Genomic DNA, 115343 nt, shown 5'->3' with positions numbered 1-115343 from the left:
TGCAAAACTTTCCGGGCGATCCTGGCCGCGCAAACATTCTGCTGACGGTGATGACCGGTAAGTCATGGCCCACAGCCCGCGCAGGGTCTAGCTCAAGCGCTTTGGCCACGAAGGTTGTGTGTAAAAACCGTGTGGTTTTTATGACTTGGAGCAGTTTGGCCCAAGCGCTTGCTTGTGTATGCTCCGTCCACGTTTCGGGCTCACCATTATAAGAATACTGCCTATGACCCTCAGTCCCGACCTGTTTGGCCCCTCGGTGGCGCCCGCGCAGGTCATTCGTAAACATTACGCAACCGAGATAGCGGTCGAACGCACTCGCCTGTTGTATCAAGGCTCATTGCTGCCGACGTTACTGATGCTGGTCAACGGCCTGGTCTGCGCCTGGTTGCTGTGGAACCCCAAGCAATACCTGTTGGACAGCATCTGGCTGGTCTGGCTGCTCGCCCTGGTAGCCCTGCGCGTCATCCAGGTGGCGGCCTTTGATTCGGCGATGCCCAGTCGCCAGGCCCAGCCGATCTGGCGGCGCATGTTCATGCTCGGCTCGGCGGTCAGCGGGCTGACCCTGGCCACCGCCGCCATTGCCCTGGTGCCGGCCAATAGCTTTATGCAGCAGGCCTGGGTATTCGGCCTGATTGGCGCCGCGACGTTGTCAGCCAGCGTGGCCTATGCCGTGAGCTTGCCGGCGTTCCTGTCCTTTGCGGTGCCGTGCCTGGTGCCGCCCATCGTCTATCTGTTTTGGAACGGCGCCTCGCAGCAGCAAGGCTGGGGCGTGCTCGGCCTGATCTTGCTGGCGTCCCTGAGCCTGGTGGCGTGGCAGGTCAACCGCCTGATCCAGCGCGGTTTGTTGCGGCGCTTCCAGAACCAGGCGCTGATCGAGCATCTTCAGCAAGCGCAGCAACGCAGCGAGCAGTTGAATCAGGAACTGGTGCGCGAAGTCGGCCAACGTCGCCAGGCCGAACAGGAATTACGCGACGCGCAGATCGGCCTGCAAGACCGCGTGACGCAACGCAGCCAGGAGCTGGACGCCGCCAGCCTGGCCCTGAATAAAAGTGAAGCGCGCCTGGCCATGGCCCTGCAAGCCAGTGAGTTGGGCCTGTGGGACTGGAACCTGCAAACCGACGAGGTGCATCACACCCAGCTCAAAGAGTTGTTTGGCCTGGAGCCGGAGTACGTCACGGCGATGCTCAGCCACCTCAAGCCGCGCCTGCACCCCGAAGACCTGCCGCTGCTCAAGCGTGCGTTGGTGGAGCACCTCAAAGGGCGCAGCGACGATTACCAGGTGGAATACCGCGTGCGCCATGGCGACGGCCATTGGGTGTGGATCGAAGACCGTGGCCGCGCCGTGGAGCGCACGCCCGGGGGCCGCGTCACGCGCATGCTCGGCACGCGCCGCGACATCAGCGCCGACAAGGCACTGGAGGAACAGCAACGCCTGGCCTCGACGGTGTTCGAAGCGGCCAGCGAAGGCATCGTGATTCTTGACCCTGAGTACGTGCTGATCGCCGTCAACCAGGCCTTCAGTCGCGTCACCGGCTTTGAAATCGACGACATGATCGGCCGCAATGTCGTCGAACTGCCCAGCAGCCGTGACGCCCGCCGTCACTTCCCGGTGATCCGCCAGGCACTGCTCAGCCATGGCACCTGGCAGGGCGAGTTGGTGGAAACGCGCAAGAACGGCGAGCTGTACCCGCAGTGGCTGCAATTGAATGTGGTGCGCGATGCTCGGGGAAAAGTCAGCCATATTGTGGGCTTCTTCGCCGATTTGTCCGCGCGGCGTGAATCCGAGGAACGCATGCGCTACCTCACTCACTACGACGAGCTGACGGGCCTGGCCAACCGTTCGCTGTTTCGCGAACGCCTGCGTGAGGCCCATGCGCGGGTGCGTCAGAGCGGGCGCAGCCTGGCGCTGCTGCATATCAACCTGGACCGCTTCAAGCTGCTCAACGACAGCCTCGGCCATGAAGTCGCCGACCAACTGTTGCAGAAAATGGCCCGCCGTCTGATCAATGCCTTGCCTGAAGCTGACACCATCGCACGCCTGTCCGGTGATGAGTTTGCCGTGCTGTTCGATGCCTACGGCAGCCTGTCGAGCCTGGCACGGGTGGCCACGCGGCTGCTCGCCAAATTGCGGGTGCCGGTGACGGTGGAGGGGCATGAGCTGGTGGTCAGTGCCTCCATGGGCGTCAGCTTGCTGCCGGATAATGCGCGGGAAATTTCTGCGCTGGTCAGCCAATCCAACATGGCCATGCAGCACGCCAAGCATTTGGGCGGCAACAATTTCCAGTTCTACACCGACAGCCTGCAAGCCAGCACGCTGGAGCGTTTGCAGCTGGAAAACCACCTGCGCAAGGCCATCGACGAGCGCCAGCTCACGGTGTTCTACCAACCGAAACTGTGCCTGGCCACGGGCAAGCTGAACGCCGCCGAGGCGCTGGTGCGCTGGGAGCACCCGCAGTGGGGCATGGTGCCGCCGGGGGACTTTATCGGTCTGGCCGAAGAAACCGGGTTGATTGTGCCGCTGGGCGAATTCGTGCTGCGTCAGGCGTGCTGGCAGGCGTGCGAATGGCAGCGTCAGGGGCTGGCGCCGATTCGCGTGTCGGTGAACCTTTCCGTGCATCAGTTGCGCCAGGGCAAGTTGGTCAGCCTGGTGCGCCAGGTGCTGGAAGAAACCGGCCTGGACCCGCAATACCTGGAGCTGGAACTGACCGAAAGCCAGCTACTCGACAGCGTTGAGCACATCATCGCCACCTTCCAGCAATTGCGCGACTTGGGCGTGAAGCTGGCCATCGATGACTTCGGCACCGGGTATTCATCCCTCAGCTACCTCAAGCGCATCCCGGTGGATTACGTGAAGATCGACCAGACGTTTATCCGTGGGCTTGGCCAGGGCCGGGAAGATGCGGCCATCACTCGCGCGATCATCGCCATGGCCCACGGGCTGGCGCTCAAGGTGGTGGCCGAAGGTGTGGAAGACCAGCAGCAGTTGGATTTCCTGCGCGGCGAACGCTGCGATGAAGTACAGGGTTACTTGATCAGTCGGCCGATGGCCGCTGAAGGGCTGGCAGATTTATTACGAAAAAATGCAGACTTTCCTTAAAGACCGCCACGCCGCCCCTGTGGCTACAAGGCGGTTGCCCGCTGATTCAAAGGGCATCAGGGCGATTTAGTGATGCATCGGGCGGGCAAAACGGTAATTCTTGTAGTATAACTACAAGCTTGCTACATCCCTGGCGTCTGCCAATAACAAGAGTCCTGCCCTTTGAACCTGTTGCAACATATCGCCCAGTCGCGCCACCTGTTACGCAAATCGGAACTCAAGGTTGCCGATCATGTGCTGCTTGACCCTGCGGCCGTGATGCACAGTTCCATGGCCGACCTGGCCCACAGCGTGGGCATCAGTGAGCCGACCATCGTGCGCTTTTGCCGTGCCATCGGTTGTTCCGGGTTCCAGGATTTGAAACTCAAGCTGGCGCAAAGCCTGGCGGCCGGTGCGAGCTTCGGGCAGTTTGCGATTCATGAAGACGACTCCGTCGCCGACTACAGCCTGAAAATCTTCGACACCACCTTGCACACGCTGATGGAAGTGCGTGAGAAGCTCGATCCGGTTGAGCTGCAAAAGGCCGTGACCGCCATGTCCCAGGCCCAGCGCGTGGAGTTCTATGGTTTCGGTGCGTCCGGCGCGGTAGCGGCCGATGCCCAGCACAAATTCTTCCGCCTGCTGCTCACTGCCGCGGCCTACAGCGACCCGCACATGCAGGCAATGTCGGCGGTGACCTTGAAGCCGACCGACGTGGCCATCTGCATTTCCCAGTCCGGGCGCTCCAAAGACCTGCTGATCACCGCCAACCTGGTGCGTGAAAGCGGCGCTTCGTTGATCACCCTGTGCCCGAGCCAGACGCCGTTGGCAGAGCTGTCCACGGTCAACCTGGCGATCGACGTGCACGAAGACACTGAAATCTACACGCCGCTGACCTCGCGTATTGCGCATCTGGTGGTGATCGACGTGTTGGCGATGGGCGTGGCCATGGCGCGCGGGCCGAGCCTGGTCAACCACCTCAAGAGCGTGAAGCGCAGCTTGCGCAGCCTGCGGTTGTCGCCCAAGTCTGTCAAAGCCCTCGACGACTGATTCGAGGTCGTCCTCGGTCAAATGTGGGAGCTGGCTTGCCTGCGATGGCTGTGTATCAGTCGCCGGATATGTCAGCTGACCCACCGCTATCGCAGGCAAGCCAGCTCCCACCTTGGTTTTGCGCTTATTTCAGAAGATTCATCGTCCTGTAACCCTCGCGCCGCCAAACCGTCATCGCCCAAGGCCATCCTGTACTCCCCGTACTCGCATTGGGAGACTCGAAATGGCCCGGCACTACGAAGACAGCAGCACCGTTAAAACCCGTCGTCAGCAAGAAGACCAGCGCCGCATGGCGTTCCGTCGCGCAATCGAAGACCGCTGCGAGGAGCGCCAGTTGCTCCAGAGCATCAGTGACTACCCGGAACTCCACTGGCAGGCACCCGCGGCTGCCCAGCGAAACGCTCAGCCAGCGCGCTGATCTGTACGCGTTCGCTGCGGATAAAGCCCAGGAACGCGTGGGCCACCGGTGACAGGCGCTTGGCCTTGGCTTGCACCAGGCACCAACTGCGGTACAGCGGCAGTTCTTCTACCGGCAGCTCCTTGAGCCCGCCGGTGGCCAGCTCCAGGTTGACTGCGTGGCGCGTCAGCAACGCCACGCCCAACCCTGCATTCACGCACTCGCGCTGCGCCTCGGCCGAGGCCACTTCCACTGTTTGGGTGAAGTGCACGCGTTTTTCCTTGAAGTACTCCTCGCAGGCCAGTCGCGTGCCGGAACCTGGTTCGCGGATGAGCAGCGTGTAGGGTTCCAGGTCTTGAAGGCGCAGCGGTCCTTGCAGGCTTAACGGGTGATCGAGCGGCGCCACGGCGACAATCGGGTTGTTCAGGAACGGCAGGAATTCCAGGCCCATGTCCTGGGGCACCATGGACATGATCACCAGGTCGTCGCGGTTGTCCGACAGCCTGCGAATCACCTGGGCGCGGTTGACCACCGTGAGGTGCAACTGCACCTCCGGGTGCTGGCGTTTAAAGGCCGCGAACAGGTGCGGCACGAAGTACTTGGCGCTGGATTCCACCGCCAGTTTCAGTTGGCCTTGCAGCGAGCCCTGCATGTCCGACAGCTGCATATCGAGGTTTTCCAGGCGCCCGAAAATATCCCGGCTGGCGCGCTGCAAGGCTTCGGCGGCTTCAGTCATGTAGAGCTTTTTGCCGACGTAATCGAACAGCGGCTGGCCGATCAGCTCTTCAAGCTGGCGAATTTGCAGGCTGACGGCGGGTTGCGTGAGAGACATTTCCTCGGCCGCGCGGCTGTAGGAGCGCAAATCACACACTTCATTGAAGATCTGTAATTGACGCAATGTCATACGCATCAATGACTTACGCATTATTTAAATCCTCTCGCCCAAGGCCGTCCGGCCAACTATAAGTCTTTACTTATACACAACCCAATAATTATTGATTTTTGTTAATCCTCCGTTGCGCCTAGTGTGTGTCTCGCGACTGTCATGAAACATTTGGTCACGCGCCGACCCGGATCCAACGGGTCGTAGAACGCAGCAATCGGCTCAAGGGAATTTCCAAGTGATAAAAAAGATCCTGATCGCCAACCGTGGTGAAATTGCCGTACGAATCGTGCGTGCCTGCGCCGAGATGGGCATTCGCTCGGTCGCGGTTTACTCGGACGCCGACCGCCACGCGTTGCACGTTAAACGTGCCGACGAAGCCCACAGCATTGGTGCCGAGCCGCTGGCCGGTTACCTGAACCCGCGTAAGCTGGTGAACCTGGCCGTGGAAACCGGTTGTGACGCCTTGCACCCAGGCTACGGGTTCCTGTCGGAAAACGCCGAGCTGGCAGACATTTGCGCCGAACGCGGGATCAAGTTCATCGGCCCGTCGGCCGAAGTGATCCGCCGCATGGGCGACAAGACCGAAGCGCGCCGCAGCATGATCAAGGCCGGTGTGCCGGTCACGCCAGGTACCGAAGGCAACGTGGCTGATATCGCCGAAGCCCTCACCGAAGGCGACCGCATTGGTTACCCGGTGATGCTCAAGGCCACCTCCGGTGGTGGCGGTCGCGGCATCCGTCGCTGCAACAGTCGTGAAGAACTTGAACAAGCCTTCCCACGCGTGATCTCCGAAGCCACCAAGGCCTTCGGTTCGGCGGAAGTGTTCCTGGAAAAATGCATCGTCAATCCCAAGCATATCGAGGCGCAGATTCTCGGCGACAGCTTTGGCAACGTGGTGCACCTGTTCGAGCGCGATTGCTCGATCCAGCGTCGCAACCAGAAGCTCATTGAAATCGCCCCAAGCCCGCAACTGACGCCTGAACAGCGCGCTTATATCGGCGACCTGTCAGTACGCGCGGCCAAGGCCGTGGGTTACGAGAACGCCGGCACCGTGGAGTTCCTGCTCGCCGAGGGCGAGGTGTACTTCATGGAAATGAACACCCGCGTGCAGGTGGAACACACCATCACCGAAGAAATCACCGGCATCGATATTGTGCGTGAACAGATCCGCATCGCCTCGGGCCTGCCGCTGTCGGTGAAACAGGAAGACATTCAGCACCGTGGTTTCGCGTTGCAGTTCCGCATCAACGCCGAAGACCCCAAGAACAACTTCCTGCCAAGTTTCGGCAAGATCACCCGTTACTACGCGCCCGGCGGTCCCGGCGTGCGCACCGACACGGCGATCTACACCGGCTACACCATCCCGCCGTTCTACGACTCCATGTGCCTGAAACTGGTGGTGTGGGCGTTGACTTGGGAAGAAGCCATGGACCGCGGCCTGCGTGCCCTGGACGACATGCGCCTGCAAGGCGTGAAGACCACCGCCGCCTACTACCAGGAAATCCTGCGCAACCCGGAATTCCGCAGCGGCCAGTTCAACACCAGTTTCGTGGAAAGCCACCCTGAGCTGACCAACTACTCGATCAAGCGCAAACCCGAAGAGCTGGCCCTGGCCATCGCCGCCGCCATCGCCGCCCACGCAGGCCTGTGAGGAATACAACAATGTCCAAGAAAATATTCGTAACCGATACCATCCTGCGCGACGCACACCAATCGTTGCTGGCGACCCGCATGCGCACCGACGACATGCTGCCGATCTGCGACAAGCTCGATAAAGTCGGCTACTGGTCCCTGGAAGTCTGGGGTGGCGCGACCTTCGACGCCTGCGTGCGCTTTTTGAAAGAAGACCCGTGGGAGCGCCTGCGCAAACTGCGCGCCGCGTTGCCTAACACACGCCTGCAAATGCTGCTGCGTGGCCAGAACCTGCTGGGCTACCGCCACTACAGCGACGACGTGGTCAAAGCCTTCGTCGCCAAGGCTGCTGTGAATGGCATCGACGTGTTCCGCATCTTCGACGCCATGAACGACGTGCGTAACCTGCGCGTGGCCATCGAAGCGGTCAAAGCTGCCGGCAAACATGCCCAGGGCACCATCGCCTACACCACCAGCCCGGTGCACACCATTGACGCTTTTGTGGCCCAAGCCAAGCAAATGGAAGCCATGGGTTGTGACTCGGTAGCGATCAAGGACATGGCCGGGCTGCTGACTCCGTACGCCACCGGCGAGCTGGTCAAGGCATTGAAAGCCGAGCAAAGCCTGCCGATCTTTATCCACTCGCATGACACCGCCGGCCTGGCTGCGATGTGCCAACTGAAGGCGATCGAAAACGGTGCCGACCATATCGACACCGCCATTTCCAGCTTCGCTTGGGGCACCAGCCACCCGGGCACCGAGTCGATGGTCGCCGCCCTTAAAGGCAGCGAATTCGACACTGGCCTGAGCCTGGAACTGCTGCAGGAAATTGGCCTGTACTTCTACGCCGTGCGTAAGAAGTACCACCAGTTCGAAAGCGAATTCACTGCCGTCGACACCCGCGTGCAAGTCAACCAGGTGCCGGGCGGGATGATTTCCAACCTGGCCAACCAGTTGAAAGAGCAGGGCGCACTCAACCGCATGAGCGAAGTGCTGGCCGAAATCCCGCGTGTGCGTGAAGACCTAGGCTTCCCGCCGCTGGTCACGCCGACCTCGCAGATCGTCGGCACCCAGGCGTTCTTCAACGTGCTGGCCGGCGAGCGCTACAAAACCATCACCAACGAAGTGAAGCTCTACCTGCAAGGCGGCTACGGTAAGGCGCCGGGCACCGTGAACGAGAAGCTGCGTCGCCAGGCCATTGGCAGCGAAGAGGTGATCGACCACCGCCCAGCCGACCTGCTCAAGCCGGAGATGACCAAGTTGCGTGGCGAAATCGGCGCATTGGCCAAGTCCGAAGAAGACGTGCTGACCTACGCCATGTTCCCGGATATCGGCCGCAAGTTCCTCGAAGAGCGCGACGCCGGCACCCTGGCGCCTGAAGTGCTGTTGCCGATCCCTGAAGCCGGCGGCGTGGCGCGTGCCGGTGGTGAAGGCGTGCCGACCGAGTTCGTCATCGACGTGCACGGCGAAAGCTACCGCGTGGATATCACCGGTGTTGGCGTGAAAGCCGAGGGCAAACGGCACTTCTACCTGTCCATCGACGGCATGCCCGAAGAAGTGGTGTTCGAACCGCTCAATGAGTTTGTCAGCAGTGGCGGCAGCAAGCGCAAGCACGCGACCGAGCCGGGCCATGTCAGCACGGCGATGCCGGGCAACATCGTCGACGTATTGGTCAAGGAAGGCGACGTGGTCAAAGCGGGCCAGGCCGTGCTGATTACCGAAGCCATGAAGATGGAAACCGAAGTGCAGGCAGCGATTGCCGGCAAGGTAACTGCCGTTCACGTGGCCAAGGGCGACCGGGTCAACCCTGGCGAAATCCTGATTGAAATCGAAGGCTGACCCAGCCTTCGACACTACCGCTTAATCCTCGGGGGGGCAGGTGCTCCCCTTTTTTTTGCCTGAAATTTACCGATCGGCGCGGTTAAAAACTCATCTTCCACTCCCCCGTCAGGCCCTGGCTGCGGCTGTGGGTACCGGCATGGGCACTGTAGGTCAGGCCCACGCTGTGTTCGGTGGACAAGGCGAGGTCCAGGCCTGCTTGCATATCGAGGCTATTGCGGTCCAACGAGGTACCGGTGATGGTGAAACTGTCGATGATTCCCGGTGCGGCGCGAGTGGATTGGCGCACTTGGCTGTCGACTTCGCCGTAAAGATGCTTCCAACTGGTACTCACGTGGGGTGTGAGGCTCATCCGATTGTCGAACCGGTACACCGTGGCCAGCCGCAGGCCAAAGGTGCTGTTCAGGTTTTGCTGGGTTTGTGAGCCGACGTTCAGCGCGGTCACGCCGCCCTTTTCTTTAAAGCTGTCACGGTGGTAGCGCTGATAGCCCAGGCCTGCGAAGGGCTCTACCTGTACGTCGGCACTGCCCAATTGGTAGCCCAGCTCGGAAAACACTGTTTGGCTTTGAGCGTTGTAGTTGCCCTGGAGTTGCTCCTTGAAACCGAGCAAGTTGACGTCACGTTTGTTCTTGCCCGCGTGATCACTGTAGAACGCCCCCATGCGCAGGGCCAATGGGCCGTCCTGGCGCACGGCATAACCGCCAAGGTGCAAGCTGTCGAGTTCGCCTTTGAAACGTTGAGCTTGAAGCTCGCTGGTGGACTTGGCGCCCATAACACCGACTCGCCACGCGTCACCCACGGCCCAATCGGCGCCCAGCATCAGGCCTTTGGTGCCCTGTTTGAGCCCGTCGCTGCCGCCTTGTTTGTCGAGCTTGCCGCCGTTGCCCAGGCCTTGCACCCACAAATGGCCATCGCCATGACTGGGCAGCGTGCGCAGGGTTGCGAGCAATGAGTCGCTGATGTGCGCGGTGGCGTTTTGGGTCGCGCCAGCCAAGTTGGCATTTTGGCTGCCTGCCAGTTGCTCGAATGCGGCACCCAGGCCGCCTGGTTGTTGGGACAGTGCGTCAGCGGCTTTTTGCAGGCCTTTGATTTCTTCCGAGGTCAGGTCGCCGGCTTGCAGTGCACGTTGCAAAGCCGGTTTAAGCACTGCAGCCAGTTGCTGGCCGTTGTGAGTCGTCGCCTGGTCGAAGTAGCTGTCGATGGGCACGATTGGAGCCGGTGGCTGGTATTGCCAACGGTCATTGGAAAGATCCAGCTCGAATTGAAAAGGTGCAGCTGCGAAGGCAAACGGAGTACTGGCTACGCCAACAGCCAGGCTGATAGCGCGTGCAAGGTTTAGGACGGAGAAGGGCATGAAGTCATAGCCTCTGGTGAATGAGGCCGGGAATTTAGCGAGATGGCGGGGCGATAACTGTCAGGCTATCGACCCCTGATTTGCGGGAGTTGTCTCTACTGCGGTGCGATTAAAGCCGCATTTGCCTTAGGCTCGTCAGCGCGTGGTTGAGGCTGTTGCCCTAGGCATCACCCCCGCTGCACATAGCCTTTGCCGTAGTGACGCTCCAGGCGCGCCTGGATCAGTTCCAGCCCGAGGGACATCACCCAGTAAATGATCGCGGCGGTCGTGAGCATTTCGATGTATCGATAACTTGATCGCCCGTACGACTGCGCCAGGAACATCACTTCCCACACGCCCATTACCGAGATCAGGGACGAGTCTTTGAGCATGGAGATGAACTGGTTGGTGGCGGGCGGCACGATGGTGCGCATGGCCTGGGGCAGGGTGACGTGCCAGAAGATCGCGCTGTCACGCATGCCCAGGGCCAGGGCGGCTTCTCGTTGGCCGTGGGGAACACCGAGGATGCCGGCGCGGAAGATTTCGCTCAGGTAGGCGCCGTAATTCAGTGAGAGCGCGATGATCCCGGCGACGATGGCGCCTGGTACCAGGCCCAGTTGGGGCAGGCCCAGATAAATCAGCAGGATCTGGATCAACAACGGCGTGCCGCGAAAGAACGAGGCGTAAAAACTCGCAATGCCAAAGGCCACGGCGCTTTTCGACAGGCGCCCCAGCGCGGTGATAAAACCCAGCACCGACGACGCGACTATCGAGCAAAGGCACAGAAACAGCGTCAGCGCTGCGCCTTGCAAAAACCCGTTCGGCGCCAAGTGCACGCCGACCAGGTTGGGCAGTTTGTCGAGGATGATCGAGAACTTCAGGTCAAAGCTCAGGAAGAAGCTGGCGAACAGGCAAAACAGCGCCGCCCACGTCAGGTACAACCGCGTACGAAAGCCAAAGAGTCGCTGTAGCCGCGATGCGTTCACCGGCGGCTGGGGAGGTGTCGGGAAGGCGGTCATTTGCTGATATCGGCGCCGATCCATTTTTGCGACAGCTTGCTCAAGGTGCCGTCCTGTTTCAACTGCGCGAACACTTCACGCACCTTGGCATTCCACTGCGGGTCACCTTTCTCGATGGCCACCGAATTGGGCTCGGCATACAGCGACTCACCGGCGAGCTTGAAGCGCTTGTCCTGGTTCAGGCGCGGTTGGGCAGTGACCAGGTTGGTGAGGATCGCATCCAGGCGCACACCGGCGCCCAGGCCCAGGTCCTGGAAGGCGACGTTATCGGTGTCGTACGGGGCGATCTGCACATCCTCGAACGGGTACTGAAGTTGCGTATCTTCGGCGCCTTCGATCACCAGGTTCTTGTTCAGGTAGCTTTCATAGCTGGACGCGCTGGTGAGGCCGACTTTCTTGCCGCTGAGGTCTTTGGCGCCATGGATGCGCTCATCCTTGGCATTCACAACGATCACCGCAGGCGAGGCGTAGTACTCCACCGGGAAATCAAACACCTCGGCGCGGGCTTTGCTCGGGGTCATGGAGCAGATGCAAATATCGTAGCGGCCGCTCCAGCGACCTGCGGCAATCACATCCCAGGACGGCGTTTCCAGACGCAGCTTCACGCCTAACTTCTGCGCGACTGCCTTGGCCACGTCGACGTCAAACCCATCGAGTTGGTTCTGCTCGTTGAGAAACGAGAACGGCGGGTAGCTTTCCATCAGCACGCCCACCAGTTCTTTCTTTTGCTCAACCCGGTCCAGGGTTGCACCGCCAAAGGCTTGGTTAGAGGCAGCCAGCATCGTCAGGCCCAGGGCCAGCAGCGGTTTAAGTTTCACAATCGACACCTGAATAAAAAAGGGTTGTTATTAACCAGACGGTACGCATTAAATAGTTATAAGAACGACTCTCATAGTGAGTTATTTTCATAAGCTTATGAGTAAAAAGCATATGGGCACAGTAAGCGCAGTAATTCTCGATGGTGGCATGGGCCGTGAACTGCAACGCCGGGGCGCGCCGTTTCGGCAGCCGGAGTGGTCGGCATTGGCGTTGAGCGAAGCGCCGCAGGCGGTAGAGGCGGTGCACACGGCTTATATCCAGAGCGGTGCCAACGTCATCACCACCAACAGCTACGCGGTTGTGCCGTTTCATATTGGCGAAGCGCGGTTTGCTGCCGAAGGCCAGGCGCTTGCGGCGTTGGCCGGTGAATTGGCGCGACGTGCGGTACAGGCTTCAAGCCAGACGGTGCGTGTGGCAGGCTCATTGCCGCCGCTGTTCGGCTCCTACCGGCCCGACTTGTTCGAGGGCGGCCGAGTCAGCGAACTGCTGACGCCACTGGTGAATGGCCTGGCGCCCCATGTCGACCTATGGTTGGCGGAAACCCAGAGTTCAATCGTTGAGGCACGGGCAATCCACGCCGGCCTGCCGCAGGACGGAAAACCGTTCTGGCTGTCGTTTACCTTGAAGGATGAAGACACCGATGAGGTGCCACGCCTGCGTTCTGGCGAACCGGTGGCAGACGCGGCTGAAGCGGCTGCGCAACTTGGTGTGGCGGTGCTGCTGTTCAATTGCAGCCAGCCGGAGGTGATTGGCGCAGCCATTGATACCGCGCGCCAAACGTTTGAGCGCCTGGGGGTGAGCATTCAGATCGGCGCCTACGCTAACGCCTTCCCGCCGCAGCCCAAGGAGGCCACCGCGAACGATGGCCTCGACCCCCTGCGTGACGATCTCGACCCACCCGGCTACTTGCACTGGGCCGCCGATTGGCAGGCACGCGGTGCCAGCCATTTAGGCGGTTGCTGCGGGATTGGGCCGGAGCACATTGCGGTGCTCGCCCAGAAGCTGGCCTGAGGCTTAAATCGCCTGGCGGCGACACTCCGCCAGGCCTTTCAGCTGACCAGAACCGGCCTGGTTCGCTTCGGACAACCACTCTTCAAAGCCTGCGCCCACGGTGGGCCATTCCGAATCCAGAATCGAATACCACGCGGTATCGCGATTCTGCCCCTTCACCACCATATGCTGGCGGAACACCCCTTCAAAGCTGAAGCCCAGTCGTTCGGCCGCGTATTTTGAACGGGCGTTGCCGTTGTTGCACTTCCACTCCAGTCGACGGTAGCCCTGCTCGAACGCGTATTTGGCCAACAAGTACACCGCCTCGGTGCTTTTGGGCGAGCGTTGCATCGGCGCGCCGAAGGTGACGTGGCCGATTTCGATACGGCCGTGGGCCGGGACGATGGACATCAGGCTGAGGATGCCTTGCACATCGCCGCTGACGCGGTCGATCACGCTGAAAAAGTATGGGTCGCTGTTGGTTGCATGGTTGTTGAGCCAGGCATCGAACGTGGCGCGCTCCGGGAAGGGGCCGTAAGGCAAATAGTCCCAGAGTTTCGGGTCGGCACCGGGGCCTTCAAGGGCGCGGAACAGGCCGTCGGCATGCCGCGCCGGGTCGAGTTTTTCCAGACGGATAAAACGCCCTTCAAGCAGTTGAACCGTGGGCGCCGGGACGCCTTTCCAGTCGGCGGGTGAGATAGGCATGCTGCGCTCCTTAAAGACCTTTGCGAAATTGAATGAAACCCGGGCGTTCGGCGATGCGTTCGTACAGCGCAATCGCGGTGGCGTTGGTCTCGTGGGTCAACCAGTGCACCTTGGCACAGTTATCGGCCTTGGCGGTGGCGTAGACAAACTCGATCAACTTACGGCCCACGCCAGTGCCGCGCTGGGCTGGGTCCACCAGCAGATCCTGCAGGTAGCAGGAATTCTCGATGCTCCAGTTGGAGCGATGGTAGATAAAGTTGACCATGCCCACCGCCTTGCCGTCCTGCCAGGCGAGCGCCGAATGGGTCGGCTCGTTGGCATCGATCAGGCGTTGCCAGGTGCTTTGGCTGACGGCGTCCGGCAGTTCGGTTTCGTAGAACTTCAAGTACGCCTGCCACAGCGGCAGCCACGCGGCGTGATCGGCGGCAGTCACTTGGCGGATGTCGATCTGACTCATTCTGAAACTCCTTGGGGAATAAAGCGCGCGAGGGTCTGGTCGCGCACATCAAGGCTGGCAGCCAGGCCTTCGCGCACGCCGGCAATATCGGCTGTGCTGCGGTTCTGGCTGAGTTTGCGCTTGCCGATCAGGCGCTCGACGGGCAGGGCGAAGCCGACGATGGCCTTGAGCATGCCGTCAATGTAGTCGGCCGGGGCGTCGCTGACTTTCCATGGCTGGGCGCGGCTGCCTTCGTGGCGATCGGTGAGGGCGGTGACCACCGCGAGCAGACGCTCGGCGTCGGCAAATACCTCAGCCTTGCCGTAGGCATGCACGGCGATGTAATTCCAGGTGGGCACCACTTTGCCGTGCTCGGCCTTGGCCGGGTAAAACGACGGGCTGACATAAGCGTCGGCACCGGCAAAAATCACCAAGGCTTCGCTGCCATTTTGCAGGTCACGCCATTGCGGGTTGGCCTTGGCCAAGTGCCCGTAGAGCGTGCCATTCGGGCCTTCGTCGGGGTTGAGCAGCAGCGGCAAATGGCTGGCCTGCAGGCCTTGCTCACCAAAGGTCACCAACTGCGCCAGGCGGGTGTGCTGGATCAGTTGCTGCAGTTCAGGCAAATCATTGAGGGCAAAGGCGCGCGGTGTGTACATGGAAATTTTCCTTGGCGAATGCCTGCATCCTAGGCAGGCTAATGGTTCGTTGTAAGAGCCATCTGGCACCAATTTCATAGGTCCAATATGTCGCCCATCGCGCCGCCGCTGTCGTTCAACCCCGCAGGTATCGAGTTGGATCGCCGTCAGGGGCTGACGCGCCAACTCTATGAGGCCCTGCGCCAGCGCGTGCTGGACGGGCGACTGGTCAGCGGCACGCGATTACCCGCCAGCCGTGATTTGGCGGCGGCATTGTCGATTTCCCGAAACAGCGTGGTGCGCGCCTACGATCAGCTGTACGCAGAAGGGTTTATCGAAAGCCGGGTGGGTGACGGCACCTATGTGGCCCAACTGCCCACGGCAAAAAAACTATCCACAAAAGTATCCACAGGGTTTTCAACAGGGTTATCCCCAGCCTTATCCACAAAATGGGCGGATTTACCGGAAGATCTGGACAACGAAGTTATCCACAGTGCGGGCCTGGCACGGGTAAAAAACAACCACCTGGCTCACCCTCCGGCTGGACCGCCTCGGGCATTTCGAGTGGGTGTGCCGGCCTTCGACCTGTTCCCGTTTGATATATGGGCCAAGCTGAATGGGGCGTTCTGGCGCAAGCCGAACCTGGAACTGCTGTGCTATGGCGACCCGGCCGGTGACGATCGTTTGCGCGGTCTGATCGCTGCCTATTTGCGCAGTTCACGTGGCATGCAATGCACGGCTGAACAAATTGTGATCACCAGTGGCGCACAGCAAGCGATTAGCCTTTGTGCACAGTTGCTGGTGGAGCCTGGGGACGGCGTGGCGGTGGAAAACCCCGGTTATCGCGCCGCTGGCCATGCGTTCGCCTTGGCGGGCGCTGGATTGCATGGCGTACCGGTAGACAGCGAGGGCATGGATAGCCAGGTGCTCAATACCCTTGATGACTGTCGTGTGGCCTATGTCACGCCGTCCCACCAGTACCCGCTGGGTGTGGTAATGAGCCTGGCGCGGCGCCTGGAATTGCTGGCCTGGGCCGAGCGTACGGGCGGCTGGATCGTCGAGGATGATTATGACGGAGAGTACCGTTACAGCGGTGCGCCGCTGTCGCCCTTGGCGGCGCTGGATCGCAGTGGCCGCGTGTTATACGTCGGCACCTTCGGCAAGGTGGCGTTCCCGGCATTGCGCCTGGGCTACCTGGTTTTACCGCCGGCCCTTGTGCAAGCGTTTACCCGGCGCCGCGCTGTGGACATGCGCCACTCCGAAGTCAGTACTCAGGCGGTGATGGCTGAGTTTATGGCGGCAGGGCATTTCCAGCGCCACATTCGCCGGATGCGCCGCGCTGCGCTGAGCCGGCGCAATGCTTTGTTGGCCGGTTGGCCGGACGGGTTGCCTGGCGTCGGGGCCTTGCCCAGCGTTGCGGCCGGGCTGCATCTGACAGTGCGAGTGGACAGCCTTGCCCGCGAGCAGACGTTGCTCGCTCAGGCCCATGCGGCGAATGTGGAGATCAATGGTTTGAGTAGCTATTGGCTGGCGTGCACAAGCCCACCACCGGACCAGCGCGCAGGCCTGGTGATGGGGTTCGCCGCTGTGCCCGAGGCGGCCATCGCGCAGGCGCTGGCACGTTTGCGCCAGGCGTGGCAGGCATAAAGACCATCAGCTGTTGAAGAACAGCGACTTGGCCAATTGATCACCGATGCTGCTGCGGTGGATTTCTATCATTTCCCAGTCACTGGGGCCGGTGCGTTGGCGAGAGCCACCAAGGCGCTGTTGTTCACGGGTTTTCAGGTGGCCCTTCTCGAATTTCTCAAGGGCGGCGCCTTTCGTTGCATAGTGAAAGTGCGCGTACCACAGCACAGTGTTGGTCTCTTTATCGCGTACTTCGTACTCGTCCAGATAGCCCTTAGGCGGCCCTTTGACGGCGCGGCGGCTGAAGGTTTTGCCGATCTTTATCAGCCCTTGGCTATGCAGCCACTCCACCCGCGCCGCAGTTGGCGGTTGCTGTTTGAGCATGTCTATGTAGGTTTTTCTACCCAGGCGATAAAGCCGCTGTGCTGCCTCGTTGAGGTTGCGCTTGGTCGAAGCGGCGGAAGTATGACCGCTTTCGGTGAGATTGCGCCGAGTCAGCGCTTGCTCGATATCGTTTGACGCGTCCTCCAGTTGTTTGCCGTAGGCGTCGAACATATCTTGGATGTCCTGGGGCGAATGCCAGGGTTTACGCGAAAAATCCCGGTACTTGTGGGTTTCAGCTCGCTCGCTGTCCAATAGCGTTTGCCCGGTGTTGATGCTGGTATCCAGGTCTACAGTGGCAGGCGCTGGCGGTGGCGGGCTGACCTTTTGCTGCTTGACCCAGACGCCTGGGGTTTTTTCATGAAACGTAGCGAGTACCTTGCCCGTCACGGACGCCCTGACATCGACCAGCGTGCTGTCGGCCTCTTGGGGCTGGGCTATTAAAGTGCCGTCGTAGCGTGTCTTGATGACTTTGCGCCGTGGCGCGGGCGGGGCTTTTGAGCTGCCGGGCTTGGGCTCCAGGGCTTTTTTCTCGCGCAGCAGTTGCGCCAGGTCGTGAATAGCCCGCTGGCTGAATTCGCCAATCTGCTGTCGAAAGCTTTCCAGGCGGGGTTTCAGCAGAAACTGCGGGTGCTCGGCATGCATGTCCAGCAGGCGTTGGTCTGCGCTGGAAAATTGCTCAACCAGGCTGTTGAGCACATCAATGCGTTCATCCAGCGTGCCGCTGTCCCGTTTCATGATTTCATTGAAACTCTCGACGTTCAGTTCGGCTGTATCGACGCTCTGGTCCACCTGCTCTCGCAGCGTGGCAGGGATCTGGCTTTGCTCTTCATCGATACACAAGTAGCGACCCAAGCTGATTTCCAGAGATTTGAGCTCAGCGAGGGTGAGCAGTGGCAACTCGCTCAGGGTTTTTTGAATGACCGTTGCGCCGTCATCTCCCAGCACTTTGAGATCGCTGAAACGGTTGTTGATGAACTCCAGGCGCTTGATGATTGCCAGGTTCAAGGTGGACAGGGTTTGTGCGCTTCGCGCCTGGTTTTTATAGTCAATGTCTACTTCGGGGTCGAGGATCAGGGACGAAGCCTTCAAGGCCTCTTTATAGCCCACCAATTGTTGTTCCACGACTACCTGAGTCAGTTGTATTTGCTGTTTCAGGTATTCACTCATGTTGCTCTGATAGGTGGGCACGGCCTCGATGATGCTCAAGGACTTCAACTGACTGATCGCTTCATCGTAAGCCGCCAGCCGGTTGTCGACGTTGCCTATGAACGCTGTACGCAGCAGGTCCGTGGAAGGGCCGGGGGCGGCGTCCAGTGCAGGCTTTGCCTTAAGCACGTCCAATTGTTTGCTGGTGGCGACCGCGTCGAAGGCGTTGAGCTGGGTCATGAGTGTTGCAACGCGCTCAGGCTGATCGACCTTGACCGCTCGCCGACGGTGTCGAAGACCTCCACCGCGCAGTCGCAAACGGACATCAACAAACCACTGGCCCGCCAGGTTGCCGATCAACGGCGGGCCCGTACGCAACGGTGCCTTCGGGTCAATGATGATGACACTGTCGTTGTCATCCACCCTTACCTCGAACCAACGCTCACCAACCGGTGCATACCACTTGTCTGCAAGTGGATACAGGTTCAAGTGGCGCCCGGGCGTTTTGTTTTGTTCGCCAAGTTTATCGGGTTTGGCGACGTTGAAGCCGTCAAGTGTCTTGGCCAGGCCCAAGCGGCTATGGCTCAGGGCCCCCAGGATGTGTACGGCGTCTTGATGCTTGGCGGGCAGTTGGCTGTCGGGAATATTTGCTTGTTGCACAGCAGTATATTTTTTCTCGGTGACGGGTGGTTTATCGGCAGTTTCGATCGGTGTTGACTCGGATTCAGTTTCGATCTTCGGCGCCTCGAACTGTTCCAGCGGGCGCGGATGGCGCAGGGCGATGTGCAGGGTCAGAGCCATGCCCAGGTTGAGGAATACATCGACTAACGCTGTCCACGAAGCTTGTTGATCCCCCTTGTTCACAGCCTCCTCGGTGGCTTGCAGGTCGTCCATGATTTGCCAGACCCAGGCGGCAATTCCGACGGTACGGCCCATGAACGGCAGGGCAGCGTTGAAGATTTGCCAGCCAGTGTGTCGAAACGTCGCCCAGCGTTTCTGCACATTGGACACCGACTGGCGGTCCGCCAATTCGACCATGGCGGTGGCGTTGGCCTTGAACAGCATTGCCAGGGCGTCATTGCCCACTTCTTCATCGGTCAGGGTCACGGGGCCGCTCATGTACAGCACGGTAAGGGGTTCGACCAGGGCTCGCACCACCGTCCAGGGCGAGGGCAAGGTGTCCGGGAACACATATTGGGCGTAGTTGAAGCTTTGCGCTTGCGGCAGCCAGGCCAGCACCGATTCGCGCAAGGGGCGGTCATGTTTGATGGCGTACAGCAGGTTTTGCCGTGACGGGAATTGCATCAGCATCGGTTCCAGCAACGGGCGATAAAGCAGGCACGGACCGGCGCTGGCGTTCCTTGGACCGATCACGAACATATTGGCGACCACGTCGCGCTCATGGCCGGGGCGCAGGGTGGGCACGAAGGCCAGGGCGCGGATAACAATGGGCTGCCCGTCTACATGCCGGTCGTATTCATCGGCGTGCATCACGGCGGCAACGTAGCGGTAGCCGAGTTCATCAATTGCGCCCTGTTGGCGGATTTTCATTTGCAGGGCCAACAGCGGCAGTTGCAGGCGCAGGTGGTTGATGTAGAGCTGCTGGCGGTGACTGGATTGCGCCGGGTCATCGAGCAGTTTCTGTTTGATCAGCACGGGATAGTGCTTGCCGATATCAACGTCTTCGATCAGGTCTTTCAAATAGCTGAAGGACAGCCAACTGGGGACGCCATCGTCATTGCCGTTGTAGTGCACCGTGGTGTTGCCGGTGGGCAGGCCGGTGAGGTTGTCCAACGCCAGATCGATCAGGCTGCGACGGGTGATGTCCACGCTGCCCGGCACGACGAGCGTGCCCCACACCACCGGGCTTTCGATCACCACCTCGATTTTGTCCAGGTTCAGGCTCGCACCGTCTTTATGCGAGTGGATGCGGCTTTGCAGTTGTGTGCGGGCATAGTCGCGAATGGGGGCAATGCCGTCCCGGAATGTTTCGCCGTGATAATGGGTATGCAGTTGGGCCAGGTCGATCATGTAGCGGCTATAGGCGGCGGTGTCCGAGTCCGATGCCGAAGCGAGCCAGTCGGGCAGTTGATGATGAACGTCTCGGATACTCGAGAGTTGGTGATCGCTCATCTCTTCGATGCTGGGCACAATGCGGGCGACGGTGGCCGGGCTTGCCTGCTCCTCTGCCGGCTCCTCGACAAAGGCCTGGCCGTAACTGCCGATGGCGCGGATTTGTAGTTCGATCAGAGTACAGGCCAGTGTGTCGAAAAAGTTGCCATCGGGTTCATACAAGCGCCATTGCAACGTGGTATCGCGCTTTGGCGCACTCAACCGGGCGGGCAGCGAGGCGCCGAATGTTTCAAGTGACTCAAAGGTTTCGTAACCGCTTACCAGCGAGTGCGTCAGGATCAATGGGCGTTTGTCATGCTCGCCAACCAACACGGCGATGTCCATGAAACTGACGTGGGTGGACTCGCCGTCCCGGAGTAGATCGACATCAACCAGGTAGGCGTGACTCTTGTAGCGATCATTCAACGAGCGTCTGTCCCGGTCGGGTTTCTGGAACACTCCACGGGCCATGGCCGCTTGGTGCTCATCCAGGCCTTGCTCTTCGGTGACGTTCCACACTTTCCTCAGCGAGTTGGAAAACGTCTGCCAGCGTGGTCCGCTGCTACCGTTGGAGGCGTTCCAGAAGTTAAGTTGCTGTTCCTGAAAAGCGATGAACAGAAAGTCGGATAACTCATTGATCAAGCGCGCGATGGCATCGATCTTCACCTCAAGGTGCACAGGCGCCGCCGCGTACGGCTGCAAAGTGAGGAAGTGCTCGCCATCGATGTAAGTTACCCGCTCGCGGGACAGCGCTTGATGAGCCAGCACTGAGGTCAGGGATTGAAGAACGGCTGGCGCCGGTTCGACAGTGCTGCCCACGACATTCCAGCGAGGGCTGACCACCATGGCCAGGTCGGGGTCGATATTGAGGGTGGGGTAGAGTTCTTTGAGTGCCGCGCGCAACGTGGTAGCGGCGACCTCGTGGGTGGTGGGCCCGGTGGTTAACTGGGTGAGCAGTTCATAGGTGCTGGGTGGGCGATGATTGTTGTTAAGTAGATCGTTGGGCATGTGTTGCTCCGCTGCAATCGCTAGCCTGGACGGGCGTTGAGGAGGTGCAAGGTAGCGATGGCCGTTGCCGGGAGGACGGTAGATAAATAGTGGTGGCGCCGCTAAATCAGATCAGACGCACTCGCCCGTGAAGGGCCGGTAGAGAGCTGGGTGAGCAGCGCTATCCGTGCATCCGGACGCGGTGTGTTGGTGGGCGTGGTGCTTGAAGCGGAGGCGTTCATGATGAGGCTTCCCTGTCTGGCCGTTTGGTGGAACTAGCCTGAGGTAAAGGCCAGGCGTTCCATGCCAGGGCGCGGCCACACAGAGAGGCGGTGCTTAGATAGGCCACCTTCACGAGCGCATTTGAAGGCGCCCGTCAAACCAAGGTGCTTCAGGTGCCGGATTTGATCTTGGTCCAGGCCCTTGTTCTGGCGCGTTCGGCTTTGCTGTCCAGAGGTTTAAGGGTGTAGAGCGTGGCCATGGCGGTGTCGGTCGGATACAAGTTGGGATTGTGGCGAATGGCAGGGTCGACGCTCTCGGTAGCGTCCTTGTTCGGATTGGGGTAGCCGACAAAGTCACTGATGGGCGCGATCACTGTGGGTTGCAGCAGGTAGTTGATGAAGGTGTAGGCGTCGTCCGGATTTTTAGCGCCTTTGGGGATGGCGAGCATGTCGAACCAGATGGGCGCGCCCTCCTTGGGTAGACGCATGTCCACGGTCACGCCATTTTTGGCTTCTTTGGCACGGTTGGCGGCCTGGGAGAAACTGCCTGAATAACCCACCGCCACACAAATATCACCGTTGGCGATATCGGCCATGTACTTGGAGGAGTGAAAGTAGGTGATGTAGGGGCGGATCTTCATCAGCAGCGCTTCGGCCTTGTCGTAGTCCTTGGGATTGCTGCTGTTGGGGTCCAGGCCCAGGTGCTGCAAGGCCAGTGGCAGGATCTCGGAGGGCGAGTCCAACAGCGCCACACCACATTGCTTGAGCTTGCTGATGTTCTCTTCCTTGAAGATCAGATCCCAACTGTCTACCGGCGCATTGTCGCCCAGGGCGGCCTTGACCTTGGCCGGGTTGAAGCCAATGAGGATGGTGCCGTACATGTAAGGCACGGCGAATTTATTGTCGGGGTCGTTGGCTTCGATCAGCTTCATCAGCTTGGGGTCGAGGTGGTTCCAGTTCGGCAGCTTGCTGCGGTCCAGCGGCTGGAATACGCCGGCTTCGATCTGCTTGGCCAGGAACACGTTGGACGGTACCACCACGTCATAGCCGGAATTGCCGGTGAGCAATTTGGCTTCCAGCGCTTCGTTGGTGTCGAAGATGTCGTAGACCAATTTGATCTTGGGGTTCTGCGCCTTGAAGTCTTCCAGGGCTTTGGGCGTGATGTAGTCGAACCAGTTGTAGACCTTGAGGGTTTTCTCTTCGGCGTGGGCCGCGCCACCGATGACGGCGGCGCAGAGGACGAGTGACTTGAGCCTGTTCATTGGGCTGCTCCTTCAAAACTTTCGAGGACGTTGACGGCGTTGATGCCGATTTCTTCCACTGCGTAGCCGCCTTCCATCACAAACAGCGTGGGCTTGCCCAGCCGGGCGATGCGCGCGCCCATGGCCAGGTAGTCCGGGCTGTCGAGCTTGAACTGCGAGATAGGGTCGTCCTTGAACGTGTCCACGCCCAGGGACACGACGATGATGTCGGCGCCGTAGCGCTCGATCTGGGCGCAGGCTTCTTCCAGTGCGGCACTCCAGGCTGCCCAACCGGAACCGGCCGGCAGTGGATAGTTGAAGTTGAAGCCTTCGCCTTCACCTTCGCCCAGCTCGTCGGCATAGCCCAGGAAGAACGGAAACTCTGCTTCCGGATGGCCATGAATCGAGGTGAACAACACGTCGCTGCGTGCGTAGAAAATCGACTGGGTGCCGTTGCCGTGGTGGTAATCCACATCCAGGATCGCGACGCGTTTGTGGCCTTGGTCGAGGAAGGCCTGGGCGGCAATGGCGGCGTTGTTGAGGTAGCAATAACCGCCCATCAAGTCGCCCGCAGCATGATGCCCAGGTGGGCGGCACAGGGCGAAGGCACTGTGGGCGCCGCTCTGGATTGCTCGTTGCGCCGAGAGGGCCACTTGCGCCGCGCTGTAGGCCGCTTGCCAGGTGCCGGCGGTAATCGGCGCACCGCCGTCGAAGCTGTAATAGCCCAACTGGCCATGCAGGCTTGTGGGGATTACCCGGCGCAGCGTGCGCGCGGGCCAGGTGTAGGGCAGCAAGTCGCCCTCCTGGCCGTACTCGGTCCAGCGCTGCCAGGCGCCTTGGAAGAAGTCGAGGTAGTCGTGGCTGTGGATACGCTGCAGCGGTGCCAGGCCGAAATCCTGCGGCGCGTGTACCGGGCCCAGTTCGCGGTCTTTGACCCGTTGCAACACGTGGTCGGCGCGCGAGGGCATTTCAAAGCAGGGCATCAGTTGCCCGTCCATCAATTCACAGCGGCCATGGTGCAGGTGGTGATCGTCCGAGTAGATCGTCAGCATTTGTTGTTCTCCGCAGGCTGTATCGGTGGGTCCAGTCTTGCGGCGGGCGTGCTTTAAGAGAACGGCAGGAGCGGCCAAAAGGGGATAATTATGGCCAAATTATCTGTCCTGAATTCGCCCCTCAATGAAGCATCATGCGCGAAATTGGCTCGGCGCCACGCCACTCCAACGCACAAAGGCATGCCTGAAACTTGCCGTTTCGCTGAAGCCCAGTGCCTCGGCAATCCGGTAAATCGGCCAGTGGTCCTCAGCCAGCAGTTGCTTGGCGCGCTCGAAACGCAGCTCGTCCAGCAGCTCCTGGTAGCTGCAGCCCAGGTCATGCAGATGCCGGCGCAGGGTGCGTGCCGAACAGTTCATCTGCTCGGCCAAGCCCTCCAGGCCCGGCGCTGCGTTGAGCTGTGCGGCGAGCAGCTGGCGAATTCTGCCGAGCCAGGCCTGGCGCCCGGTGAACTCCAGGTTTTGTTTGCGGCAACGCTCGGCCATCGCCTGGTGAGTAATGGCGTCGGCCAGGGGCAGCGGCTGGTCCAGCCAGTGTTTGTCGAAGGCAAAGGCATTGGCGGTGGCCTGAAATTGCAGCGTGCAGGGGAAGCGCTCGGCGTAGCGCATGCGATAGTCGGGGGCATCATGTTCAAAGCGCGCAGCCAGTAAGGGCAGAGGCTGGCCGAGCAGGTCGTCGCAGATCACTTTCAATGACGCCAGGCACAGCTCGACGTTGAACATTTCCAGGCTGGGGTTTTCCCGATAGTCGCCGGCGGTGAACCAGATTCGCTCACCGTCCTCTTCAAGGCTCAACTCGAACAGTGTTCCCAGCAGCGCCGGATACCGCAGGGCCAAGCGTAATGCGTCACCAAAGGTGGCACTGGTGAGCAGGGCGTAACCGAGCATGCCGTAGGCCGACACATGCATTTGTGCGCCCAGCTCCAGGCCGACATCGCGGCGCAGGGCCACGGCATTGGCGCACACGCGCATTTCCTGATTGGTGGTGATGCGCGTGTCGGCCCGGCTCAAGTCCGCCGCACAGATGCCGCTGCCGGCCAGCAGCGCCTCGTGCGGCAAGCCTTTGAAGGTGTTAAGCACCAGCGAAACAGCATTGAGGGTGGTGAGGTGGGAATGCAGCATGGAAACTTCCAGCCAGGGGATGGCTGGAAGTGGAGCAAGTTACATGCCGGTCAGCTCAGTTCGCCGCACAGGTCCAGTTCCACCAGGCGGCGCACTTCACTGGCCTCAAGCCCGGCGCCGAGCAGGGCATTGAGCTTGCCGAACGCCGCTTCACGGGTCATGCCGCCACCGGACAGCACGCCCACGCCGCGCAGGCGGCTGCCGGCTTCGTACACGTCCAGTTCCACGCCGCCTTCATGGCATTGAGTGATTGCCACGACGGTTACACCCAGCTCCTGCGCACGCTTGAGGCTGGCGAGAAAATCAGGGTTATCGCTCGGCCCCGTGCCGCTGCCGAAGCATTCCAGCACCAGCGCCTGGATGCCGCTGTCGATCAACGCGTTCAGTTGCGCGGCAGCGATGCCCGGCACCAGCGGCAACACGCCGACATTGGCCAAGGCTTTGGGCTGGCGGTAATGCAGGGCGGCCGGGATCATGTCGGCCTGGGCGACGCCGCCATTGCGCTGCAGGGCCGCAAACGGGTGGCGACCGAAGCTGCGGATTTTCGCGCAACGGGTCGGTGCCATCAGCGCGCCGTGGAAGTACAGCTGCACGCCCGGCGCCAGGCCTTCGCCCAAGGCTGTCAAGGCGCCGCTCACGTTTTCCCAGGCATCGCTGTCGGGCACGCCGGCCGGCAGCATGGAGCCGGTGAAGACTACCGGCGCCGGCAGGCCCAGCAGTTGAAAACTCATGGCTGCCGCGCTGTAGGCCAGGGTGTCGGTGCCGTGCAGGATCAGCACCGCATCGCAGCCTGCGTCCACGGCCTCGACCACGGCGCTGCGCAGATGCTGCCAGTAAGTGGGCGTCATGTTGGCGCTGTCGATCAGCGGCGACATCTCTTGAAAGCGCCAGATGGGCACTGCTGCATCGGTGAGCTGTTCGCGCATGCGCGCCTCAAAACCCGACGCAGGCGCCAGGCCGTTGGCGCTGGCCTGCATGCCAATGGTGCCGCCGGTGTAGAGCACCATCACGTTGTTAGCTGGTTGCATGAAAAATCTCCTGAACGAAAAACGCCGCCGGGCCCAGAGCATGCCCAAGGCCGGGCGGCGTGTCATCTAGCGGTGATTAACGTTGCGCTTGAGCGCTCAGTTCAGCCGAGGTGACTTCTGCCTTTGCCGGGTTGGCCGGCCAGGCCTTGCGGTCCAGGTCCAGGTCAGGGAACTGGCTGGAGTCGAACACCGGCGTCTTGATGCCTGCGGCACGCTGGTTGTCGTAGTCATTGAGGATGCGCATGGCAATCTTGAACAGGAACGCCAGGGCGAACAGGTTGACGAACGCCAGCAGGGTCATGGTGATGTCGGCGAAGGCGAACACGGTGCTCAGGTTCTCGATCGAACCCCAGAAAATCAGCACCAGCACCAGCGCACGGTAGCCCATCAGCACCTTGCGGTTGTTACCCACCAGGAAGCGCAGGTTGCTCTCGCCGAGGTAGTAGTTGTACATGATCGAGGTGAACACGAACAACGCCAGGGCCACCGAGATGAACATGCGGCCCCAGTCACCGACCACCGCCGCCAGGGAGTTCTGGGTCAGGGCAATGCCGTCGCCTTCAAAACCTGGGGTGTAGAAACCGGAGAGCAGGATCAGCAACGCGGTGCAGGTACAGATCACGAAGGTGTCGAGGAACACGCTGAACGCCTGCACCACGCCTTGGGCGATCGGGTGTTCTACCGAGGCCACTGCCGCCACGTTAGGCGCACTGCCCAGACCGGCTTCGTTGGCGAACACGCCGCGCTTCACACCCATGATGATCGCGCTGCCCACCAGGCCACCGAAGGCTTGGTCGAGGCCGAAAGCGCTTTTGACGATGGTCGCGAGCATGGCCGGCACGTGGTCGAATTGCAGCACGATCACGTACAGGGTCACAGCGATGTAGACCAGGGTCTTGACCGGCACCAGCAGGTCGGCAATCGAAGCGATGCGCTTGATCCCGCCGATGAACACCAGGCCCAGCAATACCGCCAGCGCCAGGCCGGTGTAGGTGGTGTCCAGGCCAAAGGCGTTGTTCAGCGAGTGAGTCACGGCGTGGGCTTGCAGGCCGTTGAAGGCGAAACCGAAAGTCACCAGCAACAGGAACGCCATGACCATACCCAGCCAGCGCTTCTGCAAGCCGTGCTGGATGTAATACGCCGGGCCGCCACGGTAGGTGCCCTCGGCATCGGTGCGCTTGTACAACTGGCCGAGGGAGCACTCGATAAAGCTCGAGGACATGCCCACCAGCGCGGTGACCCACATCCAGAACACGGCACCCGGGCCACCCAGGGTCACGGCAATGCCGACACCGGCGATGTTACCGGCACCCACGCGGCCGGCCAGGCTGAGCATCAGCGCCTGGAAGGAACTGAGCTGGCCGGCGCTGCTCTTCAGGCTGTCTTTGAACACCGAGAACATGTGGAAAAAGTGACGCAACTGTACGAAACGCGAGCGGATCGTGAAATAACCGCCGAGCCCGACAATGAGCACGATCAGTACTTTCCCTGAGAGGAAGTCGTTGATGACTTCGAGCATGGAGTGTTCCTCGCTGATTTTTCTAATGGCAAACGCAGGACGGTCCGACGCGTCGCTCAGCACCAGGCAGTGCACGACGCTTCGCCCCAATCCTTTTGCGGGTGTTGTTATTCATGCGCTTTCGCGATGTCTGCGGGCCTCGTTACCGACGGCCGCAGACGCGAAGAGGGGCGGCACTATACCTAGGCGAGCGTGATCCGTCTGCACGGGGCGATTAAAGGTTTCAGCCAGGCGGTTGCAGGCAAGGAGGGTTTGCAGGGCGATATTGGATTTTTTATGGGCGTCATTTCACAACCTTGGGGCAAAAAAAAGGGCCTGAAGAACGAGCCTTCAGGCCCTCAAAAGGTGAGAGGTGTCTAGTCCCTCAACCTGGTGAGCGGTGCATCAAACGCTTAGGCCTTCAGCGGGACCAAACGTGGAGCAATCATGTTTTCGGGGCGCAGGATGTCGTCGAGCATGGCGTCGTCGAGCAAGCCTTCTTCGCGCACCAGTTCCAGCACGCCGCGGCCGCTTTCGAGGGCGATACGCGCAATGCGGGTGGCGTTTTCATAGCCGATGTACGGGTTCAGCGCGGTGACCAGACCGATGGAGTGTTCCACCAGTTCGCGGCAACGGGCTTCGTTGGCGGTGATGCCGACGATGCAGTGTTCGCGCAGCATGTCCATGGCGCGTTGCAGCAGGCGGATCGAGTCGAAGATCTTGAAAGCGATCAGCGGCTCCATCACGTTCAACTGCAGTTGGCCGCCTTCGGCTGCCATGGTCAGGGCCAGGTCGTTACCGATAACCTGGAACGCGACCTGGTTCACGGCTTCCGGGATCACCGGGTTAACCTTGCCGGGCATGATCGAGCTGCCTGGCTGGCGTGCCGGCAGGTTGATCTCGTTGATGCCGGTGCGTGGGCCGCTGGACAGCAGACGCAGGTCATTGCAGATCTTCGACAGCTTCACCGCAGTACGCTTGAGCATGCCGGAGAACAGCACGAAAGCGCCCATGTCGGAGGTGGCTTCGATCAGGTCGGCAGCCGGAACCAGCGGCTGGCCGCTGATCAGCGCCAGGCGTTGTACGGCCAGGGCCTGGTAACGCGGGTCGGCGTTGATGCCGGTGCCGATGGCGGTGCCGCCCAGGTTCACTTCGGTCAGTAGCTCTGGCGCCAGTGTTTTCAGGCGAGCCAGGTCTTCACCCAGGGTGGTGGCGAAGGCGCGGAATTCCTGGCCGAGGGTCATCGGCACGGCATCTTGCAATTGGGTACGGCCCATTTTCAGCACGTGGCCGAACTCGATGCCTTTGGCGGCGAACGCCTGGATCAGGCTGTCGAGGCTGGCCAGCAGCGCGTCATGGCCCAGCAGCAGACCCAGGCGGATCGCGGTTGGGTAGGCGTCGTTGGTCGACTGCGCCATGTTCACGTCGTTGTTGGGGTGCAGGTACTGGTACTCGCCCTTGTTGTGGCCCATGGCCTCCAACGCGATGTTGGCGATGACTTCGTTGGCATTCATGTTGGTCGAAGTGCCAGCGCCGCCTTGAATCATGTCCACCACGAACTCTTCGTGGAAATCGCCGCGGATCAGACGGGCACAGGCTTCGCTGATGGCAGCGTGCTTGGCTTCGCTGAGCTGGCCCAACTCGCGGTTGGCGTCAGCGGCTGCTTGCTTGACCATTGCCAGGCCGACCACCAATTTCGGGTAATGCGAAATCGGAACGCCCGAGAGGCGGAAGTTGTTCACCGCTCGCAGGGTCTGGATGCCGTAATACGCTTGAGCCGGTACTTCGAGTACGCCAAGCAGGTCTTTTTCTGTGCGGAATGATGCAGCGGAGGACATGACGGAAATCATCTCGATATGGACCCGGAACAGGCCGGAACGCTGCGAATGCTAGGCTTGTAGAAGTTTTTGGGCCAATGCTGTTAAACACTGGCCTATGCACAAACGGCATAATGTTGATGTGACCCGGTTATCATGGCGGGCGTGTGTGCCAAAATGGTGCGTGTCCGTGGGAGGAAGCGATGAACCTTGAGAGCAAATGGCTGGAAGACTTCAGCGCCCTGGCGGCAACCCGCAGCTTTTCCCAGGCAGCGGAGCGGCGCTTTGTCACCCAGCCAGCGTTCAGCCGGCGTATCCGGAGCCTTGAAGCCGCGTTGGGCCTGACGTTGGTCAACCGTTCGCGCACGCCCGTCGAGCTGACGGCGGCGGGGCAGCTGTTCCTGGTCACCGCGCGCACGGTGGTCGAACAGCTCGGTGAAGTGCTGCGCCATTTGCATCACCTGGAAGGTGGGCAGGGCGAAGTCATGCAAGTGGCGGCCGCGCACTCCCTGGCATTGGGCTTCTTCCCGCGCTGGATCGCGCAACTGCGTAACGAGGGCCTTAACATCGCGACCCGACTGGTCGCCACCAACGTTGGCGATGCAGTGCACGCCCTGCGCGAAGGCGGCTGCGACTTGATGCTGGCGTTCTACGACCCGGATGCGGCCATGCAGATGGACGCGGAAATCTTCCCGTCGCTGCACCTGGGCAACACCGAGATGCTCCCGGTGTGCGCCGCCGACGCCGACGGCAAACCGCTGTTCGACCTGGAGGGTGAGGGCAGCGTGCCGTTGCTGGCCTACAGTGCCGGCGCCTTTCTCGGGCGCTCGGTAAATTTGCTGCTGCGCCAGCGCGCCCTGCGTTTCACCACCATTTACGAAACTGCCATGGCAGACAGTCTCAAGAGCATGGCCCTTGAAGGCTTGGGTATCGCCTGGGTGCCGCAGTTGAGCGTGCGTGCCGAACTGGCACGTGGCGAACTGGTGGTGTGCGGCGGCCCGCAATGGCATGTGCCGCTGGAGATTCGTCTGTATCGCTGCGCGTTGGTGCGCAAGGCGAACGTGCGGCTGCTGTGGCGCAAGTTGGAAGGTGGAGCTGCACAAAACACTTGAGCGCAATGCAGATCAACTGTGGGAGCTGGCTTGCCTGCGATGCAGGCACCTCGGTACATCAGCCATAGTGAGGTGATGCTATCGCAGGCAAGCCAGCTCCCACATTGACCCTTTTTCTCAGGGGAAATTTGCGCCGGTTTCGCTGACTTAGAAGTCAATAAAACCGCCACTTTGCGCCGTAAGACAGATGGTCATTCCAGGGGCTGTTTATCTGGATTATTACGGTATACTGCGCGGCCTTCGGCCGGTCCAACCGGCCTTAATTCGTACACCAAGCCACGCCGGATTTCCCGCGTGGCTTGTTGTTTTTTGACGCGCCTGCGGGCGCCCAGAGAGAAGAGGCACGACGATGAGTGCATTGGTTGGCGTGATCATGGGCTCCAAGTCCGATTGGTCCACCCTTAGCCACACCGCCGATATGCTGGAAAAACTCGGCATTCCGTATGAAGTGAAAGTGGTCTCTGCCCACCGCACCCCGGATTTGCTGTTCCAGTATGCCGATGAAGCAGAATCCCGTGGCATCGAGGTGATCATCGCCGGTGCCGGCGGTGCGGCGCACCTGCCAGGCATGTGTGCGGCCAAGACCCATCTGCCGGTGCTCGGTGTGCCGGTGCAGTCGTCGATGCTCTCGGGCGTGGATTCGCTGTTGTCCATCGTGCAGATGCCGGCCGGTATTCCGGTGGCTACATTGGCAATCGGCAAGGCCGGCGCGATCAACGCTGCGTTGCTGTCCGCCAGCATCCTGGGCGCCAAGCACCCGCAGTTCCATGCGGTGCTGAAAAAATTCCGTGCTGAGCAGACAGACAGCGTGCTGGACAATCCAGACCCACGTATCGCCTGAAGGTATTGATTGATGAAAATCGGTGTAATCGGTGGCGGCCAACTGGGTCGCATGCTGGCCTTGGCGGGCACCCCGCTGGGGATGAACTTCGCTTTCCTGGACCCGGCGCCGGACGCCTGTGCCGCTGCCCTGGGTGAACACCTGCGCGCTGACTACAGCGACCCGGACCATCTGCGCCAACTGGCCGATGAAGTCGACCTGGTGACCTTCGAATTCGAAAGCGTCCCGGCCGAAACCGTGGCCTTCCTGTCGCAGTTCGTGCCGGTGTACCCGAGCGCCGAAGCCTTGCGCATCGCGCGTGACCGCTGGTTCGAGAAGAGCATGTTCAAGGACCTGGGTATCCCGACCCCCGCCTTCGCCGATATCCAGTCCCAGGCGGACCTTGACGCCGCCGTTGCCAGCATCGGCCTGCCAGCCGTGCTCAAGACCCGCACCCTGGGTTATGACGGCAAGGGCCAGAAAGTCCTGCGCACTGCTGCCGATGTGGTCGGCACTTTTGCCGAACTGGGCAGTGTTGCCTGCCTGCTGGAAGGCTTTGTGCCGTTCACCGGTGAAGTTTCTCTGATCGCTGTGCGCGCCCGTGACGGCGAGACCCGCTTCTACCCGTTGGTGCACAACACTCACGACAGCGGCATTCTCAAGCTGTCCGTAGCCAGCACCGACCACCCGCTGCAGGCCCTGGCCGAAGACTATTCCAGCCGCGTGCTCAAGCAGCTGGATTACGTCGGCGTGATGGCGTTCGAGTTCTTTGAAGTCGACGGCGGCCTCAAGGCCAACGAAATCGCCCCGCGCGTGCACAACTCCGGGCACTGGACCACCGAAGGTGCCGAGTGCAGCCAGTTCGAAAACCACCTGCGGGCGGTGGCGGGCTTGCCGCTGGGTTCCACAGCGAAGGTCGGCGAGAGCGCCATGCTCAACTTTATCGGCGCAGTCCCGCCGGTAGAAAAAGTCATCGCCATTGATGACTGCCACCTGCATCACTACGGCAAGGCTTTCAAGGCCGGGCGTAAAGTTGGCCACGCCAACCTGCGTTGCAAGGACCGTGCGACCCTTGAGGCGCAGATCCTCAAGGTCGAAGCATTGATCGCCGAGCAATAACCTTGAGGGCGGCGGGAACCATTGGTTATCGTCGCCTCTCTGATTGCAGGACGCTAAAGTCTGACTAGGCTTTTGTGTAGTTCACATCATTCAGAGGGAAATGCCATGGGTATCATCGGAACCATCTTTATCGGCTTGATCGTCGGCCTGCTGGCTCGTTTCCTCAAGCCTGGCGACGACAGCATGGGCTGGATCATGACCATCCTGCTGGGTATCGCAGGTTCCCTGGTCGCCACCTACGGTGGTCAGGCCCTGGGCATCTACCAGGCGGGTCAAGGCGCGGGCTTCCTCGGCGCGCTGATCGGCGCCATCGTGCTGTTGGTGATCTACGGCCTGCTGAAAAAGAAATGATCTAAGCGACAAAGCCCTCTGCGCTGCGCAGGCGCAGAGGGCTAGAATGCTCGGCATCTGAACTTGCCGAGCTTTTTCATGCGCCGTCTTCTATTCACACTTCTCCTGTTGGGCTCTGGCCTGGCGCACGCCGGTGAACTGCCGGAAACCGATTGGCTCGACTTGATGCCGCTTTCAGACCAGAAAGCCCTCGAGGCCATGCCCGAGATCGACCACAACTCCCCCGAAGCCCAAGGCACCTTCACCGATAAAGGTGGCTTGAAGCAGAGCAAAGGCTTGCCGGCGGTGATGTATTCGACCAAGACCGTGGCCGCCATGAACGGCAAGAACATCCGCATTGGCGGCTACCCGGTGCCGTTGGAAACCGACGCCAAGGGCCGCAGCACGCTGTTTTTCCTGGTGCCATACCCGGGCGCCTGCATCCACGTGCCGCCACCGCCACCTAACCAACTGGTGCTGGTGCGTTATCCCAAGGGGCTGAAGCTGGATGATATCTACACGCCGCTGTGGGTGACGGGCACGTTGAAGGTGGAGAAGGTCAACAATGACCTGGCGGACGCGGCGTATGCGCTGGATGCGGGGAAGGTCAGGGTAGTGAAAGAGTCCGATCTCTAGATCATGACGCAGAACCCAATGTGGGAGCGGGCTTGTGTGGGAGCTGGCTTGCCTGCGATTCAGGCACCTCGGTGTATCAGTGAAACCGAGGTGATGCTATCGCAGGCAAGCCAGCTCCCACACAAGCGTGCTCACACATGTTGATTGGTTTTTACAGAGCGAAGCTGGCGATGCTCACACCCAAGGTATGGCTTTGACCCGGCGCCAAGCTCACCACATCATCCAGCACATTCGCCGTTTCGATGCACAGCATGCCCTGCCAGCCATCATCGGCCATGTCGTCAAACGCCTTGGCGCGTTCGGTCCATGGGTTCCAGATCACGGTCGAGCTCGAACCCTGGCTGGTGAGCTGAATGCGGCGCTGCCAATCCTTATCGACAATATTCAACTGCGCCGGCGTATCCAGGTAGATACGGTCAGTCTCGGCACTGAAGTGCAGCAGGCCGGACTGCTTCTTCTCGGCCCAGCCATCGGCGGTGTCGATATACGCCAGCCCATCCAGCCCTTCGACCTGCACCTTGCGTACGTCACTCACGGCGAAGTACGTGTGCAGCGCCTGGCTGAGGGTCACGGTGTCGGTGCCACGGTTGTGGCTGGTCAGGCGGATGTGCAGTTGATCGTCAAGCAGCAGGCTCAACGTCAGGTTGACCTGATGCGGCCAGCCGGGGAAGCCGCCCTCGGGAACCGGCAGAACCAAGTCCACCCGTAGCGCCTGGCCTTCGAGTTCGCTCGCAGCCAACTCCCACTGTGCCGTGCGCACAAAACCATGGGCACCGGCCGGTTGCTCGCTCTGGCGCATTGCCTTGACGCTCTGCGGGTTGCGGTCAAACACGCCAAACCATGGCCAGCATACCGGCACGCCGGTACGGATGCCTTTGCCTTGCTTGAACACCGCCGCAGGGTTTGGCCATATCAGCGGCTGCTCGCCCTTGCGCTGGTAACTGAAGATGTGCGCGCCCTGTTGGGCCACCATCAATTCAGCGCCGTTGTGGCGAATGCGCCAGCAGTCCAGTTCGTCGATTTTTACGCTTTCAACGTGGGGCACAGGCATACGAAGCACTCTTTAATGGCAGGCAATGGGGCAATTGACCGTCAAAACCCGACGAGGTTTAACGCGCGCGCGACGGTACCGAGCGCGTGCGGCCGCTGCCATCGATGGCGACGAACACGAACACCGCCTCGGTAACTTTGCGCCATTCACTGGACAGCGGGTCGTCGCTCCACACTTCGACCATCATCTGGATCGAGCTACGGCCAATTTCCAGGGCTTGGGTATAGAAGGACAATTGCGCACCGACGGCGACCGGCACCAGAAAGGCCATGCGATCAATGGCCACGGTAGCCACGCGGCCGCCGGCGACCTTGCTGGCCATTGCCGTGCCTGCCAGGTCCATCTGCGCGACCAGCCAGCCGCCAAAAATATCGCCAAAACCATTGGTTTCACGTGGCAATGCGGTGATTTGCAGGGCGAGATCGCCTTGCGGGATAGGATCTTCTTGTTCGAGTTCGATCATGCCAAGGGTGCCTCTGACCCGTAACGCTTCATGGGTGTTTCAAGTGGATAGCCGTCTTCGGGAAAAACGTTTCAGCACCAACATACACCGCTCGATACGTTTCTCGTAAGGCGCACTAAAGGGAAACTCTGCCAAAACGGCTGGGTGGCACCCAACGACGTTTTGGCACAGCAGCCCCTCAAGACAGCGGGTTTGGCGCTTGCAAGGGCCGAGTATATCGAGACGCTGGCGCCGCGACGACCTCCCGGCGCTCATTTGGTCGGCAAATCGCGGCTGTTATGCGGCTTTTTCGCGCAACTGTGTTTCTGATTGCAGGGAAAGCGCACGAATGGGGAATATTTCGCCCATTTGAACTGTGATTCGGTAGACGCTGTGCTTTTTCAAACGATTTGCTATCTTGCCAAACCTGCCGCAAGTCCCGGGCTTGCTGTTCTGATTACTATAAGAGAAGCCTTGCCATGTCCTCCGTGCCCGCAAGCAGCGCGCAACCTTCGCGCCCGCTGACCCGCAACGACTACAAAACCCTTTCGCTGTCTGCCTTGGGCGGGGCGCTGGAATTCTACGACTTCATCATCTTCGTGTTTTTCGCTACCGTGGTCGGGAAGCTGTTTTTCCCCGTCGACATGCCCGAATGGCTGCGCATGATGCAGACCTTCGGCATCTTCGCCGCCGGTTACCTGGCACGCCCGCTGGGCGGCATCATCATGGCGCACTTCGGTGACCTGCTGGGCCGCAAGAAAATGTTCACCCTGAGCATCTTCATGATGGCCGTGCCGACCCTGATCATGGGCCTGCTGCCGACCTACGCACAGATCGGCCTGTGGGCGCCGCTGCTGTTGCTGCTGATGCGCGTCATCCAGGGCGCCGCCATTGGCGGCGAAGTACCTGGCGCCTGGGTGTTTGTCTCCGAACACGTGCCGCCGCGCCACATCGGCTATGCCTGCGGCACCCTGACCAGCGGCCTCACCGCCGGTATCCTGCTGGGTTCGCTGGTGGCTACCGCCATCAACACCCTCTATACCCCGGAGCAGGTCTCGGATTACGCGTGGCGTATCCCGTTCCTGCTGGGGGGGGTGTTCGGCCTGCTGTCGGTGTACTTGCGCCGTTGGCTGCACGAAACACCGATCTTCGCTGAGATGCAGCAGCGCAAAACCCTGGCTGCCGAGTTGCCATTGCGCGCGGTATTGCGTGACCACCGTGGCGCCATCGTGCTGTCGATGCTGTTGACGTGGTTGCTGTCGGCGGGTGTGGTTGTGGTCATCCTGATGACCCCGACCGTGCTGCAAACCGTCTACCACTTCAGCCCGACGGTTGCGCTGCAAGCCAACAGCCTGGCGATCGTTACGCTGAGCCTGGGCTGCATTGCGTCCGGCGCGCTGGCTGACCGTTTTGGTGCCGGTCGCGTTTTGGTCACCGGTTGCGCGTTGCTGCTGGCCACTTCCTGGACGCTGTATCACAGCCTGATGGCCCACCCGGACTGGTTGTTCCCGCTGTACGCGTTGACCGGCCTGTTTGTGGGCACCATCGGTGTAGTGCCTTACGTGATGGTGAAAGCATTCCCGCCAGTGGTGCGTTTCAGCGGTTTGTCGTTCTCCTATAACGTGGCCTACGCCGTATTTGGTGGTTTGACGCCACTGGCGGTATCGCTGCTGATGAAGGAAAGCCCGATGGGGCCTGCTTACTACGTGGCTGTCCTGTGTGTAATGGGGATGGCGGTGGGCGGCTACCTGTGGAAGCGCGGGCGCTGAATGATCGTTCCCACGCTCTGCGTGGGAATGCCGGCCTGGACGCTCTGCGTCCGCTTTTGAAGGTCGTGACGCAGAGCGTCACTGGATGCGTTCCCACGCAGAGCGTGGGAAGGATCAATGCCAGCAACGATTACAGAGTGTTTCCGAAACATCGCTCCAGCCGCCTAAACCTCCTCGCAAGCCCCGGATTTATTGCACTTCCCCCTTCCTGTCAGGTTTTTCATAAATACTGGCCTTTCATCTAATTGTCATATTCCAGACATAGAGTGTTCACACGGCCTACCGATACTTGGCCCCGATCCAACTATCCCTATCTGCTAGGAGCAAGGCATGAAACTGAAACGTTTGATGGCGGCAATGACTTTTGTCGCTGCTGGCGTTGCGACCGCCAACGCGGTGGCCGCTGGTGTTGATCCGGCAATCCCGGCTTACGTTAAGACCACTGGTGTGTCGGGCAACTTGTCCAGCGTCGGTTCCGATACCTTGGCTAACCTGATGACCCTGTGGGCCGAGGGTTACAAAAAGGAATACCCGAACGTCAACATCCAGATTCAGGCTGCCGGCTCCGCCACTGCACCTCCTGCGCTGACTGAAGGCACCTCCAACCTGGGCCCGATGAGCCGCAAGATGAAGGACACCGAACTGGCGGCCTTCGAGCAGAAGTACGGCTACAAGCCAACCGCTATCCCGGTTGCCGTGGATGCCCTGGCTGTGTTTGTGCACAAGGACAACCCGATCCAGCACCTGACCATGGAACAAGTCGACGCGATCTTCTCCTCGACTCGTCTGTGCGGCGCTAAAGCCGATGTTAAAACCTGGGGCGACCTGGGTGTGACCGGCGACCTGGCCAACAAGCCGGTTCAGTTGTTTGGTCGTAACTCGGTATCCGGCACCTACGGCTACTTCAAAGAAGAAGCCCTGTGCAAAGGCGACTACAAGCCAAACGTGAACGAACAACCAGGCTCGGCTTCGGTCGTGCAGTCGATCAGCTCCTCGCTGAACGGCATCGGTTACTCGGGCATCGGCTACAAAACTGCTAGCGTGAAGACCGTGGCCCTGGCCAAGAAAGGCAGCACTGACTTCATCGAAGACAGCGAAGAAAACGCCCTGAACGGTAAATACCCGCTGTCGCGTTTCCTCTACGTGTACGTCAACAAAGCCCCGAACAAGCCTCTGGCCCCGCTGGAAGCTGAGTTCGTGAAACTGGTTCTGTCCAAACAGGGCCAGGAAGTAGTAGTGAAAGACGGTTACATCCCACTGCCAGCCAAAGTTGCCGCCAAGGCACTGGCTGACCTGGGCCTGAAAGAAGGCAACTAAGCCTGCAATACCGGTGTAGCAGCGGGCCCTGTGGAAGCGGGCTTGCTGTGGCGAGGGAGCTTGCTCCCGTTCGACTGCGTAGCAGTCGCAAGCCTTGGGGGCGCTTCGCCCCCCAGCGCAAGCAAGCTTGCTCGCCACAGTAACCCCTTACTCTTCAAGCCCGTCTACACCTCTAATTCTTTAATCCGCTGCCAGCCCTGCTACGCGGCGGATTTCTTGCGTCACTGCATTGTCATCTTTCTGTCATACAGGATCGCTAGGGTGTGCGCATGAATGATCTGGCCAATTCCACCATGACGACGACTTCTCCCCCCAAGCGTATTGATTTCAATACGCCTGAGCTGCAACGCAAGCGCCGCATTCGCGCGCTCAAAGATCGCCTGACCCGTTGGTATGTGTTGATCGGCGGCCTCGCCGTGCTCGGCGCAATTACCCTGATCTTCTTCTTCCTGGCTTATGTCGTTGCACCTTTGTTCCAAGGTGCTTCGCTGACCAAGGAAGACGCGCTGACACCCGCCTGGATGCAGGACGCCGGCAAGCCGTTGATGATCTCCCTCGAAGAACAGAACCAAGTTGCCATGCGGGTTTCCGACAAGGGCCAGGCGCTGTTCTTTGATGTGAGCACCGGTGCCGAGCTCAAACGTGTCGACCTGCCTTTGCCTGCTGGCGCCACTGTGGTCTCGATCGGCAAGGACCAGCCAGGCAGCCCGTTGGTGATCCTCGGTTTGTCCAATGGCCAGTCCCTGGTGTTCCGCCACACTTATAAAGTGTCGTACCCGGACGGCAAAAAGACCATTACGCCGGCCATTGAATACCCCTACGGCGAAACGCCCATCGTCCTCGACGAGCAGGGCCGCCCGCTGGAGCACGTCGCCCTCAACGCCACTGACTCGTCGCTGGTGGTTGCAGGTTCCGCGGGTTCGTACTTGAACGTACTGAGCCTGAGCCGCGAAGAAAACATGATGACCGGTGAAGTCACCAGCGAGCAGAAGCGTATCGAGCTGCCGCAAATGACCGAACCGGTGAAGGCAATCTTCATCGACCCACGCCAGCAGTGGTTGTATGTGATCAACGGTCGTGTGCTCGCCGATGTGTTCAGCCTGCGCGACAAGAGCCTCAACGGTCGTTACAAACTGCTGGAAGACGGCAACGCCGAAATCACTGCCAGCACCCAGCTGGTGGGCGGTATCTCGCTGATCGTCGGTAACTCCAAGGGCGGCCTGGCCCAATGGTTCATGGCCCGTGACCCGGACGGCGAGCAACGCCTGAAGCAGATCCGCACCTTCCAGATGGGCACCGCGCCAATCGTTGAAATCACCGCCGAGGAGCGTCGCAAAGGCTTCACCGCCCTGGACGCATCCGGCAAGTTCGGCGTGTTCCACAGTACCGCGCACCGCACGCTGCTGGTCGATCCGGTGGTGGATGGCCAAGGCCTGTTCGGCATGTCGCCACGCGCCAACCGCGTGATCGTCGAAGCCGGCGGCAAGCTGCAACCGCTGCTGCTCGACAACCCGCACCCGGAAGTGTCCTGGAGCGCGCTGTGGAGCAAGGTCTGGTACGAAAACTACGACGAGCCTAAATACGTCTGGCAATCGACCGCCGCCAACACCGACTTCGAACCCAAAATGAGTTTGGCCCCGCTGACCTTCGGTACCCTGAAGGCTGCGTTCTACGCCATGTTGCTGGCGGCGCCACTGGCAGTTGCCGCGGCAATCTACACCGCTTACTTCATGGCCCCGAGCCTGCGCCGCAAGGTCAAGCCGGTGATTGAACTGATGGAAGCGATGCCGACGGTGATCCTCGGCTTCTTCGCCGGCCTGTTCCTGGCGCCTTATGTGGAAGGGCACTTGCCGGGGATTTTCAGCCTGCTGATGTTGCTGCCGATTGGCATCCTGGTCGCCGGGTTTGTCTTCAGCCGCCTGCCTGAATCGCTGCGCCTGCGCGTTCCGGATGGTTGGGAAAGCGCGATCCTGATTCCGGTGATCCTGTTTGTGGGCTGGCTCTCGCTGTACATGAGCCCATACCTGGAGACCTGGTTCTTTGGCGGCGACATGCGCATGTGGATCTCCCACGACCTGGGCATCACCTACGACCAGCGCAACGCCCTGGTCGTCGGTCTGGCCATGGGTTTTGCGGTGATCCCGAACATCTACTCCATCGCCGAAGACGCCGTGTTCAGCGTGCCGCGCGGCCTCACCCTGGGCTCATTGGCCCTGGGCGCCACGCCATGGCAGACCATGACCCGCGTGGTGATCCTGACCGCGAGCCCGGGCATCTTCTCCGCACTGATGATCGGCATGGGCCGCGCAGTGGGTGAAACCATGATCGTGCTGATGGCCACCGGCAACACCCCGGTGATGGAGATGAACCTGTTCGAAGGCCTGCGCACATTGGCGGCCAACGTTGCGGTGGAGATGCCTGAGTCGGAAGTCGGTGGCAGTCACTACCGCGTGCTGTTCCTCTCGGCGCTGGTGCTGCTGCTGTTCACCTTCATCATGAACACCCTCGCCGAGCTGATCCGTCAGCGTCTGCGCAAGAAATACTCGTCGCTTTAAGAAAGGTAGAAGTCTGTGAAACAGAACTCCCTGAATGGATGGTTCAAGAGCGGCGCCCCCGGCGTCTGGATCAGCGGTGGCGCGGTGTCCATCGCGGTCATCATGACCATTGGTTTGCTGGCCGTGATTGCCGTGCGTGGTCTGGGCCACTTCTGGCCGGCCGACCTGATCCAGGCCAACTACAGCGTGCCTGGCCAGGAAAACCATATCGTCATCGGCGAAGTGGTGCAGAAGGAAGAAGTGCCGCGCGAGCGCCTGAAAAGCGCGGGCCTGCCGGTGCCGGACCAAGGCCCGGAATTCATGACCCGCGAGCTGATCAAGGTCGGTAACCGCGACTTGAATGGCAACGACTTCACCTGGATCGTCGGCGAGTGGTTGAAAGACCAGACCACCCCGAAGAACCTGATGGCCATCGAGCGTCGTGAGTGGGGCAACTTCTACGGCACCCTGGTCAACGTCAAGCAAGATGGCAAGGTGATCGCCGAAGGCGAAGCCGCATGGCCGGAGCTGCAAGCCCGCGTCGATCGCGTGAACAAGTTGGCGGCCCAGCTCAAGAGCCTTGAGAAAACCGACATCGGCGCGATCAACGCTGGCCTGGAACGCATCCGCCTGCACGGGCGCAAGCTGGAGCTGGAAGGCAAGCTCGACGCTGCCGCCCAGGCCGACATGGACTCCGGCCGCGCCGAGCTGAATGCCCGTTACCAGGACATCGAAGCGCGCCTGGCCGACCTGCACACCCAGTTCAACCGCGACAGCCTGACGGCCCGCGACGGCAACGGCAAAGAAATCGAAATCGGCATCGGCAAAGTGGTGCACGCCTACCAGCCGAACGCCATGGGCACCCTGACCAAGGTGGGTTTCTACTTCAGCAAGGTCTGGGAATTCTTGAGCGACGACCCACGGGAAGCCAACACCGAAGGCGGGATCTTCCCGGCCATCTTCGGCACCGTGATGATGACCCTGATCATGGCGATGATCGTGACCCCGTTCGGCGTGCTGGCGGCGGTGTACCTGCGTGAATACGCCAAACAGAACACCCTGACCCGCATTATCCGTATCGCGGTGAACAACCTGGCCGGCGTACCGGCCATCGTTTACGGCGTGTTCGGCCTGGGCTTCTTTGTGTATGTACTGGGTGGCTCGGTCGACCGTTTGTTCTTCGCTGAAGCTCTGCCGGCGCCGACCTTCGGTACGCCTGGCCTGCTGTGGGCTTCGCTGACCCTGGCGCTGCTGGCGGTGCCGGTGGTGATCGTGGCCACTGAAGAAGGCCTGGCGCGGATTCCTCGTACCGTGCGTGAGGGTTCCCTGGCACTCGGCGCAACCAAGGCGGAAACGCTGTGGAAGATTGTGCTGCCGATGGCCAGCCCGGCGATGATGACCGGCATGATCCTCGCCGTGGCCCGCGCCGCCGGTGAAGTGGCGCCGCTGATGCTGGTGGGTGTGGTCAAGCTGGCACCGTCGCTGCCGCTGGATGGCAACTACCCGTACCTGCACCTTGACCAGAAAATCATGCACCTGGGCTTCCATATTTATGACGTTGGCTTCCAGAGCCCCAACGTCGAAGCCGCACGACCGCTGGTATACGCCACCGCCTTGCTGCTGGTGCTGGTGATCGCCACGCTCAACCTGTCGGCGGTGTGGATTCGTAACCACCTGCGCGAAAAATACAAGGCGCTGGACAGCTAAAGCGATCCCCTGTGGGGCCGGCTTGTGTGGGAGCTGGCTTGCCTGCGATAGCATCATCGCGGTGTGGCTGACACACCGCGGTGCCTGCATCGCGGGCAAGCCCAGCTCCCACACAAGCCAGCTCCTCAAGGGTCCAGAGACAGACACAGATTTTTGAGTAAACCGCCCCGGCGGTTCAACCAAACGAATTGGTAGCACAGGGAGCATCCCATGCAACATGAAACCCATACCCACGGCATCAACATGTCGGCCCTGGGTCGCGACAAGCAGAGCCTGAGCCTGGCCCAGGAAACCGTGGCCATCGAAGTTCCGGGCCTGAGCCTGTACTACGGTGAAAAGCAGGCGCTGTTCGACGTCAGCATGAACATCCCCAAGCAGCGCGTGACCGCCTTTATCGGCCCGTCCGGCTGCGGCAAGTCCACGCTGCTGCGCACCTTCAACCGCATGAACGACCTGGTTGACGGTTGCCGCGTAGAAGGCGCGATCAACCTGTACGGCACTAACATCTACCGCAAGGGCGAAGACGTGGCCGAGCTGCGCCGTCGCGTGGGCATGGTGTTCCAGAAGCCGAACCCGTTCCCCAAGACCATCTACGAAAACGTGGTTTACGGCCTGCGCATCCAGGGCATTAACAAAAAACGCATCCTCGACGAAGCCGTTGAGTGGGCCTTGAAAGGCGCGGCGTTGTGGGACGAAGTTAAAGACCGTCTGCACGACTCGGCACTCGGCCTGTCCGGCGGCCAGCAGCAGCGTCTGGTGATCGCCCGCACCATCGCCGTGGAGCCGGAAGTGTTGCTGCTCGACGAACCCTGCTCGGCACTCGACCCGATCTCGACGCTGAAAGTCGAAGAGCTGATCTACGAACTCAAGTCCAAGTTCACCATCGTCATCGTGACCCACAACATGCAACAGGCGGCGCGGGTTTCCGACTACACCGCGTTCATGTACATGGGCAAGCTGGTGGAGTTCGGCGACACCGACACCTTGTTCACCAACCCGGCGAAGAAGCAGACCGAAGACTACATCACCGGTCGTTACGGCTAGCCCCAGCTGCAAGCCGCAAGTTTCAAGCGGCAAGTGGAAGCAGTTTGATCAACGACACACATCAGCTTGCAGCTTGTAGCTTGCGGCTTACAGCTTTTGCGGAGCAAACCCATGATTAGCAAAGAAGGCCTTACCCACCACATCTCCGCGCAGTTCAACGCCGAGCTTGAGGAGGTGCGCAGCCACCTCCTGGCGATGGGCGGGCTGGTGGAGAAGCAAGTCAACGATGCCGTTACTGCGTTGATCGAGGCCGACTCTGGCCTGGCCCAGCAAGTGCGCGAGATTGATGACCAGATCAATCAGATGGAACGCAATATCGATGAAGAATGCCTGCGCATTCTGGCCCGTCGCCAACCGGCGGCCTCCGACCTGCGTTTGATCATCAGCATCTCCAAGTCGGTAATCGATTTGGAGCGCATCGGCGACGAAGCCACCAAAATCGCCCGCCGCGCTATCCAGCTGTGCGAAGAAGGCGAGGCGCCACGCGGTTACGTGGAAGTGCGCCACATCGGTGACCAAGTGCGCAATATGGTGCGCGATGCGCTGGACGCTTTTGCCCGCTTCGACGCCGAATTGGCGTTGTCGGTGGCGCAATACGACAAGACCATCGACCGCGAATACAAGACCGCACTGCGCGAGCTGGCCACCTACATGATGGAAGACCCGCGCTCTATCTCGCGGGTCTTGAACATCATCTGGGTATTACGTTCCCTGGAACGGATCGGCGACCACGCGCGCAATATCTCGGAATTGGTGATTTACCTGGTGCGCGGCACCGACGTGCGGCACATGGGCCTCAAGCGCATGAAAGCCGAAGTTGAAGGCACGGCCGATCAAATCCCTAATGTTCCGGGCGAAACTGACGATAAGTAAGGTTGCCCGAGACATTAACGCCCGGCCTTTGGTCGGGCGTTTTCGTTTGTGGCATCTGAATTTATTTGCGCAGCAGGAGCAATAAGTCCTTCTGTGACCAGCGAGTTTTGGCAAAATGCCATCAGTCAGGCGTTTTGCATGCCGAAGTTTTAATAGGATGAAGGGTCGATGAGTAAAGTCAGTGTATTGGTGGTGGACGACGCCTCGTTTATCCGCGATTTGGTGAAGAAGTGCCTGCGCAACTACTTCCCAGGCATCAAGATTGAAGACGCGGTAAACGGCAAAAAGGCGCAATCCATCCTGATGCGTGAGACCTTCGACCTGGTGCTGTGCGACTGGGAAATGCCTGAGATGTCTGGTCTTGAGCTGTTGACCTGGTGCCGTGAACAAGCCCATCTCAAAGCCATGCCGTTCGTGATGGTGACCAGCCGTGGCGACAAGGAAAACGTTGTGCAGGCGATCCAGGCCGGGGTTTCCGGTTACGTCAGTAAGCCGTTCACCAACGAGCAACTGCTGAACAAGGTCAAGCAGGCTTTGCACAAGATCGGCCGTCTCGACGCCCTTATCGCCAGCGCGCCGACCAAGATGAACTCGGCCTTCGGCAACGACTCTCTCAATGCCTTGACCGGCGGCAAGCCCGAGGCGGCCAAACCGGCGCCGATAGCTGCGCCGAGCAAAGGCCTGCTCAACAGCCAACCGGTGCAAGCGCCTGCTGCCTCGCCTGCCGGCGGTCGCGGCCAGGGCCAACTGCGGCTGTCCAGCGGCAACCAGCAATGTGTGATCAAGGCGCTGAGCATTAAGGAAGCGTTGCTGGTGGTCCGTCGCGGTGAAGTGCTGCCCCAGGTGCTGGAAAGCGCCGTGCTCGACCTTGAGCAAGGCGAGAACGCCGAAGTCGCGCGCCTCAACGGCTACCTGCACGCCATCGTCGCCTATGAGCCACGGCCTGACAGCGACTGGCTGCAACTGACCTTCCGGTTTATTGACCAGGATGCGCAGAAGCTCGACTACATCTCCCGCCTGATCGCGCGCGGTACGGCGCAGAAGCACTTCGTGCCGGGAGCTTGATCGCCTGAATCAAGGGAATCGACCGACCGTCTGATTCCCGCTGGGTCGCTTGATTTATATCCATTTCGATATAGTCTCTCGATAACGCGTCAGTGTTATCGAGCCTTTGCTATGCCTTGAAACACACCTGCACCGCCTTTGGCTGAATCGTCGATTAGGCTTCTTCTTTCCAGGAAAGGAGAAGCAAATGCCAAGGCATAAGGATGTGGTGTTTTTAGGAATCTCGCTCAAGGATCTCAACGAATTCCCTCTCGACGCCCGAAGGGCTGCCGGCTTTCAGTTGGATCTCTTGCAGCAGGGTGAACAGCCTTTTGATTGCAAACCGATGAAGACTATCGGGAGGGGCGTCAGCGAAATTCGGATCACTGAGGAATCAGGAGCGTTTCGAGTGTTCTATGTGATTAATCGGCCGGAAGCAGTCTATGTGCTGCACGCGCTGCGCAAAACCACACAGAAAACCGAAGGGCGGGATATCGAACTGGCTCGTGCCAGATTGCAGGAGATAGGTTAAGCCCATGACAGACTCAAAAATTCACACCGAACGTTTCAGCAGCGTCTGGGATGCTCTGGAAGACACGCCCCAACAAGCCGCCAATATGCGCATGCGCTCAAAGTTGTTGTTGGAGTTGTGCAACACCATCCGCAGCTGGGAGCTTTCTCAGAAAGACGCGGCACAAAGGCTCGGTATCAGTCAGCCGCGCTTGAACGACGTGCTCAACGGCAAGATCGACAAGTTTTCCCTTGATGCGCTGGTCAACCTGTCGGCCGCCGCCCGGATGAATGTGGATATCTGCTTTACCGCGCTGCCCGCTTAGAGCTGTCATCAACCCTTGCTAGCCTGCCGAACAGTCATCCCGGCAGGTACGTCATGTTCATTCGCCTAGTCCTGTTCTGTGGGCTGGCCACGGTTTGCACTTCGACCCTGGCCATGACCCTCTACAAAACCACCGATGCCAATGGCGTGGTGTCTTTCAGCGACCGGCAAACGCCGGGCGCCCAGGCATTTGTGATGCAGGAGCGCCGGGTGGAACGGACCAAACGGCCGGTGCTGGATATGCCCACATCAAGTTATCCACAGCAAGCCTATCGCTATCCTTTGCCTTGGCGTGGTGGGCCGTTTCGCTTGACCCAAGGCCCTAACGGCAGCTTCAGCCACACCGACGCCAAGAGCCGCTACGCCATGGACATCGCCATGCCCGAAGGCACACCAATCATTGCGGCGCGTAGCGGGATGGTGGTGAAGACCGAAAATAACCAGGCCGGGCGCGGTAATGACGCGTCCGGGAATTTCGTGCGCATACGCCACGATGACGGCACCGAGGGCGTGTATTTGCACCTCAAGCAAGGTTCGGTCAGCGTAAGGGCAGGGCAGCGTGTGGTGGTGGGAAGCCCACTGGCGTTGTCGGGCAATACCGGCAACAGCAGCGGGCCGCATCTGCATTTTGTGGTGCAGAAGGCTTCCGAGGCCGGGCTGGTTTCGATTCCGTATGAGTTCAACCAGCCGCTTGGCAAATTGCCCAACTTTGCGTTGGGCAATTGAGGCGTCAATCCAGCAGCAACACCTTGGCCAGGACGATCTTCGGCCCTTTCATCTTCTTGATGATGATGCGCAAGCCTTCAACTTCCAGCACTTCTTCCTCTTCCGGCACGCGTTTCAACGTGTCGTAGATCAAGCCGGCCAGGGTTTCGGCTTCGATGTGGTCCAGGTCCACGCCCAGCAGGCGCTCCACCTTGAACAGCGGCGTGTCGCCACGCACCAGCAGTTTGCCTGGCTGGTAGGCGAGGATGCCACGCTCGGCCTTGCGGTGTTCGTCCTGGATATCGCCGACCAGCACTTCCAGCACGTCTTCCATGGTCAGGTAGCCGATGACTTTGCCGTCGGCTTCTTCCACCAGGGCAAAGTGCGCGCCGCCTTTGCGGAACTGCTCCAGCAACTGCGACAGCGGCATGTGCCGCGAGACACGCTCCAGCGGGCGGGTCAGCTCGGCCAGGTTGAACGACTCGGGGATGTGGTCCAGGGCAGCCAGTTCCAGCAGCAGGTCCTTGATGTGCAGCAAGCCGACAAACTCGTTGCGATCGGCGTCATACACCGGGTAACGGCTGAATTTGTGGCGGCGGAACAACGCGAGGATTTCCTTGAGCGGGGCGTTGAAGTCCAGGGTCACCAGGTCTTCGCGGGAGTTGGCCCAGTCCACCACTTCCAGCTCGCCCATTTCCACAGCCGAAGCCAGTACGCGCATGCCTTGGTCGCTTGGGTCCTGGCCACGGCTGGAGTGCAGGATCAGCTTGAGTTCTTCGCGGCTGTAATGGTGCTCATGGTGCGGGCCGGGCTCGCCTTGGCCGGCGATACGCAAGATGGCGTTGGCGCTGGCATTGAGCAGGTAGATCGCCGGGTACATGGCCCAGTAGAACAGGTACAGCGGCACCGCCGTCCACAGCGACAGCAGCTCGGGTTTGCGAATTGCCCAGGACTTGGGGGCCAATTCACCGACCACGATGTGCAGGTAGGAAATCACGAAGAAGGCGGCAAAAAACGACACGCCTTTGATCACTTCAGGCGATTGCACGCCGATGGCGCCCAGCAATGGCTCGAGGATGTGCGCAAAGGCCGGCTCACCGACCCAGCCCAGGCCCAGGGAGGCGAGGGTAATACCCAATTGGCAGGCCGACAGATAGGCGTCGAGCTGACTGTGGACGGTGCGCAGGATCTGCCCGCGCCAGCCGTTCTTGTGGGCGATGGCCTCGACCCGGGTGGCGCGCAGTTTGACCATGGCAAATTCCGCCGCAACGAAGAAACCGTTGAGCAGTACCAGGATCAGTGCAAAAAGAATCATGCCGAAATCGGCGAAGAGTGTAGCGAGGGTGATACCAGGGGAAGGGTCCATGATGGGGTTTTGCAGGTTCCGTGTGTTCAATAAGGGGTGACAGACAGGCCTGAAAGGCAGGCGCAAGTCGGCCAATGTAGCGGCTGACGGGGCGCTTGCCTAGTGCCCGCTGCCGGGCGGAGCCTGGAAAGCCTTCTGCCAAACCATGCAAATCCAATGTGGGAGCTGGCTTGCCTGCGATAGCGGCCTGCCAGTTGAGGTGATTTCAGCTGACCCACCGCCATCGCAGGCAAGCCAGCTCCCACACTTAGATTTACGTCGTTTTCGGGTTATTCATCTGTGCCGATCACCCGCGAGCGGGTCATCTGCGCCGGTGGGAAATGGCAGGTAAAGGTGCTGCCATGCCCCAGCACGCTGCTGATCTCCAACCGTGCGCGGTGGCGCAACAGCACGTGTTTGACGATCGCCAGGCCCAGCCCGGTGCCGCCGGTGTTGGAGTTGCGGCTTGAGTCGACGCGGTAGAAGCGTTCGGTCAGGCGCGGCAGGTGCTTGGCGTCGATACCGATGCCGGAGTCCTGCACGCTCAAGTGTGCGCCGTGCTCATCGCTCCACCAGCGGATGCGGATATTGCCCTTGTCCTGGGTGTACTTCACGGCGTTGAACACCAGGTTGGAAAACGCGCTGCGCAACTCACCTTCGCTGCCTTTGAGCAATACCTGCGGGTCGGCTTCCAGTGTGATCTGTTGCCCGCGCTCGCCGGAAAGCGCCTGGGCGTCATTCTTGATGGTCTGCAGCAGGCTTTGCACCGCCACCGGATGGTTGTCCGACGGGTAATCGGTGGCTTCCAGCTTGGCCAGCAACAGCAGGTCATTGAGCAGGGTTTGCATGCGTGAGCCCTGCTGTTGCATCTGCTGCAGGGCACGGCTCCAACGCGGGTTGATCTCGTCGACGTTGTCCAGCAGCGTCTCCAGGTAGCCGCAGATCACCGTCAACGGCGTACGCAGTTCGTGGGAGACGTTGGCGACGAAGTCTTTGCGCATCTGTTCCAACTGGTGAATGCGGGTCACGTCGCGCACCAGCATCAGGTGCTCGTTGTTGCCATAACGCGTCAGGTACAGCTGGATGCGCACGCGGTCATTGGTAGGCGAGGGGATTTCCAGCGCTTCTTCGTAGTTTTCCTGCTCGAAATATTCCTTGAAGCGCGGGTGGCGCACCAGGTTGGTCACCGGCTGACCGCTGTCCTGGGGCGTCTTGAGGCCCAGCAAGGTCTCGGCAGCGCGGTTCCACCACTCCAGGTTGCCGTCGCTGTCGAGCATGATCACCGCGTCTTTGAGCGCAGCGGTAGACTCCTGCACCCGGTCGATCACCGCCTGCAGGCGCCCGCGAACCCTTTGGTCGCGGCGTTGCAGGTGGTAGATGCTGTCGAACACTTCGCCCCACAGGCCGTAGCCGTCGGGTGGTGCTTCGTCGGGTTTGTGCTGGCGCAGCCATTCATGCAGGCGCAGCAATTGTTTGAGGGTCCAGCCCAGGTACAGGCCGATACCAACGGCCAGGCTCCAACCGTAATAACCGCTGATCAAACCCACCACCAAGCAACCGGTGATCAACAGAAGCATGTGGCGAATCAGGGTGCCATGCCAGTTCTGGTTCACTTAAACATGCGTCCTTGTCAGCTGTTAAGGAAAGGAAGGGCCGGCTCAACCTTTGGTGGAAAAGCGATAGCCGGTGCCGCGCACGGTTTGTACCAGATTCTCGTAGGCATCGCCCAAGGCTTTGCGCAGGCGGCGGATATGCACGTCAACCGTGCGCTCCTCCACATACACATTGCCGCCCCACACCTGGTCCAGCAATTGCCCACGGGTATAGGCGCGCTCCTGGTGGGTCATGAAAAATTGCAGCAGGCGGTATTCGGTCGGCCCCATCTCGGCCGGCTTGCCGTCGATGGTCACGCGGTGGCTGATCGGGTCCAGGATCAGCCCGTCGACTTCGATCGGCGCTTCGCCATCGGTAGGGCCGGCACGGCGCAGTACGGCCTTCAGGCGCGCTACCAGCTCACGTGGGGAAAACGGCTTGGTGATGTAGTCATCAGCGCCGACTTCCAGGCCCTGGATCTTGTTGTCCTCTTCACCCTTGGCGGTGAGCATGATGATCGGGATATCCCCGGTCAGCTCGTCACGCTTGAGGCGACGGGCCAGTTCGATGCCGGAGGTGCCGGGCAGCATCCAGTCCAGCAGGATCAGGTCCGGCTTGCGGTCGACGATAATGGCATGGGCCTGCTGGGAGTTCTCCGCCTCCAGGCAGTCATAGCCGGCCATTTCCAACGCAACGGCGATCATCTCGCGAATGGGCGCTTCGTCGTCAACGATCAGAATGCTCCTGCCAACCATGCTCAAAATCCTCTTGTCATTTAACTGTCTTGCGCCGCATTAGATAACGGAATTATTGCAGTCGTGTGACAGTAATTTAGACGATCGGGCAATTCACGGCACTCTGGACTACCCTTTGGGTCCGAATCCTGACAACCACAAAAGGAAGGTTCCGATGACTTACAGCACTGTTTCATGGAAAGCCCTGTTGGTATCGGCTGCGTTGACGCTGCCGGGCCTGGCGTTTGCGGCGGAGCCGGCGATGACTCACGACGGAATGTTGGTGGATCACAAGGGGCTGACCCTCTACACCTTTGACAAGGATGCCGACGGCAAGTCGGTGTGCAAAGACCAGTGTGCGACCAACTGGCCGCCGCTGAAGGCTGAGTCTACTGACAAGTCGATGGGTGATTGGACAGTCATTACCCGCGACGACCAGACCAGTCAGTGGGCTTACAAAGGCAAGCCTGTCTACACCTACAAGGATGACAAGAAGGCGGGTGACAAGACCGGTGATGGCAAGGGCGGGGCGTGGCACGTAATCAAGCCCTGACCACGCAGTGCGGCTGAAACCATCGCGGGCAAGCCCGCTCCCACAGGGGAATGCGTTCCAAATGTGGGAGCGGGCTTGCCCGCGATGGCGTCAGCACTGACTTACCGAAACCCGTAATCCGCCACAATCCCGACAAAAATCGCCAACCCCGCCCAGTGGTTATGCAAAAACGCCTTGAAGCATTTCATCCGATCCTTGTCCCGGGTGTACCAGAATTCCCAGGCAAAACAGCCCGCCGCCGCCAGCAACCCCAGATGGAACCAGCCACCCAGCTCGAACCGCTGCCCCGCCAATAGCAGGCACACCAGCGATAAACCTTGCAGGGTCAGAATGATCACGCGGTCCGCATCGCCGAACAGAATGGCGGTGGATTTCACCCCGATCTTCAAGTCGTCATCGCGGTCGGTCATCGCGTAATACGTGTCGTAGCCCACCGTCCACAGCAAGTTGGCGATGTACAGCAGCCACGCCGTGGCCGGCAAATGCCCGGTCTCGGCAGTGAATGCCATCGGCATGCCCCATGAAAACGCCGCGCCCAGCACCACTTGTGGGTAATAGGTGTAGCGCTTCATGAACGGGTAGCTCGCCGCCAGCGCCAGGCCGCCCAAGGACAGCAGGATGGTGGTCGCGTTGGTCAGCAGCACCAGCAGAAAACTGATGCCCATCAGCACCGCAAAAAACACCAAGGCCTCTTTGGAACTGATCTTGCCGCTCACCAGCGGCCGTTGCTCGGTGCGTTTCACATGGCCGTCGACCTTGCGGTCGGCCCAGTCATTGATCACGCAGCCGCCGGCGCGGGTCAGCACCACGCCCAGCACGAAAATCACGATATTGAGCAACGACGGCGAGCCCTTGCCCGCAATCCACAGCGCCCAAAGCGTCGGCCACAACAGCAGGTAAATGCCGATGGGTTTGTCCATGCGGGTCAACTGAATGAAATCCCACGCCCTGGGGTTCAGGCGGTTCAAGGACTTGAGCAGACGTTGATACATCAGCAGTTCTCCGGATGGTCATGCAGCGCATGCCAGAAGCTGGGCAGGAAAATTTCCGCGACCAGCACGCTCAACGGCCCGCGATCAAAGCGCGAGCGGCGCGCCCACAGGCCATCGGCCTGGTCGGCGCTCGGCAGCCATTGCCGTGGGTAATGGCATACCTTGATCGCCTGGCGAGTGAAGGCCTGATCGCAGAACAGCAACTCGCCCAGCGAACGGCTGCCCAATTCGTCCATGTGCAAGCCATCGCCCTGCAAGGCACTGCACGCCGCCACGCTGCGGGCAAACACCCACGGTTGGCCATGCCCGCGCAAATACACCTCGCGTACCCAGCCGACCGTGGCCGGGGCCATACCCAACGCCGCACATTCATCCTCGCGCAGTGGCTGCCAGCCTTCGAACAGTGGCGTCACGCTGAAGCCGTCGTTGGAAAGCCACGTAAGCCGGCGCGTCAGCGAGCCTTCGTCGAACAGCCAGTTGAGGGTCAATGGCGCGGGCATTGGGCTCAGAAGGCTCTGGGTCAGCCATTGGCAAGCATCGGGACAGGCGATTGAGTGCGGCACGGTGAGTCAGTTTTGGCAGTAAAAGAGGCGGCGAGCTTACCATGGCGTCCTGAACTTTTGCCGGGCTGAACCGGCCGTTTGCGCCGAACATGCTTGCATCTGCCGGCCCCGATCAGTACAAAACGCCCTGAGCCGCACGGCAACGTTGGTCTATCGACCGTCGGCCAAGATGCCTGGACCCTGAGGAAGCAAGTAATGAAGAAGTGGCAATGTGTAGTCTGCGGCCTGATCTATGACGAAAAAGACGGCTGGCCGGATGACGGTATCGCACCGGGCACCCTGTGGCAGGACGTCCCGGAAGACTGGCTGTGCCCGGACTGCGGCGTGGGCAAAATGGATTTCGAAATGATCGAAATCGGCTAAACATCGGTTTAAGAAACGTACTACAAGGAGAAAGGAATGAACGCACCTGTCGTGATCATCGGCACAGGGCTGGCCGGTTACAACGTGGCCCGGGAATTTCGCAAGCTCGACAGCGAGACCCCGTTGCTGCTGATCACCGCGGATGACGGGCGCTCCTACTCCAAGCCCATGCTCTCCACCGGCTTTGGCAAGAACAAGGAAGCCGATGGCCTGAGCATGGCTGAGCCGGGCGCCATGGCCGAGCAACTCAAGGCCGAAGTGCGCACCCACACGCGCATCAGCGGCATCGACCCGGGCCACAAACGCCTGTGGATCGGCGAGGAAGCGGTAGCCTACCGCGACCTGATCCTGGCTTGGGGCGCAGAAGCCGTGCGCGTGCCGGTCGAAGGCGATGCGGCGGAACTGATTTTCCCGATCAATGACCTTGAAGATTACGCACGCTTCCGTGCCGCTGCTGCCGGTAAGCGCCGTGTGCTGCTGCTGGGCGCGGGCCTGATCGGCTGTGAATTCGCCAACGACCTGATACTTGGCGGCTATGAAATTGATCTGGTCGCACCCTGCGAGCAAGTCATGCCGACTCTGCTGCACCCAGCAGCGGCTGGCGCTGTGCAAGCCGGGCTGGAAGGCCTCGGCGCGCGGTTCCACTTGGGCCCGGTGCTCAACCGCTTGCAGCGCACGGCGGATGGCCTGGAAGCGCACCTGTCGGATGGTGAAGTGATCCACTGCGACCTGGTGGTCTCGGCCATCGGCCTGCGTCCGCGCGTGGACCTGGCTGCTGCCGCCGGCCTGCAGATCAACCGTGGAATCATGGTGGACCGCCACCTCAAGACCTCCCACGCCAACATCTACGCCCTGGGCGACTGCGCCGAGGTCGATGGCCTCAACCTGCTGTACGTGATGCCATTGATGAGCTGCGCCCGCGCCCTGGCCCAAACCCTTGCCGGCAACGCCACCGCCGTCAGCTATGGGCCGATGCCGATCACCGTCAAAACCCCGATCTGCCCTCTGGTGGTATCGCCGCCGCCACGCGGCACCGAAGGCGTGTGGAGCGTCGAAGGGCAGGGCGCCGACATCAAGGCCTTGTGCCGCGACGCCAGCGGCCGCCTGCTGGGTTATGCGCTGACCGGCAGCGCCGTCATGGAAAAACTTGCCCTTAACAAAGAACTTCCGCCATTGCTGGCGTAAATGCCGGTCGTTCTGTCGGAATCAGCACCTTCTTACCCCCAGAAAGGTCGCCGCGAGACTGGCGGAGCGTGCGAGGGCATGCCATCCTCACTCCCGTCTGCCGCAGAGTAGAGCCTGCGGCGCCTTGGGCGCTGCTCCACCAGAGAGCAGCACGGACATAACAACAAAAAACCGTCAAAGAGGCTTCACTTATGCGTAAACCAGAACTCGCAGCCGCTATTGCAGAAAAAGCAGACCTGACCAAAGAGCAGGCCAACCGCGTCCTCAACGCCGTTCTCGAAGAAATCACCGGCGCCCTGCACCGCAAGGACAGCGTCACCCTGGTGGGCTTCGGCACCTTCCTGCAACGCCACCGCGGCGCCCGCACCGGCAAAAACCCGCAAACCGGTGAGCCAGTGAAAATCAAGGCGAGCAATACCGTTGCATTCAAGCCGGGCAAGTCGCTCAAAGACAGCGTCAACCCGTAATAGCAGGACCGTCTGAAGGGAGGCGGGTTGGTAAGAAAATGGGCACGCCGACTGGGTTGGGTGCCCATTTTTGTTGGGCGTCGTTAAAGCGGGTGATGGCACCGGCACTTCAATGGCTCTAAAGGTGGGGGGCAAAGCAACGGGTCGTCTCGATGTTTTTTATAACTATTTAAATGTTCAGATTCAGCACAGCAGTCACGCGTACGGAGTTCGGCTGCTATTGAATTGGAACGGTTTTGCTTTATGCAACCACGTATAGGCTGAGGTTGCAGGGAGCCCTCCTTAAGTCGATAACTTACTTGGAGAAAAAATGAAACTATCCAATCAAGCCTATGTTCCCCTCCTTCCGCCCCTGACTAACGTCGATGCGGCACAACCAAAACTACCGGTGCCACCAGGGCTACTCGATCAGTCCTCCCAACCGACTAAACCGGGCGCGCATACATTAGATCCAAATGCTTACCCTGAAGGTACCGCTGAGGAGCATAGTAATAGAACGATCAGGGGTTTTAGGTTTCGCCCCAGAATACCTGCAACAAGGCCACTCAAACCGCCAAAACCGCTAACGCCACCTAAACCACCTAGGCCCGCGCCCTCGGCGAGTAGGCCAAGCAGTGTCGCGAGTGCTGCCAATACCGCCAGGGCTGTTGGCGCTTTGCAGTTCCCTCCCATTGCCTCCTCACTGGCCACTCAGGCGCGAAACTCGTTCGTTGAGGCGGGTGTAAGTACCCTGATCAACCTTCCACTCAGCGTTGCCCAGCATGTAACGTCGAAAGCCATGACGGATAGAATTGACGCGCAATCGAAAATGCCCGGCGCAGAGAAAAAGAACGTAGACGGAACAAAGAGTACTGTAGATCCGTCCGCGACAGATCAACAAAAAATAGAAGCACGCCTGGAAGGTGCTGAAATAAAAACAGAGTTATTGGCCAACACCATTCTGTCCATCAACGAAGGGGCAGACGCTAACGCGGTAGGTAAAGACCCCGCGGCGTCAACCGACATCAATGCGCGATTGACCGGCCTTGAGAAGAGGATGGACACAATAGAGGGGCAGATGGAAGGCATCGCTGAACGATACGGACTTGTCTACTGCCCCTATTCCGAACCTGAATCTTCGCAAGCACCGACAGATAAGTCTCGTATAGAGACTATTGAGCAGCGCTACAAGTATATGAATACAATGGTTAAAAAATTGAAAGCTGCCAAGGAAATCGATAAAGAGGATGATGCGGAATAAGATTTTTTAAGAAAGGGAGGAGGGGACAGATTTATTTAATTTTGCTGAGTTTAATAAAGTTGTCTCCTTTTCCGTTGTTGTTGCAGGGTAGGTGTTAGCGGAAAAGGGGACACATTTATTTAAGAGCTAGAGTGAGATGGGAAATAAATCTGTCCCCATTTTTCCCCTCAACCAACCGACTTTCCGCGTCATACGCAAACCGCTGCACCCCTCGCTTGGCGCTGCGCTTCTCGACCATTCGCCCAAACGCGTCGTAGCGATAACGCTTGTCCTGAAACGTCAGCAGCTTGTTATGCACCACCAACCCGGCGCCTGCGTGCGGGCTATCCAGCAGGTTGGCGGCGGCGTCATAGGCAAAGGTTTCGCGCTGCCCATGCAGGCTGTCCTGGCTGGCGATGATGCGGCCGGTGGCGTCGTAGTGCAGCAGTTGGCGATGTTGCGCCGCGGGTTGTTGGTCGAGTTTGCCGATCAGGTTGTCGGCGGGGTCGTATTCGAACTGCTTTTGCGCCGCTGCGGGCATCAGCGTTGGCTGGCTGTTCAGGCGGCGCTGACGTGAGCGCAGGCGGCCGCTGCGGTCGTATTCGCTGCGGGTGCTGAGCTGGCCTTGGGTGCGCAGCACTTCGCGGTGCAGGCGGTCTCGCTCGAAATCGCTGATGACCTGGCCGTCGAGGTTGATCTGGTGCAGGTGGCCGCTGCCGTAGTACAGGCGGTTGAGCCAGCGGCCGTCCGGCAACTGGGTCTGGATCAGGTTGCCGAGTTCGTCGTAGTGGTGTTGCAGGTTGCCACCGTCACTCTGTTCGGCAAGCAACTGGCCGACAGCGTCGTAGGCGAAACCCAAGGCTTGGGAATTGCCTTGCAGATCAGTGAAGGTCACAGCCGTGAGCTGATCTACCGCATCGTAGCGGTAGTCGGTGCGGCCATCGTCGGTGGTTTTGGCGACCAGTCGGCCGACCGCATCACGCTCCAGCCGATGAACGATGGGCGCGGGTGGCGTCTCGGGCACCACCGCCAGTCCATTGCCATAAGGTGCAGGATGAGCAGTCACCGCGGTGATGTTGTCGAGCAAGTCATAGTTGTAGCGTTTGGCGCTGCCGTCGAAGTCTTGCTGCTCGGTCAGCCGATCCCCAGCGTCCCATGCGAACCGATAGCTCTCACCGTTCTCATTGACCAGCGCTTGCAGCCGCCCGTAGCTGTCGTAACCAAATTGCACCTGCCGCCCATGGGCATCGGTGCGCTGGCGTACCTGGCCACGCCGGTTGTGTTGGTAGAGCGTGGTGTGCCCGGCGGGGTCGGTATAGCCATAAAACCTGCCCTCTTTTCTCCCGTTTTTATTGGGCGGCGAATAATGCTTGTGCGCTGAGTGCGGCCTTATTTACTCGTTCTGAGGCGATGGTGCTATCAATGCGCAAGTCGGGGGGTAACTTCTCATAGTCCATCGGCTCAGCATCAGAGATCGCTCCACGTAAGTGTGCGATCACCCTGAAAATAATGTGATGCATGCGCCAGCAGATGGATGGCTCAATGTTGTTCAGCTGTTGCTCTGTAGCGGGCTTGCTGACACCGCCTACCCAGATTTCTGACTCGAACGCGAATTGAATTTCGTCATATCCAGAGGACTCTTTTTTGTAGTCCGGATCACTGAAAAGGATCTTCCATCGAGGAATTTCCGAGAAAAGCATGCTGCAGAAAATCGGTCGGAACAGACGTGTGGAGGTGTCTACCTCGCTCAATGACACGGGTATTTGCGTATAAAATTTCGCAAAAACCTCGATCAGATGCCCCAGCGCAGGGGGAATGAGCTCGATATAGCGGGCAATAACAAACCCAGTCTCATCTGAAGAATTGAGGGCCGGGATATAAAAAAGATCGCCCGGTTTAGGTGACTTCAGGGTTTTCATGCAATGGCCTCATTTATGTACAGGATTTGACTTTGCTTGGTTTGAGGCCCAGCGCCTTCGCCGCAACTTTATAGTTTTTATAGTGAGATTTTCCACGCGCATCAGTGCGGCCTTTATTAATGGGTTCAATGACGTTGCCTGGGAATTTGCCCTTCGTTTTATATTTCTCGCGATACGCTTGTTCATAGCCCTTGGCTTGAGTGTAAGTCATCTTGCCATCCTGGCCCTTCAACACTCTAAGCTCCCCTTTTCCGAGACGTGTGGACCTGTCGTGCTGTTTTTCACGTGCGGCGGGAAGTTGCTCTGTGTGACCAATGTAATACGGTGTTTTGGCATTGGGGGCGTAGAGTCCGTATACATAAAAACCAGGTTTGTTCAGCGGTGTTTGAACCCAGCCTAGTGGATCGCTCCAAGTAAAGGGATTTGCGCCGTACAAGTAGAGATTCAGGCCACCTTGCAACCCAATCGGATCCGGCGTCGTAAACCGCCCCACATCCGGATCATAAAACCTGAACGTATTAAAATGCAGCCCCGTCTCCCGGTCCAGGTACTGCCCCTGAAACCTCAGGTTCTGCTCCTCAATGTAATAAGGTTCGCGCACCTCTTCCAGCGTGTTGCCCCACACCCGATAAGTCGCCTGCCAGAGCATGTGGCCATCCATCTCTGTCAGCTGCTCCGGCAACCCATTCAGGTCGTTATGGTAGTAACGAATCTTCTGCAACGGCCCGGCACCGTCAACGCGAGCCAAGGGTTGGTAGCCTTCATCTTCATAGACGTAAAGACTCGTCTGACTGTGCTTATGCTCCTGCAATAACCGCAAGCCGTCCCAGGTAAACCGCGTTTCCCCCAGTGGATACCCATCACCGCCATGCTCGGTTTTTTCTATCCGACGGCCTAGCGGGTCATACACCATCCTGACCACGCTACCATCGTCATTACGCACCTCAACCAACCGGCTCTCAGCGTCATACGCAAACCGCTGCACCCCTCGCTTGGCGCTGCGCTTCTCGACCATCCGCCCAAACGCATCGTAGCGATAACGCTTGTCCTGATACGTCAGCAGCTTGTTATGCACCACCAACCCGGCGCCTGCGTGCGGGCTATCCAGCAGGTTGGCGGCGGCGTCATAGGCAAAGGTTTCGCGCTGCCCATGCAGGCTGTCCTGGCTGGCGATGATGCGGCCGGTGGCGTCGTAGTGCAGCAGTTGGCGATGTTGCGCGGCGGGTTGCTGGTCGAGTTTGCCGATCAGGTTGTCGGCGGGGTCATATTCGAACTGTTTTTGCGCTGTCGCCGGCATCAACGATGGCTGAGCCGCAAGACGCCGTTGGCGTGAGCGCAGGCGGCCGCTGCGGTCGTATTCGCTGCGGGTGCTGAGCTGGCCCTGGGTGCGCAGCACTTCGCGGTGCAGGCGGTCGCGCTCGAAATCGCTGATGACCTGGCCGTCGAGGTTGATCTGGTGCAGGTGGCCGCTGCCGTAGTACAGGCGGTTGAGCCAGCGGCCGTCCGGCAGTTGGGTCTGGATCAGGTTGCCGAGTTCGTCGTAGTGATGTTGCAGGTTGCCGGCAGCACTCTGTTCGGCAAGCAACTGGCCGATAGCGTCGTAGGCGAAACCCAAGGCTTGGGAATTGCCTTGCAGATCAGTGAAGGTCACAGCCGTGAGCTGATCCACTGCATCGTAGCGGTAGTCGGTGCGGCCATCGTCGGTGGTTTTGGCCACCAGTCGCCCGACCGCATCACGCTCCAGCCGATGAACGATGGGCGCGGGTGGCGTCTCGGGCACCACCGCCAAACCATTGCCATAAGGCGCAGGAAGCGCAGTCACCGCCGTGATGTTGTCGAGCAAGTCGTAGTCGTAGCGCTTGGCGCTGCCGTCGAGGTCTTGTTGCTCGATCAGCCGATCCCCGGCGTCCCACGCAAACCGATAGCTTTCACCGTTCTCGTTGACCAGCGCTTGCAACCGCCCGTAGCTGTCATACCCAAACTGCACCTGCCGCCCATGGGCATCGGTGCGTTGGCGTACCTGGCCTCGCCGGTTGTGTTGGTAGAGCGTGGTGTGCCCGGCGGGGTCGGTGTAGCCCACCAACTGCCCGCTGGCGTCGCGCTGATACTGCTCGGTGCGCCCATCCGGTAATTGGCTGCTGAGCAAACGCCCCTGGGCGTCGTAGCTGAACTGCGTGCGTTCACCCAAGGCATCAGTGATGACCTGCAAATAGCCACGGTCGTCGTAGCTGAAACGCGTCGGGTAGCCCGAGCAGTCGATATGCTCGACCAACTGCCCAAACGGATTCCAGCGCAGTTGTTTGCTTTTGCCAGTGGCATCAATGATTTCTACTGGCTGGCCGTGGGCGTCATAGCGGTAACGGGTGATATAGCCCAGCGGATCGGTCTCGGCGATGCAATTGCCGCGAGGGTCGTAGCGATACTGCCAACTGTTGTCGGCGGCGTCGGTTTCCACCAGCGGTAAAGCCCAATGCTCCAGCCACAAGGTCGAATCACTGCGGCCCAGCGGGTCGGTTTCGCCAATTACGTTACCGCTATCATCGTAGCTGTACTCATAGCGCCCACCCAGCGGGTCAGTCGCGCTGAGCAACTGACGTTCGTCATTCCACTCAAATAGCCATGTCTGGCCGAGGTTGTCGCTGTACTGAATGATCTGATGCTGAGTATTCCAGTACCGCGTACTCACGCGCTGCAGGCCGTCGGTGATGCGCGTGAGGCCAGCCTGCAGGTCATAGTCGAACTGGTAAGCGTCGCCCTCATCGGTCCAGTGCCGAACCACGCGCCATTCCAGGCCTTCAACCAGTGCCCACTCATAGAAACAGCGCAATCCGGTGGGTAATTGATGCTCCACCATTCGGCGCCCGGCATCGTAGGCAAAACGCCGCTGCACTTGATCGGTTGCATCACGCACTTGCGCCAGATTGCCCGCCGCGTCGTAGCCGTAGCTCACCAGCACTTCGCGACGTTGATCCGGGTACAGGCGTTCGATGCGGCTCAAATGGCCCTGATCACGGATCAGCTCAACCTGAACCAGATCGAACGTATCGCGCAGGCGCACCAAACGTCCGGCTTCGTCATAGTCGATATAGATACGGTTGTCGTTACGATCACCCAGTTGGCTCAGACGCAGTTGCGACGGGTTTGCTGGCGCAGCTTCGAACAAGCGGTACATGCCGTCGTCGCTTTCGATCAGCAATTGCCCATTAAGGTGTCGCCGCACCGCAAGCCCTTCGCCCGCGCTGAACACCGCGCCGCCCAACGGAATCGAGCCCATGTCGATGGGCCGCCCCTGCTCATCGGTATAGACCAGCGTTTCGCCGCCTTCGGGATGCGGCTGAATGTCGACGCACACCTCGTAGGGCACGCTCCAGCTGACGCCAAACAGGCTGCCCTGGCGTTCATCACGGCTGTTGTAGAAGCGCTGCCAGTCAATCGGCAGGATACCCGGCAGCACAAAATCCAGGTCGTCGACATCACCCAGTACCTTCGCGCCCGTCGCGGCATGCACCGGATTCGACGAGCCCATCGCGGCGTTGGCCGCAGCGCCCATCGCGCTGCTGATGGCCATCGAAGTGGCGCCGCTGACCAACATGCACGGCAACTTGCTGAAGAACTTGCCTTTGCCACCCTTTAGCATCAACAACGCCGTAACCGCCAACCCGACGCCAGGCGTCTTGCCGCTGCGAATTTCACGCACCACCACCGAACCGCCACCAATGGTCACGTTGGAGGAAATCAGCCCGGACGACACCACCGTCGCATCGCAGGTACTGCGATCACCACTGCGCACCGCGGGTTGGCCGTTGACCGTGACTTTTTCCGACCCCTCGGCCAGAAACTGCGGCGGCATCGGCGGGTGCTTCATACACACCACCAGATCCAGCGGCTTGGGCATGGCGCCCGGTGCAGGTGTGGCAACGGTAGGGCGCCACATCTGCGAAAAGAAACCTGCGGCCATGTCCAGATAACTGGCTTCGGGTTCCGGTTCGGGCGCTTCCAGCTCAGTACCGGCCGGTGTGACATGGGAACTGATCGCCCCGGCGGCACGGGCGGCAGGCATATTATTGGTCAGGGTATTGGTCGAGCCGGTGAGAATGTTCGCCTGCACCGTGGGCGGAAACAGGGCGTTACTGAAGGCATCGCATATCTTGGTCAGCCCTTTGTCCGCGCCACTTTTGCTCATGGCTAGGCCAACAATCGTGCCCACCACCGCACCCAGCAGGAAACAGCCGAGGCCACCGGTGACCACGGTAATGCCTGTGGCAGCAACAACGGCCGCCGTCGCCACCGCCGTGATCGCGATATTGGCCGCCACCTCCAGCACACCGCCGAGGATGTCTGCCATCATCGAAGTGTGGGAGAGCGCATCGCCCATCCGGGCTGCCCATAACGCGTCAGACATATAGGTTAAAGACTGTACAAAATATTGTAGAAGGAGGTTTGCTTATCGTTTATCAGTGACAGATCGTGGCCTGTTGGAATCTTTTCAAATTGCACTTTAGTAACGGCCATTCGACGCTTGATCACGGCTTCCAGCAGTTTGCCGAATAGCGCATCATCATCGACGAATTTTTTTAGCTTCAGAATCTCTCGTGGGCGGGTTCGCAGGATATAAAAAGCATAATTCATCAAAATAATACTGGAAACGAAAAGGTTTTCGGTTGATTGAAGTGGGTTGACGGTATCGACCAAGGCTTCAAAAGCCTGCTGCCTGTGGTGGGTATAGGTATACAGGAACACGTCGGGATACATGAGCTCGCTGTAACGATCATTAAAATTCAAGCGATAATTTTTATTGTCCGGCGTAACCAATAGTTTAACGATGTTTGTCTGGAACGCTTTCAAGGTGCTCAGAAGTGCATGTTCTTTTCTGGTGTCTGCTTTAATCGTCTTGTATATCACGTTAATCAGGTCCAGCAGTGCTATAGATCCAAAAGCCTCGGTCACCATCAGCAGCTGGTTATCCTTGATACTGAACCTGCGATATACCTCGTCATCAATGCTCAATTCAAAAAGCAGGAACGTGAGCATGTGGTTCCTGAACGCCGCGTCCTCATCGATAGGGCTATTTTTAGACTGATCAGTTGGATCAGATAGAAGAAAATAAAATAGTCTTTATTAGTGCGTTGACGATTGTCGATGTCCAACAAATGACCAAAGCGAGACAGGACGAGTAGAAGGGCATAGCAGTCCGCCTCCGTAAATCCCTGTTTCGACATGGCTTTTTCAAAAGCGCTCGCGGAAAAAAGATCGTGCCAACGGCTCACATAAAGCGTTGTTCCATTGCTTTTCTTGGCGGCAGCGGAGAGTAATAAAGGTTCGTCTTCCTGATAAAAAATAACGCCCAGTGACTGAGGAACTGGCCGGATGTTCAGGAAACTTTCAAGCTTGTATGAAATGAGATTGAAGAGATCCATTTTGTCGTTATCCGCAGGTCTTCCACTTTCCGTTCGCCCCTTTTTTCTCGACGCGAAAAGAGGTGATGGTTTTGTTGAATTTGTCGAGTATCCGAAAACCTACACCTTTTGCCTTGGGCTCATTGGTCTTGGAGAGTACGCCATCTTTGAGGCCCGTCTCTTTATAGTCAACGGTAGAAATGTCCTTATGGTCGTTGAGCATGCTCACCCCTTCGTTATTGACGGTCGCTACCACGCGGTACTCTTCACGGCGAAAAAGGGGATGAATTATGATGCTTGAACGAGCCGGAAATAATCTGTCCCCATACTTTTTATTGGGCGAATATCGGTGTGTGCTGACGCTTTAATGCTTGATCGAACTCTGAGTTAAACATGATGTTGCGGACTACGTGCGTCATAGCTTATCGAGGCTGGCAGCGGTGGTGGTGTAAAACGGCATGCCTGACTTGTCGATGACTTTTATTCTTCCGTTTTCTTCCTTGATATCCTTTAGGTAAGGAAGGAAGACCACTTCATCGGGAGCTGTTCGCAAGATCTCTTTGTCGAGCACACAGGTGTTGCTCTTCAAAACTTTAAAACTCAATAAGAAAAAATCGATTGTCAGGCGGCATTCAAGTACGCAGGTACACGCAGGGTTTTTTATTTTTTTACTCTTGAAAACCCACTCGTTTTTAAAGTGGTTACGGCGAAACTCATCAAGGGTGTCTTTGAATAGGGCGACAGGAAGCGCTATGTGCTTTATCGCTTTTGCCAACCCATTCAACAGCAGGCTTATAAAAAACTCATTGAGTTCGTCGGACGTTACGCAGTTTTTATAGGCGACCTCGTCCATAGTCACCGGCACAATGAGTGCGCTGCTGGAGTTCACGTAGACCTCCTGCGTAGTTTGCCTGGTTCCGACAAAACAAATTTTTTTGAAGCCCACCGCCTCGAATTTTTGGGCGCTCAAATGGCGTTCCAGGAAATTGCAGACAGACCGGCTTTGATCGCGGAACGGATGAATGATCTCGTCGCTGTATTCGGTCAAGTCCGGGTACAGATACACTTCTTTTAAAATCATGGCCTTGAATGCCTCGCTGGGTCTAATTCCTGCCTGCGGCGGTTCGCATTTCGTTGCTCCCAACGCTCGATTTTCCACCGAGCGCCGGGGCCAGCCGGCACCTTTTTGATTACTCTGGACTCATACCGTCCCGTATTACCCGGTTCTGCGTTCCAGTCTCTAACCTGTTTTTCGGCTCGCGCCGATTTTCCATTTTTCTTTATTCTGCCGCCACTCACACCGGTCTTCGCAACTTTTCCGGTGCGCGTGTCTACGACTTCATAGCCGTGTTGTGCCTTGCGGCTTTTTCTCGAGTTGCCGTGGCATGACCAGCCCCAAGGATCTATCCACCCTAAAGGGTTGGGAGCGTATTGGTAAAGGTTGATTCCCCCCAATAGCTCGATGGGGTCTGGTGTGGTGAATCGCCCAATATCCGGATCATAGAAACGAAAGGTATTGAAGTGCAGGCCTGTCTCGCGATCCAAATATTGGCCCTGGAATCGCAGATTCTGCTCTTCGATGTAGTGAGGCTCACGAACCTCTTCAATGGTATTGCCCCAAACCCGATAACGAGCATGCCAGACGATATTACCCGTGGCATCCGATAGTTGTTCGGGCAGTCCGTTCTGATCATTGTGGTAATACCGAATTTTCTGTTGGGCACCCACACCATCCACACGTGAAAGCGGCTCATGGCTGTCTGTTCCATAGAGGTACAGGCTGTTCAGACTGTTCTTTTGCTCTTGAAGCAGCCGCAATCCGTCCCAGATGAAATAGGTCTCGCCTAGTGGAAACCCTCGGATGTCATGTTCAGTTTTTAGTGTCCTTCGACCGAGGGGGTCGTAGCACATTTTGACGACAGTTTCTTGAACTCCGTTGATGTTGTGAACTTCAATCAAACGATGCTCTGCATCATAAAAGAAGCGTTGCACTCGATGACTACCGGTACGCTTCTCTACCATTCGACCGAAGGCATCGTAGCGATATCGTTTGTCCTGATAGGTCAGTAGTTTGTTATGTACCACCAGCCCTGCACCGGGCTGGGGACCGTCCAGCAAGTTGGCGGCAGCGTCGTAGGCAAACGTTTCGCTCAGCCCCTGAAGGTTGTCTTGGTTGGCGACAATACGTCCCGTCGCATCGTAGTGGAGCAATTGTTGACGACTGGCAACCGGCGTACGGTCAATGCGGGTGATCAGATTGTCGTTGGCGTCGTAATTGAACTGCTTCTGTATTCTGGGCGGTAGCAGTGTTGGCTGGTCGGCATTGCGCAGTATGCGCGAACGCAGGCGCCCACCACGGTCATACTCGCTCCGCGTAGTAATGTGTCCCTGAGTACGCAGAACCTCACGATGCAGCCGGTCCCGCTCGAAATCACTGATCAACTGACCATCGAGGTTCAGTTGGTGCAGATGACCACTTCCGTAGTAGAGACGGTTGATATGGCGCCCATCGGGCAATTGCGTTTGTATCAGGTTACCCAGTTCGTCGTAGTGATGACGCAGGCTGCCTGCTGAGCTTTGTTCTTCCAGCAATTGGCCGACAGCATCGTAAGTAAATGACAGGCTTTGCTCGCAGCCTCGGGTATCTGTGAATGTGGCAACGGTAAGTTGGTTGACGCTGTCGTAGGTGTAGTCGGTTCGACCATCGGCCGTTACTTTTCCGATCAATCGGCCAGCGGCGTCCCGTTCCAAATGATGAGTGATGGGATCTATTGGTGTATCGGGTACAAGTGCCAGTCCAGAACCATAGGGGGCGGGTATATGGGACTCGAGAATGGCATTGCCTAATCCGTCGTAGGCATAGCGTCGGGCGCTGCCATCCAGGTCTTGTTGCTCGACGATTCGGTCGACCGCATCCCAGATAAATCGATACTGTTCACCATTTTCATTGGTCAGTGCCTGGAGACGACCATAGGCATCATAGTTAAATTGAACGTGGCGTCCGTGGGCGTCGATGCGTTGGCGAACTTGCCCACGTCCATCGTATTGATAGGCGGTGGTGTGGCCGGCCGCATCGATGTGTTGGGTGAGCTGGCCACTTGTGTCACGCAGGTATTCTTCAACGCGACCATCTGGCAGCTGATAATGCAGCAGACGCCCGCGAGCGTCATGCAGGTAAGTCGTGCGCTCGCCGAGCGCATCGGTGATGGTCTGTAAATAACCGCGATGGTCGTAGTTGAACTTTGTTGAGTAACCTGAGCAGTCGATATGCTCTGACAGCTGCCCGTATTTATTCCAACGCAAGGTGTTGCTTTTACCTGCGGGGTCGACAATCTCTACGATCTGGCCACCAGCGTTATAACGGTAGCGAGTGACGAGACCCAGCGGGTCTGTTTCGCGGACACAATTGCCGCTGGCGTTATATTCGTATTGCCAACTGCTGCCGGCACTATCGGTTTCAACCAGTGGAAGAGACCAATGTTCCAGCCATAAAACGGATTCAATACGGCCCAAGGGGTCACTGGATGTACTGAGGTTACCGCTCTCATCGTAGCTGTACTCATAGCGCCCACCCAGAGGATCAGTCGCGCTGAGCAACTGACGTTCGTCATTCCACTCGAACAGCCAGGTCTGGCCAAGGTTGTCGCTGTACTGAGTGATCTGGTGCTGAGTGTTCCAGTGGCGCGTACTCACGCGCTGCAGGCCGTCGGTGATGCGCGTGAGGCCAGCCTGCAGGTCATAGTCGAACTGGTAAGCGTCGCCCTCATCGGTCCAGTGCCGAACCACGCGCCATTCCAGGCCTTCGATCAACGCCCACTCATAGAAACAGCGCAATCCGGTGGGTAATTGATGCTCCACCATTCGGCGCCCGGCATCGTAGGCAAAACGCCGCTGCACTTGATCGGTTGCATCACGCACTTGCGCCAGATTGCCCGCCGCGTCGTAGCCGTAGCTCACCAGCACTTCGCGACGTTGATCCGGGTACAGGCGTTCAATGCGGTTCACATGGCCCTGATCACGGATCAGCTCAACCTGCACCAGATCGAACGTATCGCGCAGACGCACCAGGCGCCCCGCTTCGTCATAGTCGATATAGATACGGTTGTCGTTACGATCACCCAGTTGGCTCAGACGCAGTTGCGACGGGTTCGCTGGCGCAGCTTCGAACAAGCGGTACATGCCGTCGTCGCTTTCGATCAGCAATTGCCCATTGAGGTGTCGCCGCACGGCAAGCCCTTCGCCCGGGCTGAACACTGCGCCGCCCAACGGAATGGCGCCCATGTCGATGGGCCGCCCCTGCTCATCGGTATAGACCAGCGTTTCGCCGCCTTCGGGATGCGGCTGAATGTCGACGCATACTTCGTAGGGTACGCTCCAGCCGACGCCAAACAGGCTGCCCGGGCGCTCATCGCGGCTGTTGTAGAAGCGCTGCCAGTCAATCGGGAGGATACCCGGCAGCACGAAATCCAGGTCGTCGACGTCGCCCAATACCTTCGCACCCGTCGCGGCATGCACCGGATTCGACGAGCCCATCGCGGCGTTGGCCGCAGCGCCCATCGCGCTGCTGATGGCCATCGAAGTGGCGCCGCTGACCAACATGCACGGCAACTTGCTGAAGAACTTGCCCTTGCCACCCTTTAGCATCAACAACGCCGTAACCGCCAACCCGACGCCAGGCGTCTTGCCGCTGCGAATCTCACGCACCACCACCGAACCGCCACCAATGGTCACGTTGGAGGAAATCAGCCCGGACGACACCACCGTCGCATCGCAGGTACTGCGATCACCACTGCGCACGGCGGGTTGGCCGTTGACCGTGACTTTTTCCGACCCCTCGGCCAGAAACTGCGGCGGCATGGGCGGGTGCTTCATACACACCACCAGGTCCAACGGCTTGGGCACAGCGCCTGGCGCAGGGGTGGCAACGGTAGGACGCCACATCTGCGAGAAGAACCCCTCGGCCATGTCCAGGAAGCTGGGTTCTGGTGCGGGCGGGGGGGCTTCCAGCTCGGTACCGGCCGGTTCGACATGGGAGCTGATTGCTCCCGCAGCGCGGGCGGCTGGCATCTTGTTGGTCAGGGTGTTGGTGGAGCCGGTGAGAATGTTCGCCTGCACCGTGGGCGGAAACAGGGCGTTGCTAAAAGCGTCGCATAAATGGGTCAGCCCTTTGTCTGCTCCGCTCTTGCTCATCAGCAGGCCGACAATCGTGCCCACCACCGCGCCGAGCAGGATGCACCCAAGCCCGCCTGTGGCGACGGTGATACCGGTGACCGCCACCACGGCAACCGTCGCCGCAGCCGTGATCGCGATATTGGCCGCCACCTCCAGCACACCGCCGAGGATGTCCGCCATCATCGAAGTGTGGGACAGCGCATCGCCCATCCGGGCTGCCCATAACGGGTCAGACATACAGGTGGCTCATCAAGAAATGGCGTCGAACGACAACGAGCTTTTTATCAATGCCCAGTGCGCCGCCTCGGCATCGCCGAGCGCCTGCGCCTTTACGTAACTCAAGGCGAGCATCTTGCGGGTGCCAGGTATTACCAACGCCAGCTGATACTGGAAAACCTTGTCATTGCCCTTGTTGAACTGGCTGCGCAGCTCGATAGCGTCGACTTCCTGTGCCGCACCCAGGCGCACATCGATGCCGGGCTGGCAGCGCAAGTCCTGCACCTGTTTTTCCAGACGCTTGAGCTGGTCGTCGAAGTTGCTGTGCAGGGTTTCGCCTTCGGTGAGCATGCTGCGGCTGATGATCAAGGAGGTGCCTAGCTCGGGGAACTTGAGGATATTGATCGTCGCGTCCAGCAGCTCGGTGGTCGGCAGTTGAAACTGGAATTCGTTGATTCGGTACGTCATGGCAAACAGGTCTCGTCAGGAGCTTTTAGGCGCGGGGAAGACCGCTTTTATATTGGCGTCGATGCTTTTTTTGTTGCCCTGGCCCTCGGGGGTGGCGCCGGGGCCGTGGCCGTTGTTCAGGTGCAGTACGCCCTTGGTGTTGAACTCTGCATCGCCGCTGGCATAAAAGCTGATATTCACCCCAGTGAGGTTGATCTGCCCGCTGGCATTCAACTCCAGGATGCTTTCGCCGCACACAAGGCGCAGGTTTTCCCCCACTTCAATCACGTAGCTCTGGCTGATGCTGTCGGTCTTGCGCTGGCCCACCACCAGCACATCCTCCTGCTTGACCATGCGCGTGCGGTTATTACCAATGGTCACCGTCTCGTTATGCCCAATGCTCTTGTTGCGGTCATGCCCCACCGAGTGGCTTTCATCCACCTCCACCACGATGTCCTGATTGCGCTCGGCGTGGATATACAGCTGCTCCAGCCCCTTCTTGTCCTCCATACGGATTTCATTGAAGTTGGCCGGCGTGCCGCCTTTGCTGGAGCGGCTTTTCATGCCGCTCTGGGTGGCGTTTTCCGGCAGGTCGTAAGGCACGGTCTGCTCGGCGTTGTAGACGCGCCCGGTGATGATCGGGCGGTCCGGGTCGCCTTCCAGAAAGCTCACGATCACTTCCTGGCCGATCCGTGGGATTTGCATCGAACCCCAGTTCTTGCCGGCCCAGGACTGCGACACACGAATCCAGCACGAGCTGTTTTCGTTGGATTGGTCGTGACGGTCCCAGTAGAAGTGCACCTTCACGCGGCCGTACTGGTCGGTCCAGATTTCCTCGCCCTTGGGACCGACCACCAGCGCAGTCTGCGGGCCTTTGACGATGGGCCGGTGGGTGCTGGCCAGCGGTCGGAAGCTTTGCTGGGCGTCAATACAGGTGAGGCTGCTTTCGAACTGCGCCGACCCTGAGCCGCCGCCGGTTTCCAGGCTTTCCTGGACGATGGCATAGCGGCAGCCGACGATCAGGTATTCGCGGTTCTGGTCCTGGCGGCTGAAGCCGGTGAGGCTGAACAAATGGCCCGAGCCCAGGCCCCGCGCATTACCGTTGAACTCGATCTGCTCATGCAGGGTTTGCAGGGCTTCGATGCGGGTGCGCGCATAGTGCTCACCGTCGGCGCTTTGCACGTAGGTGCCGGGGTAGTCGTACAGCGGGTAGTCGCCGGCGGTGTGCGGGCGCGGCATGGCCGAGCGCACGTCGATACTGGCGCTGGGGCGCTGGAAGTCGTAGTCGTTAAGCTCCAGCGACCCAGGCTGCACTTCCTGCGCCAGGTGCCAGTTGTGCATATGGTCGCGTTCGCGCTGCTGCTCGTCCTTGGGGTAGTACGGGATCGACGCATAGCCCGGCACCGTGGTGTGGGCGCCATAAGCATCGGCCAACACCAGCACATGACGGTCCTGTTCATGGCGGAAGAAGTAGTAGATACCTTCCTGTTCCATCAAGCGGCTGACGAAATCGAAGCTGGTCTCGCGGTACTGCACGCAGTATTCCCACTCGCGATAAGGGCGGCTCAGCGCGTCTTCGAAGTCGGAGAAGCCCAGGTCGCGGAACACTTGCTTGATGATCTGCGGGATGCTCAGGTTCTGGAAAATCCGGCAGTCCGAGGTGCGGCTGAGCAGCCAGAACCATGGGCGCAGGGTCACCTGATAACTGGCGAACTGGCCTTGGTCGATATTCTGGCTGCAACGCGCAACGATGCCGTGGAAGTGCCGCTCGCCACCGTCCGCCAGCTGCACGCCAACGCTCATCGGCTTGCCCAGCAACTGGTTAAGGTCGATGTTGGCGTCCAGAGAGGTCAGTCGCAGCTCATAGTTGAACAACCTGCCCAGCTCTTCGCCGCCGCCCATTTCATTGAGCAGCAGCACATCCGGCCCGAGCGGGCTGGTGATCTTGGCCAGGCGTGAGGCTTGGTTGAATAGCATCGGTAGTCCCGTAAATACCTAAATAACTGAAGAAACCGAATCCAACTGTGGGAGCTGGCTTGTGTGGGAGCCGGGCTTGCCCGCGATGCAGGCACCTCGGTGTGGCAGGCGCACTGAGGTGATGCTATCGCAGGCAAGCCAGCTCCCACACAAGCCCACTCCCACAGTTGAATTGCGTTTCGTCAGGTCAATCGCTGAAGTCGTAGTGCAATTCATTATCCCGGCTGCTGATACGCACACCCGCCAGTGCCTTGCCTTCGAGCATGCGCGTAAGAAACTCACGGCTCATGTCCGGCAGCAGGCTGTTGGTGAGAATGGTGTCGATCATGCGCCCGCCACTTTCGGTTTCGGTGCAGCGCGAGACGATCAAATCGACCACAGCGTCGTCGTAATCGAAGGCGACTTTGTGGGTGTTCTCCACGCGCTTTTTGATGCGGCCCAGTTGCAGGCGGGTAATCGCCTTGAGCATTTCGTCGCTCAGCGGGTAATACGGAATCGTCACCAAACGGCCCAGCAGTGCCGGCGGGAAAATCTCCAGCAGCGGTTGGCGCAGGGCCTTGGCGATTTCTTCCGGCTCCGGGATGTTCGCCGGGTCTTTGCACACCTGGGAAATCAGTTCAGTGCCGGCGTTGGTGGTCAGCAGGATCAGGGTGTTCTTGAAGTCGATCACCCGGCCTTCGCCGTCCTCCATCACGCCCTTGTCGAACACCTGGAAGAAGATCTCGTGCACGTCCGGGTGGGCTTTTTCCACCTCATCCAGCAGCACCACGCTGTAGGGTTTGCGCCGCACCGCTTCGGTCAGCACGCCGCCTTCGCCGTAGCCGATATAACCCGGTGGCGCGCCCTTGAGTGTGGACACGGTGTGGGCTTCCTGGAACTCGCTCATGTTGATGGTGATGACGTTCTGCTCACCGCCGTACATGGCTTCGGCCAGGGCCAGGGCGGTTTCGGTCTTGCCCACACCCGAGGTGCCGGCGAGCATGAACACGCCAATCGGCTTGCTTGGGTTATCGAGCCCGGCGCGGGAGGTCTGGATGCGCTTGGCGATCATCTGCAAGGCATGGTCCTGGCCGATGATGCGTTTCTTCAGGTGCTGGTCGAGGTTGAGCACTGTCTCCAACTCGTTGCGCGCCATGCGGCCCACCGGGATGCCGGTCCAGTCGGCGACCACCGAGGCCACGGCCTGGTAATCCACGGTCGGCAAGATCAGCGGGGTTTCGCCTTGCAGCGCAGTGAGGCGTTGTTGCAGGTCGAGCAGTTGGGCGCGCAACTCATCGTTGCCGCTGTCTACCACGCCAGCTTTTTCGCGCAAGGTCGCGCGAGTTGCCAATAGCTCATCAACCAGGGTTTTTTCTTCGGCCCAGCGGCTTTCCAGAGTCGCCAGGCGCTCACGTTCGGCGCTCAGCAAGGTTTCGCTATTGGTTTGACGCGCACCAATGGCGATACCGATGGCATGCTCGCGGGCGATGATTTGCAGCTCGGTTTCCAGCGCTTCGATGCGACGGCGGCTGTCGTCCACTTCGGCTGGTACGGCGTGCAAGCTGATGGCGACGCGTGCGCAGGCAGTGTCCAGCAAGCTGACGGACTTGTCTGGCAACTGACGTGCGGGGATGTAGCGGTGGGACAACTTCACCGAGGCTTCCAGGGCTTCATCAAGGATCTGCACCTGATGGTGTTTCTCCATGGTCGAGGCCACGCCGCGCATCATCAGCAGCGCTTTGTCTTCCGACGGCTCGGCCACCTGTACCACCTGGAAGCGGCGGGTCAGCGCGGGGTCTTTCTCGATGTGTTTTTTGTACTCGGCCCAGGTCGTGGCGGCCACGGTACGCAAGGTGCCACGGGCCAGCGCAGGCTTGAGCAGGTTGGCGGCGTCGCCAGTTCCGGCGGCGCCACCGGCACCTACCAGGGTGTGGGCTTCGTCGATAAACAGAATGATCGGCTTGGGCGAAGCCTGCACGTCTTCGATGACCTGGCGCAGGCGCTGTTCGAACTCGCCCTTCATGCTGGCACCGGCTTGCAGCAGGCCCACATCGAGGCTGCGCAGTTCCACATCCTTGAGCGCAGGCGGCACGTCACCGGCGACGATGCGCAGGGCGAACCCTTCGACTACAGCGGTCTTGCCCACGCCGGCTTCGCCAGTGAGGATCGGATTGTTCTGACGTCGACGCATCAGGATGTCCACCAGTTGGCGGATCTCTTCATCACGCCCCACGATCGGGTCGAGTTTGCCACTGCGCGCTTGTTCGGTCAGGTCGACGGTGAAGCGCTTGAGCGCTTCCTGTTTGCCCATCGCACTCGGCGCCATGGCACCGCTGGCTTCGCCAGGTACGCCGGCGTTGAAGCCATCGCTGGCGCTCAACGCATTCTCCGGTGAGTCGCCGACGTATTCGTCAAAACGCTCGCTCAAGGCTTCGGGTTTGATCTTGTCGAACTCGGCGGACAAGCCCAGCAGCGCATGGCGCAGGCTCGGTGTCTTCAGGATACCCAGCACCAGGTAGCCGGTACGCACCTGGCTTTCGCCGAACATCAGGCTGCCGTAGACCCAGCCGCGCTCTACGGCTTCTTCCACATGCGACGACAAGTCGGTGATCGACGTCGAACCACGCGGCAAGCGGTCCAGCGCTTCGGTCAGGTCACGGGCCAGGCGCGCCGGCTCCACGTTGAACTGGCGGATGATGCGGTGCAGGTCCGAGTCCTGCAGTTGCAACAACTGGTGAAACCAGTGGGCCAGTTCCACATACGGGTTGCCCCGCAGTTTGCAGAACACGGTGGCGGCTTCGATGGCCTTGTAGGCCACGCTGTTGAGTTTGCCGAACAGTGCGGCGCGACTGATTTCACCCATGCTCTGGATTCCTTGAGGTAGTGGCGTGATCGGCGTAATGCCGGGCCAGGATTAGGTCGTTGGCGTCATGCTCGGGTTGGCCGAGCCAGGTGTTGAAGCCCAGGCGGAATTGGCCATTAAGTTGCAGCTTTGGGACTTCGGGTTGTTGCAAAACCAGGTTCAAGTCCCAGTCCAGTTCATGGCCCAGGTACTCGGCCACCCACGCCACCAGCTCGTTGAACGGCTGGCTGCCGGGCAGCATGCCCATGTAATCGTCCAGCTTGAGCGGGCCGAGGCGGATGCGGAATTTATGCTGGCGATCCCACACATGGCTGCCCAGGCAAAAGTCCACGCCCAACTGGTTGGCGCTGACACTCACGCGGCTGCGCTCTGGCAGTTCCAGCCACTGGCCGACGTATTCTTCAATCTCTACCGGCAGGCCGAAGTACTCGCTGAGAATGGCCTTCAAGCCGTCCGGGTAGCGGGTTTGCGCCGACAGGTGACCGCTGTAGTGCAGCTTCGCGGTATCCGGAATCAACCCCTGATTCAGCAGGCTCGGCATGCCTCGACCACACAGCGCTGCGAGGCGCGCGGACCAGTAGTCATCATCCGGGCGGTCGTGGCTGACGGTCGGTCGCGCCTCGGCCCAAGCCCGGTAAAACAGGCTGAGCAGGCGATGGTGGAACACATCCAAAAACTGTTTGCTGGTGCTGTCGGCGTTGTTGCGCTGGCGTTCGCGCACGTACTCGGTGATATGCAGCGGCAACGGGCCGTTGGGGCCGCCGAGGCCGAAAAAGAATTGCTCCAGCCGCGCTGGTTTGCCATCGCCGCCAGGGTCGACCGAGGCCAATGTGGCCGGTGCGAAGGTGCAGTCCGCCTGCTGCCCCAGGCGCAGCGGGTCATCGGCCAGGCGCAGGGAATGGCCCAGGCGCGGCAGCGCTGGCGATTCGCACTCGATACGTCGCAGCGCCTGGAAGAAATCGTATTCCCAGGGCTCCTGATGCATCGCATCCAGTGTGTTCACAGGGTCGGACGTCGACCGGGCTTGGCTTTCCATCGCATGATCTCGCCGCGTTCGGTGGTACGGATCACCGTCTCGGTAAAGCTGTTGATCGACACATAACGTGCCAGGAAGCGTTCCAGCACCGCACCGAGCAGGAACACGCCGGTGCCGCGAAACGCGTTTTCATCGAATTCCAGGGTGATTTCCAGACCGCGCCCAAATACGATCGGGCCGGGCATCGGCAGGCGCCGGGTCACCGCTTTGCTGCTGACCTCACGCAAACCTTCGATCTGTAATTGCAGCGCCGCGTCGTTGCTGTCGCCATACAAGCGCAACAGTTCGCGCAAGGCGCCGGCGCCCTGGCCTTGTTCGCTCAGCGACAGGTAGTTGAGCGACAACTGGCTGATCAGGCGCCAGGCCTTGGCGTCATGGGCATGGCTGGCACGCGGGCGACTCGGCCCGGCCACGCAGCGCACCGACAACACCGGCGCGCTGTCGGCCAAGGTGAAGTCGGTCTTGCCGTTGCCCACGCTCATGAACAGCGGCAAATCGCGGTTGGTACACAGCGCGGTCACGCCGAGCTGGCGCAAATCATGGCGGTACGGCGCTTGCTGGCTGTCGACCAGGCTGACGAAAGTTTCGCTGCCCACATAGGTAGAGCGCGGGCCGTTACGGCGTTGGTCGCTGGACAACACGCGAGGTTCACGGCGCAGGGTGTAGTACGCCTGGTCGCGGCCATAACGCGATGGATCACGCACCGCATAGAACGGCAGGAACGGCTGCTCCGGCCCAGTGCCATGGCCGGTGATGCCGCTCAACGAGTGAATTTCGAAATCCATCGGCCGCGTGCGGTCGGCGATGACATGGTGTTCGTTGACACGGTCCGACAGGTGAATGCGGTCCACGCGTTTGGGAAACAAGTTGATCGCCGGCGTGCAGAACGGCATGAACTGGGCCGCGCCGACGCTGCCTTCCAGGCTCGGCTCGTGACGGTCGAACAGCACGATCAGCTCCAACTCCTGGCCGTCGCAGCGTTTCACCGCACGGCTCAGCTGCGCGAATTCAACGAACAGGAAGCGGTGGGGCAGGGCGAAGTATTCCTGCAGTAGCCGATAACCCTGAAACGCGCGCGCCACCACCGGCATGGCCGCATCGGCATCGTCAAAACCACGGGAGCGCAGCGCGTCTTGCGGCAGGCGCTCGACCCAATCACCACCGGGTTTGCGAGCAAACACGGCGCAGGCGTTGCCGAGTAACTGTTCGTAGAGCCGAAACGGCTGCTCATCGGCACCGCTGAGGTACAGCGGCAGGTTATCGAGGTCGAGGCTGTTGAAGGGTAATTCGGCGCCGGTGCGCAGAGTCAGGCGCAGGCCGGCTTTGGCTTTGGGCTCGCTGGCGGCCAGGCGTCCCAACACAGCGGCGGGGTTGCCGAAGTACTCAGCATTACTGACTTGCAACGGCCACAGCGTCACCGGGTGCGCGGTGCGGTACTCGCAGCAGGTCTGGGTTTCGCGGCCCAAGGCGGCGCGCAACACTGTGTCGCGCGGCAATAGGAAACCACTGGCCAGCGAGCCTTCGTCGGGGTCGGTCTGCATTTGCACCACGGTCATCGACGGCGTGGGCGCGAGGTAGTGCGGGTAAGCGATTTCCAGCAGGTTATGGGTGAAGGTCGGGTACTCGGCGTCGAGCTTGAGCTGCACCCGGGCAGTCAGGTAGGCAAAGCCTTCGAGCAAGCGTTCGACGTACGGGTCGGCGCAGTCCATGCCGGACAACGTCAGCCGACTGGCGATCTTCGGGTATTCCTTGGCGAACTCGGCGGCGCTTTCGCGCACGTGGTGCAGTTCCTGGTTGTACAGCTCCAGCAGGCGCGGGTTCATGGGCGCCTCCGCTGGTCGGCATTGACCACACGCACATGCCCGGATTCCAGATCGAGGTCGGTTTGCAGCAGCAGGCGCAACGGCACCGGCTGCGCCCACAGGTCGCCTTCGATCTCGAAACTCAATGCGTTGTGGTTCATCTCGCCATGGCCCACGCGGGCTTTTACGCGCAGCGTGTGGCGCAAAATACGTGGTTCAAAAGTGGCAATCGCCTGGTAGATCAAGGCTTCCAGGGCTTTGATATCCACACTGGAAACGCTGTTGCCGGCCAGCGCAGGCAGGCCGTAATTGACCACCGATGTGCCAGCCGGGGTGTGCAACGTGGCATCGGCGTCGAGGAGCGACGTGGTGTTAAGCAACCACGCCAGGTCACGCAGCACCGAGGCTTTTAATTGGGTCAGGGACAGCACGCGTTTGTCGGCGCTTTCCTTGAGGTTGGTCGGGTCATCGTCGGTCAGCCGGTCCAGCAGGGACGGTTGCAGACGGTCGCGGGAAGCGATTTCAGTTACCACCAAAGCAGCTCCACGGACGGGCTAAGAGAGGGACAAGGTGCCAGGGGCCGCAGCGAGGTGCTGCGGCCGCCAGGGCTATCAGCGCTTGGTGTTGGAACGGATGTTCCAGCCAAACTTGATCGCGCCGCCGTCTTTGGTGCCGTCGGCTTTCTGCGGCTGGTAGTCGACCATCACCTGGGCGAAGTTCAGGGTGACGTTTTCGGTCAGGCGATCATCGGTGCCCGAGCCGCCGGTGCTCAGGGACGTGACCAGCACTTCTTCCAGGTTGATCACCATGTACTCGACCTGGCTTTCGCCGCCGGCCTTGCGCACGGTCAGCTTGACCTTGTCGATGTGCTTGCCGCTGGCGCAGTGCATCATCAGGTTGGGCGAAGCCTTGTCGACGTACTTGGTCAGCGACAGGTCCTGGATATTCACCTTGCCCGCGCCGCCACCGCCGCCCACATGCATGTTGCCGGACTGGGCCATGCCCCAGCTCCAGTTCAGCACGTCGATTTCGTCCTTGTGGGCCTTGTCCATGGACTCGCCCTTGATGTCGCCGATCTTGATGAAAATATCAACAGCCATGTTTTCTCCCTGTGTGGCACGGGCCACTGAATTTGGTGATGCCCAAAGGGGCAATGCTGTTCTGTGGGAGCTGGCTTGCCTGCGATTGCATCACCGCGGTCTGACTGACAAACCGAGGTGCCTGCATCGCGGGCAAGCCCGGCTCCCACAGAAGAGCCGGTCCTACCATTAGTTATGCGCTTTTTGCCGAAGGCAGTTTCGATACCAGGCGCAACGACACGGTCAGCCCTTCGAGCTGGTAGTGCGGGCGCAGGTAGAACTTGGAGTTGTAGTAACCCGGGTTGCCTTCGACGTCTTCCACGATCACCTCGGCGGCGGCCAACGGGTGCTGGGCCTTGGTGGTTTCGGTGGAGTGCGCAGGGTCGCCGTCGACGTAGTTGAGGATCCAGTCCTGCAACCAACGCTGCATCTCGTCCTTCTCTTTGAAGGAACCGATCTTGTCGCGCACGATGCACTTCAAGTAGTGGGCGAAGCGGCAGGTGGCGAACAGGTACGGCAGGCGCGCGGCCAGGTTGGCGTTGGCGGTGGCGTCCGGGTCGTCGTATTCGGCCGGTTTCTGCAACGACTGGGCGCCGATGAACGCGGCGAAGTCGGTGTTTTTCTTGTGCAGCAGCGGCATGAAACCGTTCTTCGCCAACTCCGCTTCACGGCGGTCGCTGATGGCGATTTCGGTCGGGCACTTCATGTCCACGCCACCGTCATCGGTAGGGAACGTATGGGCCGGGAGGTTTTCCACTTCACCGCCGGATTCCACGCCACGGATGCGCGAGCACCAGCCGTAGTGTTTGAACGAGCGGTTGATGTTCACCGCCATCGCGTAGGCGGCGTTGGCCCAGGTGTACTTGGAGCTGTCGGCGCCGTCGGTGTTTTCTTCGAAGGCGAAGGCTTCCACCGGGTCGGTTTTGGCGCCATACGGCAGGCGCGCCAGGAAGCGCGGCATGGTCAGGCCGATGTAGCGCGAGTCTTCCGATTCACGCAGCGAGCGCCAGCCAGCGTATTCCGGGGTGGTGAAGATCTTGGTCAGGTCGCGCGGGTTCGACAGTTCCTGCCACGAACCCATGCCCATCACGGTGGGCGAAGCAGCGGCAATGAATGGCGCGTGCATGGCGGCGCAGACCTTCGACAACTCACCCAGCAGCTCGACGTCCGGTGGAGACTGGTCGAAGTAGTAATCGCCCACCAGGCAACCGTACGGTTCGCCGCCGAACTGGCCGTATTCTTCTTCGTACATCTTCTTGAAGATCGGGCTCTGGTCCCACGCCGTGCCCTTGAATTTCTTCAGGGTCTTGTGCAGTTCAGGTTTGGCGATATTGAGCACGCGAATCTTCAGTTGCTCGTCGCTTTCGGTGTTGTTGACCAGGTAGTGCAGGCCACGCCAGGCGCTTTCCAGCTGCTGGAAATCCGGGTGGTGGATGATCTGGTTGACCTGGGCGGTGAGCTTGGCGTCGATGGCGGCGATGATCGATTCGATCGATTTGATCGCGTCATTGGAGACCAGGTCCGTCTGCGCCAGAGCCTGTTCGGCCAGGGTACGCACGGCAGTTTCCACGGCTTCGCGGGCACGCTCGGTCTTGGGTTTGAATTCTTGCAGCAGCAGGTTGGCGAACTCGCTGGCTTCTTCGGTAGCACCCAGGATCTGGCTGCCTTCGCGGGCGGTATTGTCGGTCATGATTACTGGTCCCCTGCTGGCTTAGGCGCGCTGGCAAGTGCCTGAAGCAGTGCCGGGTCCTTGATCGCCTTCATGATGATTTCTTCAGCGCCGGTCTTGCCGTCCATGTAGGTCAGCAGGTTGGCCAACTGGGTGCGGGCTTCGAGCAGTTGCTTGAGCGAATCGACTTTGCGGGCCACGGCGGCCGGGCTGAAGTCGTCCATGCTTTCGAAGGTGATGTCCAGGCTCAGGTTGCCTTCGCCGGTCAGCTCATTCGGTACGTGGAAGGCTACGCGTGGCTGCATGGCCTTGAGGCGCGAGTCGAAGTTGTCGACGTCTACTTCAAGGAACTTGCGATCAGCCACAGGCGCCAGCGGCTCGGCAGGCTTGCCGGCGAGGTCGGCCATCACGCCCATCACGAAGGGCAACTGGACCTTTTTCTCGGCGCCGTAAAGCTCGACGTCGTACTCGATCTGCACTCGAGGCGCACGGTTGCGCGCGATGAATTTCTGAGAACTTTGCTTCGCCACGTTGCTGCTCCTGGTCGCTTGAGCGACGGTGTTGTTACTGCACAGTCCGGCGGCTTATTCGCTTTCCGGGCCGCGCAGGTTTTCAAATTGGGACATGCCGTCGGGGATCAGATTGCGCACGATGGCCGCAAAGTCGGCGTGCACCAGATGCTTCGCCCGGTTCAACAGCACCGGCAGCGGGCTCGAAGGCTCGTGCCGGGTGTAGTACGCAAGGATCTTGTCGAGGCTGCGCAGCACGTCATCGCGGGTGGCGATGTCGCCCGTTGGGCGCGGTGCTGCGGGGGCGGCGGCGAAATCGACCGAGGGGGCATTGTCTTCACTGACAGCCTCGGGTTCGCTGCTGCCTGCAGGGTCGGGTACGGCTTGATTGAGGATCTGCAGCGCCTGCTTGAGCGGTTGCTTCAGCAGGCTCAGGTCCACGCCCTGGGCCGAGCCGACCTGGTCGCTGACCTGTTGTTCGATGGCCTCGCAGGCGGCACGCGCGGCGCTCAAGGCGTCGCGCGTGGCTTGCAGCTGCTCGGGGTCGCTGTCGAGGAACGCGGCGTTGAGTTGCTGGGCGCCGAGTTGTTCATCCGGGAAGTTCGACAGGCCGCTGGCGTTGAGCGCCGCGCGCAGGCTCACTGGCCCAAACGTGCGCGAGCGCGTGAGGATGCTCTCGCGCAGCAAGCGTATGGTCGCGTCGCTGGTCAAGCCGGACAGGGCGTTGATGCGCACGGTGGGGTCGTTATCGTCGTCGGCATCCAGGCGCGGGTACAGGTCGGCCCAGTATTCGCGCAGCAGCGCGTTGATCAACGTAAGGACTTCGGCAAGCCCGGCCACACCCTGGAGGGCGAGGGAGCTTTGCAACAGGAAATGGGTGATGCGCAGGTCTTTGCTGCGTTGCAACAAATCGAGGCTTTGCTGCTGGATGCTACGCCACTGCGGGGGTTCGGCGGGCAGGATCGAGTCGCCCATGCTGCGCTCGGGTTGGCCCTTGGCGTCACGTTCCAATTGAAGGAATTGCGCGTCATATTCCATGTCTTCACCACAGGGCGAAGTCGCGGAAACGGCGGCGAGCAGCAACGGCACATCCACTTGATTCGATCTCCTTATCAGCCCGTTAGACGGCGGGCAATGCATGCATAAGTTACGCAATGAACTTTGCATGTTTTCTTGGTCATATACTCAGTGCGCCACTATTGCGCCATCACTTATGTTCAAGAAGTTGTGCATTTTTGGTGTAGTAGTTACGCGTTGTCAAGGTAAGCTACTCGCCCTCTGTGACAGATGTGCGGTGTTTAACACACTGCGCGACTGACGGGTCTGACGGCGGCCCAGGACAGGGTTTTTGTCACAGAAGCCGGTTAAGATCAGCAATCATGCTGACAAAAGCAGATTTTACGGTCGTTTGCACGACTTGGCAGGGCGCTTGCGGGAGGCGCCCTCCCTTGGAATAGGCCGCGCGCGATGTATCAGCAAGGAGGCAAGATGTCGCTGTGTTTGACTATCACTAGTTATCACAAGATTACCCCTGGGCAATGCCCTGAAAAGTCCATGGATCAGGGCGTGATGGCTATTGGCCGCAATTCCGACAATGACTGGGTACTGCCTGACCCAGAGCGGTTAGTCTCCTCGCAACATTGCGTTATTCAATACAAAGATGGCCGTTACTACCTAACCGATAACAGTACGAACGGAGTGGAGCTGGTTAACGCCGGCATCCGAATGCGTAGAGGGAACAGCGAGCCGTTGCAAGATGGCGAGTTGATCCGCATCGGCGATTACGAGATCCAGGCACGTATCGACTTCAACGTGCAGGCGCTTGATAGCCAGCCGTTCAGCGGCGATTCGCCGAACAGTTTTGAAGCGCTGATGGGCGCGGTGGCGAACAAGCCTGCACCTTCACCTGTGATCGCGCCGCAGTTCCAGGGCGCCTCGTCGATGGACACGCTGCCGGACCTGTTCGACTTCCTCACTCCGACCACCGTGCCGCCGCCAACCGTGGCGGACCACGTACCCAGCGAGCAGCACGATTTTCGTCCGCCAACGCCGGTCGCGGTGCCTGTGGTCGAGCAACCCGTGGTGTCGGGCTCGGTTATTCCTGAAGACTGGGATTTGTTCGGCGACACGCCCGCGCCCGTTGTTGCAGCGCCACAGCCGGTTGCACCACCTGAACCGCCAGCAGCGCCGGTCGTCCAGCCAACCACCCCGGCCATCACCCAACAGCCCGACTTGCTGCAAGCCTTCCTGCGCGGCGCCGGGCTGGACCAATTGCGCCTCGACAAGGCTCAAGCCGAAGCACAAATGGAAAGCATCGGCCGCAGCTACCGCCTTATGGTCGAAGGCCTGATCGACGTGTTGCGTGCCCGCGCGAGCCTCAAGGGCGAGTTCCGCATGCAGCAGACGATGATCCAGCCGGCTGAAAACAATCCGTTGAAATTTGCGCCGAATGCTGACGAAGCCTTGCTGCTGCTGCTTCGTCATGGCAACCAAGCGTTTATGGCGCCGGACGTCGCCGTGCGCGAGAGTTTCGACGACCTGCGCGCTCACCAACTGGCAGTAATGGCCGGTGTGGAAGCGGCGATCAAACACCTGCTCACGCGTTTTGAACCGGCACAGCTGGAAGAGCGCATGGGCAAGCCCGCCGGGCTGTCGAGCCTGTTCAACGGCTCGCGCCAGGCGCAGTACTGGCAGCAGTTCACCGAGCTCTACAGCAATATTTCCCGTGAGGCCCAGGAAGATTTCCAGGACCTGTTCGGTCGCGAATTCAGCCGAGCATACGAAGAACACAGCGCACGACAGCGACGCTAAAACGCGCCGCAATAATGGATAAAACGGATAGCTAAGTACGTCATTGAGGACGCAGGATGATTCCCAGGTTTTTACTCGCAGCCGCCACCGCGCTGTTGCTGACGGCGTGTGCCAAGGACGCGGTCAAACCCGAGGTTACCGCTGAAGCCGAAGCGGGCACTGCCGCAGTCGAGCTGCACTTTCACGCCATTGCCGGGCTAAACCCCGGCGCCAACGGCCAGGCTGCTCCGGTGCGGGTGCGCATTTTCGAACTGAAAAACGCCGCCACCTTCAGTCGCTCCGACTACTTCGCCTTGGCCGATCGCGCGCAATCCACCCTTGGCCTGGACCTGCTGGACCAGGATGAAGTGATGATCCAACCCGGCCAGCAACTGAGCATCCAGCGCGACCTTGACCCTTCCACACGCCAGATCGGCTTGTTGGTGGGCTATCGCGAGCTGGACCGCGCGCAATGGCGCACGGTGCTCACGGTTCCGGCGCGCCAATACACCGAATATCAGATCAGCCTCGATGTGCGCGCCGTACGCGCCGACGTCGTGGTTCCCCCATCCAGCCCTGCCCAATAAAACCCTCGGAGCCCCCATGTCCTGGAACAATCGCGTGGTCTGGTCGGAAGGCATGTTCATCGGAACGCAGCACTTCCAGCAGCATGACCGTTACCTGGAAAACCTCATCGACGCGCGCAGCCGACCGTTGTCCGCCGGTGCCTGGGGCTTTTCCGAGTTGCTTATTGATCAGGGCCTGCTGGCCCAGGGCAAGCTGGCGATCGTGTCGGCGCGTGGCCTGTTGCCCGACGGCACGCCGTTCAATATTCCCCAGGATGATCTGGCGCCGAGCCCGCTGAATATCGACGACAACCTGCGCGACGGCCTGGTGTACCTGGCCTTGCCGCTCAAGCGCGCCGGTGCGCGAGACACGGTGGATGAAGGCGAAGCGCTGGAAGCGGCGCGCTACGTCAGCCAGGTGCGCGAAGTGCGCGACGATAACGCGCCGTTTGAAAACCGCGCGCCAGTGGCTGTGGGTTCCCGAGCGCTGCGCCTGTTGACCGCGCAGGATGGCATCAGTGACTACGCCGCCATCGGCCTGGTGCGCATCAAGGAAAAGCGTGCCGACCGTGCATTGGTGCTCGACGACACGTATATCCCACCGGTTTTGGACGTGGCCGCGAGCAAACCACTCACCGCCTTTCGCAGTGAACTGCTCGGCCTGCTGCACCAGCGCGGCGAAGCCCTGGCGGGCCGCGTGGTCGCCTCGGGCGCGGGTGGTGCTTCGGAAATTGCCGACTTCATGCTGCTGCAGTTGGTCAACCGGGCGCAGCCGCTGATCCAGCATTTGAGCCAGTTAAGCCCGCTGCACCCTGAGCGGTTTTTCAGCGAGCTGGTGAGCTTGGCCGGTGAGTTTTCGACCTTCTCAACCTCGGGTCGCCGCCCTCAGGAATACCCGCAATACCAGCACGATGACCTGATCCTGAGTTTCGCCCCGGTGATGGCGGCCCTGCGTGAAGCGCTGTCGATGCTGATCGACAGCAAAGCCACGCCGATCCCGATTGTGGAAAAAGCCTATGGCATCCACGTGGCCATGCTCGCCGACAAAACCCTGCTCGACAGCGCCAGTTTCATCCTCGTGGTACGCGCCGACGTGCCCGGCGAAACCCTGCGCGCCCGCTTCGGCCAGCAGAGCAAAGTCGGCTCGGTGGAGCACATCCGCGACATGGTCAACCTGCAATTGCCAGGTATCGGCCTGCTGCCGTTGCCGGTTGCGCCACGCCAGATCCCGTACCACGCAGGCAGCACCTATTACGAGCTGGACCGTGGCAGCGAGCACTGGCAGCAACTGAACAACTCCGGCGGCTTTGCCTTCCATATCGCCGGGCAGTTCCCGGGCTTGAACCTGGCCTTCTGGGCGATCCGAGGGTAATTGGCGATGCATCCCAATGATGATGACCGCACCCAGTTCATGCCTCGCCCAGGTGGTCGTGCACCGGAACCTGCACGTGCCGAACCGGCGCCTTTGTCGATGCCGGCCGCGCCGATCCTCACCGGCAAAAGCCAAGGCCTGAACCCGTTGGAAAGCGCCGCCGGGCCGCTGTTGGCGCTGTTGACGCGCCTGCGCAACACCATCGCCCATCCGGCGCCGGCCAGTTTGCGTGCGCAGTTGCTGGCCTACCTGCGCCAGTTCGAAGAGCGCGCCGAAGCCGCCGGTGTGGCGCGCAACGAAGTGCTGCTGGCGCGTTACGCGCTGTGTACGGCGCTCGATGAAGCCGTGCTCAGCACGCCGTGGGGCAGTGCCAGTGACTGGGGCAAGCAGAGCTTGTTGATCACCGTGCACAACGAAGCCTGGGGCGGCGAAAAAGTCTTCCAGTTGCTCGACCATTGCCTGCAAAGCCCGCGTGAGCGCCTGTACCTGCTGGAGCTGCTGTACCTGTGCATGTGCCTGGGTTTTGAAGGCCGCTACCGCGTGATGAATGACGGTCGCAGCCAGCTGGAAGCCTTGCGTGAACGCACCGCCGCAGCGATTCGCAGTGCGCGTGGCGAGCACGAACGCGAACTCTCGCCGCATTGGCGCGGCGTGACGGTGGCACGTGATCGCCTCGCGCAATTCATGCCGCCGTGGATCGCTGTGGCCATCGGCCTGGCGCTGCTGCTGGCGTTGCTGTTTGGCTTGCGCATGAAACTGGCGTCGGATGCGGAGCCGGTGTTCAAGAATATCCATGCCCTGGGCGAGATTCCGGTGCAGGCCATCGACCGCCCGGTGGCGCAGCCCAAAGTCATTGAGCGGCCGCGTCTGGCCGGCTTCCTGGTGGAAGACATCAAGGCGGGCCGCGTGGCGGTGGAAGACAAGGTTGACCGTTCCGTGGTGACGATTCGCGGCGATGAACTGTTCGCGTCTGCCAGCTCCAGCATCCGCGATGACTTCGAGCCACTGATGCTGCGCATCGCTGACGCCATCCGCAAGGTCAAGGGCCAGGTCCGCGTGACCGGGCACAGCGATAACCGCCCGATTGCCACGCTGCGCTTCCCGTCCAACTGGGCATTGTCCGAAGCGCGGGCCAAGTCGGTGCTGGACATCCTGGCGGCCAAGACCGGCCAGGCGGATCGCTTCAGCGCTGAAGGCCGCAGCGACACCGAGCCGGTGGCGACCAACGCCACCGCCGAAGGCCGTGCCCGCAATCGTCGGGTTGAAATCACCGTATTGGCGGAGGGCGTCGAGTGAAGGCGTTTTTCAGTTTTATGATTCGCTGGGTGATCCCCGTGCTGGGCCTGATTGCCCTGAGCCTGATCATCTGGTTTGTGGGGCCGTTGCTCGATGTGCTGGTGCCGGAAGGGCGGCGCTGGATGTTGATTATCTTGGTGTTTGCGCTGTGGATCGCCTACCGCGTAGTGCGCATTATCCAGGCGCGCCGCCAGGCCGCCGAAGTGATGCGCAGCCTCGCCGCCGAAACCCCGGCCGACCCCAACAGCGTCGCCACGGCCGAAGAGTTGTCGACCTTGCGCCAGCGCATGGACGAAGCCCTGGCATTGCTGAAAAAGGCCAAGCTCGGCGGTGATGAGCGCCGCAATCTCTATGAGCTGCCGTGGTACGTGATCATCGGGCCGCCGGGTTCGGGCAAGACCACCGCGCTGGTCAATTCCGGCCTGCACTTTCCACTCGCTGCGCAGTTGGGCGCCGGTGCTGTGCGCGGCGTTGGCGGTACGCGCAATTGTGATTGGTGGTTTACCGACCAGGCCGTTTTGCTCGATACCGCCGGCCGCTACACCACCCAGGACAGCAACTCCACAGTGGATAAAGCCGCGTGGCTGGGCTTTCTCGATCTGCTGAAAAAGCAGCGTTCGCGTCGGCCCATTGATGGCGCGTTTATCGCCATCAGCCTCTCGGATCTGCTGCTCGGTACGGAGGCCGAACGCGCCGCCCATGCGGCGGCGATTCGCCTGCGGATCCAGGAGCTGTACACCCAATTGGGCGTGCGTTTCCCGATCTACCTGATGCTGACCAAGCTCGACCTGGTGCCGGGCTTCATGGAGTTCTTCGACAACCTGAGCAAGGAAGACCGCGCCCAGGTGTGGGGCATGACCTTCGCCCTGGACGACGGCAAAAACAGCGACAGCCCGCTGGCCCATCTGCAAAGCGAGTTTGCGGGTCTTGAGCAGCGCCTGAATGAGCGGCTGGTGGAGCGCCTGCAACAGGAGCGTGACCCGGCGCGGCGTGACCTGATCTACGGCTTCCCGCAGCAGTTCGGCGCGTTGAAAGATTGCCTGCAAAGTTTCCTCGAAGGCGTGTTCAAACCCAACGCCTTCGAAGAGCGCGTGTTGCTGCGCGGAGTCTATTTCACCAGCGGCACTCAGGAAGGCAGCCCGATTGATCGCTTGATCGGCGCCATGGCCCAGAGCATGAACCTGGACCGCCAGCACCTGGCACGACAGAGCGGCACCGGGCGCAGTTATTTCATCGAAAAGTTGTTCACCGCCGTGGCGTTTGCCGAGCGTGGGTTGGTGGGTGTGAACCCGAAAGTCGAGCGCCGCCGCAAGTGGATTGCACGCGGTGTGCTGGCCGCTACCATCGCCCTTGTGGTGGTGGTCAGTGGCCTCTGGTGGGTGAGTTATCGTGCCAACCAGGCGTATATCGCCCAGGTTGACCAGAAGGTTGCGCCGCTGGGCCAGACCGTACAAAACCTCAGCCCGGCGCAGCGTGAAGTGCTGGCAGTGTTGCCGCTGCTCAACGCGGTGAAGAACCTCGCGGGCGATTCGCCGAGCTGGTCCGAAGGCCTGGGCCTGTATCAGGGCGATATGCTTGAAGCCGAATCCGCCAGTGTCTATCGCAAGCTCTTGATCGCCGTGTTCGCGCCGCGACTAGTGACGCGCATCGAAGAGCAACTGCATGGCGGCGGCAATTCCGACTTCCTCTACGAGGGCCTCAAGGCCTACCTGATGCTCGCCGATAACGAGCACTACGACCCGGACTTCATCAAGGCCTGGGTCGCCCTGGATTGGGACCGCAACCTGCCGCGTGACCTGCCGGCCGATCAGCGCCAGGCGTTGACCGGGCACTTGCAGGCGCTGTTCGACCGTCACCCGCCGAATGCGCGGCTGGACCCACGCCTGATCGATGACCTGCGTCGCCAACTGCAACAGCTGCCGGTGGCGCAACGCGTGTACGACCGGGTCAAGCGCCAGAAGCTGCCCGAGGGCATCCCCGACTTTCGCCTCAACGAAGCCGCCGGCCGCGATGCTGCGTTGGTGTTCAGCCGTAAAAGCGGCAAGCCATTGGGCGAACCGTTGAGTGGGTTCTTCACTGCCAAAGGCTATCGCCAGGCGTTCCTGCTCAGCAGCCTGAACCAGACTGGCACGCTCGCGGAAGAACAATGGGTGTTGGGCCGTGAGCAAGCCGATCAGCAGAACGTGGTGAGCCTGGCCGCCGACGTGCGCCGCCTGTACTTCCAGGACTACCAGCGCCAATGGGACGCCTTGCTCGCGGACATCGACTTTGTGCCGATCACCAGCGTGGCCCAGGCGGCCGATGTGCTGCGGGTGATTTCCGGCCCCACTTCGCCGCTTAAAAAGCTGCTGGTAGCCGTGGCCAAAGAGACCGATCTGCAAGCTGAAGAACGCCAATTGGCCGCCAAAGGCGTGCCGGTGGAAGGCGGCGTCGACAAGCTCAAGGAACGCCTCGGCAGCCTGCTCGGCCAGGAGCAACCAAGCGCTAATGCACCGCAAGCGGCGGACGATCCGGTGACCGCGCACTTTGCCGAACTCAATAGCATCGTCAGCAAAAACGAAGGCGAACCGGCGGCCATCGACGGCCTGTTGGCGGACATGAACGCGCTGTATGTGCAAGTCAGCGCCATGGTCGGCGCCAGTGGCGACGCCTTGCTTGGCGAGGCCAAGAACCAGGCGGCCGCTGCGGCCACGCGGGTCAGCTTGAATGCCGAGCGCCAGCCGCCGCTGGTGCAGGGCATGGTCAAGTCGGTGGTCAACTCCACCACCAACAGCATGATGGGCGGGGTGCGTAACCAGCTGAATGCGGCGTGGGTGAGTGAAGTGGTCAACGTGTATCGCCAGTCTCTGGCGGGGCGTTATCCGATGTCGCCGGGTAGCGCGCGGGACGCCACGCTCGATGACTTCGGCCAGTTCTTCGGCGTGGGCGGGGTGATGGATAACTATTTCCGCAAATACCTGCAGCCTTACGTGGATACGTCCGCACAGACCTGGCGCTGGCAGCCGGGCGCGGCGCAGAAGCTTGGGATCGCGCCGGGCGTGCTGCAAACCTTCCAGCGTGCGGCGGCTATTCGTGACGCGTTCTTTAGATCGGGGGGCACCCAGCCGATCGTGCGTTTCGAGCTCAAGCCGGTGTCGATGGACCCGACCATCACTCAGTTCCTGCTCGACCTCGACGGCCAGCAACTGAGCTACGACCACGGCCCAAGCCGGCCGGTAGCGATGCAATGGCCGAACCCCGGCAGTATCGGCGTGGTGCGTATTTCGATCACGCCGCCGTCGGCCAGTGGCCGTTCCGGCGTGACCCTGGACGGCCCATGGGCATGGTTCCGTCTGCTGGAGCAATCGGACCTGAGCGCCGGCAATTCGCCGGACCGCTTCAACCTGCGTTTGCGGGTTGATGGCGCGAGCATCGCCTACGAGTTGCGCGCCAACAGCGCCTTCAACCCGTTCAAGAGCCGCGTACTCAGTGGCTTCAGCCTGCCGGAGCGGCTATGAACACGCTGGGCTTCTACGGCAAGTTGGCCAGCCGCGGTGACTTTGTCAGCCGCGCCTTGCCCCAGAGTTTTATCGGCCCGTGGGACAGCTGGCTGGCCGCAGGTTTGCTCGCCAGCCAGAGCAGCCTGGGTGGCGATTGGCTCAACGTCTATCTGGTCAGCCCGTTGTGGCGTTTTGTGCTGGCGCCGGGCGTGTGCGGGCCGGACGCGGCGGCAGGCGTGGTGATGCCGAGTATTGATCGGGTCGGGCGCTATTTCCCGTTGGCCGTGGTGGCGTTGCTTGATCACGACACTAACCCGGCGTCATTGGTGGGTGGCCCGGATACGTGGTTTGAGCAGGCTGAAGAGCTGTTGCTCAGCACCCTGGATACTGGCGCTACGTTTGAAGGCTTTAACGATGGCGTTGACAGCCTGGGCATCCCGGCCAGTGAACCGCGCGCGGTAGACAGTCGCTTCGCGGGCCTGCAGCGGGTCGCCGCCACCGTGCCCCACAGCCGCATGACCGCACTGGCCGAGCAGGCTTGTGAGGGTGCCAGCCTGTGGTGGGGCCGTGGCTCACAACGTATTTCCCCAGGTTTATTGCGGTGCCAGGGTTTGCCGGCTGCCGGCGATTTTGCGCAGTTTTTGCTCGGACAAGAAGGTGTGGTGTAGATGGGGGCGACGTTTAAATCCGCGAGCAAAAGCCATGTGGGCATGGTGCGCCAGGTCAATGAAGACGCGTGCCTGGACCTGCCGGAAAACCGCCTGTGGGTGGTAGCCGATGGCATGGGCGGGCATGCGGCCGGCGATTACGTCAGCAGCTTGATCGTCGACAGTCTGCGCAACGTGCCGGTGGGGCGCTCTCTCGATGAATACTCGGCGGCCTTGCGCAATGACCTGATCCGCATCAACGCCACGGTGCGTGAAGAAACCGCCAACCGTGGCGTGAGCATGATGGGCAGCACCGTGGTGGTGCTCGCCGCACGTGGCCTACGTGGCGTGTGTTTATGGGCCGGCGACAGTCGCCTGTACCGCCTGCGCGAAGGGCAGTTGGACAGCATTTCCCGCGATCACAGCTACGTGCAGGACCTGCAAGACAGCGGCCTGCTCAGCGAAGCCGACGCGCGCGTGCATCCTCGCGCCAATATCGTCACCCGCGCCGTGGGCGTGGAGGCGCAGTTGGAAGTGGCGGTGACTGACCTGCTGATTTCCCCCGGCGACAGCTACCTGCTGTGCAGCGATGGCCTGAACAAGACCGTCGAAGACCATGAAATACGTGAAGTGCTGAGCCACGACGCGCCGGACGAAATCGTGCGCAGCCTGGTGCACCTGGGGCTCAACCGTGGCGCGCCGGATAATATCACTGCCATTGTCGTGAAGGTCTCGCCATGAACATTGTGATCCCTGGCTACGACATCGAAGGCGAGATCGGCGAAGGCGCCATGGCCAGCGTGTACCTGGCGACCCAGCGCTCGCTGGAGCGCAAGGTGGCCTTGAAGGTGATGGCGGCGGCGCTGGCGGCCGACCCGAGCTTCTGCGAGCGCTTCCTGCGCGAGGGCAAGACGCTGGCGCGCCTGTCGCATCCGCACACGGTGACCATCCATGACATCGGCAATGTCGGTGAGCTGTACTACATGGCCATGGAATACCTGCCCAACGGCACGCTAAAGGAGCGTATCGCCGCCGGCCTGACGCCGGAGCAGGGCGTGACGCTGATTCGCCAGATCGCTTCGGCGTTGGGCTATGCGCATGCACAGGGTTTGGTACACCGCGACGTCAAACCAGCGAACATTCTGTTTCGCGCTGACGGTACCGCCGTGCTGTCAGACTTCGGCATCGCCAAGTCCCTGGACGATCGCACCCAGTTCACCCAAGCCGGTTTTGCCGTGGGCACGCCGAGCTATATGAGCCCGGAGCAGGCGCGTGGCCAGGAAATTGATGGCCGCGCCGACCTGTATGCGTTGGGCGTGGTGCTCTACGAAATTCTCGTCGGCAAGCTGCCGTACAGCGGCACCGATGCGCTGTCCACTGCGCTGGCGCATCTGACCGAGCCGCTGCCGGAACTGCCGGTGCACCACGGGCGTTATCAGGAGGTGCTGCGCAAGCTGCTGGCCAAAGACCCGGCCGAGCGTTTTCCGGATGCGGCGGCGTTGCTGCGCGCGCTCGACCAACTGCCCGCGGATTCGCCGGAAGCCACGCTGGTGCGGCCGTTACCGATTCCGCTGAGTTTTGACTTGGCCGGAATGACGCCAGTGTCCATCGAGATTCCGACCGACAAACCCCAGCCGCAACCGGTGCGTCAACCGGTGGTAACTCCCACGCAACACCGCGCCGTGTCCGAGCAGCGCCGTGGCCCGGTGCTGGCCCTGGCCGCTGTCGCTGTGGCGGTTGCACTGGCCATTGGTGGCGCCAGTTACTGGTGGCTGAGCGGCAGCGATGAACCTGCCAAACCGCCTGTCGCCGTGGTGCCCAAGACCACGCCACCGCCGGAGGTAAAGCCGGTGGTGGCCGAGGCGGATGGCGGCCAGCGGCCGTTGCTGATGGCCGGTAAAAAGACCTTGTTCCAGCGCGTGCTCAGCAAGCCGGGCGCCAAGCTGTCCCATGATGCCGGTGGTGCCGCAGACGAAGCCCTGCCGGCGTTTTCGGTGCTCTATGTTTACCAGCGCAAAGACATCGACGGCAGCCCGTGGGTGCGTGTCGGCGCCGCAACCGATGGGCGCAGCGATGGTTGGTTGCCCGCCGCTCAAGTCAGCGACTGGAAGCAAAGCCTGGTGCTTAAGTTTACCGAGCGCTCGGGCCGGGCGCCGGTGATGTTCCTGCGCCAATCGGCGCAGGTGGAAAAGCTGTTGGCTGATCCCGCCGCCGCCAAAAACGTGTTGGCCAAGGCGCAGAAGAACCGCGAAGACAATCAACAGGTGCTGGCGCTTGAGCCGACAGCCAGTGCTGTGCCGCAAAACCAGTTTTACCTGCTGCCGATTTTTGATTCCAAAGAGAGCTTCGACGAAAACGGCCAGCCGGTGCAGTTGCTCAATGTGGCGTCCATCGACCCGGGCAGCGCGGCGGCCAAGCCGGCCACCAAAGCAATCGCCGCAGACGCTTTCCGCACGGCCGTGGTGTTGGTGGTCGACACGACGGTTTCGATGCAGCCTTACATCGACCAGGTTCGCGATGTGGTGCATGAGTTGCAAACTCGCATTGCCGAGCGCGGTGAGCTTGATAGCGTGAGCTTCGGGCTGGTGGGCTTTCGCAACAGCATCAAGAAAACCCCTGGTTTGGAATACGTCGCCAAGACGCTCATCAGCCTTGATCAGGGCCGCGACCCGCAGCGCTTCCTCGATATGGCGCGCCAGGTCAAAGCGTCCACGGTGTCCAGCCACTCATTCAATGAGGACGCGTTTGCCGGGGTGATGCAGGCGGTCGATGGCATGGATTGGTCTGGCTACGGCGGGCGCATCATTTTGCTGGTCACCGATGCCGGCGCGCTGCGCAAGAACGACCCGTTCACCGCCACCCAGATGAACGAAGCCGAAGTGCGCCAGGCAGCACTCGGCAAGCAGATCAAGATTTACGCCCTGCACCTGCGTACCGATGCCGGCAAGAAAACCCACGCCGGTGCCGAAACCCAGTACCGCGTGCTGACCGCAGACGCCAACCCGCAGATCGGCGACCTTTACACGCCGGTGCCCGGGGGTGATGTACACAAGCTGGGCGAGCGGGTTGATGAGATTGGCACAGTGTTCGCCAACCTGGTGCACCAGGTCCGCAGCGACACACCGCAACCGGTGCCGCTGCTGAGTAGCGCGCCGAGCCTGGCGGATAAATCCGCAGCAGTCGGCTACGCCATGCACATGGACTTCCTCGGCCGTAAAACCGCCAGCCAGGCGCCGCAACTGGTCAGCGCCTGGACCGCCGATCGTGACCTGACCAATCCGGCGCTGCCGGCGTTCCAGGTGTGCGTGATGCTCACAAAATTGCAGCTAAACGACCTGCAGCAATCGCTGAAACTGATCGTGGATGCCGCGCGTAAAACCCAGACCTCGCCCAAGGATTTCTTCCAGGAAATTGCCAGCGCTTCAGCCTATATGAGCCGTGACCCGCAGGCCCTGCGCAAGGGCGGCAACCTGGCTGATGGTGGCCTGCTCGGTGAATACCTGGAAGGCCTGCCGTACCGCAGCAAGTCGCTGAACATGACCCAGGACTTGTGGTTGTCGCTGAGTGTGGCCGAGCAGGAAGACTTTATCGACGAGCTGGATTCGAAAATCCGCCTCTACGAAACCTTTCACAATGATGTGGCCAACTGGGTCCGTTTCGGCGATGCCGAGCCGGGCGATGCGTTGTACCGCGTACCGTTGTCGACGCTGCCGTAATGCTGAACTTGAGCGCGGTGCACAAAAGCCGGGGCACGGGAAACCAGCGTTACAGCCTGGTGATTCCGGCCTTGCAGCTGCGTGCCGGTGAGCAGTTGGCGATTATCGGGCCCAGTGGCTGCGGCAAAAGCACTTTGCTGGATTTGCTCGCGCTGGTGTTGGCGCCGGATCAGGCGGGCCGGTTTGAATTCGACAACACCGATATCGGCGGGCTATGGCGTGCCGATCAGCAATCTACCCTGGCTGCGCTGCGCAGCCAGCACTTGGGTTACGTGCTGCAAACCGGCGGCCTGCTGGGTTTTCTCGATGTGCGCGGCAATATCGCCTTGTCGCGGCAATTGCTGGGTTTGAAGGATGACGGCAGCGTGGCGCGCCTGGCTGAGCAGCTGGAGATTAGTGACCAGTTGGCGAAGAAACCGGCGGACCTGTCGGTGGGCCAACGCCAGCGCGTGAGTTGCGCCCGTGCCCTGGCCCATGCGCCGCAATTGGTGCTCGCGGATGAGCCGACCGCGTCGCTGGACCCACTGAATGCCGAGCGCGTGATGCAGGCGTTGCTGGCCCAGGCCCGCGAACACCGTGCCGCCTGCGTGATCGCCACCCATGACGAACCCCTGGCCCGCGCCAGCGGCTTGCAGGTACGGCGCATCGGTTGCCGCCGCGACCCTGATGGCGGCGTCACGGCCACGCTCGGGGAGGTGTGCTGATGCGCATCGGCTTGGTGGCCTCGCTGGCCTGGCAGGATTACCGCAATGACGCCTGGCTGTCGGCCTGTTCGGTGCTGGCGCTGGTGGCAGTGATCGCGCCGCTGCTGGTGTTATTCGGCCTGAAATTTGGACTGGTTGGCAGTTTGACCGAACGCTTGGAGACCGATCCGGCCACCCGTGAAATTATCCCATTGGGCGGTGGTCGATTCAGCAGCGAATTTATCCAGCAGCTAGGTCGGCGCAGCGATGTGGCCTTTGCCGTGCCGCGTACCCGACAAATTGCGGCGACCGCGCAGGTGGGCACGCTGGCGTTGGAAATGCTGCCGACGGCGGCGGGTGACCCGTTGCTCAGTGGTTTGCCAATGCCCAAGGGCCTGGACCAGATCGTGCTGAGCCACACCGCAGCCGAAAAGCTTGCGGCGCGGCCTGGGGATTGGCTGGAAACCCGCTTTGCGCGGCAAGTGGCGGGGCGTGTCGAAGCCCGCAACGCGCGCCTGCAGGTGCTGGCGGTGTTGCCGTTGGAAGCCTTCGCCCGTGACGGCTTGTTTGCTGATTTGGGCTTGCTGGAAGCGGCGGAAGATTACCGCGATGGCCGTGCCGTGCCGGTGTTGGGCTGGGACGGGGATGAGGTCGGGTTGAACGAGCAGCGTGTGTACCCGGCGTTTCGTCTTTACGCACGCAACCTTACTGATGTGGAGCCGCTGCGGGTGTATTTCGCCGGGCAGAATCTGTTGGTGTCGACCCAGGCACAGACCATCGCCCAGGTGCAGTCGTTGAGCCGCAACCTGTCGTTGGTGTTCTGGATTATTGCCGGGCTGGCCTTGGTCGGGGCGTTTGCAGCGATCTTCGCCGGGGCGCTGGCGGCTGTCGCGCGCAAGCGGCGGGAATTGTCGGTGTTGCGCCTGTTGGGGTTTTCCACCGGCGCACTGTTGTTGTTTGTGGTGTTGCAGGCGCTCTACAGCGCAGGGTTTGCCGCCGTGCTAAGCGCCGGGCTGTATGGCCTGGCCGAGGCTGCTTTGAATAAACTATTTGTGCAAGGGGCGGGCGAATATGCCAGTCACCTGCTGGCGCGTCACTACGTCCTGGCCCTGGTTGCAATCCTCGGCGTCAGCGCCGTGGCGGCGGCCTGTGGCGGTTGGCGAGTGGCGCGGATCCAGGCTTCTGAAGGAATCAGAGATGTATAAGTTACTGGGCGCCTGTGTGGCGCTGAGCCTGGCCTCGTTGGCCTGGGCCGATGAAGCGAGTGACAAACTGGATAACCCCAAGCCGTTGCCGGATGATGTGAGCCTGCCGCTGCCCTGCGAAGGCAACATGGTGTTCCGCTACGCCTACGTGCTGGCCCAAGGCACGCTGGATGACCGCGAGATCAGCCTCGGTTACCCCTTTGCCGAAGGCGAGGCGGGTTATCAGCAATCGTTTATTTCCGGCTACCGCCGCGACTTTATCAACGGCCAGTTCACGCTCAAGGATCTGCCCAAGGACTGGAACAAAGTCATCGCGCCGTTGATGCCGAAAACCGACGCCAAAACTCCGCTCAAGCCGATGCTGTATTTCATCGGCAAGTACGAAGTGACTGCCCGCCAGTATGCGCAGGTGATGTCCCAGGCGCAGTCGCTGGCCAGCGGCGAACCAGCTCCAGCCTGTGATGCGCCGACCGGCATGGCCGCGCGTTTGCCCAAGGTAAAACTATCGCGTTTCGAAGCTGAACGTTTCTCGGCGGTGTACAGCGCCTGGCTGATGAAATACCACCGTGAGCTGCTGCCGGTGAGCGGCCGCGGCTCTTCGGCCGACGACGGCGGCCTGGGTTTTGTGCGCCTGCCCACCGAAGTGGAATGGGAATACGCCGCACGCGGTGGCCAGGCGGTGAGCCGTCAGGAACTGGAAGGGCGACTGTTCCCGCGCCGCGTCGACGGCAGCGAGAGCGACGGCCCGCTGGGTGATTACGCGGTGTTCAACCAGGTTGCCGGCGGCACCGGTCAGGCTGCGCGCTTGATGCCCATCGGCACCAAATTGCCCAACCCGATCGGCCTGTTTGACGTGATCGGCAACGCAGCGGAAATGGTCCAGGAATCGTTCCAGCTGGTGCATGCCGGGCGCCGCCAGGGCACCTACGGGGGCTTTGTGGTCAAGGGCGGCAACTACCTGGAAGGCGAGGGCACGCTGTTTACCGGCATGCGCCGTGAGTACCCGTTGTTCGCTGCCGATGGCACTGAGCAAAGCAACGAAACCACCGGTTTTCGCGTGGCGATCGGTGCACTGTCGGCGCCGCGTTCGCGCTACAAGGAGCTGTTCGACCAGTGGCAGAAAGAAGGCCGCCTGGCGTCGCTGACTGACGCCATCGATGACGCCCAGGACCCGACCAAGCGCCTGGACAGCATCATTGCCGCCAGTGTCGACCCCAAGCTGCAAGCCGAACTCGGCCTGGTCAACGAAGAGCTGAAACGCAACGTTTCATTGATCGCCCAGCAGCGCGAAGAAGCCGCGGGCAACCTGATCCAGTCGGCCGCGTTGGTGGCCGAGACCATCAGCAATTACAACATCCGCCTGGCCAACTTGCAGAAGAGCCGCCAACAGGCCAAAGACAATAAGGATGAGGCCAGCGCGCAGCTGTTCGACATGGCCATCACCAATGGCCGCAGCGCCCTCGACGGCGCGGTGGCGATTTACATCGACAACCTGGCCACCGGCACGCGCTACACCGATGCGGTGATCCAGGCCCAGTTTCAAAGGATCAAGGAAGAGTTGGATCGCAAGCCAGTGCTCGGCAAGAGCCTGGTGACGCGCGCGACACTGTTCGTTCGCCATGTCGGCAACTACCGCAAGCAACAGCGGGCCGACCCGGCAACGATCTTGAAGGAATTGCTCGCAGCGAGCGGTCAGCGGTCTTGACCGCTGGTTGTATGGCGAGCTTGGAAAGGACTCAGGCGGCGGTGGGCCGTGCTGGGCAAGTCAAACTTAAAAGAGAACACACCTATGCTTTTTTCCCGTAAGGCGGTTTCCAAGCGTCACCTGCTGCTGATCGCAGCCGGTTTCAGCACCGTGTTGACAGGTTGCGCCACGTCGCCGGCTTCCAAGGTCGCGTCGAGCACCAAGGTCGAGTACTACCCCAACTGCTACGAGCCGGTGCAGCACTTGCGTGCAACCGATTCGAACATGACCAAGTCGGTCGTCACCGGTGCGGCGCTTGGCGCAGCCGGCGGTGCATTGCTGGGCGCGTTGACCGGCGACTCCGACAAGCGTGGCCGTAATGCCGCCATCGGTGCAGCGGGCGGCGCCCTGGCGGGTGGCGCAGCGGGTTACTACACCGAGCGTCAGAAGCAGATCACCGATGACAACCAGCGCATCGCGTCCTACTCCACCGACTTCAATAAAAGCGCGTCCGACATCGACCGCAGCACGGCCTACGCCAAGGCGTCCCAGCAGTGCTATCAGAGCGCATTCACCAAGCTGGTGGCCGACCGCAAGGCCAAGACCGTCAACGACACTGAAGGCCGCAAGCGCCTGGCGGAAATCGTGGCTGGCTTGAAAGAGTCCAATGACCTGATCGTTGCAGTGAACGGCAAGGCCAGCGAAGACTTGAACAACTACACCCAGGCTTACGAGCAAGATCTGAAACAAGTGGGTGTGCAGCGTGCTGACGTAGTGACCGTGGCCCAGGCCGACACGACGCCGCAGGTGGTGCCGGCGAAGAAAGGCAAGACGCCTGCCAAAGTCGCCAAAAAACCGGTGCTGCCAACCGTGCCGAAAGAAGCGGTGACCACCGAGAAGAGTATTCAGACCGTGCAAACCAAGCAGGCTGAAAGCAAGCAGGTCGCCAGCGCTGGCAAGGCGCAGATCGAAGGCACCTGCCGCGATCCGAACCTGGCCGACTGGGCGCCAGTGCCGTGCCCTAACGTTTAAGCAACATGTTGCTATAAGCGTTAAACGCCTGCCGATCTCCTGCTAAAGCGCGAGATCGGTGGCGTTCTGCCGGTAAATCGTTACACTGCTGCGGCCACTTAATAAATACACTGAGGCTGTGTGCATGAAATTTCGTCTTCTGCTGTGGGTGCTGGGCCTGATGATGGGCAAAGCCAGCCGCACCAATCCTGCCTTTCAGCAACAGCTGGGTGATAAAGACCTGGCGTTCCAGTTGCAGACCCTCGACGGCAAGGTTGCCCGTCACTTCATCGTCAAAGACCAGCGCATCACCAGCCGCTCAGGTGTTCACCCGGCGCCAGCCTTTGCTATCGCCTTTAAAGATGCCGCCTACGGCTTCGCCACGATGCAGGCGAAGAACAAGCAACTGGCGTTCATGACGGGGATTCAGGACAAGTCGATCCAGATCAAGGGCAACCCGGCGTTGGTGATCTGGTTCCAGGGGCTGACCAAGTATTTGAAGCCGCGTAAAAAAACAGCTGGTTAGCTTTCTGGAGTCCTCGGGGCACTGAAAACCCCGAGGAGAGCCCCTGTAAGTAGGTCGTTAGTCCTCTTGGTTCACACGTATACGACGGTCTTTGGCTGGGTCGAATCTGCCTGAAAACCGTATGTCTCCATCGGTCACATGTTGCCGGCTCTTATATTCGTTGGTTTCGGTATTTCCGGCACTTTCATGAATGTCGACTTCGCTATCAAATTGCCGGTAAAGTTTTATAGAGGTGAATTGAGCCTTGGTCTGGATATACGTGTTGTCAGAGCGGCCAATAATAGTGTCGCTTGTACCTTCGGCGGAGATCGCTGTTCGAGATGAATCGCTGGGTGTACCACCCCTTATAGTGTTTTTTCCCGCGCCACCATTAATGAAGTTACTGCCTGTGCCTCCTGCCAAGGTATCATCGCCGTTTTCACCGTATAATTCTCCGCCGCCATAGGCTAGTTCAGCGGTATCATTGCCGTCGCCCAGATATACTTGAGCGTAGCCGCCACCCGTGCTCACGGTGTCTTTGCCTGGGCCAGTGTGAATGGTTACACTGGTCTTGACGTCAGGGGCTATCTTTACACTGTCATCGCCACCGCCGCTGTCTATGAACAGTTTGCCTTGATTGCCCTCGGGGTTAGAGGCGTCGATGTCCAGCTTGACGGCGTGCCCATTGATAATGGCTACGACGCGATCATTAATAACTTTTATATCGATTTTATCATCCGCATGTCCCGTATAAATTCTTACTTCGGAGGCGGGGTGATAAGTGCGGCCATTGACGTTTTGTGGTGCGCCTGGGTCAGGCGTCGTTACAACCAGTACGGTCCCATATTGGTCTCTGCGAGGTGTAAGACTGCCGTTGATGTTTACAGAGGGTTCGGTAGCTGTAGGTGAAGGGTAGGCGCTTATTGGGTTGTTAGTTATAAAGTTGCTAACGGTGGATGAAATAGACATAGGCAGAATCCAGAGTTTTAATGGTAAGAAAACTTACCGACATGCTCTATGTGGATTAGTTGGGCGGGACAGTTCCGTATCAGATGTTACTTTATATTTGTAAGTTGTTAGAGTGCCATGATTTCGTTGGGTAGGTATGTCACTTTCGCCTTCGCCGCTCAAAAGGCGAGGAGTAATTAACTGGCATTATGATGCGATTCAGGATCCGACCATCCAGATCAGGGCAACCCGCTCCCACATTCGACCGCGTTCTACAGTTGGAACGCAGTTAAGTGTGAGAGCTGGTTTGCCTGCGAAAGCTATGTAGCAGGCGACAGACTTATGCCTGGCTGAACTGGGACGCGAGTTCGCGTAGCAGCACCTCGGCATCCAGTACCTTGCCGACCACTTCCTCAGCCTTTTCCCGGCTCAAGCCCAAACGTTCGATCAGGGCGTCGGGTATCGCCTCATCCGGCCCGGAACCAATTCCACGACTGCGCAGCAAACGTACCGCCAAGCACACCAGGTTGGGATATTCAGCATATTGCCCGTCATAGGTCGGGTCGTGCTGAAAGCGCAGGGCGGTGGACAGTTCGTCCGGCATGTCCCAGTAGCGCATCAGCCAGGCGCCGATTTGCTCGCGGCTGATGCCCAGCAGGTGCTGCTCGACATAGCTGTGGCACAGGTGCGGGTTGACCTCCAGGTGGCGACAGATCAGCGAGAAGTGCGGCGGGAACACATGGGCCAGCAGCAAGTAACCGAAGTTATGCAGCAGGCCGGCCAGGTAGGTCAGGCCAGCTTCCGGGCGCTGGGCGCGGGGCATGGCGCGGGTCAGGCCTTCGATCACAGCAGCGGTATAGATCGACTGGTGCCAGTACGGCGTGGACTGGTGCGGGTGGTCCTTGGGCAGGCTCAGGGTTTTGCCCAGGGCCAGGCCCAGCGCCAGGTTGATCACCAGGTCAAAGCCCAGCACGCGCACGATGGCGTCCTCCACTGAGCGAATCTTGCCCGGCGAGGCGTAGTACGGCGACGCTGCCCAGCTCACCACTTGGGCGGCGAGGGCTGGGTCGGTTTCGACGACGCTGGTGATGTCATCGATGGTGGCGTTGGGGTCGACGCGCAGCTTGATGATTTTCTGCGCGGTGTCGGCCAGCGGCGGAATCTCGATGGTCGCTTCCAGACGCTGCTGGATTCGGCGGGCGGTGAACGCCTGCATCGCCTGGGTGATTTCCTCGCGGTCATCGTTCGGGCGATCGAGGTTGGGGCGGATGTTGCTCAGCGGTTCGCCGAAGTGCCCGGCGCTGGCCTTGGTGAGCATGGTCTTGAAATCGATGCTGGCGATTTCCAGCAGCAGCCCGGCTTCGCCGGAATGCACCAACAGGCTGGGTTCGCTGAGCAGGCTGCCTTCATACAGGCACGGCGAGCTGGTCAGTACCGGCAGGCCGGGCAACAGGCTCAAGTCGTGCTTGGCCAGCATGCGCTCGATGCGGTCCGGCGACACGGCCGTGAGGCGGCGGCCGGTGAGTTCAGCCAGGCGGTTGAGGTCGAGTAACTGGCTTTGCGGGAACAGCACCATGAGTGCGCCCACGGCATCTTCCAGCAGTACTGCCTGGACTTTTTGTGCGGGATTCAGGCCGGCGTGTTCGGTCACTTCCGTGTAGGGGATGGCGAGTTTTGCGAGCAGAGCCCGAATGACCGGCGGGGCGGTCAGTGGGGCTGTGGCGAGGGCAACTTCTGACATGGCCTGATCCAATTTCGTACAGTCACCGAAGTATAACCAGCTTGATACAACTGTTGGTTGGATAAGTGAGTCAGGCGTCACACTTGGCCGTATTGCTGCCCATGCCTGAGCCAGCGATCCAGCAAAGGGCTGACATGTTCCGGCCAACGCTCCAGCAGCGCTTGCGCCGCATCACGCACAGCGGGCAGCAAGTCGGCATCGCGCATCAGGTCGGCGACCTTGAATTGCAGCAGGCCGGTCTGGCGAGTACCAAGCATTTCGCCGGGCCCGCGCAGTTCGAGGTCTTTTTCGGCGATGACAAAACCGTCGTTGGTCTCGCGCATGATGCCCAAGCGCTGACGGCCGATCTGGGACAGCGGCGGGTGGTACAGCAGCACGCAGTGGCTGGCGGCGCTGCCCCGGCCGACACGGCCGCGCAGTTGGTGCAGTTGGGCCAGGCCCAGGCGCTCGGGGTTTTCGATGATCATCAAACTGGCGTTGGGCACGTCCACGCCGACTTCAATCACCGTGGTGGCTACCAGCAGTTGCAGGTTGCCAGCTTTGAACTCGGCCATCACCGCGGCTTTTTCCACAGGCTTCATGCGCCCGTGGATCAGCCCGACCTTCAGCTCGCCCAGGGCACTGGTGAGGTCCTCAAACGTGGTCTCGGCGGCCTGGCAGGTCAGCTCTTCGGATTCTTCGATCAGCGTGCACACCCAATACGCCTGACGGCCTTCGGCGCAGGCGCCGCGCACGCGTTCGATGACCTCGACGCGGCGCGTGTCGGTGACCAGCACGGTATTGACCGGCGTTCGGCCGGGCGGCAGCTCATCGAGGATCGACGTGTCGAGGTCGGCGTAGGCGCTCATCGCCAAGGTGCGCGGGATTGGTGTGGCGGTCATGATCAACTGGTGCGGGTTCATGCGCCCGCCCACGCCTTTCTGGCGCAAGGCCAGGCGCTGTTGCACACCGAAGCGGTGCTGTTCGTCGATGATCACCAAGGCGAGGTTCTTGAACTGCACTTCGTCCTGGAACAATGCGTGAGTGCCCACCACCATCGGTGCGCCACCGGCAATCTGCTCCAGCGCCGCTGCGCGGGTCTTGCCCTTGAGCTTGCCGGCCAGCCACGCCACTTCCAGGCCCAGCGGTTCGAGCCAGCGCTTGAAGGTGATGAAGTGCTGTTCGGCGAGAATTTCGGTGGGCGCCATCAGCGCCACTTGGTAACCGGCTTCCAACGCCTGCAAGGCGGCGAGGGCGGCCACCACGGTTTTACCTGCGCCCACATCGCCCTGGATCAGCCGCAGCATGGGTTCGTGCTGGCTGAGGTCGTAGGCGATTTCATTGCCCACGCGTTGCTGGGCCCCCGTTGGCGCAAAGCCGAGGTTGGCCAGGTATTGCGCAGGTAGTCGCGTGGCCTTGGGCATCGCCGGCGCGCGCAGGGAGCGCATACTTTCGCGCAGGCGCTGCTGGGACAGTTGGTGCGTCAGCAGCTCTTCAAAGGCCAGGCGATGCTGGGCCCAGTGATGGCCCAGTGCGAGTTCGTCGACGTCGGCGTCGGCGGGTGGGTTATGCAGGTAGCGAATCGCATCGTCCAACGGCGCCAGTTGGTAGTCGCGCGCCAGCTCCAGAGGCAACCAGTCGGGCAAGCTTTTGGGGCCGAGCATCGTCAGCGTTTGCATGCACAGCTGGCGCAGGCGTTGTTGGGTCAGGCCTTCGGTCAGCGGGTAGATCGGCGTGAGAGTGGTATCGACCGGAGGCGGCTCGTCGCCGGTGATTGCGCGGTACTCCGGGTGGTAGATTTCCAGGCCGGATGCACCGGGGCGGGCTTCGCCGTAGCAACGCACGCGGGTGCCACGCTTGAGGCCTTCCTTTTGCGCGTTGCTGAAATGGTAGAAACGCAGGCTCAGGCCGCCGGTGCCGTCCTGCAGGCGCACGACTAAACTGCGGCGCTTGCCCATCACCACATCGGCGCCGCTGACGGTGCCTTCGACCACAGCATCCTGCCCAGGGCGCAAGTGGCCGATGGGCACCACACGCGTGCGGTCCTGGTAGCGCAGGGGCAGGTGGAACAGCACGTCCTGGAGGTTCTCCAGGCCGACCTTGGCCAGCTTTTCGGCCATGGCGTCACCGACACCTTTGAGTGCGGTGACCGACACCTGCGACAGCTCTGTCATACCGTTAATCAGCTCGCAGCATTCGGCTTGGCCACCGAGCACAGACGGACCGAGTCGGCCAGGATCTCAATGGCTTTCGGGCGCGGGAAGCTCGCGCGCCAGGCAATCGCCACAGTACGGAACGGCACCGGCGGCGTGAGTGGGCGCACTTCGATCACGCCGGGGGCGTAGTGATGGCTGTCCACTGCCGACAGCGGCAGGATCGAAATACCCAGGCCGGAAGCGACCATATGGCGAATGGTTTCCAGGGAACTGGATTCCACGGTGGTATGTTTGGCGCCGTCGTTGCCCTTGGTCAGGGTCGGGCAGGCTTCCAGTACCTGATCGCGGAAGCAGTGACCTTCGCCCAGCAGCAGCAAGCTCTTGTCGTTGAGCAGGCCGGCGTCGATGGTGTCCTTTTGCGTCCACGGGTGGGAGGCCGGCATCAACACGTAGAACGGTTCGTCGTAGAGCGGCAGGGTCAGCACGTCTGCTTCGTTGAACGGCAGGGCGATGATGATCGCGTCCAACTCGCCATTGCGCAGTTTGTCGCGCAGTACATGGGTGAAGTTTTCTTCGATATACAGCGGCATCTGCGGCGCAACGCGGTGCAGTTGCGGAATCAGGTGCGGGAACAGGTACGGGCCGACGGTGTAGATGGCGCCGACTTTGAGCGGTGCAGTCAGCTGGTTCTTGCCGGCCTGGGCCAGCTCGCGGATGCTTTGGGCTTGCTCCAGTACCTTTTGGGCCTGGGCGACGATGCCTTCGCCCACCGGCGTGAGGCGCACGGCGCTCTTGCTGCGCTCAAAAATCAGCACACCGAGTTCGTCTTCAAGCTTCTTCACACCCACCGACAGCGTCGGTTGGCTGACATGGCAACGCTCGGCCGCGTGGCCGAAGTGCTGCTCTTGGGCGAGGGTCACGATGTAGCGTAATTCTGTAAGAGTCATAGCGGGCGTCCATGAGGTTGCGGGCCAAGCATACCGGCTGCAATCGATAGACGCACGTTATCAGAACTTTGATGGGGATTGAGCGGGGAATGTTGAGGATTTTGCTGAAGTGGTGAAACCAAATGTGGGAGCTGGCTGGTGTGGGAGCTCCCACACCAGCCGGCTACCGTTTGCCGCTTACCGGCGGCGCTTCTCAATGTTGTAAACAAATGGCGCGACGATTTCGACGCTGCCGCCTTTCAACATATCGGCCGGTGGTTTGGGCAGTGGCTGGGCTCGACGGATCATGTCCAGGGTCGCACGGTCCAGATCGGCGTTGCCGGAGCGGCCCACCAACTCGTAGGACAGCACGTTGCCTTCGGCATCGACCACAAAGCGCAGGCGGTTCAAGCCTTCCTTGCCTCGCTGTTGGGCACCTGGCGGATACTTCTTGTACTTCTGCAAGTGCGCCAGCAGGGCGCCTTCCCAGGACGCTTTGGCTGCGACCTGTTGTGGCGACGGGCCCGGAACCGGCTGGGCAGACTTTTCAGCTGGCGCATTGTTTTGTGGCGATTCGCTCGGCGGTTCTTCGGAAGGTTTTTCCTTGGGCGGCTCGGGCTTCTTTTCCACCGGCTTGGGCGGCTGCGGCTTCGGTTTTGGCTTGACCGGCTTGGGCACCTGGATCGTTGGTTTAGGTGCCTCAGCCAGTTTTGGCAGGGGCAGCTCTTCCACGGGGGCAGGCGGCTGCGGCGGTGTGACAACCTTGGGTGGAGCCGGCGGCGGCGGTGCAGGCATCGGCGCGAGGTCGATGACCATCGCCGCCGGTGGCAGTGTTACCGGATGCGGCGCGGACCACTGGAGCGCGATGATGATCGCGACGGCATGCACGCCCAGCACGACGGCGAGGCTGGTGCCATAACGCGTCAGTTTGTGGCGCGTCGTGATCATTTCTTGGCTGCCGTCTCAAGTCCGACCAGGCCTACCTTGAGGTAGCCGGCTGCCCGCAGGGCATCCATCACACTCATCAGGTCGCCGTAGTCCACGCCTTTGTCGGCCTGGAAGAAGATCGTCGTGTCTTTCTTGCCTTGGGTCTTGGCGTCGAGCACCGGGCCCAGGGTTTCAGCTTTGACTTCTTCTTCGCCCAGGAACAGGCGTTGGTCCGCCTTGACGCTGAGGAAAATCGGCTTCTCCGGCCGCGGCGCAGGCTTGGCGCTGGACGCGGGCAGGTCGACCTTGATATCCACGGTCGCCAGCGGCGCGGCCACCATGAAGATGATCAGCAGCACGAGCATTACGTCGATAAACGGCGTGACGTTGATCTCGTGGTTCTCGACGAGTTCGTCGTCGCCTTGATTCAAATGCAGGCCCATGGCCGATTACCCCACTTTCACCATGTGCGGTTGCGAGCTGCGCTCGGTAGGCAGGTGATCGAGGTCGCGGCTGACCAGCAGCAGGACTTCTGCCGACGCGTCCGATACCTGGGCCTTGTAGCCGGCAATCGAACGGGCGAAGACGTTGTAGATCACCACCGCAGGGATTGCTGCAACCAGGCCCAGCGCGGTTGCCAGCAGGGCTTCGGCGATGCCGGGGGCGACGACGGCGAGGTTGGTGGTCTGGGTTTTTGCGATGCCGATGAAGCTGTTCATGATGCCCCACACGGTGCCGAACAGGCCGACAAACGGTGCGGTGGAACCGATGGTGGCCAGCACGCCGGTGCCGCTGCTCATGTTACGGCCGCATGCTGCAACCAGGCGTTCGAGACGGAAGCTGACGCGTTCCTTGATGCCTTCTTTTTCGCGGGTATTGACCGACAGACGCATTTCTTCCAGAGCGTCGTGTACCAGCAGGTTGGCCAGGGTGCCCTTCTTGGTCGCGCTCTCGCTGGCTTCCTTGAGGGTGGTGGCTTTTTTCAGGTGGACGATCTCAGCGCGCAGACGGCGCTTGGCGCCCAGCAGCTCGAAGCCCTTGGCGATCCAGATGGTCCAGGTGATGATCGAGGCGATGGCCAGGCCGATCATCACGGCTTTTACCACGACGTCAGCGTTCTGGTACATGCCCCACGGCGACAGGTCATGGGCCATGCCCAGGCTGTTGTCTTCTTCCAACACTACACCGGTTTCGTCGGCAGGTGCGACGTCGCCTGCAGCCTGGGCCGGGTCTGTGGCAACCGGGGCGGCAACAGGAGCAGCTGGCGTAGCGCCGGTGTGCTCGGCAGCAGCCGGTGCGGCTGGGGCGGTGGCATCAGCGAAGGCAGCGGTCGGTGCCAGCAGTACGCTGAACAGCAGCGCAGCAATCGCACGCCAGGCGCGGGATGGGCTGTGAAGCTTGGTTGGCGAAGCGGGGTTTGTATTACGTGTCATGCTGGCCGGACCTGAGAGGAAAAATTGAGTGATCGTCCTGCCAGACCCTTGAGGGTCGAGGACAAATGGGCCGTTATTATTGCAAGTAATTCTTGTTAACAGAAGTAATACAGTAACTTTATTTGTGCTTTTTCTGGCCGCTCGTCATCTGCGAGGGCTAATCTAGACCTTTAAGAACGGAGTTTTATGATGTCTGCGCCTTCTGTTGTGATTGCCGGTTGCGGCGATGTGGGGAGCCGGCTGGCTAGCCAATTGCTCGGCGCGAATTGGGAGGTTCATGGCCTGCGCCGTGATGTTTCAAAGCTCCCCGATGGCGTGATCGGCATTGCCGGCGACCTGTTCAAAAAGGATTGTCCTGAGACCTGGCCGATCGGCGCAGTGGATTACCTGGTGTATTGCGCGGCCGCCACCGACCACGATGAGGCCGGGTATCGCGCGGCATACGTGCAAGGGTTGCAGCATGTGTTGGAGTGGCTGAGTGACTACGGCCAGGCGCCCAGGCACCTGCTGTTTGTTTCCAGCAGCAGCGTGTATGGCCAGCAGAATGGTGAGTGGGTCGACGAAACATCTGATACCAGGGCGACGGGCTATTCCGGCCAGGTCATGCTGGAGGCCGAGCAGGTCGCGCTCAACAGTGGGATCCCAGCGAGTATCGTGCGCTTGACCGGGATTTACGGCCCGGGCCGCGAATGGCTGCTGACCCAGGTACGCCAGGGCTATCGCGTGGCGATCGATCCGCCGTTGTATGGCAACCGGATTCACGCGGATGATGCGGCAGGTTTGCTGGCCTTTTTGCTGCGTCATGTAGAGCAGGGTGGCTCGCTGGAAAAAATCTACATCGGGGTCGACGATGCCCCAGCGCCATTGGCGGAGGTGGTGGGCTGGTTGCGCGAGTACCTGGGCGTGACGGAGTGGGCGGATGACGCCAGTGTAAGGCGTGCCGGCAGCAAACAATGCAGCAACGCCCGGGCTAAGGCGTTGGGCTGGGTGCCGACCTACCCGACTTATCGCGAAGGGTATGCGGCGATTCTCAAGGGCTGAAACGCAGTCAAAAAATGTGGGAGCTGGCTTGCCTGCGATAGCGAAGTATCAGTCGACCTCTATCTCGACTGAGCCACCGTCATCGCAGGCAAGCCAGCTCCCACATTTGCTTCAGGGTGATGCTGGTTATTTCTTCTCAAGCAGCCATTGGCGCGGGCCGGGCGTGAACTGCGGCACCTCGTCGGCCAGCGCGGTGTTGATCGCTTGGAATATCGCCAACTGCTTGCCTTTGCGCGTGAAGATCCAGGGGTTGCCCTGGCCGTTCAATTGCAGCCAGATGCTGTCGTAGCCGCCGCTCATAGAGGCGCAGTCGCCCGCCAGACACAGCGAGTAGCGGTCGACGCCTGGCAGGCCGGCGACCTTTCCGTCGGCCTGGAACTGCACTGTGGAACCGTCGCCGTTGCCGTCGGTAATCTTCCAGTCGCCGCCCATATAGGCTGCATACAGTGCCCGTTCGAAGTTGGCACCCAGTGGCGCACCTTCCGGGGCGGGATCCTTGGCACGGGCGAACAGTTGCTCGGGCTCGTTATCGTTGGCCACTTGCAGCAGTTGTTTGCCTTTGCGCTTGAGTTCGGTGGCGGAGCTGCCGTAGAACTCGACGTTCCAGGCGCCGGATTTATCCCCGAGCAACTTGCCTTCGGCGACTTCAAAGCCGTTGTAGTAGCGCGCCTGCAAAGCCTTGGTATTGACCTCCCATTCGAGGTTCGGGCCAAAACTCTGCAGCGCTTCGCGCAAAGGGCCGCCCTTGGCTGCCGCGTTGATGGCGGCCTGGTTGATCCAGGTGCCACTCACATCCAGGTCGGCGGGGTTGCTGGCGCAGCCGCCGAGCAACAGGGCGAGCAACGAAGTGGCTACAAGCGCTTTGCGCATCATGAAATCCTTCTGAAACGAAGTCGGCGCAGCCTGTTGAGGCTGCGCCGGGTGTTTTACTCGATGACCAGAATCGCGTCCATCTCAACCTGTGCGCCCTTTGGCAGCGCAGCAACGCCGATGGCAGCGCGGGCTGGGTACGGCTGTTCGAAGTACTTGCCCATGATCTCGTTGACCTTGGCGAAGTGGCTCAGGTCGGTGAGGAAGATGTTCAGCTTGACGATGTCCTTGAACGAACCGCCGGCGGCTTCGGCTACGGATTTCAGGTTTTCGAAGACTTGTACGGTTTGTGCTTCGAAGCCTTCAACCAGTTCCATGGTCTTTGGGTCCAGCGGAATCTGGCCGGACATGTAGACGGTGTTGCCCGCCTTGATCGCCTGGGAGTAAGTGCCGATGGCGGCCGGGGCTTTGTCGCTGGTGATAACAGTCTTGGTCATGAGTTGCTCCTTGTAAGAGAGGGGCTATGCACGCATACGGGTGATGCGGATCACTCCGGTCAGGGCGCGCAGTTTCTTGATCACGCGGGCCAGGTGCACGCGGTCGTGCACGCTGACCACCAGCTGGACCACGCTGATGCGACCATCGCGTTCATCCATGCTGATTTTTTCGATATTGCCGTCGGCCGCGTTGACGCTGCTGGCAAGCAGTGCGATCAGGCCGCGCTGATGCTCCAGCTCCACACGCAGCTCGACGTTGAATTCGCCGGTGACATCCTTGGCCCAAGAGAGCTGGATGCATTTCTCCGGGTTGTGGCGGATTTCGGTGATATTGCGGCAGTTGTCCAGGTGCACCACCATGCCTTTGCCCGCCGACAAGTGGCCGACAATCGGGTCGCCCGGGATCGGCGTACAGCATTTTGCGTAGCTGAGCACCAAGCCTTCGGTGCCGCGAATCGCCAGCGGACCTTCCGGGCTTGGCAATTGTTCGCCTTCGCCGAGCAGGCGACGAGCGACTACATAGGCCATGCGGTTGCCCAGGCCGATATCTTCCAGCAGGTCTTCGATGGTTTCCTGGCGATACTCGTGGAGCATCGCTTGTACGCGCTCTGTCGGAATTTTGTCCAGGGCACTGTCGAAACCGTTGAGGACCTTGTTCAACAGGCGTTCGCCGAGGCTGATGGATTCGGAGCGGCGTTGCAACTTCAGGGCGTGGCGGATGTGTGTCCGCGCTTTACCGGTGACCACGAAGTTGAGCCAGGCCGGGTTCGGGCGCGCGCCGGGAGCACTGACGATCTCGACCGTGGAGCCGCTTTGCAGCGGTTCGGACAGCGGCGCGAGGCGACGGTTGATCCGGCAGGCAATGCAGCTGTTACCGACGTCGGTGTGCACCGCGTAGGCAAAGTCGACCGCCGTGGAGCCTTTGGGCAGCTCCATGATTCGGCCTTTGGGCGTGAACACGTAGACCTCGTCCGGGAACAGGTCGATCTTCACGCTTTCGATGAATTCCAGGGAGTTGCCGGCACGTTGTTGCATTTCCAGCACGCCTTTGACCCACTGGCGAGCACGGGCGTGGGTGCCTTTTGGCTGTTCGTCACCGCTGGATTTGTATAGCCAGTGGGCGGCGATGCCGTTGTTGGCCATCTCTTCCATTTCTCGCGTGCGGATCTGGATCTCGATCGGCACCCCGTGCATACCGAACAGCGTGGTATGCAGCGACTGATAGCCGTTGGCCTTGGGAATGGCGATGTAGTCCTTGAAGCGCCCCGGCAGGGGTTTGTACAAATTATGTACAGCACCCAGCACGCGGTAGCAGGTGTCTACCTTGTCGACGATGATCCGGAACGCGTACACGTCCATGATCTCGTTAAAGGCCCGGCGCTTGCCGCGCATCTTCTTGTAGATGCCGTAGATGTGCTTCTGCCGGCCGCTGACTTCGCCTTCAATCTCGTCGATCGCCAGGCAGTGGCTCAGCGACTCTTCGATCTTGTTGACGATTTCCTTGCGGTTGCCCCGTGCGCGCTTGACCGCCTGGTAGATGCGCGCCGAGCGCATCGGGTGCATGGCCTTGAAGCCGAGGTCTTCGAATTCGATACGAATGGCATGCATGCCCAGCCGATTGGCGATGGGGGCGTAGATTTCCAGGGTTTCCTTGGCGATGCGCCGGCGTTTTTCGCCGGACAGCACTTCCAGCGTGCGCATGTTGTGTAGCCGGTCGGCCAGCTTGACCAGAATCACACGGATATCCCGCGCCATGGCCATGGCCATTTTCTGGAAGTTTTCTGCCTGGGCTTCAGCCTTGGTCTCGAAGTTCATCTGGGTCAGTTTGCTGACCCCGTCGACCAGTTCGGCCACGGTTTCACCAAATTGCGCGCTAAGCGCTTCCTTGGCGATGCCGGTGTCTTCGATCACGTCATGCAGCATCGCGGCCATCAGGCTCTGATGGTCCATGTGCATGTCGGCAAGAATATTTGCCACCGCAAGAGGATGGGTGACATACGCCTCGCCGCTTCGGCGGCGCTGGCCGTCGTGGGCTTGTTCGGCGTAGAAATACGCTCGGCGGACCAGGTTGACCTGGTCTGGGCCGAGGTAGGCCGATAAGCGATCGGCGAGGGCGTCTATGCTCGGCAAAGTATGAACTCCTGCCGTTGGCTGTGACCCCGCGCCGTGCTACGTCGACCAGGCATAGGCTTAGACGGCCTCGTTGGACTCGTCCTCGAACGCTGCAAACAGCGGTTCGTCTTCAACGATTTCAGCGTTGGCGATGAACTCGTAGCTCATAAGGCCTTCAGCGATTTCACGCAGGGCTACAACGGTAGGCTTGTCGTTTTCCCACTGGACCAGGGGCTCTTTGCCGCCGGTGGCCAGTTGACGGGCACGCTTGGTAGAGAGCATGACCAGCTCAAAGCGGTTATCCACGTGTTCTAGGCAGTCTTCAACGGTTACGCGGGCCATGGTATTCCTCGGAGCGAATGCAAGATGCGCGCTGCCCGGTTGGGCGAGCGGACTAAACAGTTTAAAAAATCACCAGCGTTTAGGGAAGCGCTGATTTTCCCCGCGCCCTCGCAAAACCGCTACAAGTGCCAATGTAAAGCCCTTGCAGCGGTTTTGGGAAGCGCCAATCAACCAAGCAGTTCAGCGAGTAATTTGCCAAAACGCTGCTGTTGGCGCTTTTGCTGGAGCTGATTGGTGCGAAAAATCGCCTTCAAGTCATCCAGTGCGTGGGCAAAATCGTCATTAATGATCAGGTAGTCGTAGTCGACGTAGTGGCTCATTTCGCTGACGGCTTCGCGCATGCGGCCTTCGATGATCTCGTCGCTGTCCTGGCCGCGGTTGGTCAGGCGCTGGTGCAACGCTTCCAAAGACGGCGGCAGGATGAAGATGGAACGCGCCTTGGGCATCAGTTGGCGCACTTGTTCGGCGCCCTGCCAGTCGATCTCCAGGATCAGGTCGTGGCCTTCGTCCAGCGTCTGCTGCAGGTGGCTTTGCGAGGTGCCATAGAGGTTGCCGAACACTTCCGCGCGCTCCAGAAAGTCGCCGTGTTCGATCATCTTGACGAACTCGGTGCGCTCGACGAAGTGATAGTGCACGCCGTTCACTTCACCTGGGCGCATGGCGCGGGTGGTGTGCGAGACCGAAATGCGGATTTGCTCGTCGGCGTCGGTCAAGGCTTTGACCAGGCTGCTCTTGCCCGCGCCCGATGGCGCAGAAATGATGTAAAGGGTGCCGGTGCTGTGGGTCATGGAAGTTGCCTTACTCAATATTCTGTACTTGTTCGCGCATCTGCTCGATCAACACTTTGAGGTTGACCGCAGCCGTGGTGCTGCGCGGATCAAACGCCTTGGAACCCAGTGTATTGGCTTCGCGGTTGAGTTCCTGCATCAGGAAGTCCAGGCGCCGACCGGCGGCACCCGCTGATTTGAGTACGCGGCGCACTTCGAGGATGTGGGTGCTCAGGCGGTCGAGTTCTTCGGCTACGTCGCTCTTTTGCGCCAGCAGCACCATTTCCTGCTCCAGGCGCACCGGGTCGAGGTCGGCCTTCATGTCGGTGAAGCGGTCCAGAACCTTCTGGCGCTGGGTGGCGAGCATCTGCGGCACCAGCTCACGCAGGGTGACCACGTCTTCTTCGATCGAAGTCAGGCGCTCATTGATCAGGCGGGCCAGTTCGGCGCCTTCGCGCTCGCGGCCGGCCTTGAGTTCCTTCAAGCCCTGGGTGAACAGGGCGAGGGCTTCGGCATTGAGGGCTTGCGGGTCGGTGGCGTCGGCCACCAGTACGCCGGGCCAGGCCAGCACTTCCAACGGGTTCAGCGCGGCCGGTTGCTTGATCAGGCTGGCGATGGTTTCGGCGGCGGCTACCAGTTGCGCGGCGCGATCGCGGTCGACCTGCAGCGGCTTGCCGGTGGTTTCTTCGGTAAAACGCAGGGTGCATTCCAGCTTGCCCCGCGAGATACCCTGGCGCAACGCTTCACGCACGGCGCCTTCGAGGTCGCGGAAGGATTCCGGCAGGCGCAGGTGCGGCTCCAGGTAGCGGCTGTTGACCGAGCGCAGTTCCCAGCTCAGGGTGCCCTGGGCGCCGGCTTTTTCGACGCGGGCGAAGGCGGTCATGCTGTGCACCATGGAAGTACCTCGCGATGCAGACCCGCAAATGCGGGCTGATGGGTAAATTTTGAAGCCGACAGGCTGCGAAGGCGCAGGATTGTAGCGCAGTGGGGCGAGCGCGCCCAAACAATGGGCGCCGACCAGGCCATTCGTAACCGAATTTTTTAGAAGTGCCCCGAAACGGTTCGCGGCTCTATAATGCTCGGCAGTTTTTCGTCCTTCGTACAGGTATCCCCTATGAAACGTCCAAGTGGTCGCGCTGCCGATCAGCTCCGCTCGATCCGCATTACCCGCAACTACACCAAACACGCCGAGGGATCTGTACTGGTCGAGTTTGGCGATACCAAAGTGATCTGCACCGTCAGCGTCGAAAACGGCGTGCCGCGCTTCCTTAAAGGCCAAGGTCAGGGTTGGTTGACTGCCGAGTACGGCATGCTGCCGCGCGCTACCGGCGAGCGTAACCAGCGTGAAGCCAGCCGTGGCAAGCAAGGCGGTCGCACCCTGGAAATCCAGCGCCTTATCGGCCGCTCGCTGCGCGCAGCCCTGGACATGTCCAAGCTGGGCGACGTGACCCTGTACGTCGACTGCGACGTGATCCAGGCTGACGGCGGCACCCGCACCGCCTCCATCACTGGCGCCATGGTGGCCCTGGTAGATGCGCTTAAAGTGATCAAGAAGCGCGGCGGCCTCAAAGGCGGCGACCCGCTCAAGCAGATGATCGCCGCTGTGTCGGTTGGCATGTATCAGGGCGAGCCTGTGCTGGACCTGGACTACCTGGAAGATTCGGCCGCCGAGACCGACCTGAACGTAGTGATGACCAGCACCGGTGGTTTCATCGAAGTGCAGGGCACCGCCGAAGGCGCGCCATTCCAGCCAGCCGACCTGAACGCCATGCTCGCCCTGGCCCAGAAAGGCATGACCGAAATCTTCGAACTGCAGAACGCCGCACTGGCCGACTGAGCCTGCCTCAAGGAGAAGCGCCATGAATGACAGCCAAATGCCCGTACCTACGCCTTCCTACGAAGTGCGCCAGGGAGCCATGTTGTGTCATCTCGCGGCGTTTCTGGGGTTTGTGTTCCCTTTCGGCAGTGTCGTGGGGCCGCTGATCCTGTGGCAGATGAAGAAGGAAGTGGACCCGTTCATTGATGATCAGGGCAAGGAAGCCCTGAACTTCCAGATCACCGTAGCCATCGCCTGGATGGCGTGCATTGTGCTGGCCTTCGCGGTGATCGGGTTTTTCCTGATGTTTGCCCTGGCAATCGCCACGGTGGTGCTGACGATCATCGGTAGCATCAAGGCCAACAAGGGGATTGCCTATCGCTACCCCTTGACCTGGCGAGTGGTCAAATAATGAGCAGGCACAAAAAAACCGACAGCGATGTCGGTTTTTTTGTGCCCGGAAAAAGACCTTAGATGGTCAGCGTCCAGTCGTAGTCCACGATCAGCGGCGCGTGCTGCGAAAAACGCGGCTGACGCGGCAGACGTGCGCTGCGAACGAACCGGCGCAGACCTGGGGTCAGCAACTGGTAGTCAAAACGCCAGCCCAGGTTGAGCATCTCAGCCTGTTCGTTATCCGGCCACCAGCTGTACTGGTCGCCTTCACGGCTGACTTCGCGCAGGGCATCCACATAGCCCATGTTGCCGACAATCTCGTCCATCCAGGCCCGTTCCGGCGCCAGGAAACCCGGTGATTGCTGGCTGTCACGCCAGTTCTTGATATCCAGCTTCTGTTGCGCCACGTACAGCGAGCCACAGTAAATGTACTCGCGACGTTTGCGTCGCTGTTTATCCAGATAACGGGCGAAATCGTCCATTAGCTTGAACTTCTGGTTCAAGTCTTCATCGCCGTTCTGCCCCGAAGGGAGCAGCAAGGTCGCGATGCTGACCTTGTCGAAATCGGCTTGCAGGTAGCGCCCGTAGCGGTCGGCTGTCTCGAAGCCGAGGCCGCTGATGACCGCCTTGGGTTGCAACCGTGAGTACAGAGCCACGCCACCTTGGGCAGGGACTTCGGCATCACAGGCATAAAGGAAGTAGCCATCCAGTTGGAAGGCTGGGTCGTCCAGTTCAAAGGCGGAGGCGCGGGTGTCCTGCAGGCAGATGACGTCGGCATTCTGTGCTTGCAGCCAACTGAGCAAACCACGCTCGACTGCAGCCTGAATACCATTGACGTTCACACTGATGATCCGCATAAATGGCCCCAAAAATCGCGTGCGTGTATGATACACGCCGTCTACCTAATTAGCTAAATCCGTGGTATCTGAGGCTTTTTTCATGCAGGCGTATCAACGCGATTTCATTCGTTTTGCCATCGATCGCGGCGTTTTACGCTTCGGTGAGTTCACTTTGAAGTCCGGGCGCACCAGCCCTTA

At 60.3% G+C, this 115343-nt stretch carries 96 protein-coding genes and 1 pseudogene (1 of these 97 only partly in view); 44 read left to right on the top strand and 53 right to left on the bottom strand.

Translation table 11 applies throughout. The features are described from left to right. Positions 1-223 precede the first annotated feature (223 nt). From GIW48_RS02585 to GIW48_RS02575, 3 genes are all read left to right on the top strand, one after another. Positions 224-3097: a GGDEF domain-containing phosphodiesterase gene (locus tag GIW48_RS02585; protein WP_236460334.1), complete on the top strand. Its 2874-nt coding sequence runs from the start codon at positions 224-226 to the stop codon at positions 3095-3097. 162 nt (positions 3098-3259) lie between these two features. After that, on the top strand, positions 3260-4126 hold the full coding sequence (gene hexR / locus GIW48_RS02580; protein WP_003177007.1) for a transcriptional regulator HexR: 867 nt from the start codon (positions 3260-3262) through the stop codon (positions 4124-4126). Positions 4127-4349: 223 nt separating this feature from the next. After that, positions 4350-4544: a PA3496 family putative envelope integrity protein gene (locus tag GIW48_RS02575; protein WP_017135775.1), complete on the top strand. Its 195-nt coding sequence runs from the start codon at positions 4350-4352 to the stop codon at positions 4542-4544. Here the strand turns inward: GIW48_RS02575 and GIW48_RS02570 are convergent. Then, positions 4474-5448 carry a LysR family transcriptional regulator gene (locus tag GIW48_RS02570; protein ID WP_017135776.1) on the bottom strand — a complete coding sequence of 325 codons (975 nt, stop codon included), beginning with the start codon at positions 5446-5448 and terminating at the stop codon, positions 4474-4476. The genes GIW48_RS02575 and GIW48_RS02570 overlap by 71 nt on opposite strands. A 196-nt stretch (positions 5449-5644) precedes the next feature. On the opposite strand from GIW48_RS02570, the gene GIW48_RS02565 reads away from it, so the two are divergent. Beyond that, positions 5645-7060 (top strand): acetyl-CoA carboxylase biotin carboxylase subunit, encoded by a 1416-nt coding sequence (locus tag GIW48_RS02565; protein WP_003213442.1) that lies wholly within the window; start codon positions 5645-5647, stop codon positions 7058-7060. 11 nt (positions 7061-7071) lie between these two features. Continuing rightward, on the top strand, positions 7072-8880 hold the full coding sequence (gene oadA / locus GIW48_RS02560; protein WP_017135777.1) for a sodium-extruding oxaloacetate decarboxylase subunit alpha: 1809 nt from the start codon (positions 7072-7074) through the stop codon (positions 8878-8880). A gap of 82 nt (positions 8881-8962) precedes the next feature. Here oadA and GIW48_RS02555 read toward each other — a convergent pair whose 3' ends face one another. The 3 genes from GIW48_RS02555 to GIW48_RS02545 form a co-directional block, all read right to left on the bottom strand. Further along, positions 8963-10234 (bottom strand): autotransporter outer membrane beta-barrel domain-containing protein, encoded by a 1272-nt coding sequence (locus tag GIW48_RS02555; protein WP_017135778.1) that lies wholly within the window; start codon positions 10232-10234, stop codon positions 8963-8965. Positions 10235-10401: 167 nt separating this feature from the next. Beyond that, positions 10402-11232: an amino acid ABC transporter permease gene (locus GIW48_RS02550; RefSeq protein ID WP_170036656.1), complete on the bottom strand. Its 831-nt coding sequence runs from the start codon at positions 11230-11232 to the stop codon at positions 10402-10404. After that, entirely contained in the window at positions 11229-12050 is an 822-nt protein-coding gene (locus GIW48_RS02545) for an ABC transporter substrate-binding protein (RefSeq protein WP_236460333.1), read from the bottom strand. The genes GIW48_RS02550 and GIW48_RS02545 overlap by 4 nt, the downstream gene beginning before the upstream one ends. A 112-nt stretch (positions 12051-12162) precedes the next feature. On the opposite strand from GIW48_RS02545, the gene GIW48_RS02540 reads away from it, so the two are divergent. After that, a complete protein-coding gene (locus tag GIW48_RS02540; RefSeq protein WP_170036658.1) occupies positions 12163-13062 on the top strand; it encodes a homocysteine S-methyltransferase family protein in 900 nt (299 codons plus the stop codon). A gap of 3 nt (positions 13063-13065) precedes the next feature. Here GIW48_RS02540 and GIW48_RS02535 read toward each other — a convergent pair whose 3' ends face one another. Genes GIW48_RS02535 through GIW48_RS02525 form a run of 3 tightly spaced genes read right to left on the bottom strand, consistent with a single transcriptional unit; the run spans position 13066 to position 14838 of the window. Next, entirely contained in the window at positions 13066-13746 is a 681-nt protein-coding gene (locus GIW48_RS02535; RefSeq protein ID WP_170036660.1) for a GNAT family N-acetyltransferase, read from the bottom strand. A gap of 10 nt (positions 13747-13756) precedes the next feature. Beyond that, entirely contained in the window at positions 13757-14203 is a 447-nt protein-coding gene (locus GIW48_RS02530; RefSeq protein ID WP_058421099.1) for a GNAT family N-acetyltransferase, read from the bottom strand. Further along, on the bottom strand, positions 14200-14838 hold the full coding sequence (locus tag GIW48_RS02525) for an FMN-binding negative transcriptional regulator (RefSeq protein WP_170036662.1): 639 nt from the start codon (positions 14836-14838) through the stop codon (positions 14200-14202). Before GIW48_RS02525 ends, GIW48_RS02530 begins: the two co-directional genes overlap by 4 nt. Positions 14839-14925: 87 nt before the next feature. On the opposite strand from GIW48_RS02525, the gene pdxR reads away from it, so the two are divergent. Then, a complete protein-coding gene (gene pdxR, locus GIW48_RS02520) occupies positions 14926-16464 on the top strand; it encodes a MocR-like pyridoxine biosynthesis transcription factor PdxR (protein ID WP_236460332.1) in 1539 nt (512 codons plus the stop codon). A gap of 6 nt (positions 16465-16470) precedes the next feature. Here the strand turns inward: pdxR and GIW48_RS02515 are convergent, their stop codons facing one another. The 7 genes from GIW48_RS02515 to aspA all read right to left on the bottom strand — a co-directional run bounded on the left by GIW48_RS02515 (position 16471) and on the right by aspA (position 29069). Continuing rightward, complete coding sequence (locus GIW48_RS02515) at positions 16471-21093, bottom strand: dermonecrotic toxin domain-containing protein (protein ID WP_236460330.1); 4623 nt, start codon at positions 21091-21093, stop codon at positions 16471-16473. Between the two features lie 370 nt (positions 21094-21463). Further along, positions 21464-22555, bottom strand: coding sequence for a polyamine ABC transporter substrate-binding protein (locus GIW48_RS02510; protein ID WP_236460328.1), 1092 nt, complete (start codon positions 22553-22555; stop codon positions 21464-21466). After that, positions 22552-23586 carry a histone deacetylase family protein gene (locus GIW48_RS02505; protein ID WP_236460327.1) on the bottom strand — a complete coding sequence of 345 codons (1035 nt, stop codon included), beginning with the start codon at positions 23584-23586 and terminating at the stop codon, positions 22552-22554. Before GIW48_RS02505 ends, GIW48_RS02510 begins: the two co-directional genes overlap by 4 nt. A gap of 132 nt (positions 23587-23718) precedes the next feature. Beyond that, positions 23719-24705 (bottom strand): AraC family transcriptional regulator, encoded by a 987-nt coding sequence (locus tag GIW48_RS02500; RefSeq protein WP_138450578.1) that lies wholly within the window; start codon positions 24703-24705, stop codon positions 23719-23721. 50 nt (positions 24706-24755) lie between these two features. Then, a complete protein-coding gene (locus tag GIW48_RS02495; RefSeq protein ID WP_138450576.1) occupies positions 24756-25733 on the bottom strand; it encodes an asparaginase in 978 nt (325 codons plus the stop codon). A gap of 76 nt (positions 25734-25809) precedes the next feature. After that, positions 25810-27252: an alanine/glycine:cation symporter family protein gene (locus GIW48_RS02490; RefSeq protein WP_138450575.1), complete on the bottom strand. Its 1443-nt coding sequence runs from the start codon at positions 27250-27252 to the stop codon at positions 25810-25812. A 392-nt stretch (positions 27253-27644) separates the two neighbouring features. Further along, positions 27645-29069: an aspartate ammonia-lyase gene (aspA, locus tag GIW48_RS02485; protein WP_138450573.1), complete on the bottom strand. Its 1425-nt coding sequence runs from the start codon at positions 29067-29069 to the stop codon at positions 27645-27647. A gap of 182 nt (positions 29070-29251) precedes the next feature. Here aspA and GIW48_RS02480 point away from each other — a divergent pair, with 182 nt between their 5' ends. The 5 genes from GIW48_RS02480 (at position 29252) to GIW48_RS02460 (ending at position 33065) form a co-directional block, all read left to right on the top strand. Beyond that, on the top strand, positions 29252-30160 hold the full coding sequence (locus GIW48_RS02480) for a LysR substrate-binding domain-containing protein (protein ID WP_017135793.1): 909 nt from the start codon (positions 29252-29254) through the stop codon (positions 30158-30160). A 349-nt stretch (positions 30161-30509) separates the two neighbouring features. Further along, complete coding sequence (gene purE / locus GIW48_RS02475; protein ID WP_003195648.1) at positions 30510-31001, top strand: 5-(carboxyamino)imidazole ribonucleotide mutase; 492 nt, start codon at positions 30510-30512, stop codon at positions 30999-31001. Positions 31002-31013: 12 nt separating this feature from the next. Beyond that, the gene (locus GIW48_RS02470; RefSeq protein ID WP_017135794.1) at positions 31014-32099 is read left to right on the top strand and encodes a 5-(carboxyamino)imidazole ribonucleotide synthase; all 1086 of its coding nucleotides are present in this window, start codon (positions 31014-31016) and stop codon (positions 32097-32099) included. Between the two features lie 105 nt (positions 32100-32204). Then, positions 32205-32450, top strand: coding sequence for a GlsB/YeaQ/YmgE family stress response membrane protein (locus tag GIW48_RS02465; RefSeq protein ID WP_058424295.1), 246 nt, complete (start codon positions 32205-32207; stop codon positions 32448-32450). Positions 32451-32528: 78 nt separating this feature from the next. Further along, entirely contained in the window at positions 32529-33065 is a 537-nt protein-coding gene (locus GIW48_RS02460; RefSeq protein WP_017135795.1) for a DUF3299 domain-containing protein, read from the top strand. 151 nt (positions 33066-33216) lie between these two features. Here the strand turns inward: GIW48_RS02460 and GIW48_RS02455 are convergent, their stop codons facing one another. Then, the gene (locus GIW48_RS02455; RefSeq protein WP_176992512.1) at positions 33217-34116 is read right to left on the bottom strand and encodes a D-hexose-6-phosphate mutarotase; all 900 of its coding nucleotides are present in this window, start codon (positions 34114-34116) and stop codon (positions 33217-33219) included. A gap of 58 nt (positions 34117-34174) precedes the next feature. Further along, positions 34175-34579 (bottom strand): acyl-CoA thioesterase, encoded by a 405-nt coding sequence (locus tag GIW48_RS02450; RefSeq protein ID WP_003176975.1) that lies wholly within the window; start codon positions 34577-34579, stop codon positions 34175-34177. Between the two features lie 458 nt (positions 34580-35037). On the opposite strand from GIW48_RS02450, the gene GIW48_RS02445 reads away from it, so the two are divergent. From GIW48_RS02445 to GIW48_RS02400, 10 genes are all read left to right on the top strand, one after another. After that, the gene (locus GIW48_RS02445) at positions 35038-36327 is read left to right on the top strand and encodes an MFS transporter (protein WP_017135797.1); all 1290 of its coding nucleotides are present in this window, start codon (positions 35038-35040) and stop codon (positions 36325-36327) included. Positions 36328-36657: 330 nt separating this feature from the next. Further along, positions 36658-37644: a phosphate ABC transporter substrate-binding protein PstS gene (locus tag GIW48_RS02440; protein WP_017135798.1), complete on the top strand. Its 987-nt coding sequence runs from the start codon at positions 36658-36660 to the stop codon at positions 37642-37644. Between the two features lie 521 nt (positions 37645-38165). After that, complete coding sequence (locus tag GIW48_RS02435) at positions 38166-40199, top strand: ABC transporter permease subunit (protein ID WP_170037024.1); 2034 nt, start codon at positions 38166-38168, stop codon at positions 40197-40199. A 15-nt stretch (positions 40200-40214) separates the two neighbouring features. Further along, on the top strand, positions 40215-41885 hold the full coding sequence (gene pstA / locus GIW48_RS02430) for a phosphate ABC transporter permease PstA (RefSeq protein ID WP_017135800.1): 1671 nt from the start codon (positions 40215-40217) through the stop codon (positions 41883-41885). A gap of 210 nt (positions 41886-42095) precedes the next feature. Continuing rightward, positions 42096-42929 carry a phosphate ABC transporter ATP-binding protein PstB gene (gene pstB, locus GIW48_RS02425; RefSeq protein ID WP_017135801.1) on the top strand — a complete coding sequence of 278 codons (834 nt, stop codon included), beginning with the start codon at positions 42096-42098 and terminating at the stop codon, positions 42927-42929. A 111-nt stretch (positions 42930-43040) separates the two neighbouring features. Then, positions 43041-43802, top strand: a complete 762-nt coding sequence (gene phoU / locus GIW48_RS02420; RefSeq protein ID WP_016971674.1) for a phosphate signaling complex protein PhoU — start codon at positions 43041-43043, stop codon at positions 43800-43802. A 168-nt stretch (positions 43803-43970) separates the two neighbouring features. Beyond that, the gene (locus GIW48_RS02415; protein ID WP_017135802.1) at positions 43971-44867 is read left to right on the top strand and encodes a response regulator; all 897 of its coding nucleotides are present in this window, start codon (positions 43971-43973) and stop codon (positions 44865-44867) included. A 187-nt stretch (positions 44868-45054) separates the two neighbouring features. Further along, the gene (locus tag GIW48_RS02410; RefSeq protein ID WP_138453081.1) at positions 45055-45378 is read left to right on the top strand and encodes a type II toxin-antitoxin system RelE/ParE family toxin; all 324 of its coding nucleotides are present in this window, start codon (positions 45055-45057) and stop codon (positions 45376-45378) included. A gap of 4 nt (positions 45379-45382) precedes the next feature. After that, complete coding sequence (locus GIW48_RS02405) at positions 45383-45682, top strand: helix-turn-helix domain-containing protein (protein WP_099550240.1); 300 nt, start codon at positions 45383-45385, stop codon at positions 45680-45682. A gap of 53 nt (positions 45683-45735) precedes the next feature. Further along, on the top strand, positions 45736-46407 hold the full coding sequence (locus GIW48_RS02400) for a peptidoglycan DD-metalloendopeptidase family protein (RefSeq protein WP_099550241.1): 672 nt from the start codon (positions 45736-45738) through the stop codon (positions 46405-46407). 4 nt (positions 46408-46411) lie between these two features. Here the strand turns inward: GIW48_RS02400 and GIW48_RS02395 are convergent, their stop codons facing one another. From GIW48_RS02395 to phoB, 3 genes are all read right to left on the bottom strand, one after another. Then, positions 46412-47752, bottom strand: a complete 1341-nt coding sequence (locus GIW48_RS02395) for a hemolysin family protein (protein ID WP_017135804.1) — start codon at positions 47750-47752, stop codon at positions 46412-46414. A gap of 269 nt (positions 47753-48021) precedes the next feature. Further along, positions 48022-49308 (bottom strand): phosphate regulon sensor histidine kinase PhoR, encoded by a 1287-nt coding sequence (gene phoR / locus GIW48_RS02390; RefSeq protein ID WP_178111008.1) that lies wholly within the window; start codon positions 49306-49308, stop codon positions 48022-48024. An 81-nt stretch (positions 49309-49389) separates the two neighbouring features. Then, entirely contained in the window at positions 49390-50079 is a 690-nt protein-coding gene (phoB, locus tag GIW48_RS02385; RefSeq protein WP_003195617.1) for a phosphate regulon transcriptional regulator PhoB, read from the bottom strand. A gap of 154 nt (positions 50080-50233) precedes the next feature. Between phoB and GIW48_RS02380 the strand changes: the two genes are divergently transcribed. Next, positions 50234-50611, top strand: a complete 378-nt coding sequence (locus GIW48_RS02380) for a COG4315 family predicted lipoprotein (RefSeq protein WP_017135806.1) — start codon at positions 50234-50236, stop codon at positions 50609-50611. A gap of 101 nt (positions 50612-50712) precedes the next feature. Here the strand turns inward: GIW48_RS02380 and ubiA are convergent, their stop codons facing one another. Together ubiA and GIW48_RS02370 are read right to left on the bottom strand one after the other, a co-directional pair. After that, positions 50713-51603 (bottom strand): 4-hydroxybenzoate octaprenyltransferase, encoded by an 891-nt coding sequence (gene ubiA, locus GIW48_RS02375; protein WP_017135807.1) that lies wholly within the window; start codon positions 51601-51603, stop codon positions 50713-50715. Further along, complete coding sequence (locus tag GIW48_RS02370; RefSeq protein ID WP_236460326.1) at positions 51603-52166, bottom strand: chorismate--pyruvate lyase family protein; 564 nt, start codon at positions 52164-52166, stop codon at positions 51603-51605. The genes ubiA and GIW48_RS02370 overlap by 1 nt, the downstream gene beginning before the upstream one ends. A gap of 195 nt (positions 52167-52361) precedes the next feature. Between GIW48_RS02370 and GIW48_RS02365 the strand changes: the two genes are divergently transcribed. The 4 genes from GIW48_RS02365 to GIW48_RS02350 all read left to right on the top strand — a co-directional run bounded on the left by GIW48_RS02365 (position 52362) and on the right by GIW48_RS02350 (position 55421). Next, on the top strand, positions 52362-52529 hold the full coding sequence (locus GIW48_RS02365; RefSeq protein WP_003213373.1) for a rubredoxin: 168 nt from the start codon (positions 52362-52364) through the stop codon (positions 52527-52529). A gap of 36 nt (positions 52530-52565) precedes the next feature. Continuing rightward, on the top strand, positions 52566-53714 hold the full coding sequence (locus GIW48_RS02360; protein WP_017135809.1) for an NAD(P)/FAD-dependent oxidoreductase: 1149 nt from the start codon (positions 52566-52568) through the stop codon (positions 53712-53714). A gap of 191 nt (positions 53715-53905) precedes the next feature. Continuing rightward, complete coding sequence (locus tag GIW48_RS02355) at positions 53906-54181, top strand: HU family DNA-binding protein (RefSeq protein ID WP_003213368.1); 276 nt, start codon at positions 53906-53908, stop codon at positions 54179-54181. A gap of 778 nt (positions 54182-54959) precedes the next feature. Continuing rightward, complete coding sequence (locus tag GIW48_RS02350; RefSeq protein ID WP_236460325.1) at positions 54960-55421, top strand: type III secretion effector protein; 462 nt, start codon at positions 54960-54962, stop codon at positions 55419-55421. Positions 55422-55578: 157 nt separating this feature from the next. Here the strand turns inward: GIW48_RS02350 and GIW48_RS02345 are convergent. The 18 genes and pseudogenes from GIW48_RS02345 to tssA all read right to left on the bottom strand — a co-directional run. After that, positions 55579-56733, bottom strand: a pseudogene (locus GIW48_RS02345) (RHS repeat-associated core domain-containing protein); the annotation flags it as partial. A 16-nt stretch (positions 56734-56749) separates the two neighbouring features. Next, a complete protein-coding gene (locus GIW48_RS02340; RefSeq protein ID WP_017134641.1) occupies positions 56750-57319 on the bottom strand; it encodes an Imm26 family immunity protein in 570 nt (189 codons plus the stop codon). A 13-nt stretch (positions 57320-57332) separates the two neighbouring features. Continuing rightward, entirely contained in the window at positions 57333-61721 is a 4389-nt protein-coding gene (locus GIW48_RS02335) for an RHS repeat-associated core domain-containing protein (protein WP_236472886.1), read from the bottom strand. Positions 61722-61726: 5 nt separating this feature from the next. Beyond that, positions 61727-62350 carry a hypothetical protein gene (locus GIW48_RS02330; RefSeq protein WP_236460706.1) on the bottom strand — a complete coding sequence of 208 codons (624 nt, stop codon included), beginning with the start codon at positions 62348-62350 and terminating at the stop codon, positions 61727-61729. Continuing rightward, the gene (locus GIW48_RS02325; RefSeq protein WP_236460707.1) at positions 62323-62736 is read right to left on the bottom strand and encodes a hypothetical protein; all 414 of its coding nucleotides are present in this window, start codon (positions 62734-62736) and stop codon (positions 62323-62325) included. Before GIW48_RS02325 ends, GIW48_RS02330 begins: the two co-directional genes overlap by 28 nt. Before the next feature lie 7 nt (positions 62737-62743). Next, positions 62744-62971 (bottom strand): hypothetical protein, encoded by a 228-nt coding sequence (locus GIW48_RS02320; protein WP_017135812.1) that lies wholly within the window; start codon positions 62969-62971, stop codon positions 62744-62746. Positions 62972-63130: 159 nt separating this feature from the next. Then, positions 63131-63796, bottom strand: a complete 666-nt coding sequence (locus GIW48_RS02315) for a hypothetical protein (RefSeq protein WP_169988100.1) — start codon at positions 63794-63796, stop codon at positions 63131-63133. Beyond that, entirely contained in the window at positions 63793-68124 is a 4332-nt protein-coding gene (locus GIW48_RS02310) for an RHS repeat-associated core domain-containing protein (protein ID WP_236460708.1), read from the bottom strand. The genes GIW48_RS02315 and GIW48_RS02310 overlap by 4 nt, the downstream gene beginning before the upstream one ends. A gap of 12 nt (positions 68125-68136) precedes the next feature. Further along, positions 68137-68571 (bottom strand): DcrB-related protein, encoded by a 435-nt coding sequence (locus GIW48_RS02305; protein WP_169988095.1) that lies wholly within the window; start codon positions 68569-68571, stop codon positions 68137-68139. Between the two features lie 15 nt (positions 68572-68586). Next, entirely contained in the window at positions 68587-70527 is a 1941-nt protein-coding gene (locus GIW48_RS02300; protein WP_236445921.1) for a type VI secretion system Vgr family protein, read from the bottom strand. A 187-nt stretch (positions 70528-70714) separates the two neighbouring features. After that, positions 70715-73369, bottom strand: coding sequence for a type VI secretion system ATPase TssH (tssH, locus tag GIW48_RS02295; RefSeq protein ID WP_017135818.1), 2655 nt, complete (start codon positions 73367-73369; stop codon positions 70715-70717). Next, a complete protein-coding gene (tssG, locus tag GIW48_RS02290; protein WP_017135819.1) occupies positions 73362-74405 on the bottom strand; it encodes a type VI secretion system baseplate subunit TssG in 1044 nt (347 codons plus the stop codon). Before tssG ends, tssH begins: the two co-directional genes overlap by 8 nt. After that, entirely contained in the window at positions 74369-76228 is a 1860-nt protein-coding gene (tssF, locus tag GIW48_RS02285; protein WP_099550248.1) for a type VI secretion system baseplate subunit TssF, read from the bottom strand. The genes tssG and tssF overlap by 37 nt, the downstream gene beginning before the upstream one ends. Beyond that, complete coding sequence (gene tssE / locus GIW48_RS02280) at positions 76225-76740, bottom strand: type VI secretion system baseplate subunit TssE (protein ID WP_026013585.1); 516 nt, start codon at positions 76738-76740, stop codon at positions 76225-76227. The genes tssF and tssE overlap by 4 nt, the downstream gene beginning before the upstream one ends. A gap of 78 nt (positions 76741-76818) precedes the next feature. After that, complete coding sequence (locus GIW48_RS02275; RefSeq protein WP_005792512.1) at positions 76819-77307, bottom strand: Hcp family type VI secretion system effector; 489 nt, start codon at positions 77305-77307, stop codon at positions 76819-76821. Positions 77308-77479: 172 nt separating this feature from the next. Then, the gene (tssC, locus tag GIW48_RS02270) at positions 77480-78976 is read right to left on the bottom strand and encodes a type VI secretion system contractile sheath large subunit (protein ID WP_017135822.1); all 1497 of its coding nucleotides are present in this window, start codon (positions 78974-78976) and stop codon (positions 77480-77482) included. Positions 78977-78978: 2 nt separating this feature from the next. Beyond that, positions 78979-79485, bottom strand: coding sequence for a type VI secretion system contractile sheath small subunit (tssB, locus tag GIW48_RS02265; RefSeq protein ID WP_017135823.1), 507 nt, complete (start codon positions 79483-79485; stop codon positions 78979-78981). A 54-nt stretch (positions 79486-79539) separates the two neighbouring features. Further along, positions 79540-80559, bottom strand: coding sequence for a type VI secretion system protein TssA (gene tssA, locus GIW48_RS02260; RefSeq protein WP_017135824.1), 1020 nt, complete (start codon positions 80557-80559; stop codon positions 79540-79542). A 393-nt stretch (positions 80560-80952) separates the two neighbouring features. Here tssA and tagH point away from each other — a divergent pair, with 393 nt between their 5' ends. The 13 genes from tagH (at position 80953) to GIW48_RS02195 (ending at position 98439) form a co-directional block, all read left to right on the top strand. Continuing rightward, on the top strand, positions 80953-82275 hold the full coding sequence (gene tagH, locus GIW48_RS02255; protein WP_236460709.1) for a type VI secretion system-associated FHA domain protein TagH: 1323 nt from the start codon (positions 80953-80955) through the stop codon (positions 82273-82275). A gap of 56 nt (positions 82276-82331) precedes the next feature. After that, positions 82332-82841: a type VI secretion system lipoprotein TssJ gene (tssJ, locus tag GIW48_RS02250; RefSeq protein WP_017135826.1), complete on the top strand. Its 510-nt coding sequence runs from the start codon at positions 82332-82334 to the stop codon at positions 82839-82841. A 16-nt stretch (positions 82842-82857) separates the two neighbouring features. Then, positions 82858-84192, top strand: coding sequence for a type VI secretion system baseplate subunit TssK (tssK, locus tag GIW48_RS02245; RefSeq protein ID WP_017135827.1), 1335 nt, complete (start codon positions 82858-82860; stop codon positions 84190-84192). Between the two features lie 6 nt (positions 84193-84198). Continuing rightward, positions 84199-85488: a DotU family type VI secretion system protein gene (locus GIW48_RS02240; RefSeq protein WP_017135828.1), complete on the top strand. Its 1290-nt coding sequence runs from the start codon at positions 84199-84201 to the stop codon at positions 85486-85488. Next, positions 85485-88985 carry a type VI secretion system membrane subunit TssM gene (tssM, locus tag GIW48_RS02235; protein ID WP_236460711.1) on the top strand — a complete coding sequence of 1167 codons (3501 nt, stop codon included), beginning with the start codon at positions 85485-85487 and terminating at the stop codon, positions 88983-88985. Before GIW48_RS02240 ends, tssM begins: the two co-directional genes overlap by 4 nt. After that, positions 88982-89635, top strand: coding sequence for a type VI secretion system-associated protein TagF (gene tagF / locus GIW48_RS02230; RefSeq protein WP_017135830.1), 654 nt, complete (start codon positions 88982-88984; stop codon positions 89633-89635). Before tssM ends, tagF begins: the two co-directional genes overlap by 4 nt. Beyond that, a complete protein-coding gene (locus GIW48_RS02225; RefSeq protein WP_017135831.1) occupies positions 89636-90355 on the top strand; it encodes a PP2C family protein-serine/threonine phosphatase in 720 nt (239 codons plus the stop codon). Next, positions 90352-93330 (top strand): serine/threonine-protein kinase, encoded by a 2979-nt coding sequence (locus GIW48_RS02220; protein ID WP_170036689.1) that lies wholly within the window; start codon positions 90352-90354, stop codon positions 93328-93330. Before GIW48_RS02225 ends, GIW48_RS02220 begins: the two co-directional genes overlap by 4 nt. After that, complete coding sequence (locus GIW48_RS02215) at positions 93330-94034, top strand: ABC transporter ATP-binding protein (protein WP_017135833.1); 705 nt, start codon at positions 93330-93332, stop codon at positions 94032-94034. Before GIW48_RS02220 ends, GIW48_RS02215 begins: the two co-directional genes overlap by 1 nt. Next, positions 94034-95218, top strand: a complete 1185-nt coding sequence (locus GIW48_RS02210) for an ABC transporter permease (protein WP_017135834.1) — start codon at positions 94034-94036, stop codon at positions 95216-95218. The genes GIW48_RS02215 and GIW48_RS02210 overlap by 1 nt, the downstream gene beginning before the upstream one ends. Then, on the top strand, positions 95211-96923 hold the full coding sequence (locus GIW48_RS02205; RefSeq protein WP_099550256.1) for a formylglycine-generating enzyme family protein: 1713 nt from the start codon (positions 95211-95213) through the stop codon (positions 96921-96923). The genes GIW48_RS02210 and GIW48_RS02205 overlap by 8 nt, the downstream gene beginning before the upstream one ends. A gap of 84 nt (positions 96924-97007) precedes the next feature. Further along, the gene (tagQ, locus tag GIW48_RS02200; RefSeq protein ID WP_017135836.1) at positions 97008-97934 is read left to right on the top strand and encodes a type VI secretion system-associated lipoprotein TagQ; all 927 of its coding nucleotides are present in this window, start codon (positions 97008-97010) and stop codon (positions 97932-97934) included. 124 nt (positions 97935-98058) lie between these two features. Next, entirely contained in the window at positions 98059-98439 is a 381-nt protein-coding gene (locus tag GIW48_RS02195; protein ID WP_017135837.1) for a hypothetical protein, read from the top strand. A 57-nt stretch (positions 98440-98496) separates the two neighbouring features. Here GIW48_RS02195 and GIW48_RS02190 read toward each other — a convergent pair whose 3' ends face one another. The 7 genes from GIW48_RS02190 to exbB form a co-directional block, all read right to left on the bottom strand. Continuing rightward, positions 98497-99387 carry a hypothetical protein gene (locus GIW48_RS02190; RefSeq protein WP_236460712.1) on the bottom strand — a complete coding sequence of 297 codons (891 nt, stop codon included), beginning with the start codon at positions 99385-99387 and terminating at the stop codon, positions 98497-98499. A gap of 319 nt (positions 99388-99706) precedes the next feature. Continuing rightward, positions 99707-101107 carry an aminoacyl-tRNA deacylase and HDOD domain-containing protein gene (locus tag GIW48_RS02185; protein ID WP_017135839.1) on the bottom strand — a complete coding sequence of 467 codons (1401 nt, stop codon included), beginning with the start codon at positions 101105-101107 and terminating at the stop codon, positions 99707-99709. A 77-nt stretch (positions 101108-101184) separates the two neighbouring features. Further along, positions 101185-103260, bottom strand: coding sequence for an ATP-dependent DNA helicase RecG (recG, locus tag GIW48_RS02180; protein ID WP_026013586.1), 2076 nt, complete (start codon positions 103258-103260; stop codon positions 101185-101187). A gap of 8 nt (positions 103261-103268) precedes the next feature. After that, positions 103269-104189, bottom strand: a complete 921-nt coding sequence (locus GIW48_RS02175; RefSeq protein ID WP_017135841.1) for a hydrogen peroxide-inducible genes activator — start codon at positions 104187-104189, stop codon at positions 103269-103271. A gap of 177 nt (positions 104190-104366) precedes the next feature. Further along, positions 104367-105116: an energy transducer TonB family protein gene (locus GIW48_RS02170; protein ID WP_017135842.1), complete on the bottom strand. Its 750-nt coding sequence runs from the start codon at positions 105114-105116 to the stop codon at positions 104367-104369. Further along, the gene (exbD, locus tag GIW48_RS02165; RefSeq protein WP_003195519.1) at positions 105113-105538 is read right to left on the bottom strand and encodes a TonB system transport protein ExbD; all 426 of its coding nucleotides are present in this window, start codon (positions 105536-105538) and stop codon (positions 105113-105115) included. The genes GIW48_RS02170 and exbD overlap by 4 nt, the downstream gene beginning before the upstream one ends. Before the next feature lie 6 nt (positions 105539-105544). Then, positions 105545-106528 carry a tonB-system energizer ExbB gene (exbB, locus tag GIW48_RS02160; protein WP_017135843.1) on the bottom strand — a complete coding sequence of 328 codons (984 nt, stop codon included), beginning with the start codon at positions 106526-106528 and terminating at the stop codon, positions 105545-105547. A 189-nt stretch (positions 106529-106717) separates the two neighbouring features. Here exbB and GIW48_RS02155 point away from each other — a divergent pair, with 189 nt between their 5' ends. Next, the gene (locus GIW48_RS02155; RefSeq protein WP_017135844.1) at positions 106718-107569 is read left to right on the top strand and encodes an SDR family oxidoreductase; all 852 of its coding nucleotides are present in this window, start codon (positions 106718-106720) and stop codon (positions 107567-107569) included. Between the two features lie 126 nt (positions 107570-107695). On the opposite strand, the gene GIW48_RS02150 is transcribed toward GIW48_RS02155, so the two are convergent. From GIW48_RS02150 to GIW48_RS02125, 6 genes are all read right to left on the bottom strand, one after another. After that, positions 107696-108439 (bottom strand): hypothetical protein, encoded by a 744-nt coding sequence (locus tag GIW48_RS02150; RefSeq protein ID WP_017135845.1) that lies wholly within the window; start codon positions 108437-108439, stop codon positions 107696-107698. Positions 108440-108495: 56 nt separating this feature from the next. Next, the gene (locus GIW48_RS02145) at positions 108496-108876 is read right to left on the bottom strand and encodes a RidA family protein (protein WP_003176922.1); all 381 of its coding nucleotides are present in this window, start codon (positions 108874-108876) and stop codon (positions 108496-108498) included. A 24-nt stretch (positions 108877-108900) separates the two neighbouring features. Beyond that, positions 108901-111006 (bottom strand): bifunctional GTP diphosphokinase/guanosine-3',5'-bis pyrophosphate 3'-pyrophosphohydrolase, encoded by a 2106-nt coding sequence (gene spoT / locus GIW48_RS02140; protein WP_016975931.1) that lies wholly within the window; start codon positions 111004-111006, stop codon positions 108901-108903. A gap of 60 nt (positions 111007-111066) precedes the next feature. Then, positions 111067-111330, bottom strand: a complete 264-nt coding sequence (gene rpoZ, locus GIW48_RS02135; protein WP_003176920.1) for a DNA-directed RNA polymerase subunit omega — start codon at positions 111328-111330, stop codon at positions 111067-111069. 167 nt (positions 111331-111497) lie between these two features. Then, the gene (gene gmk / locus GIW48_RS02130) at positions 111498-112118 is read right to left on the bottom strand and encodes a guanylate kinase (protein ID WP_010168203.1); all 621 of its coding nucleotides are present in this window, start codon (positions 112116-112118) and stop codon (positions 111498-111500) included. 10 nt (positions 112119-112128) lie between these two features. Further along, positions 112129-112992 (bottom strand): YicC/YloC family endoribonuclease, encoded by an 864-nt coding sequence (locus GIW48_RS02125; RefSeq protein ID WP_017135846.1) that lies wholly within the window; start codon positions 112990-112992, stop codon positions 112129-112131. Positions 112993-113211: 219 nt separating this feature from the next. Here GIW48_RS02125 and rph point away from each other — a divergent pair, with 219 nt between their 5' ends. Continuing rightward, positions 113212-113934, top strand: a complete 723-nt coding sequence (gene rph, locus GIW48_RS02120; RefSeq protein WP_003213280.1) for a ribonuclease PH — start codon at positions 113212-113214, stop codon at positions 113932-113934. Between the two features lie 22 nt (positions 113935-113956). After that, the gene (locus GIW48_RS02115) at positions 113957-114325 is read left to right on the top strand and encodes a DUF4870 domain-containing protein (protein WP_017135847.1); all 369 of its coding nucleotides are present in this window, start codon (positions 113957-113959) and stop codon (positions 114323-114325) included. A gap of 58 nt (positions 114326-114383) precedes the next feature. On the opposite strand, the gene GIW48_RS02110 is transcribed toward GIW48_RS02115, so the two are convergent. Further along, positions 114384-115163 (bottom strand): exodeoxyribonuclease III, encoded by a 780-nt coding sequence (locus GIW48_RS02110; RefSeq protein WP_003176915.1) that lies wholly within the window; start codon positions 115161-115163, stop codon positions 114384-114386. An 82-nt stretch (positions 115164-115245) separates the two neighbouring features. On the opposite strand from GIW48_RS02110, the gene pyrE reads away from it, so the two are divergent. Beyond that, positions 115246-115343 carry the 5' end (the start) of an orotate phosphoribosyltransferase gene (gene pyrE, locus GIW48_RS02105; protein ID WP_236460713.1) on the top strand. The gene runs 547 nt beyond the window's last position, so 98 of the gene's 645 nt are visible here — the first part of the coding sequence; it begins with the start codon at positions 115246-115248; its stop codon lies beyond the right edge, outside the window.

The organism is Pseudomonas sp. PA-6-3C (assembly GCF_021605825.1).
In the GTDB taxonomy this organism is placed as follows: Bacteria; Pseudomonadota; Gammaproteobacteria; order Pseudomonadales; family Pseudomonadaceae; genus Aquipseudomonas; species Aquipseudomonas edaphica.
This window is presented reverse-complemented; position numbering and strand designations above follow the sequence as displayed.

Bases quoted from the DNA above. Each gene is read 5' to 3' on its own strand.
- GIW48_RS02585 (WP_236460334.1), top strand. From the start codon at position 224: ATGACCCTCAGTCCCGACCTGTTTGGCCCCTCGGTGGCGCCCGCGCAG.
- GIW48_RS02575 (WP_017135775.1), top strand. From the start codon at position 4,350: ATGGCCCGGCACTACGAAGACAGCAGCACCGTTAAAACCCGTCGTCAG.
- GIW48_RS02570 (WP_017135776.1), bottom strand. From the start codon at position 5,448: ATGCGTAAGTCATTGATGCGTATGACATTGCGTCAATTACAGATCTTC.
- oadA (WP_017135777.1), top strand. From the start codon at position 7,072: ATGTCCAAGAAAATATTCGTAACCGATACCATCCTGCGCGACGCACAC.
- GIW48_RS02555 (WP_017135778.1), bottom strand. From the start codon at position 10,234: ATGCCCTTCTCCGTCCTAAACCTTGCACGCGCTATCAGCCTGGCTGTT.
- GIW48_RS02550 (WP_170036656.1), bottom strand. From the start codon at position 11,232: ATGACCGCCTTCCCGACACCTCCCCAGCCGCCGGTGAACGCATCGCGG.
- GIW48_RS02540 (WP_170036658.1), top strand. From the start codon at position 12,163: ATGGGCACAGTAAGCGCAGTAATTCTCGATGGTGGCATGGGCCGTGAA.
- GIW48_RS02535 (WP_170036660.1), bottom strand. From the start codon at position 13,746: ATGCCTATCTCACCCGCCGACTGGAAAGGCGTCCCGGCGCCCACGGTT.
- GIW48_RS02530 (WP_058421099.1), bottom strand. From the start codon at position 14,203: ATGAGTCAGATCGACATCCGCCAAGTGACTGCCGCCGATCACGCCGCG.
- GIW48_RS02525 (WP_170036662.1), bottom strand. From the start codon at position 14,838: ATGTACACACCGCGCGCCTTTGCCCTCAATGATTTGCCTGAACTGCAG.
- pdxR (WP_236460332.1), top strand. From the start codon at position 14,926: ATGTCGCCCATCGCGCCGCCGCTGTCGTTCAACCCCGCAGGTATCGAG.
- GIW48_RS02515 (WP_236460330.1), bottom strand. From the start codon at position 21,093: ATGCCCAACGATCTACTTAACAACAATCATCGCCCACCCAGCACCTAT.
- GIW48_RS02510 (WP_236460328.1), bottom strand. From the start codon at position 22,555: ATGAACAGGCTCAAGTCACTCGTCCTCTGCGCCGCCGTCATCGGTGGC.
- GIW48_RS02505 (WP_236460327.1), bottom strand. From the start codon at position 23,586: ATGCTGACGATCTACTCGGACGATCACCACCTGCACCATGGCCGCTGT.
- GIW48_RS02500 (WP_138450578.1), bottom strand. From the start codon at position 24,705: ATGCTGCATTCCCACCTCACCACCCTCAATGCTGTTTCGCTGGTGCTT.
- GIW48_RS02495 (WP_138450576.1), bottom strand. From the start codon at position 25,733: ATGCAACCAGCTAACAACGTGATGGTGCTCTACACCGGCGGCACCATT.
- GIW48_RS02490 (WP_138450575.1), bottom strand. From the start codon at position 27,252: ATGCTCGAAGTCATCAACGACTTCCTCTCAGGGAAAGTACTGATCGTG.
- aspA (WP_138450573.1), bottom strand. From the start codon at position 29,069: ATGTCCTCCGCTGCATCATTCCGCACAGAAAAAGACCTGCTTGGCGTA.
- GIW48_RS02480 (WP_017135793.1), top strand. From the start codon at position 29,252: ATGAACCTTGAGAGCAAATGGCTGGAAGACTTCAGCGCCCTGGCGGCA.
- purE (WP_003195648.1), top strand. From the start codon at position 30,510: ATGAGTGCATTGGTTGGCGTGATCATGGGCTCCAAGTCCGATTGGTCC.
- GIW48_RS02470 (WP_017135794.1), top strand. From the start codon at position 31,014: ATGAAAATCGGTGTAATCGGTGGCGGCCAACTGGGTCGCATGCTGGCC.
- GIW48_RS02465 (WP_058424295.1), top strand. From the start codon at position 32,205: ATGGGTATCATCGGAACCATCTTTATCGGCTTGATCGTCGGCCTGCTG.
- GIW48_RS02460 (WP_017135795.1), top strand. From the start codon at position 32,529: ATGCGCCGTCTTCTATTCACACTTCTCCTGTTGGGCTCTGGCCTGGCG.
- GIW48_RS02455 (WP_176992512.1), bottom strand. From the start codon at position 34,116: ATGCCTGTGCCCCACGTTGAAAGCGTAAAAATCGACGAACTGGACTGC.
- GIW48_RS02450 (WP_003176975.1), bottom strand. From the start codon at position 34,579: ATGATCGAACTCGAACAAGAAGATCCTATCCCGCAAGGCGATCTCGCC.
- GIW48_RS02445 (WP_017135797.1), top strand. From the start codon at position 35,038: ATGTCCTCCGTGCCCGCAAGCAGCGCGCAACCTTCGCGCCCGCTGACC.
- GIW48_RS02440 (WP_017135798.1), top strand. From the start codon at position 36,658: ATGAAACTGAAACGTTTGATGGCGGCAATGACTTTTGTCGCTGCTGGC.
- GIW48_RS02435 (WP_170037024.1), top strand. From the start codon at position 38,166: ATGCAGGACGCCGGCAAGCCGTTGATGATCTCCCTCGAAGAACAGAAC.
- pstB (WP_017135801.1), top strand. From the start codon at position 42,096: ATGCAACATGAAACCCATACCCACGGCATCAACATGTCGGCCCTGGGT.
- phoU (WP_016971674.1), top strand. From the start codon at position 43,041: ATGATTAGCAAAGAAGGCCTTACCCACCACATCTCCGCGCAGTTCAAC.
- GIW48_RS02415 (WP_017135802.1), top strand. From the start codon at position 43,971: ATGAGTAAAGTCAGTGTATTGGTGGTGGACGACGCCTCGTTTATCCGC.
- GIW48_RS02410 (WP_138453081.1), top strand. From the start codon at position 45,055: ATGCCAAGGCATAAGGATGTGGTGTTTTTAGGAATCTCGCTCAAGGAT.
- GIW48_RS02405 (WP_099550240.1), top strand. From the start codon at position 45,383: ATGACAGACTCAAAAATTCACACCGAACGTTTCAGCAGCGTCTGGGAT.
- GIW48_RS02400 (WP_099550241.1), top strand. From the start codon at position 45,736: ATGTTCATTCGCCTAGTCCTGTTCTGTGGGCTGGCCACGGTTTGCACT.
- GIW48_RS02395 (WP_017135804.1), bottom strand. From the start codon at position 47,752: ATGGACCCTTCCCCTGGTATCACCCTCGCTACACTCTTCGCCGATTTC.
- phoR (WP_178111008.1), bottom strand. From the start codon at position 49,308: ATGCTTCTGTTGATCACCGGTTGCTTGGTGGTGGGTTTGATCAGCGGT.
- phoB (WP_003195617.1), bottom strand. From the start codon at position 50,079: ATGGTTGGCAGGAGCATTCTGATCGTTGACGACGAAGCGCCCATTCGC.
- GIW48_RS02380 (WP_017135806.1), top strand. From the start codon at position 50,234: ATGACTTACAGCACTGTTTCATGGAAAGCCCTGTTGGTATCGGCTGCG.
- ubiA (WP_017135807.1), bottom strand. From the start codon at position 51,603: ATGTATCAACGTCTGCTCAAGTCCTTGAACCGCCTGAACCCCAGGGCG.
- GIW48_RS02365 (WP_003213373.1), top strand. From the start codon at position 52,362: ATGAAGAAGTGGCAATGTGTAGTCTGCGGCCTGATCTATGACGAAAAA.
- GIW48_RS02360 (WP_017135809.1), top strand. From the start codon at position 52,566: ATGAACGCACCTGTCGTGATCATCGGCACAGGGCTGGCCGGTTACAAC.
- GIW48_RS02355 (WP_003213368.1), top strand. From the start codon at position 53,906: ATGCGTAAACCAGAACTCGCAGCCGCTATTGCAGAAAAAGCAGACCTG.
- GIW48_RS02350 (WP_236460325.1), top strand. From the start codon at position 54,960: ATGACGGATAGAATTGACGCGCAATCGAAAATGCCCGGCGCAGAGAAA.
- GIW48_RS02340 (WP_017134641.1), bottom strand. From the start codon at position 57,319: ATGAAAACCCTGAAGTCACCTAAACCGGGCGATCTTTTTTATATCCCG.
- GIW48_RS02335 (WP_236472886.1), bottom strand. From the start codon at position 61,721: ATGTCTGACGCGTTATGGGCAGCCCGGATGGGCGATGCGCTCTCCCAC.
- GIW48_RS02330 (WP_236460706.1), bottom strand. From the start codon at position 62,350: ATGCTCACGTTCCTGCTTTTTGAATTGAGCATTGATGACGAGGTATAT.
- GIW48_RS02325 (WP_236460707.1), bottom strand. From the start codon at position 62,736: ATGGATCTCTTCAATCTCATTTCATACAAGCTTGAAAGTTTCCTGAAC.
- GIW48_RS02315 (WP_169988100.1), bottom strand. From the start codon at position 63,796: ATGATTTTAAAAGAAGTGTATCTGTACCCGGACTTGACCGAATACAGC.
- GIW48_RS02310 (WP_236460708.1), bottom strand. From the start codon at position 68,124: ATGTCTGACCCGTTATGGGCAGCCCGGATGGGCGATGCGCTGTCCCAC.
- GIW48_RS02305 (WP_169988095.1), bottom strand. From the start codon at position 68,571: ATGACGTACCGAATCAACGAATTCCAGTTTCAACTGCCGACCACCGAG.
- GIW48_RS02300 (WP_236445921.1), bottom strand. From the start codon at position 70,527: ATGCTATTCAACCAAGCCTCACGCCTGGCCAAGATCACCAGCCCGCTC.
- tssH (WP_017135818.1), bottom strand. From the start codon at position 73,369: ATGGGTGAAATCAGTCGCGCCGCACTGTTCGGCAAACTCAACAGCGTG.
- tssG (WP_017135819.1), bottom strand. From the start codon at position 74,405: ATGGAAAGCCAAGCCCGGTCGACGTCCGACCCTGTGAACACACTGGAT.
- tssF (WP_099550248.1), bottom strand. From the start codon at position 76,228: ATGAACCCGCGCCTGCTGGAGCTGTACAACCAGGAACTGCACCACGTG.
- GIW48_RS02275 (WP_005792512.1), bottom strand. From the start codon at position 77,307: ATGGCTGTTGATATTTTCATCAAGATCGGCGACATCAAGGGCGAGTCC.
- tssC (WP_017135822.1), bottom strand. From the start codon at position 78,976: ATGACCGACAATACCGCCCGCGAAGGCAGCCAGATCCTGGGTGCTACC.
- tagH (WP_236460709.1), top strand. From the start codon at position 80,953: ATGTCGCTGTGTTTGACTATCACTAGTTATCACAAGATTACCCCTGGG.
- tssJ (WP_017135826.1), top strand. From the start codon at position 82,332: ATGATTCCCAGGTTTTTACTCGCAGCCGCCACCGCGCTGTTGCTGACG.
- tssK (WP_017135827.1), top strand. From the start codon at position 82,858: ATGTCCTGGAACAATCGCGTGGTCTGGTCGGAAGGCATGTTCATCGGA.
- GIW48_RS02240 (WP_017135828.1), top strand. From the start codon at position 84,199: ATGCATCCCAATGATGATGACCGCACCCAGTTCATGCCTCGCCCAGGT.
- tagF (WP_017135830.1), top strand. From the start codon at position 88,982: ATGAACACGCTGGGCTTCTACGGCAAGTTGGCCAGCCGCGGTGACTTT.
- GIW48_RS02225 (WP_017135831.1), top strand. From the start codon at position 89,636: ATGGGGGCGACGTTTAAATCCGCGAGCAAAAGCCATGTGGGCATGGTG.
- GIW48_RS02220 (WP_170036689.1), top strand. From the start codon at position 90,352: ATGAACATTGTGATCCCTGGCTACGACATCGAAGGCGAGATCGGCGAA.
- GIW48_RS02215 (WP_017135833.1), top strand. From the start codon at position 93,330: ATGCTGAACTTGAGCGCGGTGCACAAAAGCCGGGGCACGGGAAACCAG.
- GIW48_RS02210 (WP_017135834.1), top strand. From the start codon at position 94,034: ATGCGCATCGGCTTGGTGGCCTCGCTGGCCTGGCAGGATTACCGCAAT.
- GIW48_RS02205 (WP_099550256.1), top strand. From the start codon at position 95,211: ATGTATAAGTTACTGGGCGCCTGTGTGGCGCTGAGCCTGGCCTCGTTG.
- tagQ (WP_017135836.1), top strand. From the start codon at position 97,008: ATGCTTTTTTCCCGTAAGGCGGTTTCCAAGCGTCACCTGCTGCTGATC.
- GIW48_RS02195 (WP_017135837.1), top strand. From the start codon at position 98,059: ATGAAATTTCGTCTTCTGCTGTGGGTGCTGGGCCTGATGATGGGCAAA.
- GIW48_RS02190 (WP_236460712.1), bottom strand. From the start codon at position 99,387: ATGTCTATTTCATCCACCGTTAGCAACTTTATAACTAACAACCCAATA.
- GIW48_RS02185 (WP_017135839.1), bottom strand. From the start codon at position 101,107: ATGTCAGAAGTTGCCCTCGCCACAGCCCCACTGACCGCCCCGCCGGTC.
- recG (WP_026013586.1), bottom strand. From the start codon at position 103,260: ATGACAGAGCTGTCGCAGGTGTCGGTCACCGCACTCAAAGGTGTCGGT.
- GIW48_RS02175 (WP_017135841.1), bottom strand. From the start codon at position 104,189: ATGACTCTTACAGAATTACGCTACATCGTGACCCTCGCCCAAGAGCAG.
- GIW48_RS02170 (WP_017135842.1), bottom strand. From the start codon at position 105,116: ATGATCACGACGCGCCACAAACTGACGCGTTATGGCACCAGCCTCGCC.
- exbD (WP_003195519.1), bottom strand. From the start codon at position 105,538: ATGGGCCTGCATTTGAATCAAGGCGACGACGAACTCGTCGAGAACCAC.
- exbB (WP_017135843.1), bottom strand. From the start codon at position 106,528: ATGACACGTAATACAAACCCCGCTTCGCCAACCAAGCTTCACAGCCCA.
- GIW48_RS02155 (WP_017135844.1), top strand. From the start codon at position 106,718: ATGTCTGCGCCTTCTGTTGTGATTGCCGGTTGCGGCGATGTGGGGAGC.
- GIW48_RS02150 (WP_017135845.1), bottom strand. From the start codon at position 108,439: ATGCGCAAAGCGCTTGTAGCCACTTCGTTGCTCGCCCTGTTGCTCGGC.
- GIW48_RS02145 (WP_003176922.1), bottom strand. From the start codon at position 108,876: ATGACCAAGACTGTTATCACCAGCGACAAAGCCCCGGCCGCCATCGGC.
- rpoZ (WP_003176920.1), bottom strand. From the start codon at position 111,330: ATGGCCCGCGTAACCGTTGAAGACTGCCTAGAACACGTGGATAACCGC.
- gmk (WP_010168203.1), bottom strand. From the start codon at position 112,118: ATGACCCACAGCACCGGCACCCTTTACATCATTTCTGCGCCATCGGGC.
- GIW48_RS02125 (WP_017135846.1), bottom strand. From the start codon at position 112,992: ATGGTGCACAGCATGACCGCCTTCGCCCGCGTCGAAAAAGCCGGCGCC.
- rph (WP_003213280.1), top strand. From the start codon at position 113,212: ATGAAACGTCCAAGTGGTCGCGCTGCCGATCAGCTCCGCTCGATCCGC.
- GIW48_RS02115 (WP_017135847.1), top strand. From the start codon at position 113,957: ATGAATGACAGCCAAATGCCCGTACCTACGCCTTCCTACGAAGTGCGC.
- GIW48_RS02110 (WP_003176915.1), bottom strand. From the start codon at position 115,163: ATGCGGATCATCAGTGTGAACGTCAATGGTATTCAGGCTGCAGTCGAG.